This window comes from Staphylococcus delphini (genome assembly GCF_900636325.1).
Taxonomy (GTDB): domain Bacteria; phylum Bacillota; class Bacilli; order Staphylococcales; family Staphylococcaceae; genus Staphylococcus; species Staphylococcus delphini.
The window spans coordinates 1-115,343 of the sequence record NZ_LR134263.1 but is presented as its reverse complement, the minus strand read 5'-3'; the positions used below and the strand labels follow the sequence as shown (position 1 = coordinate 115,343).

At 37.3% G+C, this 115,343-nt stretch carries 100 protein-coding genes, 2 tRNA genes, 3 pseudogenes, 1 CRISPR repeat array, 1 riboswitch and 1 other annotated feature (1 of these 108 running past the window's edge); of the genes and pseudogenes, 33 read left to right on the top strand and 72 right to left on the bottom strand.

The features are described 5' to 3' along the window. Nucleotides 1-697 carry the 3' portion of a CoA transferase subunit A gene (locus tag EL101_RS00520; protein ID WP_096595991.1) on the top strand. It extends 2 nt beyond the left edge of the window, so the window shows 697 of its 699 coding nt (coding positions 3-699); only part of the start codon is in view: it crosses the left edge, with 1 base visible at nucleotide 1; the stop codon is at nucleotides 695-697. A gap of 1 nt (nucleotide 698) precedes the next feature. Next, complete coding sequence (locus EL101_RS00515) at nucleotides 699-1,346, top strand: 3-oxoacid CoA-transferase subunit B (protein ID WP_096595990.1); 648 nt, start codon at nucleotides 699-701, stop codon at nucleotides 1,344-1,346. 384 nt (nucleotides 1,347-1,730) lie between these two features. Here the strand turns inward: EL101_RS00515 and EL101_RS00510 are convergent, their stop codons facing one another. The 3 genes from EL101_RS00510 to EL101_RS00500 all read right to left on the bottom strand — a co-directional run bounded on the left by EL101_RS00510 (nucleotide 1,731) and on the right by EL101_RS00500 (nucleotide 4,485). Continuing rightward, nucleotides 1,731-2,915, bottom strand: coding sequence for an MFS transporter (locus tag EL101_RS00510; RefSeq protein WP_096595989.1), 1,185 nt, complete (start codon nucleotides 2,913-2,915; stop codon nucleotides 1,731-1,733). Nucleotides 2,916-3,133: 218 nt separating this feature from the next. Continuing rightward, on the bottom strand, nucleotides 3,134-4,027 hold the full coding sequence (locus EL101_RS00505) for a VOC family protein (protein ID WP_096595988.1): 894 nt from the start codon (nucleotides 4,025-4,027) through the stop codon (nucleotides 3,134-3,136). Nucleotides 4,028-4,041: 14 nt separating this feature from the next. Further along, nucleotides 4,042-4,485: a (4Fe-4S)-binding protein gene (locus EL101_RS00500; RefSeq protein ID WP_096595987.1), complete on the bottom strand. Its 444-nt coding sequence runs from the start codon at nucleotides 4,483-4,485 to the stop codon at nucleotides 4,042-4,044. Between the two features lie 149 nt (nucleotides 4,486-4,634). Between EL101_RS00500 and EL101_RS00495 the strand changes: the two genes are divergently transcribed. The 6 genes from EL101_RS00495 (at nucleotide 4,635) to EL101_RS00470 (ending at nucleotide 11,206) form a co-directional block, all read left to right on the top strand. After that, nucleotides 4,635-5,120, top strand: a complete 486-nt coding sequence (locus tag EL101_RS00495) for a cation:proton antiporter regulatory subunit (protein WP_096595986.1) — start codon at nucleotides 4,635-4,637, stop codon at nucleotides 5,118-5,120. A gap of 20 nt (nucleotides 5,121-5,140) precedes the next feature. Further along, a complete protein-coding gene (locus tag EL101_RS00490) occupies nucleotides 5,141-6,298 on the top strand; it encodes a cation:proton antiporter (RefSeq protein ID WP_240622706.1) in 1,158 nt (385 codons plus the stop codon). 414 nt (nucleotides 6,299-6,712) lie between these two features. Next, nucleotides 6,713-7,810, top strand: coding sequence for an ABC transporter ATP-binding protein (locus EL101_RS00485; protein ID WP_096595984.1), 1,098 nt, complete (start codon nucleotides 6,713-6,715; stop codon nucleotides 7,808-7,810). A 12-nt stretch (nucleotides 7,811-7,822) separates the two neighbouring features. Continuing rightward, the gene (locus EL101_RS00480; RefSeq protein WP_096595983.1) at nucleotides 7,823-9,082 is read left to right on the top strand and encodes an extracellular solute-binding protein; all 1,260 of its coding nucleotides are present in this window, start codon (nucleotides 7,823-7,825) and stop codon (nucleotides 9,080-9,082) included. A 14-nt stretch (nucleotides 9,083-9,096) separates the two neighbouring features. Beyond that, nucleotides 9,097-10,365 (top strand): sugar ABC transporter permease, encoded by a 1,269-nt coding sequence (locus EL101_RS00475; protein WP_096595982.1) that lies wholly within the window; start codon nucleotides 9,097-9,099, stop codon nucleotides 10,363-10,365. Nucleotide 10,366: 1 nt separating this feature from the next. Then, nucleotides 10,367-11,206, top strand: a complete 840-nt coding sequence (locus tag EL101_RS00470) for a sugar ABC transporter permease (RefSeq protein WP_019166790.1) — start codon at nucleotides 10,367-10,369, stop codon at nucleotides 11,204-11,206. Nucleotides 11,207-11,261: 55 nt separating this feature from the next. On the opposite strand, the gene EL101_RS00465 is transcribed toward EL101_RS00470, so the two are convergent. The 5 genes from EL101_RS00465 to EL101_RS00445 form a co-directional block, all read right to left on the bottom strand. Next, nucleotides 11,262-12,920, bottom strand: a complete 1,659-nt coding sequence (locus tag EL101_RS00465) for a glycoside hydrolase family 13 protein (protein WP_096595981.1) — start codon at nucleotides 12,918-12,920, stop codon at nucleotides 11,262-11,264. A 34-nt stretch (nucleotides 12,921-12,954) separates the two neighbouring features. Then, complete coding sequence (locus EL101_RS00460) at nucleotides 12,955-13,923, bottom strand: sugar phosphate isomerase/epimerase family protein (RefSeq protein ID WP_096595980.1); 969 nt, start codon at nucleotides 13,921-13,923, stop codon at nucleotides 12,955-12,957. Between the two features lie 15 nt (nucleotides 13,924-13,938). Continuing rightward, a complete protein-coding gene (locus EL101_RS00455) occupies nucleotides 13,939-14,979 on the bottom strand; it encodes a Gfo/Idh/MocA family protein (RefSeq protein ID WP_096595979.1) in 1,041 nt (346 codons plus the stop codon). 21 nt (nucleotides 14,980-15,000) lie between these two features. Next, the gene (locus tag EL101_RS00450; protein ID WP_096595978.1) at nucleotides 15,001-16,077 is read right to left on the bottom strand and encodes a Gfo/Idh/MocA family protein; all 1,077 of its coding nucleotides are present in this window, start codon (nucleotides 16,075-16,077) and stop codon (nucleotides 15,001-15,003) included. A gap of 184 nt (nucleotides 16,078-16,261) precedes the next feature. After that, a complete protein-coding gene (locus EL101_RS00445) occupies nucleotides 16,262-17,242 on the bottom strand; it encodes a LacI family DNA-binding transcriptional regulator (protein WP_096539924.1) in 981 nt (326 codons plus the stop codon). A gap of 298 nt (nucleotides 17,243-17,540) precedes the next feature. Between EL101_RS00445 and EL101_RS00440 the strand changes: the two genes are divergently transcribed. Further along, complete coding sequence (locus tag EL101_RS00440) at nucleotides 17,541-18,782, top strand: aminoacyltransferase (protein ID WP_096595977.1); 1,242 nt, start codon at nucleotides 17,541-17,543, stop codon at nucleotides 18,780-18,782. 199 nt (nucleotides 18,783-18,981) lie between these two features. Then, a pseudogene (locus EL101_RS00435) lies at nucleotides 18,982-19,789 on the top strand (alpha/beta fold hydrolase); the annotation flags it as partial. A gap of 178 nt (nucleotides 19,790-19,967) precedes the next feature. Here the strand turns inward: EL101_RS00435 and EL101_RS00430 are convergent. After that, nucleotides 19,968-20,534, bottom strand: a complete 567-nt coding sequence (locus tag EL101_RS00430; protein WP_096595976.1) for a TetR/AcrR family transcriptional regulator — start codon at nucleotides 20,532-20,534, stop codon at nucleotides 19,968-19,970. 148 nt (nucleotides 20,535-20,682) lie between these two features. Here EL101_RS00430 and EL101_RS00425 point away from each other — a divergent pair, with 148 nt between their 5' ends. Beyond that, nucleotides 20,683-22,185: an MDR family MFS transporter gene (locus tag EL101_RS00425; protein WP_096595975.1), complete on the top strand. Its 1,503-nt coding sequence runs from the start codon at nucleotides 20,683-20,685 to the stop codon at nucleotides 22,183-22,185. Beyond that, a complete protein-coding gene (locus EL101_RS00420) occupies nucleotides 22,186-22,806 on the top strand; it encodes a DUF4811 domain-containing protein (RefSeq protein WP_096595974.1) in 621 nt (206 codons plus the stop codon). It abuts the gene before it with no gap. 564 nt (nucleotides 22,807-23,370) lie between these two features. Here EL101_RS00420 and EL101_RS00410 read toward each other — a convergent pair. The 13 genes and pseudogenes from EL101_RS00410 to cas1 all read right to left on the bottom strand — a co-directional run bounded on the left by EL101_RS00410 (nucleotide 23,371) and on the right by cas1 (nucleotide 35,615). Next, nucleotides 23,371-24,324: an alpha/beta hydrolase gene (locus EL101_RS00410; RefSeq protein ID WP_096595973.1), complete on the bottom strand. Its 954-nt coding sequence runs from the start codon at nucleotides 24,322-24,324 to the stop codon at nucleotides 23,371-23,373. Nucleotides 24,325-24,345: 21 nt separating this feature from the next. Further along, the gene (locus EL101_RS00405) at nucleotides 24,346-25,152 is read right to left on the bottom strand and encodes an arylamine N-acetyltransferase family protein (RefSeq protein ID WP_096595972.1); all 807 of its coding nucleotides are present in this window, start codon (nucleotides 25,150-25,152) and stop codon (nucleotides 24,346-24,348) included. A gap of 295 nt (nucleotides 25,153-25,447) precedes the next feature. Continuing rightward, entirely contained in the window at nucleotides 25,448-26,329 is an 882-nt protein-coding gene (locus EL101_RS00400; RefSeq protein ID WP_236653849.1) for a DUF418 domain-containing protein, read from the bottom strand. A 15-nt stretch (nucleotides 26,330-26,344) separates the two neighbouring features. Continuing rightward, nucleotides 26,345-26,913 (bottom strand): annotated as a pseudogene (locus EL101_RS00395) (methyltransferase domain-containing protein); the annotation flags it as partial. A 125-nt stretch (nucleotides 26,914-27,038) separates the two neighbouring features. Next, nucleotides 27,039-27,815, bottom strand: coding sequence for a CRISPR-associated endoribonuclease Cas6 (gene cas6 / locus EL101_RS00390; protein ID WP_201748759.1), 777 nt, complete (start codon nucleotides 27,813-27,815; stop codon nucleotides 27,039-27,041). Beyond that, nucleotides 27,815-29,089: a type III-A CRISPR-associated CARF protein Csm6 gene (gene csm6, locus EL101_RS00385; RefSeq protein ID WP_096595970.1), complete on the bottom strand. Its 1,275-nt coding sequence runs from the start codon at nucleotides 29,087-29,089 to the stop codon at nucleotides 27,815-27,817. Before csm6 ends, cas6 begins: the two co-directional genes overlap by 1 nt. Before the next feature lie 18 nt (nucleotides 29,090-29,107). Beyond that, the gene (csm5, locus tag EL101_RS00380; RefSeq protein ID WP_096595969.1) at nucleotides 29,108-30,118 is read right to left on the bottom strand and encodes a type III-A CRISPR-associated RAMP protein Csm5; all 1,011 of its coding nucleotides are present in this window, start codon (nucleotides 30,116-30,118) and stop codon (nucleotides 29,108-29,110) included. A 2-nt stretch (nucleotides 30,119-30,120) separates the two neighbouring features. Further along, nucleotides 30,121-31,029, bottom strand: a complete 909-nt coding sequence (gene csm4 / locus EL101_RS00375) for a type III-A CRISPR-associated RAMP protein Csm4 (protein WP_096595968.1) — start codon at nucleotides 31,027-31,029, stop codon at nucleotides 30,121-30,123. 9 nt (nucleotides 31,030-31,038) lie between these two features. Beyond that, nucleotides 31,039-31,683 (bottom strand): type III-A CRISPR-associated RAMP protein Csm3, encoded by a 645-nt coding sequence (gene csm3, locus EL101_RS00370; RefSeq protein WP_096595967.1) that lies wholly within the window; start codon nucleotides 31,681-31,683, stop codon nucleotides 31,039-31,041. Between the two features lies 1 nt (nucleotide 31,684). Further along, the gene (gene csm2, locus EL101_RS00365) at nucleotides 31,685-32,110 is read right to left on the bottom strand and encodes a type III-A CRISPR-associated protein Csm2 (protein WP_096595966.1); all 426 of its coding nucleotides are present in this window, start codon (nucleotides 32,108-32,110) and stop codon (nucleotides 31,685-31,687) included. A 5-nt stretch (nucleotides 32,111-32,115) separates the two neighbouring features. After that, nucleotides 32,116-34,389, bottom strand: a complete 2,274-nt coding sequence (cas10, locus tag EL101_RS00360) for a type III-A CRISPR-associated protein Cas10/Csm1 (RefSeq protein WP_096595965.1) — start codon at nucleotides 34,387-34,389, stop codon at nucleotides 32,116-32,118. A 12-nt stretch (nucleotides 34,390-34,401) separates the two neighbouring features. Next, on the bottom strand, nucleotides 34,402-34,707 hold the full coding sequence (cas2, locus tag EL101_RS00355; protein WP_096595964.1) for a CRISPR-associated endonuclease Cas2: 306 nt from the start codon (nucleotides 34,705-34,707) through the stop codon (nucleotides 34,402-34,404). Next, entirely contained in the window at nucleotides 34,707-35,615 is a 909-nt protein-coding gene (gene cas1 / locus EL101_RS00350; protein WP_096595963.1) for a type II CRISPR-associated endonuclease Cas1, read from the bottom strand. Before cas1 ends, cas2 begins: the two co-directional genes overlap by 1 nt. An 887-nt stretch (nucleotides 35,616-36,502) precedes the next feature. Continuing rightward, nucleotides 36,503-37,556: a CRISPR direct-repeat array (repeat unit 36 nt; unit sequence GTTCTCGTCCCCTAATGTCGGGGTATCTATTCGATT). A 719-nt stretch (nucleotides 37,557-38,275) separates the two neighbouring features. Here cas1 and EL101_RS00345 point away from each other — a divergent pair. Both EL101_RS00345 and EL101_RS00340 read left to right on the top strand, forming a co-directional pair. Then, the gene (locus tag EL101_RS00345) at nucleotides 38,276-39,460 is read left to right on the top strand and encodes a M20 family metallopeptidase (RefSeq protein WP_096595962.1); all 1,185 of its coding nucleotides are present in this window, start codon (nucleotides 38,276-38,278) and stop codon (nucleotides 39,458-39,460) included. 21 nt (nucleotides 39,461-39,481) lie between these two features. Then, nucleotides 39,482-40,870 (top strand): YfcC family protein, encoded by a 1,389-nt coding sequence (locus EL101_RS00340; protein WP_096595961.1) that lies wholly within the window; start codon nucleotides 39,482-39,484, stop codon nucleotides 40,868-40,870. Here EL101_RS00340 and EL101_RS00335 read toward each other — a convergent pair. From EL101_RS00335 to EL101_RS00325, 3 genes are all read right to left on the bottom strand, one after another. Further along, nucleotides 40,867-41,757 (bottom strand): LysR family transcriptional regulator, encoded by an 891-nt coding sequence (locus EL101_RS00335; protein WP_096595960.1) that lies wholly within the window; start codon nucleotides 41,755-41,757, stop codon nucleotides 40,867-40,869. The genes EL101_RS00340 and EL101_RS00335 overlap by 4 nt on opposite strands. Nucleotides 41,758-41,825: 68 nt before the next feature. After that, nucleotides 41,826-42,107, bottom strand: coding sequence for a hypothetical protein (locus tag EL101_RS00330; protein WP_096595959.1), 282 nt, complete (start codon nucleotides 42,105-42,107; stop codon nucleotides 41,826-41,828). Nucleotides 42,108-42,477: 370 nt separating this feature from the next. Next, complete coding sequence (locus tag EL101_RS00325; protein ID WP_096595958.1) at nucleotides 42,478-43,035, bottom strand: NADPH-dependent FMN reductase; 558 nt, start codon at nucleotides 43,033-43,035, stop codon at nucleotides 42,478-42,480. A gap of 353 nt (nucleotides 43,036-43,388) precedes the next feature. On the opposite strand from EL101_RS00325, the gene EL101_RS00320 reads away from it, so the two are divergent. Then, entirely contained in the window at nucleotides 43,389-43,868 is a 480-nt protein-coding gene (locus EL101_RS00320; protein WP_096596068.1) for a YagU family protein, read from the top strand. A 156-nt stretch (nucleotides 43,869-44,024) separates the two neighbouring features. Here the strand turns inward: EL101_RS00320 and EL101_RS00315 are convergent, their stop codons facing one another. Continuing rightward, nucleotides 44,025-44,822: a peptidoglycan recognition protein family protein gene (locus EL101_RS00315; RefSeq protein WP_096595957.1), complete on the bottom strand. Its 798-nt coding sequence runs from the start codon at nucleotides 44,820-44,822 to the stop codon at nucleotides 44,025-44,027. 409 nt (nucleotides 44,823-45,231) lie between these two features. On the opposite strand from EL101_RS00315, the gene EL101_RS00310 reads away from it, so the two are divergent. The 5 genes from EL101_RS00310 (at nucleotide 45,232) to EL101_RS00290 (ending at nucleotide 49,076) form a co-directional block, all read left to right on the top strand. After that, on the top strand, nucleotides 45,232-45,555 hold the full coding sequence (locus tag EL101_RS00310; RefSeq protein WP_096539906.1) for a magnetosome magnetite crystal formation protein family: 324 nt from the start codon (nucleotides 45,232-45,234) through the stop codon (nucleotides 45,553-45,555). 224 nt (nucleotides 45,556-45,779) lie between these two features. Next, nucleotides 45,780-46,652 (top strand): ABC transporter ATP-binding protein, encoded by an 873-nt coding sequence (locus EL101_RS00305; protein ID WP_096595956.1) that lies wholly within the window; start codon nucleotides 45,780-45,782, stop codon nucleotides 46,650-46,652. Then, entirely contained in the window at nucleotides 46,649-47,380 is a 732-nt protein-coding gene (locus tag EL101_RS00300) for an ABC transporter permease (RefSeq protein ID WP_096595955.1), read from the top strand. The genes EL101_RS00305 and EL101_RS00300 overlap by 4 nt, the downstream gene beginning before the upstream one ends. Next, nucleotides 47,377-48,477, top strand: a complete 1,101-nt coding sequence (locus EL101_RS00295) for a sensor histidine kinase (RefSeq protein ID WP_096595954.1) — start codon at nucleotides 47,377-47,379, stop codon at nucleotides 48,475-48,477. Before EL101_RS00300 ends, EL101_RS00295 begins: the two co-directional genes overlap by 4 nt. Further along, nucleotides 48,474-49,076, top strand: coding sequence for a response regulator transcription factor (locus EL101_RS00290; RefSeq protein WP_096595953.1), 603 nt, complete (start codon nucleotides 48,474-48,476; stop codon nucleotides 49,074-49,076). Before EL101_RS00295 ends, EL101_RS00290 begins: the two co-directional genes overlap by 4 nt. 132 nt (nucleotides 49,077-49,208) lie before the next feature. Here the strand turns inward: EL101_RS00290 and EL101_RS00285 are convergent, their stop codons facing one another. After that, the gene (locus EL101_RS00285) at nucleotides 49,209-50,075 is read right to left on the bottom strand and encodes an alpha/beta hydrolase (protein WP_096595952.1); all 867 of its coding nucleotides are present in this window, start codon (nucleotides 50,073-50,075) and stop codon (nucleotides 49,209-49,211) included. A gap of 117 nt (nucleotides 50,076-50,192) precedes the next feature. Beyond that, nucleotides 50,193-50,672 carry an arginine repressor gene (locus tag EL101_RS00280; RefSeq protein WP_096595951.1) on the bottom strand — a complete coding sequence of 160 codons (480 nt, stop codon included), beginning with the start codon at nucleotides 50,670-50,672 and terminating at the stop codon, nucleotides 50,193-50,195. Between the two features lie 388 nt (nucleotides 50,673-51,060). Here EL101_RS00280 and arcA point away from each other — a divergent pair, with 388 nt between their 5' ends. The 6 genes from arcA (at nucleotide 51,061) to EL101_RS00250 (ending at nucleotide 57,844) form a co-directional block, all read left to right on the top strand. Continuing rightward, on the top strand, nucleotides 51,061-52,296 hold the full coding sequence (gene arcA, locus EL101_RS00275) for an arginine deiminase (protein WP_096595949.1): 1,236 nt from the start codon (nucleotides 51,061-51,063) through the stop codon (nucleotides 52,294-52,296). A gap of 36 nt (nucleotides 52,297-52,332) precedes the next feature. Further along, entirely contained in the window at nucleotides 52,333-53,340 is a 1,008-nt protein-coding gene (gene argF / locus EL101_RS00270) for an ornithine carbamoyltransferase (protein WP_096595948.1), read from the top strand. A 120-nt stretch (nucleotides 53,341-53,460) separates the two neighbouring features. Further along, nucleotides 53,461-54,891 carry an arginine-ornithine antiporter gene (gene arcD / locus EL101_RS00265; protein WP_096595947.1) on the top strand — a complete coding sequence of 477 codons (1,431 nt, stop codon included), beginning with the start codon at nucleotides 53,461-53,463 and terminating at the stop codon, nucleotides 54,889-54,891. 15 nt (nucleotides 54,892-54,906) lie between these two features. After that, the gene (gene arcC / locus EL101_RS00260; RefSeq protein ID WP_096595946.1) at nucleotides 54,907-55,848 is read left to right on the top strand and encodes a carbamate kinase; all 942 of its coding nucleotides are present in this window, start codon (nucleotides 54,907-54,909) and stop codon (nucleotides 55,846-55,848) included. A gap of 18 nt (nucleotides 55,849-55,866) precedes the next feature. After that, entirely contained in the window at nucleotides 55,867-56,595 is a 729-nt protein-coding gene (locus EL101_RS00255; protein ID WP_096595945.1) for a Crp/Fnr family transcriptional regulator, read from the top strand. Between the two features lie 508 nt (nucleotides 56,596-57,103). Next, nucleotides 57,104-57,844 carry an NAD-dependent protein deacylase gene (locus tag EL101_RS00250; RefSeq protein ID WP_096595944.1) on the top strand — a complete coding sequence of 247 codons (741 nt, stop codon included), beginning with the start codon at nucleotides 57,104-57,106 and terminating at the stop codon, nucleotides 57,842-57,844. 354 nt (nucleotides 57,845-58,198) lie between these two features. Here EL101_RS00250 and EL101_RS00245 read toward each other — a convergent pair whose 3' ends face one another. The 5 genes from EL101_RS00245 to EL101_RS00225 form a co-directional block, all read right to left on the bottom strand. Further along, entirely contained in the window at nucleotides 58,199-58,669 is a 471-nt protein-coding gene (locus EL101_RS00245) for a peptide-methionine (S)-S-oxide reductase (protein ID WP_096595943.1), read from the bottom strand. Nucleotides 58,670-59,280: 611 nt separating this feature from the next. Then, complete coding sequence (locus EL101_RS00240) at nucleotides 59,281-60,414, bottom strand: Fic family protein (RefSeq protein ID WP_096595942.1); 1,134 nt, start codon at nucleotides 60,412-60,414, stop codon at nucleotides 59,281-59,283. Nucleotides 60,415-60,602: 188 nt separating this feature from the next. Next, nucleotides 60,603-60,806, bottom strand: a complete 204-nt coding sequence (locus tag EL101_RS00235) for a helix-turn-helix domain-containing protein (protein WP_096595941.1) — start codon at nucleotides 60,804-60,806, stop codon at nucleotides 60,603-60,605. 9 nt (nucleotides 60,807-60,815) lie between these two features. Continuing rightward, nucleotides 60,816-61,289 carry a hypothetical protein gene (locus EL101_RS00230; protein WP_096595940.1) on the bottom strand — a complete coding sequence of 158 codons (474 nt, stop codon included), beginning with the start codon at nucleotides 61,287-61,289 and terminating at the stop codon, nucleotides 60,816-60,818. Between the two features lie 41 nt (nucleotides 61,290-61,330). Then, entirely contained in the window at nucleotides 61,331-61,804 is a 474-nt protein-coding gene (locus tag EL101_RS00225) for a hypothetical protein (protein ID WP_096595939.1), read from the bottom strand. Nucleotides 61,805-62,200: 396 nt separating this feature from the next. Here EL101_RS00225 and EL101_RS00220 point away from each other — a divergent pair, with 396 nt between their 5' ends. After that, nucleotides 62,201-62,677: a GNAT family N-acetyltransferase gene (locus tag EL101_RS00220; RefSeq protein WP_096595938.1), complete on the top strand. Its 477-nt coding sequence runs from the start codon at nucleotides 62,201-62,203 to the stop codon at nucleotides 62,675-62,677. Between the two features lie 497 nt (nucleotides 62,678-63,174). After that, nucleotides 63,175-63,363: a hypothetical protein gene (locus EL101_RS00215; RefSeq protein ID WP_096595937.1), complete on the top strand. Its 189-nt coding sequence runs from the start codon at nucleotides 63,175-63,177 to the stop codon at nucleotides 63,361-63,363. 347 nt (nucleotides 63,364-63,710) lie between these two features. Here EL101_RS00215 and EL101_RS00210 read toward each other — a convergent pair whose 3' ends face one another. The 3 genes and pseudogenes from EL101_RS00210 to EL101_RS00200 all read right to left on the bottom strand — a co-directional run bounded on the left by EL101_RS00210 (nucleotide 63,711) and on the right by EL101_RS00200 (nucleotide 66,141). Next, the gene (locus tag EL101_RS00210; RefSeq protein WP_096595936.1) at nucleotides 63,711-64,544 is read right to left on the bottom strand and encodes a CPBP family intramembrane glutamic endopeptidase; all 834 of its coding nucleotides are present in this window, start codon (nucleotides 64,542-64,544) and stop codon (nucleotides 63,711-63,713) included. Nucleotides 64,545-65,018: 474 nt separating this feature from the next. Continuing rightward, nucleotides 65,019-65,138: pseudogene (locus EL101_RS13405) on the bottom strand (Cof-type HAD-IIB family hydrolase); the annotation flags it as partial. Then, entirely contained in the window at nucleotides 65,137-66,141 is a 1,005-nt protein-coding gene (locus tag EL101_RS00200; protein WP_096595935.1) for a virulence RhuM family protein, read from the bottom strand. The pseudogene EL101_RS13405 and the gene EL101_RS00200, both read right to left, overlap by 2 nt. Nucleotides 66,142-66,598: 457 nt before the next feature. On the opposite strand from EL101_RS00200, the gene EL101_RS00195 reads away from it, so the two are divergent. Beyond that, nucleotides 66,599-68,944, top strand: a complete 2,346-nt coding sequence (locus tag EL101_RS00195; protein ID WP_096595934.1) for a CDP-glycerol glycerophosphotransferase family protein — start codon at nucleotides 66,599-66,601, stop codon at nucleotides 68,942-68,944. A gap of 411 nt (nucleotides 68,945-69,355) precedes the next feature. On the opposite strand, the gene EL101_RS13400 is transcribed toward EL101_RS00195, so the two are convergent. The 6 genes from EL101_RS13400 to EL101_RS00170 all read right to left on the bottom strand — a co-directional run bounded on the left by EL101_RS13400 (nucleotide 69,356) and on the right by EL101_RS00170 (nucleotide 75,401). After that, the gene (locus EL101_RS13400; protein ID WP_240622707.1) at nucleotides 69,356-69,721 is read right to left on the bottom strand and encodes a M48 family metalloprotease; all 366 of its coding nucleotides are present in this window, start codon (nucleotides 69,719-69,721) and stop codon (nucleotides 69,356-69,358) included. A 24-nt stretch (nucleotides 69,722-69,745) separates the two neighbouring features. Beyond that, entirely contained in the window at nucleotides 69,746-69,949 is a 204-nt protein-coding gene (locus EL101_RS13395; RefSeq protein ID WP_240622708.1) for a hypothetical protein, read from the bottom strand. A 378-nt stretch (nucleotides 69,950-70,327) separates the two neighbouring features. Further along, a complete protein-coding gene (locus EL101_RS00185; protein WP_096595933.1) occupies nucleotides 70,328-71,641 on the bottom strand; it encodes an APC family permease in 1,314 nt (437 codons plus the stop codon). A 32-nt stretch (nucleotides 71,642-71,673) separates the two neighbouring features. Then, nucleotides 71,674-72,714 carry a bifunctional threonine ammonia-lyase/L-serine ammonia-lyase TdcB gene (gene tdcB, locus EL101_RS00180; protein WP_019166649.1) on the bottom strand — a complete coding sequence of 347 codons (1,041 nt, stop codon included), beginning with the start codon at nucleotides 72,712-72,714 and terminating at the stop codon, nucleotides 71,674-71,676. Nucleotides 72,715-72,750: 36 nt separating this feature from the next. Further along, nucleotides 72,751-73,866, bottom strand: a complete 1,116-nt coding sequence (locus EL101_RS00175; protein ID WP_096595932.1) for an alanine dehydrogenase — start codon at nucleotides 73,864-73,866, stop codon at nucleotides 72,751-72,753. Between the two features lie 722 nt (nucleotides 73,867-74,588). Further along, nucleotides 74,589-75,401, bottom strand: a complete 813-nt coding sequence (locus EL101_RS00170) for a DUF418 domain-containing protein (protein ID WP_240622709.1) — start codon at nucleotides 75,399-75,401, stop codon at nucleotides 74,589-74,591. Between the two features lie 284 nt (nucleotides 75,402-75,685). Here EL101_RS00170 and EL101_RS13390 point away from each other — a divergent pair, with 284 nt between their 5' ends. Both EL101_RS13390 and EL101_RS13385 read left to right on the top strand, forming a co-directional pair. After that, on the top strand, nucleotides 75,686-76,741 hold the full coding sequence (locus tag EL101_RS13390; RefSeq protein WP_241971471.1) for a DNA adenine methylase: 1,056 nt from the start codon (nucleotides 75,686-75,688) through the stop codon (nucleotides 76,739-76,741). Between the two features lie 44 nt (nucleotides 76,742-76,785). Next, a complete protein-coding gene (locus EL101_RS13385) occupies nucleotides 76,786-77,643 on the top strand; it encodes a Dam family site-specific DNA-(adenine-N6)-methyltransferase (RefSeq protein ID WP_241971470.1) in 858 nt (285 codons plus the stop codon). Nucleotides 77,644-77,765: 122 nt separating this feature from the next. Here EL101_RS13385 and EL101_RS00160 read toward each other — a convergent pair whose 3' ends face one another. From EL101_RS00160 to EL101_RS00105, 12 genes are all read right to left on the bottom strand, one after another. Then, the gene (locus EL101_RS00160; RefSeq protein WP_096595930.1) at nucleotides 77,766-79,514 is read right to left on the bottom strand and encodes a restriction endonuclease FokI recognition domain-containing protein; all 1,749 of its coding nucleotides are present in this window, start codon (nucleotides 79,512-79,514) and stop codon (nucleotides 77,766-77,768) included. Between the two features lie 126 nt (nucleotides 79,515-79,640). Further along, nucleotides 79,641-80,486 (bottom strand): hypothetical protein, encoded by an 846-nt coding sequence (locus EL101_RS00155; protein WP_096595929.1) that lies wholly within the window; start codon nucleotides 80,484-80,486, stop codon nucleotides 79,641-79,643. Continuing rightward, the gene (locus tag EL101_RS00150) at nucleotides 80,476-81,801 is read right to left on the bottom strand and encodes a DUF262 domain-containing protein (protein ID WP_096595928.1); all 1,326 of its coding nucleotides are present in this window, start codon (nucleotides 81,799-81,801) and stop codon (nucleotides 80,476-80,478) included. The genes EL101_RS00155 and EL101_RS00150 overlap by 11 nt, the downstream gene beginning before the upstream one ends. Before the next feature lie 51 nt (nucleotides 81,802-81,852). Next, nucleotides 81,853-82,332 carry a 23S rRNA (pseudouridine(1915)-N(3))-methyltransferase RlmH gene (gene rlmH / locus EL101_RS00145; protein ID WP_096595927.1) on the bottom strand — a complete coding sequence of 160 codons (480 nt, stop codon included), beginning with the start codon at nucleotides 82,330-82,332 and terminating at the stop codon, nucleotides 81,853-81,855. Nucleotides 82,333-82,679: 347 nt separating this feature from the next. Continuing rightward, a complete protein-coding gene (locus EL101_RS00140) occupies nucleotides 82,680-83,462 on the bottom strand; it encodes an MBL fold metallo-hydrolase (protein WP_096595926.1) in 783 nt (260 codons plus the stop codon). 22 nt (nucleotides 83,463-83,484) lie between these two features. After that, nucleotides 83,485-84,264, bottom strand: a complete 780-nt coding sequence (locus EL101_RS00135; protein WP_096595925.1) for a two-component system regulatory protein YycI — start codon at nucleotides 84,262-84,264, stop codon at nucleotides 83,485-83,487. Further along, complete coding sequence (locus tag EL101_RS00130; protein WP_096595924.1) at nucleotides 84,261-85,598, bottom strand: YycH family regulatory protein; 1,338 nt, start codon at nucleotides 85,596-85,598, stop codon at nucleotides 84,261-84,263. Before EL101_RS00130 ends, EL101_RS00135 begins: the two co-directional genes overlap by 4 nt. Further along, the gene (gene walK, locus EL101_RS00125) at nucleotides 85,588-87,420 is read right to left on the bottom strand and encodes a cell wall metabolism sensor histidine kinase WalK (RefSeq protein WP_096595923.1); all 1,833 of its coding nucleotides are present in this window, start codon (nucleotides 87,418-87,420) and stop codon (nucleotides 85,588-85,590) included. Before walK ends, EL101_RS00130 begins: the two co-directional genes overlap by 11 nt. Nucleotides 87,421-87,432: 12 nt before the next feature. Then, a complete protein-coding gene (yycF, locus tag EL101_RS00120; RefSeq protein WP_014612681.1) occupies nucleotides 87,433-88,134 on the bottom strand; it encodes a response regulator YycF in 702 nt (233 codons plus the stop codon). A gap of 150 nt (nucleotides 88,135-88,284) precedes the next feature. Then, nucleotides 88,285-88,623 carry an SdpI family protein gene (locus EL101_RS00115; RefSeq protein WP_096595922.1) on the bottom strand — a complete coding sequence of 113 codons (339 nt, stop codon included), beginning with the start codon at nucleotides 88,621-88,623 and terminating at the stop codon, nucleotides 88,285-88,287. A 461-nt stretch (nucleotides 88,624-89,084) separates the two neighbouring features. Continuing rightward, nucleotides 89,085-89,158: transfer RNA gene (locus EL101_RS00110), tRNA-Asp, on the bottom strand. Nucleotides 89,159-89,164: 6 nt separating this feature from the next. Then, nucleotides 89,165-89,239 (bottom strand) — tRNA-Glu (locus EL101_RS00105). Nucleotides 89,240-89,345: 106 nt separating this feature from the next. On the opposite strand from EL101_RS00105, the gene EL101_RS00100 reads away from it, so the two are divergent. Then, nucleotides 89,346-90,239 carry a YitT family protein gene (locus EL101_RS00100; protein ID WP_096595921.1) on the top strand — a complete coding sequence of 298 codons (894 nt, stop codon included), beginning with the start codon at nucleotides 89,346-89,348 and terminating at the stop codon, nucleotides 90,237-90,239. A gap of 1,246 nt (nucleotides 90,240-91,485) precedes the next feature. Here EL101_RS00100 and EL101_RS00095 read toward each other — a convergent pair. The 11 genes from EL101_RS00095 to hutH all read right to left on the bottom strand — a co-directional run bounded on the left by EL101_RS00095 (nucleotide 91,486) and on the right by hutH (nucleotide 104,214). Beyond that, nucleotides 91,486-92,769 carry an adenylosuccinate synthase gene (locus EL101_RS00095; protein WP_096589023.1) on the bottom strand — a complete coding sequence of 428 codons (1,284 nt, stop codon included), beginning with the start codon at nucleotides 92,767-92,769 and terminating at the stop codon, nucleotides 91,486-91,488. Between the two features lie 371 nt (nucleotides 92,770-93,140). Next, nucleotides 93,141-94,541, bottom strand: a complete 1,401-nt coding sequence (dnaB, locus tag EL101_RS00090) for a replicative DNA helicase (protein ID WP_014612677.1) — start codon at nucleotides 94,539-94,541, stop codon at nucleotides 93,141-93,143. Nucleotides 94,542-94,696: 155 nt separating this feature from the next. Continuing rightward, nucleotides 94,697-94,900, bottom strand: coding sequence for a DUF6007 family protein (locus EL101_RS13380; protein WP_096595920.1), 204 nt, complete (start codon nucleotides 94,898-94,900; stop codon nucleotides 94,697-94,699). A gap of 101 nt (nucleotides 94,901-95,001) precedes the next feature. Beyond that, the gene (gene rplI / locus EL101_RS00080; protein WP_014612676.1) at nucleotides 95,002-95,448 is read right to left on the bottom strand and encodes a 50S ribosomal protein L9; all 447 of its coding nucleotides are present in this window, start codon (nucleotides 95,446-95,448) and stop codon (nucleotides 95,002-95,004) included. Next, entirely contained in the window at nucleotides 95,445-97,412 is a 1,968-nt protein-coding gene (locus tag EL101_RS00075) for a DHH family phosphoesterase (protein WP_096595919.1), read from the bottom strand. Before EL101_RS00075 ends, rplI begins: the two co-directional genes overlap by 4 nt. 4 nt (nucleotides 97,413-97,416) lie before the next feature. Next, nucleotides 97,417-98,328: a DUF2232 domain-containing protein gene (locus tag EL101_RS00070; protein ID WP_019166062.1), complete on the bottom strand. Its 912-nt coding sequence runs from the start codon at nucleotides 98,326-98,328 to the stop codon at nucleotides 97,417-97,419. 231 nt (nucleotides 98,329-98,559) lie between these two features. Continuing rightward, nucleotides 98,560-99,525 carry a homoserine O-acetyltransferase MetX gene (metX, locus tag EL101_RS00065; protein ID WP_096595918.1) on the bottom strand — a complete coding sequence of 322 codons (966 nt, stop codon included), beginning with the start codon at nucleotides 99,523-99,525 and terminating at the stop codon, nucleotides 98,560-98,562. A gap of 83 nt (nucleotides 99,526-99,608) precedes the next feature. Then, nucleotides 99,609-99,713: riboswitch (SAM riboswitch) on the bottom strand. Nucleotides 99,714-99,779: 66 nt separating this feature from the next. Further along, nucleotides 99,780-100,109, bottom strand: coding sequence for an AzlD domain-containing protein (locus tag EL101_RS00060; protein ID WP_019166060.1), 330 nt, complete (start codon nucleotides 100,107-100,109; stop codon nucleotides 99,780-99,782). Further along, on the bottom strand, nucleotides 100,106-100,798 hold the full coding sequence (locus tag EL101_RS00055) for an AzlC family ABC transporter permease (protein ID WP_096539801.1): 693 nt from the start codon (nucleotides 100,796-100,798) through the stop codon (nucleotides 100,106-100,108). Before EL101_RS00055 ends, EL101_RS00060 begins: the two co-directional genes overlap by 4 nt. Before the next feature lie 315 nt (nucleotides 100,799-101,113). Beyond that, entirely contained in the window at nucleotides 101,114-102,394 is a 1,281-nt protein-coding gene (gene serS, locus EL101_RS00050; protein ID WP_019166058.1) for a serine--tRNA ligase, read from the bottom strand. A gap of 74 nt (nucleotides 102,395-102,468) precedes the next feature. Beyond that, nucleotides 102,469-102,662 (bottom strand) — a binding site (T-box leader). Between the two features lie 49 nt (nucleotides 102,663-102,711). Further along, a complete protein-coding gene (gene hutH, locus EL101_RS00045) occupies nucleotides 102,712-104,214 on the bottom strand; it encodes a histidine ammonia-lyase (protein ID WP_096595917.1) in 1,503 nt (500 codons plus the stop codon). A 346-nt stretch (nucleotides 104,215-104,560) separates the two neighbouring features. Between hutH and EL101_RS00040 the strand changes: the two genes are divergently transcribed. Beyond that, entirely contained in the window at nucleotides 104,561-105,376 is an 816-nt protein-coding gene (locus EL101_RS00040) for an NAD(P)H-hydrate dehydratase (RefSeq protein WP_096595916.1), read from the top strand. Between the two features lie 252 nt (nucleotides 105,377-105,628). On the opposite strand, the gene gyrA is transcribed toward EL101_RS00040, so the two are convergent. From gyrA to dnaA, 7 genes are all read right to left on the bottom strand, one after another. Beyond that, the gene (gene gyrA, locus EL101_RS00035; protein WP_096595915.1) at nucleotides 105,629-108,265 is read right to left on the bottom strand and encodes a DNA gyrase subunit A; all 2,637 of its coding nucleotides are present in this window, start codon (nucleotides 108,263-108,265) and stop codon (nucleotides 105,629-105,631) included. Between the two features lie 35 nt (nucleotides 108,266-108,300). Continuing rightward, nucleotides 108,301-110,232: a DNA topoisomerase (ATP-hydrolyzing) subunit B gene (gene gyrB / locus EL101_RS00030; protein WP_370498355.1), complete on the bottom strand. Its 1,932-nt coding sequence runs from the start codon at nucleotides 110,230-110,232 to the stop codon at nucleotides 108,301-108,303. Between the two features lie 13 nt (nucleotides 110,233-110,245). After that, nucleotides 110,246-111,361 (bottom strand): DNA replication/repair protein RecF, encoded by a 1,116-nt coding sequence (gene recF, locus EL101_RS00025; RefSeq protein WP_096539791.1) that lies wholly within the window; start codon nucleotides 111,359-111,361, stop codon nucleotides 110,246-110,248. Beyond that, on the bottom strand, nucleotides 111,358-111,597 hold the full coding sequence (locus EL101_RS00020) for an RNA-binding S4 domain-containing protein (RefSeq protein WP_019169016.1): 240 nt from the start codon (nucleotides 111,595-111,597) through the stop codon (nucleotides 111,358-111,360). The genes recF and EL101_RS00020 overlap by 4 nt, the downstream gene beginning before the upstream one ends. Before the next feature lie 119 nt (nucleotides 111,598-111,716). Continuing rightward, nucleotides 111,717-112,406, bottom strand: coding sequence for a DsbA family protein (locus tag EL101_RS00015; protein ID WP_096595914.1), 690 nt, complete (start codon nucleotides 112,404-112,406; stop codon nucleotides 111,717-111,719). 287 nt (nucleotides 112,407-112,693) lie between these two features. Next, nucleotides 112,694-113,827, bottom strand: coding sequence for a DNA polymerase III subunit beta (dnaN, locus tag EL101_RS00010; RefSeq protein WP_096595913.1), 1,134 nt, complete (start codon nucleotides 113,825-113,827; stop codon nucleotides 112,694-112,696). A 172-nt stretch (nucleotides 113,828-113,999) separates the two neighbouring features. Continuing rightward, nucleotides 114,000-115,343 carry a chromosomal replication initiator protein DnaA gene (gene dnaA / locus EL101_RS00005; protein ID WP_019166049.1) on the bottom strand — a complete coding sequence of 448 codons (1,344 nt, stop codon included), beginning with the start codon at nucleotides 115,341-115,343 and terminating at the stop codon, nucleotides 114,000-114,002.

Below are 115,343 nucleotides of genomic sequence, written 5' to 3'. Positions count from 1 at the left end.
GAGCGGAAAAGTTGTGAATCATATCAATGAAGCATTGAAAGATCTTGAAGATGGGATGACCCTGCTTGTCGGAGGGTTTGGGTTATGTGGCATTCCAGAATATGCAATTGAAGCCATACGCCAAAAAGGCACAAAAAACTTAACTGTAGTAAGTAATAACTGCGGTGTTGACGACTTTGGTTTAGGACGTCTTTTAGATAATAAGCAAATTGCCAAAATGGTCAGTTCTTACGTCGGTGAAAATAAGATTTTTGAAAAACAACTCATTAATGGTGATCTTGACGTTGAGTTAACCCCTCAAGGGACGCTAGCAGAAAAGTTACGTGCTGGGGGCGCAGGTATCCCTGCATTTTATACACAAACGGGCGTCGGAACACAAGTTGCTGAAGGAAAAGAAACGCGAGAGTTCAATGGTAAAACTTATTTATTAGAAGAAGCCATTACTGGGGACTTTGGTATTTTAAAAGCACAAAAAGCAGATACATTTGGAAATCTTATTTTTAATCAAACAGCACGAAACTTCAATCCGTTATGTGCAGTAGCCGCAAAAACTACGATTGTTGAAGTGGAAGAAATCGTTCCCGTTGGTGAAATCGATCCTGACCACGTCCACCTACCTGGCGTATATATTGATTACATTTTTTTAGGCAAACAATATGAAAAACGTATCGAAAAGCGCACGATTAAGGAGGGATAAGATGGATAAAAAAACACAACGTCAAAAAATCATTCGACGCGCAGCCCAAGAAATTAAAAGTAACATGGTCATTAATTTAGGAATTGGGATGCCGACTTTAGTAGCGAATGAAATGAACGATCACGTCGAAAATGTGTACTTCCAATCAGAAAATGGTTTGCTTGGGATTGGCCCGTATCCGTCAGAATCAGAAATCGATCCTGACCTTATCAATGCAGGGAAAGAAACCGTCACAGCAGTCAAAGGCGCATCTTTTTTTGACAACGCGGATTCTTTCGCCATGATTCGAGGTGGACATATTGATTTAGCCATATTAGGCGGCATGGAAGTCTCCCAGAACGGCGACCTTGCCAACTATATGATTCCTGGTAAACTCGTCAAAGGAATGGGAGGTGCCATGGATTTAGTCGTAGGTGCTCAAAAAGTAGTTGTCATAATGGATCATGTTAATAAATACGGAGAGTCAAAAGTCAAAAAAAAATGTACGTTGCCTTTAACAGGGACGCAAGTCATTACGCGATTAATTACCGATTTGGCTGTTTTTGATTTTAAAGATGGCCAAATGTGGCTCACAGAACTTCAAGAAGGCGTCACATTAGAAGAAGTCATCGCTAAAACAGAAGCAGAATTTGAAAATCAGTTAAAATGACCTATTTCGCTCGACCGAGATAGCGATCACACGATTGGATCAAACGCCACTCATCATTAGCGTCACGACACAGTATATATTGCTAAAATCAAGCCTTGAACAACGCAACCTTTCATATATGATGTCAATAACCATCGCGCACACCAAAGTGATCGATGGTTATTTGTTGTAAGATGCTTTTATTAATAGAGACGGCTGAGACTTTAATTTTTCTTCTACCATTTCACCTTTTTGATGCGCCCCTAAACTCAAAACCATACTATTTTCTATCTTTAGTATTAACAAACCCTACTTTTTCACGTTTTATTTTGTAGTGATGATCAATTATATTCTGTTTGCTTAACTTGAAACTTTTGAGTACACGATTAAGATGTCATCATATTCCTAACCATTTAATGAATTTATCTCTCTTAAAAAACGTCTCAAATATGCATACAATGCCAATGTAAGGACGGCAACACTCAAAAAAATGAAAACTTGATGGCCATTCAACATTAAACCAAAAAACAACAATGCTACAGGAGATGCAACTTGTAATAAAGTTTGTTGGAGCCTCATGACATGTGCTTGATACTGAACTTCAGTCACTTGCTGTAAGTATAGAGCATCTGGAATATTCGCTAAAGTGCGAGACATGTGCATCAATCCATTCAATACAAAAAGCAACAGCATCGCCAACATTGTGTTGAACTCTAATATGGCGATACCCCCAATGAGTAACATCGTAACAGATTGTAATATCATCGCACGTCGATAAGTCAACTTCAGAAGGTCTTTCTCAGAATAAAAATATGAGACGACAAATCCCCCTACTGTTCCACCTAACATCACAATCCCCCATTGCAGTGGAGACAACTGCATCGATTGAACTGCTACGATGGGCATTCCTATTGAAAAAGCTTTAGCTAAAAAGTCTAATGCAATCACAACGACGCAAAAACGCCACAATGATTCTTTTTGTTTTAAATATTGATATCCTTTTCGCAAACTTTCTTTACTATATCTATTTTCAAAGTTCACCTCTTTATTTAATGGCAAATTCAACACAAAGAGAATCGCCAGACCTTCCGTTAAAAGGTTGAACAGTGCTAAAGTTTCAATATTAAAGACAGCAATCATGAGGCCTCCGATTATCGGTGCTAACACATGAATTGCTGTTTTAATTATAAGTGTTAATGATATGTAACGCTCAACGTCTTCTTTCACAATATGATCAACATTGACATCGATCAACATTCGAATTACAGTATCTGTCATATTGAGCATAATGCCTAAAATAATGATGTAGTTAAAGCACATGTCAAACACAATCGTGAATACAAACAGAAAAATCACATTGAGCAACTGTAAAATGATGACCATCATTTTATTATGATAGCGACCCGCAAAGATGCCTAACAATGGTGCCGTCAACAGTGTAGAGATGGCAATCGCTGTCAAATAAAGGGTGAAACTGGCTGTGCTGTCCGTATGCTGTAATATGTAAAATGCACATGCGAAACTAAATATGCGCGAACCGATAGATGAGACGCTATTGAATAAAAGCAAGCTCGCTGTTTTAATACTCATGGTGTTTCTCTCCTCGCTAAAACCTTATACTATTTATCCCACAACCCTCGAATTTTGTCAAAAGTGTAAATGTTAATATTTTATTTATTATAATTTATTATTTTATTTTTTATATAATAGTGAGGCGAGTCACTTCTTAGCGCACAGTAAAAAGCCAATGAAAAATCACGTTGTACGTTCATTCTCATTGGCTTTCATATGGATTTCAATTTCGTGCGTCATTCGTCTAATTCAGGAAGTTCAGCTAACAATGCTTCTCTTTCACTTTCATATTGAGGTGGTAACATCAGTTTTTGACCGAGTTGATCTTTAGGTTCGTCACGTTCAAAGCCTGGTCCAACTGTCGCCACTTCAAATATAATATGCCCGCGTTCTTTCGTATAAATCGCATTGAAATAGTTGCGGTCTTTCACTTCTGTCACTGGATAACCTTGGCTGATGAGCTCTTTTCGCCATGCAAGATGTTGTTCATCGTTATCGACAGACCACGCAATGTGATGCCCTGTCCCCACGCCCCATCGCCCATTCGGCAGCGGTGTTTTAGGAATCAGGATATGATGTTTCAATGCGCCTACTGTTTCAAAGTGGAAGTAGTCTGCATCATGTTCAAGCTCAGTTAAACCAAAATCATCCGTCAGCTCTTTTGCAGTTTCTTCAGGACGTAACGATAAAAGTACTGACCCGTGAAAACCAACAATTTTGTTCGTCTCACCTTCTTCATCACTTTCAACGAGTGCTAAGTCAAGACCATGCACATCTTCAAATTCAATCGTTGGACGGTGGAAAAGCTCGGTTTCTGTTGTTTCAATCTCATAGTCTTTCAAACGTTGAATCCAGTAGTCTTTAGAATTTTTAGGAATTCTAAAAGCAATACGACCGACTTGACCACTCCCGACACGACCGTCATAAGCGTTTGCCCATGGGAAGAAAGTCATAATTGTACCTGGGTCTACATTATCATTTGAGAAATATAAATGATACGTACCTGGGTCGTCAAAGTTCACTGTTTTTTTAACTAAACGTAAGTGAAGCACATTTTCATAAAAATCTTTATTTTCTTTTGGATGGCCTACGATTGCTGAGATGTGATGGATATTTTTAATCGGTTCCATAATCTCAATCCTTTCTAATTATCGTTTTCTTCATCTTGAATCTTTTTGTAAAACTGTGCTTTGTCCCCTTGCTTACTGAAACTTTTACTGTAAAACGGTGGGTTGTCCGTATTCGATACGTCGCTCGTTAAAATAGCACGATTTAAATGCATCATCTCACCGTTGTACACTAAATCAAAATCACCATACATAAAGATTTCACCGTCATCGCCATAAATGACTCTCGTTTGACCATGTGTCTCACGTTCGTATAATGGACTTTCATACGTTAATGCACCGCTCGGACACCGTTCAATCACCTTGATGACATCTTCTACTGATGCGTTGTCGGGCTGTACCCAAGGTCTTTGATCCACATCAAAGACTTTGCCTAGTCCACGGACACATTCAGCCGCATGCACACACCGTTTTGGCTCGAAGTAAACATTAATTTTTTCACCCGTATACTGTTTTGCCATGTTCCCCACTCCATTCTTCATACTTTGATAGACGGATTTGACCCTTCATTCATTACCGTCTATAATTTAATCATAATAGTATAAATATTATACTCAAAACCATTTAGAAGCGTAAAGTAAACAACCTTTTCCAACAAGGAGGCTTTCACATGGAAGGACAAATCATCCCAGGTGTAGGGACTCAATACAGTCTCACTACAACGAACAATGAAACGGTACACGTCATCTTACACTACAATGGGAAACGAGAAATTTATATTACTGACGATGATGAAGATGTCATTGCCAACATTGGATTAAATGAAAGTGAAGCAAGAGAAATCGCATTAAAATTAATGGACGTCAACCACGATACTATGGAAAAAAAAGCGTTCGAACGTTTTACATTATTGCGTAAACAAATGCTCGTGGATTGGATTAAAGTAGGTCAACTTTCTCCATTAAAAGACATGAATATCGAACAAGCTGAACACCGTGTGCCAAATGGCGTGAACATTGTCGGGATTAGTCGCGGTTCGGACATTATTCCAAAACCTGATTCAAGCGAACGGATACATGAAGGGGACATTTTACTCGTCATTGGATATAACGATGCAGTTTCAGAATTCGAAGCCGTTTGTCGACCACAAGGATAGCGCTTATGGACTTTTCTAACATGTCTGAAGTCCTCCTGAGCGGGCTCTTAATTTCACTCCTTTTTATTAGCGCTTACCTTGCCAATCGAATTAAAGCACCTGATATTATTATCTTTTTACTCATCGGTATCGGGCTCGCGTTCTTTGTGAGCCATTCTGAAATATTAGAGTTTGCTGCAGAAGTAGGTATTGTGTTGATGTTTTTCATGCTCGGGATGGAATTCCCTGTCAATCAGCTCAAGAAACTCGCACTCAATATTTACAAAGCTGGCTTATTAGACCTCTTCTTATCATTCGGGGTGACTGTCGCTTTACTCCTTGTTATGAAACAACCTATTGAGATTGCTTTATTACTAGGCGGCGTTGTTTATGCGACAAGTTCATCCATTACCGTTAAACTCCTGGAGAAAAACAATCGAATGACAACAAAAGATTCTAACTTCATCTTAGGCTTACTCGTTTTTGAAGATATTGTTTCTCCATTACTCGTGACGATCATTGCGAGTCTGTTCATGAGTCAAGCATTAACAGCAACCGGTTTGTCACTCGTACTCGTTAAAATAATTGTATTGCTCGCTGGGGCAATTCTCATCGGACAGTTTATTTTCAGAAAGCTTGGACCTTTTGTCGATAAATATGTCAACGAAGATTTCTTTATTTTATTTATGGTCGGCATTAGCTTAACGTATGCCGGTATTGCGATTCAGCTCGGCCTATCAGAAGTATTCGGTGCCTTTTTAGCTGGAATTATGTTGGCTGAAATACGCAAAACAGCGATGTTACAACAAACTGTGCGTAATCTACGCAACCTCTTAATGCCGATTTTCTTTATTAACTTTGGATTGTCGATTGAACTCACTGCGGGTATTTCAATGGTCAACGTTTTAATCGTTCTCGTTGTCTGGTCGGTCTTATCAAAACTCATTGTCGGCTATGTGGGTGGCAAACAGTTTGGGCTTAACAACGTCCCTGCATTACGCGCGGGATTGTCCTTCACACAGCGCGGTGAATTTTCAATGATTATCGCAGGATTTGCCTCGACACAAATTAAAACATTGAGTGGGATATTCATCCTTATCTCTGCCATTATCGGTGTAACACTTTTCCAATTCGCACCGAAAATTGCAAAACGTGTATTTAAAAAGCAGAAAAAAGCATCCCTTCCAGGCAGCGCGTAAATTTGCCATATGCTTTAAAAGTTTGATTGTCTGACATGATATTTTTTGATCAAATTGCCCTCATTGATCACAGTGCAAGTTTTCATGGTTGCCATTATGGACTGAGAATCAATGAGGGTTTTTTTGTGCTCAACAGGATTTCATGCCTCCATTTTTTAGAGCCAATCCCCTTCATATTACATTAAGTTTCCATAGTCTAATTACCACTTATCTACTAGGCGTATGCCCTGCCTTAGCTTTTTAATCATCACCTCTCTTTTTACACTAAAAAACTTCACGCAGACTTTTCTTCCATCATTCCTACATCTCAACTCAAAATGTAATCGTTTTCAAATTTAAATTGACAGGAGAAGAACTGGATTATAAACTATTTGTAAACGATTACAAAATTTAATCTTCACAGGGGGTATAGCTATGCCTGAGTTAAAATTGTCACATGTCAAAAAGGTTTACGATAACAACAACACAGTCGTGAAAGATTTCAATCTAGATATTTCTGATAAGGAGTTCATCGTCTTTGTTGGACCATCTGGTTGCGGTAAATCAACAACATTACGTATGATTGCAGGGCTTGAGTCCATTACAGGGGGAGATTTTTACATTGATGGACAACGTATGAATGATGTCGAACCTAAAAACCGTGACATTGCGATGGTGTTTCAAAACTATGCACTTTATCCGCACATGACGGTTTATGAAAATATGGCATTCGGGCTCAAACTGCGTAAATTCGACAAAGCTGAAATCGACAAACGTGTCAAAGAAGCAGCAGAGATTTTAGGGCTTACCGATTATTTGAACCGTAAACCGAAAGCACTTTCTGGCGGGCAACGTCAACGTGTCGCATTAGGGCGTGCGATTGTGCGTGATGCCAAAGTCTTTTTAATGGACGAGCCGTTATCGAATCTAGATGCCAAATTACGTGTTCAAATGCGCACAGAAATTTTAAAACTACATCATCGTCTGAACACAACAACGATTTATGTCACACATGATCAGACTGAAGCTTTAACAATGGCCACACGTATCGTCGTATTAAAAGATGGACACATTATGCAAATCGGTACGCCACGTGAAATTTATGATACACCTGACAATATTTTTGTCGCCCAATTTATTGGCTCACCTGCCATGAACATGATTGATGTGACAGTCACTGCTCAAGGCATTCAAATCGGTACAAAATTATTCAAATTAGCACACAAAAAATTCGAAAAGTTAAAAGAAAAAGGCTTTGAAAACCAAACTGTCACATTAGGAATCCGTCCTGAAGACATTCATGAAGAACCTATTTTTATTCAGGCCTCACCGGAAACAGCTTTCGAATCTAAGGTCATTGTCTCAGAATTATTAGGTTCTGAGATTATGGTGCACACACAATTTGAACAACATGAAATCGTTGCGAAACTCGACGCACGAACAAAAGTGTCAGCAGGCGAAACACATACACTCGCTTTTGATATGAACAAATGTCACTTCTTTAATCCAGCTACTGGAAATCGCATCATATAAGGGGGGATTTGCATGAACAAGATGTTAAAAGCAGCACTCTTACTCATCACCGCGCTTGTCGTCTTAACAGCTTGCGGTCCTAACCGTTCGCAAAAAGACATAGAAGCCGCATTGAATCGTGATAATACGAAAGAAAAGCCGGAAGAACTCACAATGTGGGTCGATGGTGATGCACAAATGGCCTTTTACAAAAAAATTACTGCGGCCTATACGAAAAAGACAGGCATTCCAGTTCGTCTCGTTAACGTCGCACAAAATGACCAGTTAGAAAATTTATCCTTGGATGCGCCAGCTGGTAAAGGACCTGATCTCTTTTTCCTCGCGCATGACAATACAGGTAGTGCCTATTTACAAGGGCTCGCTGCCGAACTGGATTTTACAGATGAACAATTGAAAGGCTTTAACAAACAGGCTTTACGGGCACTCAATTACGATAATAAGCAACTCGCTTTACCATCTATCGTTGAGTCAACAGCCTTACTTTATAACAAAAAGTATGTCAAAACGGCGCCTAAGACAATTCAAGAAGTCGAAGCGAATGCAGACCGTATTAATCAACCTGCTGACCATCAATACGGCTTTTTATTTGATGGTCGTGATCCGTATTTTAACTATCCATTTATGTTTAACCGCAATAATTACGTATTTAAGAAACATGGCGACCAGTATGATGTTCACCAAACTGGCATTAATGATCCACAAGTCATTAAAAATGGTAAGCGACTACAAAAATGGTACGAGAAAGGCTACTTACCGAAAGCAGCGAATCATAACATTATGATCGGTTTATTTAAAGATGGACAAGTCGGCCAGTTCGTGACAGGGCCGTGGAACCTGACAGAATTCCAACAAACACTAGGTGATGACCTCGGTGTGACAACATTGCCTTCAGATAATGGCATGAAGATGAGACCTTATCTCGGCGTACGTGGTTGGTATTTATCTGAATATAGCCAGTCTAAATATTGGGCGAAAGATTTGATGTTGTACTTAACAAGTCGAGATACACTTCAAAAATATACAGATGAACGCAATGAAATTACAGGTCGTCTCGATGTCAAATCGTCAAATCCAAACTTAAAGGCTTTTGAAGAACAGGCGAAAAATGCTGAACCGATGCCAAATATTCCTGAAATGAGACAAGTGTGGACGCCAATGGCAAATGCAAGTACGTTCATTTCAGAAGGTCAAGATCCAAAACAAGCATTAGAAAATGCAAATCGAGACATTCAACAAAACATCAAAATTTTGCAACCGAACGATAACGAATAGAAAGGAGTCGCCCTATGAATCAACGAAATGCTAAATTAGCGGCAATGCTATCCATCATTCCAGGCCTTGGACAATGCTATAATCGTCAATTTGTCAAAGGGCTCTGTTGCATCATCTTTTTCATCAGCTTTATTTCTGTGTTCTATCAGTTCTTTAACATTGGCTTTTGGGGACTCTTCACACTCGGAACTGTCCCTAAATTAGATGATTCACGTGTGTTATTAGCACAAGGGATTATTTCTGTATTACTGATTGCATTTGCACTCACACTTTACATTGTGAATATCATCGACGCGTATCGTACAGCTGAACGCTTTAATCGTGGTGAAGAAATTAAAAACCCGAAAGCACGCCGTATTGCAGCGTGGGACAAAACATTTCCATATTTATTAATTTCACCAGGGATGTTTTTACTCGTATTTATCGTTGTTTTCCCATTATTGTTTATGGGTGCGGTCGCATTTACAAACTACAACTTATACAATGCTCCCCCACGTCATACATTAGAATGGGTCGGTTTTGACAACTTTAAAACACTATTCACTATAGACGTTTGGCGCCATACATTTTTTAGCGTCATTACTTGGACGATTGTATGGACCCTCGTCGCAACGACATTACAAATTGCATTAGGACTGTTTTTAGCCATTATTGTGAACCACCCACTCGTGAAGTTCAAACGCTTCATTCGTACAGTACTCATTTTACCGTGGGCTGTTCCAGCATTCGTCACAATCTTAATTTTCGCAGCATTATTTAACGATGAATTTGGTGCGATTAACAATACTATATTACAACCATTATTAGGTGTAGCACCTGCTTGGTTGAATGATCCGTTTTGGACAAAAGTCGCATTGATTGCCATTCAAACATGGCTCGGCTTCCCATTTGTTTTCGCCCTGTTCACAGGTGTATTACAAAGTATTTCGCCAGACTGGTATGAAGCCGCAGACATCGATGGCGCGTCCAGTTGGCAAAAGTTCCGTCACATTACGTTGCCGCACGTCTTATTTGCGACAGCGCCATTACTTATTATGCAATATGCCGGAAACTTTAATAACTTCAACTTAATTTACCTCTTTAACGAAGGAGGACCGCCTGTACCAGGACAAAATGCAGGGAGTACAGACATCCTCATTTCTTGGGTTTACAGCTTAACATTCGAATTCAACAACTTTAACATGGGTGCCGTTGTATCACTCATTATCGGCTTTATCGTCGCAATTATCGCATTTTTACAATTCAGACGTACAAGCACATTCAAAGACGAGGGAGGGATTTAATATGAACCAAAAGAAAAAAGTTTGGAAAGCAATCGGGATCTATGGCTTTATCGCGTTCATGTTTGTCATCATTTTATACCCATTGCTTTGGACGTTCGGCATCTCGCTCAATCCGGGCACAACGCTTTATGGCGCTAAGATGATTCCAGACAATGCGACCTTTGCCAATTACATCTATTTACTGACAGATGAAAACAGCCAATATTTAACATGGTATAAAAACACTTTACTCGTCGCTTCGGCAAACGCATTATTTAGCGTGATTTTTGTCACACTGACATCTTATGCATTTTCTAGATATCGCTTTGTAGGACGAAAATACGGTTTAATCACGTTTCTCATCTTACAAATGTTCCCTGTACTCATGGCGATGGTGGCGATTTATATCTTGCTCAATACAATCGGTCTACTCGATTCTTTACTCGGCTTAACATTAGTGTATATCGGTGGTTCAATCCCGATGAACGCCTTCCTAGTTAAAGGTTATTTCGACACGATACCGAAAGAACTTGATGAATCGGCTAAAATTGACGGTGCGAGTCATATGCGTATTTTCTTCCAAATTATGTTACCGCTCGCAAAACCGATTTTAGCTGTCGTTGCCTTATTTAATTTCATGGGGCCTTTCATGGACTTCATCTTGCCGAAGATCCTCTTACGTAGCCCTGAAAAATATACGTTGGCAGTCGGATTGTTTAACTTTATTAATCATCAATATGCCAATAATTTTACAGTCTTTGCAGCTGGCGCCATTATGATTGCCTTACCTATCTCCATCGTGTTCCTATTCTTACAAAAGTATTTAGTTTCAGGTTTGACGGCTGGGGCAACAAAGGGCTAAAAAATACAAAACAAGCAGCGCACACAAACGCACTGCTTGTTTTTTTATGACATGATTAAAGTGCAACGACACATGCTTCATAAGGGCGTATGGCGTTAAAGTCCACCGTACCTTCATGATTATGGAGTAACACTTCTCCTTCATTTAACTTCAAATCTGTATGCAAACTTGCGACTTCTTCCGATAAATTGCCAATGACGACTACAGTGCGACCATCCAAACGGCGTGTATAAGCAAACAACTGGTCATTATCGGCATCGACCAAATCAAATTGCCCATACGTATATATGTCATCGGATTTCTTCAACCGAATGAGGTCTTTATAAAAGTTCAAAATCGACTTCGGAGCCTGTTCTTGTTGTGCCACGTTGATATCCACATAGTTCGGATTTACTGGAAACCATGGTGTGCCTGTCGTAAAGCCTGCATGGTCACTCGCATCCCATTGCATCGGTGTTCTTGAGTTATCACGACTGTCCATTCTCAGTTTCTCAAGTAATGCATCAACATCACCACCCGCTTCTTGCACAATGCGATATTCATTTTTAACGGACACATCATCAAATTGTTCAATGTCAGTAAACGGATAGTTCGTCATTCCAATTTCTTGGCCTTGAAAAATAAACGGCGTGCCTTGTTGTAAAAAGTAGACGAGCGCATGACTGGTCGCTGAAGCATACCAATATTGTTGGTCATCTCCCCATGTCGACACACGGCGCGGTTGGTCGTGATTTTCAATAAACAATGCATTCCACCCAATATTTTCCAACTGTTTTTGCCAGCGATTCAGCACTTGCTTGTACGCTTTAATATCTAATCGTGATGCCATATTATCCCATAACCCAAGATGCTCAAATTGGAAAATCATGTTAAAAACACCTTTGTCACTACCGACCCAGTTTTCAGCATCATCCGGGTTTACACCATTTGCTTCACCGACTGTCATAATGTCATATTGCGACAAGGATTTCGCCTTCATTTCACGTAACCACGTTAAAATACCTGGTTGATTCATCGCCACATCAAACGCAGGCGCATACTGTTGACCTTCTGGCACTGGAAGATTACCCGCTTCAAATGATTTCTTAATATGCGTAATGGCATCGACACGAAAACCGTCAATCCCTTTATCAAACCACCAATTCATCATGTTAAACACTTCATCGCGAACTGCTGGATTTTCCCAGTTTAAATCCGGTTGCTTCTCACTAAATAAATGGAAATAGTATTGATTCGTTGTCTCGTCATATTTCCAAGTTGACCCGTTAAAAATGCTTTCCCAGTTATTCGGTTCAGACCCATCTGTTGCGGGATCACGCCAAATGTACCAATCACGTTTTGGGTTGTGGCGACTTTGCTTAGACTCGATAAACCATGGATGCTCATCAGACGTATGATTGACTACAAGATCTAAAATCAATTTCATCCCGCGTGCATGCACTTTTTCAAGCAATTCATCAAAATCTGCCATCGTCCCGTACGTTTCACTAATCGCTTGATAATCACTAATATCATAACCATTATCTGCATTCGGTGATGGAAACATCGGACTTAACCAAATGACATCAATACCGAGTTCCTGTAAATAATCTAACTTTTCAATGAGGCCTCTTAAGTCACCTATGCCATCCCCATTCGAATCATTAAAACTGCGGGGATATACTTGGTACGCCACCGCTTCCTTCCACCATTGTCTGGCTGTTGTATCGCTCATTTTGAGACCTCCTTCACTTCCCATGTTGTTATGCTTAAGCCCACCACATATCGGGCGCTTGATCGTAAATATTGACTGATTTTAAATTTTCTACAGCTTTATGAAACCCTTCTTCTACTGACATAATCGGATCCTCATGTTCGATACTGAGCACATAGTCATAGCCATGAATTCTTAATTGGCTGATCATTTCGCCCCATTCGTAAGGACTATGACCATAACCGACTGTACGGAATGTCCAAGCACGCGTCGCAACTTGTTGATACGGTTGCATATCTGTTAAACCGTACATATTCACGTTGTCTTGATTAATGTACGTATCTTTCGCATGAAAATGATGAATCGCATTCGCTTGGCCTAAAATGCGGATCGCTGCGATAGGGTCAATGCCTTGCCACCATAAATGACTCGGGTCTAAGTTTGCGCCGATATATTCATTTGTGGCTTCTCGTAGTTTCAACAGTGTATATGGTGTATGTACGAGAAAACCGGCATGCAGTTCTATCGCAATTTTGACATCGTGTGCTTTCGCAAATGCTGCTAAATCTTGCCAATATGGAATGAGCTTTTGATTCCATTGATAATCGTAAATTTCAGAATAAGCTGTCGGCCAAGGGGTTACCGGCCAGTTCGGATATTTCGCACTGTCATCAGAACCTGCAATGCCTGAGAAAGTATTCACGACAGGGACACCGAGTAACGCCGCTAATTGAATCGTTTTGCGCAACGTTTCATCGGCTTCTTTTGCTTCTGTTTCATCCGGAGCAATAGGGTTGTTATGGCAACTGAAAGCACTAATCTCTAGCCCACGTTGATGAATTTTATCCATAAAGGTTTGTCGCTCATTTTCATCTGCTAATAATGCATCTAGGTTACAAAACTTATCACCTGGATTGCCACCTGTACCGACTTCAATCATATCAAGACCTGCTGCGGCGACATCATCTAACATCTGTTCAAAATCACGATCATAAAATAAAACTGAAAATACACCTAACTTCATATGGAACACACCTTCCTATCTTTGTATTGCGATACTTTGTCGTTCTCTATCACTTTGATAAATCGCATCAATCAATTGTGTCACACGTCTTGCCTCTTCAGGTTTGACTAATGGTTCGACCTCTCCAAAGCAACTGCGAATGAAATGATCCATCTGACGGGATGCGGCAACATCTTCATTTAAGCTGACATCCTGTTCTAAAATATGGTAACCGTCTGGTCGTGGTGCATACACTTCAAATGGGAATAATTGTAAGCCACCCGCATCACCTGAAATGCTCACGTCTAACTTGTCGTGATGAATATTCGCTGCCCAAGAGCATTCAAATTGCATACTCGCACCGTTTTCAAATGTCACATAACTGGTCGCATGGTCTTCCACATCAAAAGTCTTGAAATCAAATGCCCCCCACTCATTCAATTGCTGCGGCTGACGACTTAAAGCATTGTATGTACGGCCTAAAACTTCTGTCGGTTGCGCGTCTTCTAACAGCCACAATACGAGGTCGAGCACGTGACATCCATAGTCGATTAAACAACCGCCACCTTGCAATGCTTTATTCGTGAACACGCCCCATCCAGGCACTTTTCGCCGACGTAACGCTTGCACACGGGAGACTACCGGCACACCGACCGCACCCTGCGCGACGGCTTGTTTTGCTGCTTGTGCCACATCCGTAAAACGGTAATGGTATGCAATCGTTAATATGCGCGTATTGCGTTGTGCAGCTGCCATCATCGCATCACATTCTGCAGTCGTCATCGCCATTGGTTTTTCACATAGCACATGTACACCTGCATCGAGCGCAGCAACCGTCAAATCTGCATGAAACTTATTCGGTGTACAAATGATCACTGCTTCTACTTGTGCTAACAATGCTTCTAAAGTCGGCGCAACGTACGCGATCTCAAACTGTGTCGCAACTTCTCGCGCGAGTGCTTCATTCACATCATATACACCCGTAAGTTCTGCACGTTCATGTTGCTGAATGAGTGGAATATGGCGGTCTCTAGCAATGCCGCCAGTGCCTATTACACCTATTTTTAATGGTTTCATCGTGATGTCTCCTTTGTTGTCTTAATCAAAATAAACCGCTTTACCAGTACGAGCAGACTCATAAATCGCTTCTAATATTTGTGTAACGACAAGCGCTTCTTCAGGTTTTACACGAGGCGGTGTATCGTTTTGAACACAGTCTATCCATGCCTTTGCTTCTTCCAACGCTTCATCCACAGACTCACCTTCGTAAAAATCGACACCTTTATTGTCCAGTTCGATATGTTTCGTATACAATGCCCCTAATTCTTCGCCGTGAATACGTAAGCCATCTTTCATATCCGCGCCGCCCTTTGTTCCTGATAACGAACACTTCGCTTCATCTACGTCTAAAGAGTTAAGTGCCCACGCGGACTCTAAAATAATTGTGGCGCCATTTTTCATTTTAATAAATCCGAATGCTGAATCTTCTACAGTAAAGTCTTTCGGATTCCATGGTCCCCAAGCATTGGCGGCATTTTCTTGCTGGCTTAATTGATGGAATGTAGACCCCATGACAGCAGCTGGTTCATAATTATTCATCATCCAAAGTGTGAGATCTAACGCATGTGTCCCAATGTCAATGAGCGGTCCGCCACCTTGTGCTTCTTCATCTAAAAAGACCCCCCAGTTCGGCACAGCACGACGTCGAATGGCATGCGCTTTACCAAAATAAATATCTCCTAAATCTCCACGTGCAGTCACTTGATGCAAAAATTGACTGTCAGCACGAAATCGATTTTGGTAACCAATCGTCAGTTTTTTACCTGTCCGCTTTGCAGCATCTAACATTTGTTGCGCCTCGGCAGTGGTTTTGGCCATTGGTTTTTCACACATGACATGTTTATTTGCTTCAAGTGCATGGACCGTCATGTCACAATGAAGATAGTTCGGTGTACAAATATGTACGACATCAATCGCTTGATCTTTTAATAGTGCTTGATAATCTTGATACACTTTTGCATCAACCGTTCCGAACGTTGTGGCTGCTGTCTTTGCTTTTTCGATGTCTATATCGCAAAATGCCACTATTTCTACGTCATCGATTTGCGCTAAACTCGGTAAATGTTTACCATTCGCGATGCCCCCACAACCAATGATGCCTACTTTAATCCCCATACAACACACTCCAATCTTTGATGATATTTCCGTCTCTTTCAGTTCGATCGTGTTTCTATATTTTGTAATCGATTACATTTTAAAATATAACAAAAATGCACCCTATTGTAAACGGATTCACACAGGATGCATCAACTTATTTTACGATCATCAACGCGCATTAATCAGATACATTTGAACGGTTTTAAGTCGATTGGCGTATTAACAACTCACCTTCAAGTAACGTATCGCGTTCTTCCAAATCTTCTCCTTTTAATAGCACTAACAACTTTTCCATCGCACGTATCCCGATTTCAGTTGCAGGTTGTGCGTAAGTCGTCAAACCTGGGTCGACAATTTCTGACAAAATAATGTTATCAAATCCTACGATCGCCATATCTTCAGGAACACGTTTCCCATGCTTTTTCAACTCTTTCATAATGCCAATTGCCATTTCATCATTTGCGACAAATAACGCAGTCGGCATCTCAGCTTGTTCAACTAATTGCTTGCCAATGCGATAACCCGACTCTAAAGAAAAGTCCCCTTCTATCACCCAATCATCACGTACCGTTAAACCATGGCTGTCCATCGCTTCACGAAAGCCTTGCAAGCGGTATTGACCTAAAATCCCATCCAACGGGCCTGTAATATGTCCCACTTTCGTATGTCCAGCTTCTATTAAATGACGTGTCATCAATGCAGATGCTTCAATATGATTAATTGAGACAGAAGGCACATCGATTTCTTTAATTTGTTCACAAGCGAGCACAAGGGGGTATTGCGCACTGACTTTTTCTAAATTTTCAAGATCAAGATAGGACGTCAGCACGATCATGCCATCGACTTTCTTTTCATACAAATAAGAAAAATATGTATCGCCTTGTTGATTTTGCGTATCTCCGAGAATCACTTCATAGCCGTGTTCTCGTGCAATATTTTCAATGTTTCTGAGTATCGCTGAGAAAAATGAATTGGTAATATCCGGTACAACGACAAGAATCGTCATCGTCTCCATTTTACGCAGTTGTCTCCCGATATTATTCGGATGGTAACCGAGAGCTTTTGCGGCTTCTAACACACGTTGTTGATTTTTCGGCTTGACCTTCCCCGTATTACTGAGCACCCGTGAAACTGTTGCTGTCGATACATTTGCTAACTTTGCGACATCCTTTACACTTACCATAGTCCTTCCCCTTTTATGTCTTCGTAATAAATTAAATATAACACAAAACATACCTCATCGCCTTGTAACTGCTGATTCGCTTTCGTCTTAGTTTGAGCGTGTACGATGACTTGAGCCTTTTTCACGCCCACCTTATATTCTATTATCTCATATTTCACAAATTTTACTATTTTAGAATACTAAAGCGACAGATGGTATTGGGTATTGGGCATTGCACGGCATAAAATATTTTGAAAATGTCTGACTACTTTAGTATATTTAATAATGTATGAAACCAAACTAAGAAAGCAGGGTTACCATGTACTTTACGCAATTGAGTGTTGAAGCTTTTGACGACTTTGTAACAAACCACTTTTCGCATTATACGCAAGACGCAGGGCACTACCAGTATAGAAATAAATACAAAAACGATGTCCATTTAGTCGGTGTTAAAAACGATCAAGATGAAGTGATTGCGGCTTGTTTATTAACCGAAGCGCGCGCACTTAAATTTTTTAAATATTTTTATACACACCGCGGTCCAGTATTAGACTACAACAACCTCGAACTGGTCCAATTCTTTTTTGAGCACCTCACACAATACTTAAAACAACAACGCTGTCTTTATGTGTTAGTCGATCCATATGTGCGCAACCATATTCGTGACGCAAAAGGGAATATTACACAACATTTCGATCACGCACCACTTTTCAAAACGTTAGACCGCCTCGGATACAAACATCAAGGCTTTCCTATTGGTTATTCGAGCATGAGTCAAATTCGCTGGCTTTCCGTACTTGACCTAAAAGATAAGTCCGAACAACAACTTTTAGAAGAAATGGATTACCAAACACGACGTAATATTAAAAAGACATATGAAATGAATGTTCAAGTGAAAACTTTGCCCATTGAAGAAACAGATCGCTTTTTCAAACTTTTTCAAATGGCCGAAGAAAAACACGGCTTCACTTTTAGAGACTTGCCTTATTTTGAAGAAATGCAGAAAATGTATGCTAAAAATAGTATGCTCAAATTGGCTTATATTGATTTAAATGACCTTTTGAAGAAACAAACTGAGAAATTAAACACTTTAAAAGCGACAATTGCGGAAACTCAAGAAGCGTTAGAAAGTCATCCTAACTCTAAGAAAAACAAAACTAAGTTAAAACAAACGGAACAACAACTCCAAGCGCAGGAACGTAAAATTGAAAAAACACGTCAATTAATTGCTGAAGATGGTGAAATATTAGATTTGGCTGCGGCGATTTATATTTACAACAATCATGAAGTGTATTATTTATCGAGTGGATCGAATCCTAAGTATAATGCGTATATGGGTGCCTATCGATTGCAGTGGGAAATGATTCAGTTCGCCAAACAGCAAGGTATTGACCGTTATAATTTTTACGGTATTACCGGTGATTTTACGAAACATGCGGAAGACTATGGGGTGCAGCGTTTTAAAGAAGGTTTCGGTGCGCATGTAGAAGAATATGTCGGTGATTTTATCAAACCGGTGATGCCGATGATGTATCGCTTATCTCAATTGTTGAAACGATAGAAGGCATAGGGAAAGTTCAGTGATATCCTAGCTCTATCAAAATATTAAACCACGTATCCCCTGAATAGCGAAGATGCGTGGTTCATATTTGTGCGTTTTGAAAGCCATTTTATCGCAAAAAACAGTGGTCTCCCCTTTCACCTTTCGATACCGTATATTCTGCTGGTGGATCATCATTCGCATTAATATTATCCTTAACATGAGCGCTCAAATCCGCTACCATCAATTCGGTCAAGGTCCCGTACTTATCTTCGTCCCAGGCGCCAATGGGACAGGCGACATCTTTTTACCATTAGCTGAACAATTGAAATCACACTTTACAGTCGTAGCATTAGATCGTCGTGACTATGGCGAAAGTGAACGGAAGACACCCCTTCCTACAGAAGCACAGCAACCGGATGATATCACTCGTGTGAAACAAGATGCAGCAGATTTTGAGACACTCGTACGCCATTTAAGTGTGCACCATGTATATTTTAGATTCGAGTTCTGGCGCAATTGTCACAATGCATGTACTGAAAGACTACCCGGATGTCGTGAAACGTATCGCTTTTCATGAAACACCTATTCATACATTTTTACCCAATAGAACGTATTGGAAAAATAAAAATGATGTCATCTTACATCAAGTGCTCACTGAAGGATTACAACAAGGTCTGCACTTTTTCGCACAAACATTGAACATCGCACCGTTTGATGCCAAAAGTATGTCGCAGCCAGTTTCTGATGACGATGCAACTCAACGCAAACAATATGAACGCATGATGTTTTGGGCAGCATATGAAATTCGTCAATAGATACACTCAGACACTTCCGTTATAGACTTAGCACAACACACTGACATCATTACACTATTAAATGGGACAGATTCAAAAGGGGTATTTCCACAAGATGTCAACGCGTTTCTCCATGACTCAGCCAATCTTACTTTAGATGACATTCCAGGTGGCCACTTAGGTTATGTTCAAATAGCTGAAGGCTTCGCGAACGTTCTTCTTGAGATGTGGCAATCGAGCCTATATTCTTGCTTTTATTTCCTATCATGTAGTGGCCCACTTGTTTTCTGGAGTGATTCTCTTTATTTATTATGGCCACTTTCATTCCTAGCCCTTCTATCATATTGACCATTGTAATTATCAAGGAGGCGAGTATTATCAAACGTGGCCCTTATCACATGTTCTAACTTTAATCTAAATGAATGGCTTTTCTGATCCCTTTAAGTTGAACATCCCTAATCGTTTTAGCAATTTCATCAATGTCATTCGGGTGTTTCGACCAATATTGTAATGACTGAATTAATATCGCATACATATATTCTTTTATAAGCGCGTTTCTCACTTTTGACTCTTTCTTTAATCCTTTAAAATCTGCAAAACGTTTCGTCAATTCCCTCTTTAATTTCATTTCAAAACTTACAGGTCCGTTATAACTCAATAACGCATGAATCGTTTCAGCATCGTCCTCCAAAGCGACGAAAATCCACTTAAATACTTCTATATTCAGCATATCTATAGATGCATAATGCGCTTCGATACGACGACGTTCTACCCTCACCTTATTCAAAATATTATCTTCAATTTCTGCTAATAATTCGAACTTATCCTCATAATAACGATAAAACGTACTACGCGTAATTTCAGCATTCTCTACAATTTGATTAATCGTAATTCGTTCAAATTCCTGTTCTTTTAATAATCTGACGAGTGCTTCTTGAATATGTTTCTTTGTTAATTCAGTCTTACGTGTATACATGGTAATCCCCACACCTTCTCAAATTCATACAAAATCATACAATATGTCCTATTTCATACATATTATGCCATTTTGTACTATCCATTGAAAATATTTGGTGTTAAATTTTGTAAATGTTAACTCACACATTTTTCAAGGAGGTTCAATCATGACGACAACGCATAAAGATATACACGGCAAAACATACCATCCCATCATTATCATGGTGATTATTTTATTTGCTACATTTTCTGGAAGTTTAATGCAGACTTCTCTCGGAACTGCATTGCCGACTTTAATGAAAGACTTTGACATTGATTTAAGTACCGCACAACAAGCAACGACATGGTTTTTGCTCGCAAACGGGATTGTCGTCCCAGTCTCTGCCTATTTAGCAACACGCATTTCGACAAAATGGCTTCATATATTCGCATATAGTTTATTATTGATTGGTTTAACATTATCTGCTATTTCACCGTCTCATCACGATGGTTGGTCCATCTTTTTAATCGGGCGTATTGTGACTTCTTTAGCAGTAGGTATTATGCTCCCTGTGATGCAAATGTTAATTATGCACATGTTCCCACCCCATCAGCGTGGCTTAACGATGGGATTAACAGGGCTTGCGGTAGGATTCGCACCTGCACTTGGACCTACTTTTGCTGGTTGGATTTTAAGTGGTAACCATGTCATCTTAGGATTTACATTATCTGATTCTTGGCGCAATATTTTCATCGTCCCTATTATCTTTGTCGTACTCGCACTGATATTAAGCTGTTTTTTCATGAAAGACATTATACCGAACCGTAAATTAAAATTAGATCTATATTCACTCTTCTTATCAAGTATCGGTTTGGGTTTATTTTTATGGGGCTTTTCAAATGTCTCTACTGAGGGATGGCATAGTGTAGAAAAAGTCATTTTACCAATTGTCATCAGTTTGATTGCAATGACGTTCTTTATCATTCGACAGTTAAAATTAGAGACCCCATTTTTAGATTTACGTGTCTTTAAATCACGTGGTTTCACTACTACAACGATTGCACTGGTTGTCTTAACAATGGCAATGTTCGGCATCGAAATGATGTTGCCTACCTTTTTACAGAACGTTCAAGGTTTAACACCATTCAAATCAGGCTTAGTGTTATTGCCGGGTGCAATGATGATCGGACTCATTTCCCCCATTTCTGGTGCGCTATATAACAAAATCGGCATACGACGTTTAGCTTTTATTGGTTTTACTATTTTAATTGCTGCATCGATACCCTTCGCCTTTTTAAATGCACATACGCCGCTATTATTAGTATTAACATTGTATACCGTGCGCATGTTTGGTGTAGCGATTTTGATGATGCCACTAACAACGAATGCAATGGAAAGCTTAACAGTTGAAAATTCAACGCATGGTTCAGCAGTGAATAATACGGTCAGACAAGTCGCTGCTTCTGTTGCTGTTGCACTTTTAACATCAATTACACAAAATATCGTCAATCAACAGTTGCCTGCATCACATTTAAAAACAACGGATCCACTTGCATTTGCAGAACAAGCACAACAAGCGTCAATCGATGGCTTTAATGCTGCATTTTTAACGGGACTCATATTTGCCATCATCGGTATGTTACTTGTGCCTTTCCTCAAACAACAGCATTCGAATAAGGAGGAAAATTAAATGATTATCACGATTCTATTAACCTTACTCGTCTTTAGCAGCTGGGTCTTTATTTCACATCGAGGGACACGCCTTATTGTCGGTACCCTCACAACTGTTTTATTAGTCGCAATGATGATTGGTTTAGCTGGGCATTTAAAATATCACTGGGGAATGGAAAAAGAGACAATCACCTCAGAAAAACAACCGATTGCGACAGCTGGTGAACCAAATAGTCCTAAAAAAATACTCATCGCGAATGAAATCGGTGAAAATAGCAATCACTATGTTATGGTTTTCAGAGATCATGAAGATGACATACAGCCGAAAACACACTTCAAACCTGACAACAATAAAGATGATAACTCGGAAATCTTTCAACATACTGCCCATTATGAACAAGCTGATGTTAAACAAGCAACACAACAAACGACAACAACGGTGTGGACTTGGCAATCTGATTTCTATCGTATGTTGTTCAGCTTCGGCGAGACAAAACCGAAACTCATTCATTCCAGTACGAAAGTCATTGTCCCTAAAGATGATTGGTTAGTATTAAATGCTGAAGAAGTTCAAAGGCTAAAAGAAACACAACAATCGCAACAGTCAGAAGATACAACGCGTAAAATTAAACAACCTTAGTACGATAACAAAAGACCAGGTGACCTACACGATTTTGTAGGACATATCTGGTCTTCTTTAAATTTTATTTTGTTGTAGAAATAACAGGTACGAGTAAATGGGAATCAATACGTACAATACCAAAAATGATAAACCCCCATATCTGAAATACTGCTTTGAAATACGACTCACGATACATATTATTACGTCCTTCTCACGGGATGATTACCTTCAAGTGTTTTGGATTTAATACATCGCCCCACCATTCGACCACAGCAAGGTATGAGAGACCATTTAAACCTACATTACCATACTTTACACGATCAACGACAATATGATGAAGACCTACTTGAATCTCCTCAAGCAGTGTCCCTTTGAGTTTTGGACCATCTCATTTGGCCCTGTCATTTTTGCCAATTCTTTCCATATTTCATTGCATCCCATTCTAAACATGACTTTTTGGGCTTAACAATCTACAATATTCAAAAGACTGTTTGAAATACAGAAAAAATCACGGAAATTGTATAAAAAACACCCCGATAAGCGAATGGCATCATTCAACTTACCAAGGTATGATAGAAACTGTTATTTATCTTCAAAAGCACGGCGCATCGCATTAAGTCTGTCGTGTAAAATTTGATCTTTAACGCGCGCACCTGGGACCAATTCGCCCAAATGATAAAGTCCAGGATAAACGTGCAACTCTGTCGATACACCAGCGCGCAATAAGTGTTGTGCATAGGCCATCGCTTCATCGACAAACAAATCTAAACTGCCTATCGTAATTAAAGTTGCGGGAAGCCCTTCAAATTTTTCACGTCGCGCTTGCACGGCATATGCTTCAGGTATTCGCCCATCGACAGGGTGACCGAGATACATTTCCCATGCAAAACGATTCATATCTCGATTCCACCCGACCTGACCTACATGTGTATTTGAACGCTCGTCTAATACCGTCCGATCATCTAGCATTGGAATGTGCAAGTTTTGGAAAATCACGTTCACTTCGCCACGGTCTAAAGCCAATTGTGCGAGACTTGCAGCGAGTGTACCGCCTGCACTATTGCCTCCAATCGCTAATTTTGCCCGGTCGATATGAAGCGTGGGTGCTTTCTCATGCAACCATTTCAATACCGCATAGCACGCTTCTAATTGCCCGGGAAATATCGTTTCAGGTACCAAATGATAATCGACTGACACGACGACACACCCTAGTTCATGCGCAAGTAATGCATTATCGCTATTGTCCAACTGTGCCCCGCCAGACACCATGCCACCGCCGTGCATATACAAATACCCTGGCATATCGGTCAACACTTGATGAGGTCGAAACATAATCACATGAATCGTTTCCTTTTCATACGGCACCTCAACATCTTCAATCGATACGTCAAGCTGTGGGTCAATGGTCGTTTTCGCATGACTGAGCACATTCGCGCGATAACCCCCTAAATTCTCACGCGTTAATTTTTGATATGGCATAGATTTTGCGGCCTCTCGTAAATCCACATCGACGTGCGCCAGATATTCTCCATCCATCACCAGACTCCCCTTTAAACTTTATTGCACACGTTTTTCATTTTCTAATTTCGGAATACGGACATCTAAACCAAAATATTTTTTCAATAACTCACGATAATTGTCTGCAGTGACTGGCATTTTTTCTTTACCTTCTTCAGTCGTAATTGTGACATTATTTGTGGACATCGTATTGTGACCCTGTGGTGTTTTTTTATTAATCATCAACATTTTTTTAAAGGCGTATTTCGGATGGTTAATCGTAAAATCATAACGCGCGTCGAAATAACCGAGTTCTCGATCGACATTTTCAAAAAAGAGCAAGTCCGTCCACTCAGTACTTTCACCATCATTTTTAATTGTTTGCACATAATATGCATTATCTTGATCTTCAGCTGGGATAATGCGATAAATATCATCTTCGTCGTAAACATACGTCCCATCTAACGGAATCGGTTGACTTGGAAAATGACCGAAACCTGTATCCGCAATATATTCTTTGCCATCAATGGTCACAAGCGTCGTCAAATGCGTATCCATATCTTTCCAATCTTTATTAGGCGGCTTCACATAACCTGACAATAGTTTCGTATCAAAACCACGGGCGTTCAAATAAGCATTCGCCACAAGATTATTTTCATAGCAAAGCCCACCGCGCTGTTCATTGACAAACTTATCTATATTTTTTTCAACATCCATCGTAATTTTGTCACCATTGAACACATCTATCGCCTCGAAAGGAATGTTCAACATAAAATGATAAATGAACTTTTGTAGCGCTTCAAATGAGTGTTTTTCCATTTCTTGTTGATCTATACCGATATAGTTTTCAAGATCTGTAAAGTTCATGGTCATCTTCCTTTCTTTAATAAAATTGGCTTACTTTGATTTATAAAAACGCACTACAATTCGTCTCCCGCTTATGACAATTCCATCTATCTTAATCCATACCCCATTCCACTTAATTGGAAAGTGCAATTAAACAATCAATCATTATATGAATATGATAAACCTCTGCAATTATTTTTACAAACGGAATGCATTCCATATAATCAAACCTTTTAATATCAGGCTTTCCATCGCAAAAAGAGACCCGTACATGTCCATACGAATCTCTTCAAACCATTATTTTCATATTGTATTTTTATTGAGAAGAGGACTGATTGGATTGTCTTCTAATGCCGAAGAATTGTAAATACGTTAACAATCTCCAAATATATTCAAGTGGGCCATATCTAAAGAATCGTAGCCATAACATAGAAAACAGCATTTGGAACACAATAATCATTAATGATACGACACCTGACATTGCGATTGCTACAGACATCCATTGGCCGACCAGTAAAATTAATGCAGTATTTAATAAATAGTTCGTTAAAACCATTTGACCATAATATTTAAAAGGAACCAAAATGCGCTTCATTATAGAACTTTCTAATATCGTTACGAAGAATACAATATAGAATAGCGAAATGAACGGTGCTGTATAGACGGTAAGGTCAGAATAAAAATTATTGCTATTGGCATAAGCTTTGATGTCCATTTGATCTTTTACTAAATCAAACGTAGGTGGGATGTAGAAATAGTGTAAGAGTGCTAAAGAGATAACAAAGCCTATCAATGAAAAGACAAACGTTATTCGCAATGCTTTCTTATGCTGATAAATCGTTCGATGAATGTCATATTGTCCAATGACGTAACCTATTACAAATAATGCTGGAACGAGTGTCAGTTGGTTGCCACTGAGCGCACCGATAACGAGTAAGATGAGCCCTATCACTAAATTAATGCGTCTATTCACGAACGTAAGAGGGAGTAGGAATAGACCTATGATGGAATAAAATAAAAGTGCTTCCCCGGGTTGAAAAATTTGGTGGACGATACCGATTAACAGTAACACCACGCTACGTCTCACATATAACGTAAAAGGGTTGGCATTTTTGTTTTTCGCGTTATGGAAAAAGATATCAAATCCTATACCAAATAATAATGAAAAAATGGAAAAAACTTCTCTTGGCAACATCATTTCTTTCAGCCACTATAAATCGTTGTTGTCAGACGTCTGAATAAGGGCCTCCGCGTGCACATGGACGTCTGTCATTCCTGCTTGTAGAAACAGCTTGTACAATTTTTGACCGATATGCATGTCGCCACCTTCTTGTTGAATTGTTGACCACACACGTTGAATTGCCTGTTGATGTTCCGGTAATGATTTCGCACCAACACCCCCATTGATGGCGTCACTTTCTTGAAAACATAGGATACCTTCCGAGTTTAACCGCGATTTCAATAAGGTTAATATTTGAGGCACGTCTGGCAAATACATTAAAATTCTACGTCCCACTGTCGCATCAAACTGACCGAGTGATTTCGGAAGTTGATAAAGATCTACAATGACAAATTGAACATTGGGCGTGTGATTGTGATTTTCAGCAATATCTAGCAAATTCTGATTCATATCTACGCCGATGACCTCACCTGTCTTACCAACGATTTTCGCTACAATTTGGGTTACTTCACCCGTCGCACACCTACATCTAACACACGCATTCCTGCTTTAATGCCCAAGCTTTCAAGCAATTTCTCGATAAAATCATTACGTCCTTGCATTGTCTGACCTCCTCATTTCGACACGTTTCTTAACGCTCCATATTATAAAGAAAAAAGCAGACAATTTCGAATGATGGTTCACCTCATTCATAGAAAACATCAATAAACAGTCGCAACACTTGACGCTACGACTGTTTATTATTCTTACTATTCTGTTCAACTCTAGATTCGACAATACTATATTTACCCATTCCTAAACTAGTTTTAATGCCAGCACCACAAAATGCTCCAAAATATAGCAAGAAGTGACTCAATTGCAACACAGGAAGCGGGCCATTCACTTTTATTGTGATATCACCGATAAATGATGGAATTTTAACTTTTTCCAAATGAAATCTCATGGTTTTTAAACGATAGTCAACAATATGAATATGATTCTTCAAATATTGTAATGTATCATAATCATACATTTGATATGCATCAAAGAACGTGTCGAACTGCATCATGATACTTCTAAAAAAACTATTCATATCAGGAAAAATCGTGTATGTCCCATTTGACTTAAATGACATAGGTGTATGAATGCGAAGTTTTATAAAACGACTCAGCTCTTGCTGGTTTAAAAACTGATTCATCATCTCTGTTATATCTATTGTTTCTACTGTAAAAGATGCAAAATCAATAAATGCCTTATAACGCTTTAAGTACAACTTTTTTTCTTTACCAAATAGTTCTAACAATTCTTGTGTTAATTGTTGAGATAAACTTACAATCTCCCACAAAAGCTGTTGATTATCATCGAAATAAATACGCTGTTTCAATGGACTATAAGCAGATTCATGGTGTAATATGTTGGCCAAATCATCAGAAAACTGATCCATTAAGGCACCATGGAGAACACTCCCCATATAAGAAGCACGCATAGTAGATGGTATGTTTAAATTAACTGTTATTTTATTCATTATAATAACCCTATTAGTTTTTCATTTTTATATTCTAGAAAATCAAAATCTTCTTTTCTCATATCCGGAAACGAATGCGATATCATGGTAGGAATCGCTTCTACTGCTTTTTTTATTTTTTCCATATTCTTCTTACTTTCTAGTTTAAGTGGTTCTAATTGGTGCGCAATGGAGTTTCTTAAATCATTAATATTTATGATGGATTGAGATGCATTCAAAAATGGTGACTTCTGGTCAATTGCAGCTATGATATCAATATATGCCGGTAGACTCACTGTATATTTAGCATCAAAGTTTTTACCTTGCTGTAGCAAATACAATTTATATTTGCCAACTAACGCTGAATTCTTTGATGTATTATGAGTTATATATGGCTTACCTTTTTTATCTATAATGAAACCTGGCCATTTTTGGTCGATATAATAACGAAGAATATATTCAGCAATAGATTTCACTCGAATGAGCGTCTCTGCTACATCCTGACGCTTATATCTCATGTTTAATAGCAAATAATGTAATAAGACTTTCTGTAAATCTTTATTAGTATACTTTTCAATAATTTCAGGAAATACAGTATGTGTTTTAATTTGTTTTGTTAGCGCTAATAATTCTTCCTTTAATATCTTACTGTTTCTAAATTCCGGATTTTCATTAATAAGATGGTATGCTGCCTCGTAATCATAATGTTTAATAAGCTCTTTCAATTGCGAACGTATCATTGTCTCGCGAAAACTGATAATGTTGATCACTCTAGATCTCGTAGCTGCATTTAATTCTCTTTGATTAACTTCCGCCAATTCTTCCAATTGACGGCTAGGATTCGCAAAATGACGCATCCCATTATTCGACGGGTCAGGGGCAGCAACTTGAATACACAACTTTTGTTCTGGATATGTAATGTATTCTAAACACAAAGTCGACTCCATTTGTGGTGTACCGCTTGTAACATTAAGCAATATTTCAGGTTCGTCATGACTATATCTAATTTGCTGAATATAATCATGGAAGGTTTCCTTATAACTATCAAAATCATGCTCATGCGTAATATTTTCTATAATAAGTTTAACCTTTGTTGTAGGAGATACAGATTGAACAATCGACTCCCAATCAAAACTTTTTCTACCAGGTATACGTTCAGTGCCTTCCCAAATACTCTCAGTAAAATACAAGTAAACATACTCAGGTTTATAGTGTCTAACAATATGTAACATAGCACCATCATAGTTATGATTCCATGGGTCTGTATTACCAATGGGACTAAATAATACCTTCAAAAATAACCCTCCCACATTTTACTTTTTGTTGAAACTAATTTGACACATCCCTTGTTGATAGTACTCATTTTTATCTAAATTTACCGTTCCCTTTAAAACAACAGGAACATTTCTAGGGATTTCTTTCATTTTGCCATATACATTTTTATATCTACTTCTTAATACCTTAAAAGATTCTCGCTTTGCTATAGTATATTCATGTAGTTGATAGTGTAACGTTTTACTCGCAAATCCTACACCACCACCAATATATATGATATTATTTTGAGCCATGTCCGGAAATCCGCCACCAAATGCAAAACGTCGACCACCATATGTTTCTTTAAAACCGGCCAACCATTTTTCATAGTAATTACGATAAAAATCTTTAATGCACGATTCAAGGTCCTCTATAGAAATGACTTGATCTTCAATAGAGATTTGAAATGAAACTTCAGTGCCTACTTCTATGCATTCTCTATATAATGGCATCCCTACTTCTTTTTTATTAATATCAATTTTTTGATAGATACTCAGACAATTTTCCTCAATAGGCAATGAGTCGCTCACTTTAATCTTACTATAATAGGTTTTATCATCTTCGTTGTTATATTTTGCGACAATCATTGTTTTGAGTGCACCTTTAAGCGAGCTGCCAGGTATGTATACCTCATTTTGACCATCTCTCACCATTAAATGAATATCATTAAGGCCTTTTTTACTATTCTTTTGATTTTCTTTTTTTCCTTGATTCACACGTTGGCTAAAACTCACAAACTTATTCCATTCTGATTTTTTAACCTTTTCTTGCTCCAGAAAAAACTTTAATGTTCTCTCTCTGGGATTATTGGGTGGATTTTTCAAAAAAACTAAGTATTTATTCAATAACTTTTTATCTTTTAAATGTTGAATTAATTTAACTTTGTTTACTACGTGAACCGTCGATTGATAAAAATCATAGATATACTCATGTTTCGTCCGTATCGAACCATCACCAATATGAACTGGACCTAACACTTTTAATTTGACCTCATAAGTTTCAATTCCCATAATCACACCTCCAGCCATAGTGGTTTCGCATATCGAAATATTGGGTGATTTCCTTTATGACCTACATCAAAGATACCACCTTTAAAAGGCGTCAAAAATACAGAACCTGCTGCAAAGCTATAGAAATCTTTTTTCTTAACAAGTTGTTCTTCATATGTCGTCGATTGAATAAATCCTGATCGTTTTTTAAGGAGGTATCGCGCATCATTACAAGCTTCCATTATTTCTTCATCAGTCGCCATTGCTGTAGTTAATAAAATATGCTGTTTACCAGTTTGATTCAAAAGTTTCGACATGACACTATCTTCAATTACTTCAAAATGGAATCTTCCATAGCCTGTATTCCGCTTACCACCTAGTCCCGAAAACTGTAACGCATTTAAGGTCTTTTCTAAAAGGTCCATTGTTTTTTCAGATCCTTGCGCAATGAAGTACAACCCTGCATCTTCTTCAAAAGTAAAAGTTCCGACTGAATAAGGTTCACTTTCTGCTTCTAGGTTCATACTTTGCGCTAATAAGGATACTTTTGTTTCAAGCGCATAGTGACCCACATTAAAAATGTCGTTCAAATCTTTAACATCTTCAGCATGGAATTCACCTTTAACAAACTGAAGATAATGGTATGTAGGAATATACTTTATTTTTTTGAAATCCTTATGGTGTCCTTCTTCTTTAGATTCTATTTTGATTAATGGCTTTGGCAAATACAATAAGTCATTAACAAATGGAAATGTATCGCTCAATATCAAATCATCATGTAACCATTCTTGACTCTGTCCCAATTGTAAATTTTCAATAAAAAGCGCGCTAAATAAGGTATCAGCTGAGATTGTCATTTCTCCATCAGATAATCTTTTATTCCCAAAATGCACAGCTGTATGAAAATGTAGTTTAAATATTTTCATGACCACCGCTATCACCTACTTCAACTTTAGATGACTACTATCATAATCACCTACTACTGTTTCAATATGAACATCCTTAAATAGTACACGACCATTTCCTCTCGTTCCACCGCCACCGAGATAATCATTTTCTAACAAAAGAATACCTTGTTTAATATTATTAAAATCTGTCGTAACTTCGTCTTCATTTTCAAGATTATAAATAAATATAAAGTCAAACACAGACCCTCTAGTTACTCGTTCAATTTGTCGTGGCATCGCTACTGCTGTCAATCGATCTATTGAATTCTCAAATTTTGTTTCAGTATATGAGACATCATTTTCTGCAAACCATTGGCGTGATGCTTCAGAATAAAATGCATCAGAAATTTGAAGACGTGCTTTTTTTATATTTCCTTTTTCACTTGAACCAAACAATCTTAAAAGCTCTTCAGGATCTTCGTTTGGTGATGTTTGTTTCATTTTAAGGCCAAAGTTTTTAGCAAGTAGGCTTCTCATTTTCCCTTTAATCGAACTACCTGGAATAATTGGTAACTTTGTCTGTAAATCTCTAACTACTGGAGAATCAATGGCGCCTATCATGCTCACTTCTCCACCGCCTCCAATATGAAGACCTGTAACAACTTCTATTTTTCCTGAAATTTTAATTTTTGAATACATTTTAATCCTCCCTTTGATAAAATTTAGCGTATGCAACTAGCGCTTCAAAATACTTACAATAGTTCAGAAAGTAATGTTTGGATTTCTTTTTAATTGCTTTATCTATTATTTGTATCATGAATGTCTTCCGTAAAAAGATATCTACACTCTTTTCTCTTGCGGCTTCATAGTAAAACTTAACCTTTAGATACTCTAGTTCATCTAAGAATTCATCTGAAAGCAATTCACTGTTACTGTTAAAAACAATCGTATACAAACGATTCACTTGTTCCATCAAACTGCGAAGTTTACTTGTGGTCAAACCTTTGAAAAGAACATTATATTCTTGTTGCTTTCTATTCTTCTTAATTTCAATATTGTCTTTAATCACGTCATGTGCAAATCTTAAATCAATATGAACCCCGCTTTTTGTCTTAGCTAAAATCATTTCCGTTAAACCTCCCTCGTTTGGTAAATATAGTATTCAAGTGCTGTAACCAAATATTCTTTTTCTTCATTATTTTGAGCCCATTTAAACATTTGACTTGTAAATGTATCAGACATACGACTACGAGCTAGTAGATAGGCTAATCGCGCGATATGTATTGTGTCGTTTTCTCTTAACAACTGCAATATTTTGTATAAAAAGGCTTTTCCATGGTGATCTTCATTTTTAAAAGCTTCTTTTAATAGAGCATATTTCTCCCCTAATATATTGTCTTTTAATATGTGCCATGGATACACCTTTTCATCTACCCACAATGTGACTTGATTTTTATCTCCAACTTTAGCTGCCTCTTCTAAAATGCCTGTTTCGAAAGCCATTTTTGAAACTGGGTACTTTGCATTATAAATACCAATGCCTGCTGATAAAGTTAACTTACCTAAAGTAAACGCATGGAACTTATCATTAATACAAAGACTTGCTTCAACAATGTCATCCCAAGCCCCAATAAGAAACAAATCATCTCCACCAGAATAAATACTTGTAATTTGATATCCCTCTAAAATTTGGTTGAGTTCATATTTAAAGAATAGAGAAAGCTGTCTAGACAAAGTAGCTGTACGAGATAACGAATTATATCTATTATCTATACCTGAAATAAAAGTCATGCCTAAATTATCAATATCTGCTCTCAATACACCTAAACGTTTAATGCCTATATCTCTATCAGCATAACTACTGATACCCATACTCTTAGTTTCAGGCTGCTTACTAGAGAAATCATAGTCACACATCCATAAATTAGTAGAGACCCCTATCCCAATATGTGGATTGTTTTTACTGTATATTTGAACCGAATCATTATTTCTCATTATATTTTCAGCTTCTTTTTGATCAACTATAGAAATATACTTTCCAAAAGGCATCTTTAACACACCTTTATCGGACAGTATAAAAAATGATTTATCTCTCAAATCATTAGAAATTTGAATTATTCTATCACATACTGAACAACGACCTTCTTCATTGATATCCGTATCACTTCTCAGACATTCTTTACACTCTCTATCACCAAAAGTTTGCTTATTATTTAGATTTATAATATCTGACGCATCATATTTTTGTGCTTTCGCAGTTGACAGTTTTTGACTCAACTGTTGCCAAATGTGTTTATATTGATTATCGATATTCATTAATGCATTACCACTACAACTTTGATAAGCCACAGAAAGCGACAAATCAACACCAAACTCTTTAATAAACCATTTTTTTATTTCTTTTTGAAAGTCTGTTATTGCATTTTGTACTGACTCTGTATTAGGTAATATTAAATATGTATGACCGCCACCAGTATATAGTAGATTAGCCCTACTCAAGTGTAGCCGTTTGAGTAACTCATCAACAATAACCTCTAACATGAGTTCCAAATAAAAACTACGTGACCTTAAACTTTTAAGCGCTTTTGAACCACTGATATTATAAATAAAGCTTTGTATACCACTCATATCCATACTCAAAATAAGAAATGCTTCTTGTTCATAAAATGCTTTCGTTTGATTATAATTTGAAAACAATTTTTGCTTATAATTAGTGACATTCTGTTCATTTAAAAAGTCATAGATACACGTAGCAATGGCAGAAGTAATCCGACTATGATCGTATAATGAAACATCTATTAATTGCCCTTTATTTGTAGAGCTAGGGATATATTGCCACATACTTTCTGTCCATTTAAGCAATGATGCGAAGTGCGCCTCACCATACTTCAATCTGTTTTCTAAATCGTATGCCATATCTTTCATTAATGTGTTGTAGTGGCTACTTGAATATTGCGTATTTCGTACACTCGGGTATTCAACATGATTTTCTTTATTAAACTTATACTTACCTTGTTCTGACTCATCGTTATTGCCATTCACTACATTAAATACACTATATAACGGCGTAAATTTATCAAAGTTAAATTTGAATTCGGTTGAAGCGCTTTCATCACCTTCTTCAATCAAATCTTTTCGATCCAAGCCACTAGCAATATTATCAGCAATGTATGTAATATAAGCTAAACTATTCTCTTCAATATGTGCATTTTTCAATTCTTTATAATGATGATATTTCACATTTTCTAATAATTTTTTATCATTAAATTCTTCAAATTGTTTCAAAAATTGATATCCCAGTTTAGAATGCGTACCTTTCGCAAATGTATGTGCATTGCTTCTATAAATAACTTTACCAATATCATGTAACAAAGCCCCATACATGAGAGTCAACTTGTTATCCATCTCTTTACCACCTTATAAAAAAATCAATTCTGGTTCTTTCACACGTTTTCTTTTAACTTCTTTCCCAAGAATCGTGACTTGATTGTCATTCACTTCATCAGGCAAAACATAAAGTGTAATCACTCCTGTATCTGGAAGTTCTTTTTTTAAAATGTCTAATACCTTCTCTTTTCTTAATGTATTACTAATGTACCGCTCATATAGGCTCCATTGTTTCATATTAAAACCTAACTCGAGTAATCTTTGTCGATAATGATTGGCTTTTTTACGATCATCTTTGGTTTCTCTTGATAAATCAAAACACACGAGTAAATACATTAAATCCCCACCTCAATCATTTGTGGTAGTAATAAATACTTGGCGCTGTTGTTTATATAACACTGATTTAAGGAGTAAGTTGTCATTTTAACGCCATCTAATAGTTTCATTGTCTTTTTGTCAACAATACAAGGTTCATACAAAACTCTAATTAATGCTTTCTTTTCTTCAAGGCTAAAAACTTGAATATTATCTTTAAATATTAGTTCATAAACTTTACTATCTACAAACGGACGATATACTTCAATAATGTCATCTACAAGATTAAAAGGGTTTTCGAGAGATTGATGCTTAATTCCTAAACTCATTTCATAACCATGGAGTGCTAATTCTTTTTTAATAAAAGACCTTACAACAGCATATCCATAGTTAAGACCTGCATTAATCGCGTCATCAAATCTACCTCTTTTAAAATCCGGTCCATACAAGTGTTTAAAATATACTCTAGCAGCAACAGCTTCTCTATTCGTTACATCTCTACCTCTTACTTCTTTAGTAAGCGCTTTCATATATTGCGTGATTTGACTAGCTTGTGTGTTATTTTCGAGGCACATGACCTGATTTAATATTTTACATACTACAATTTTCTTCCAAACTCTGTCTTTTGATTTAGCAGAAAACTGTAACTGAGACTGCATCCTTTGTAACCTTTTTGTCATGCCATAATTGGAAAGGATTTGTGTAGCAGGAGAATGTTTATAATCACAGAAGAGAATAGCAATATCATTTTCAATACACTTTAAAATCAAATTATGTGAAAAATAACTTTTATGACTATCAAATATCAGTGCTTCGACATCATCTAATAAAAAATATCGCTCTGTTTTATCTATAATATTTTTAAACTTGATACTTTCCCCTTTTACACTGACAAAATGATGATTCTCAACATAAATGATATCCTTCATCTTTACACCCCCTAGATAAAAGCAAGAATACGATTCAGTGAGTCATTATATCAATATAGTAGTATATCCAATCTCAACACCTTTAATCTGCTTATTATTTCTTCAAAATTCCAATCAAAACCACTAATGCATATACTTTAAATGGCTATGACTAAAAAATATGCAATAAATACAAAAATTCATCAAGATGTATAAGACTCCATTTTATCGCTTAAAATGTTAATTAAATTTTACAACATTTCTTTGTTTCCAACAATAGAATTGTGAATTATTTGTAATTTTTAAAACGTTGCATTCATCTTTCTATGTTGTTATGTCATTTTTCAACGCTCCATATATCGTAACCTCTCCTTAAAAGCACTTTATAAATACTATAAATGGTATAAGCCCCCTTAATATCCGGGTTTCAATACGATTGATTCGAGTGAAAAAGAATATTCTCATGATGCTGAAAGTTTTCGTCCCCTTATGTCGGGGTATCTATTCGATTAAAAACAAGGAGGAACGATGATGAAGATTAAGAAAAAGTTTTCGTCCCCTTATGTCGGGGCATCTATTCGATTTGAAAATGGTATGCATCTAATTCATCAAGCCACTCGTTCTCGTCCCCTATTGTCGGAGTATCTATTCGATTAGAAAAATATGCAATAGAAATTGACGGTAATAAATGTTCTCGTCCCCTATTGTCGGGGTATCTATTCGATTTTTGGAAGAAATGACAGATGTTATAAAAGGTTTTCAGTTCTCGTCCCCTATTGTCGGGGCATTCTATTCGATTCCGATTATATCGAGGATAAATTAAAACGGGATTATCGTTCTCGTCCCCTAATGTCGGGGCATTCTATTCGATTAACGTCAGCATTCATTTTAGGTTGAAAAAGTACCGAGGTTCTCGTCCCCTAATGTCGGGGTATCTATTCGATTCCCACGTTATGTAGTACATTTCATGGATTTAAATATTGTTCTCGTCCCCTAATGTCGGGGTATCTATTCGATTAAAATCACAGGCGGAAGAAGTGATGGACGAATTGCGTGTTCTCGTCCCCTAATGTCGGGGTATCTATTCGATTTAAACTATAATAAAGAAAAGGAATTGATGAAAATGATGTTCTCGTCCCCTAATGTCGGGGTATCTATTCGATTGGAAGTTATCACCGAGCTAGCTAATTACTTTGATGAGTTCTCGTCCCCTAATGTCGGGGTATCTATTCGATTAGTCGTGACCTCAAAATTATTGCGAACGAAACAGGGTTCTCGTCCCCTAATGTCGGGGTATCTATTCGATTAAGATAACAAATAAAACAAATGAAAAGGAATTGATAGTTCTCGTCCCCTAATGTCGGGGTATCTATTCGATTCTTACCTAATACCAACTTATAACCACTAGATAAAAATGTTCTCGTCCCCTAATGTCGGGGTATCTATTCGATTACAATTCGATTGCGAACGGTAATCAAAACATTATGGTGTTCTCGTCCCCTAATGTCGGGGTATCTATTCGATTATTGGAAATGCAAAATCAAATAAATTAGAAGATGTGGTTCTCGTCCCCTAATGTCGGGGTATCTATTCGATTAAATGAAAGTATTAATCTTATTTGACCACATTAGAGGTTCTCGTCCCCTAATGTCGGGGTATCTATTCGATTAAACATGAACTGGCAACGTATTAATTCGAGAATGAAGCGTTCTCGTCCCCTAATGTCGGGGTATCTATTCGATTTGAGCTATTATTTGAAACACTTTTTGCAGGAACAAAATAGTTCTCGTCCCCTAATGTCGGGGTATCTATTCGATTGGAGTACAAGAAATAACTGATTTAAACAATGCACAGTTCTCGTCCCCTAATGTCGGGGTATCTATTCGATTGATAATGTCAGAATTACATCTTTAGAAAGTGAAGAAGGTTCTCGTCCCCTAATGTCGGGGTATCTATTCGATTAGTCAGCTATAGAAATCCCTTAATAGCGTGAATATCTATCATTTAACCGCGTCTGAAATTAAGACAACTTTAACATTAAAAATATCCTAATTGTCCAATTTTTAGACATTTCAGTTTCAACCAACTAAAAAATTTTCAAAACACATCATCGATATTATACAATAAATTTTTCCCAATTCATACCGTATCCACAAGATTATCCTCTTCTACACTTTTTGAACGTTTTCATTTAAGCCAATTCTTGTTCATGGTAATTATCGTATATTTCCCACTTTTCCTTTGTATACTGCCACCTTCTCTTTAATCTTTAACTTCTGGTCGAATATGCTGTAGCTGTGCACACTTCAATTTTTTTATTCTTAACTTCTTCGTACTCAAAAAGCTCATCGGAATGTGCAATGTATTTTTACAGTTAACATATTTCCGCAGCCTATTCAATTGCCAAAGCTACCATACTCCCATCTTTTTACTGTACGCGACACATCCGACTTCATTCATATGACCTTATCTCTAAAAAATCCTATTACTTCATCCCAAGTTTTCACGTGAAACATTAATTTTCTTTTTACCCAGTTGGGCTCCCTATCTGTATATCGATTCAACCCCAACACTTTACTATAAAAATTTTTTATCGTGACTTAAAAAAATTGAATTTCACTCCATATCCTTTAAGTGATAACTTTATCCTAAGAAAGCGCTTTCAAAAGGAGGGAGTCACTATGACTTATCAACTAAAAATCGACCAAGTCATTCATAATATTGAAAATGAACTCTATCACCTTAACGACTTTATACACGATCATCCTGAGCTCGGCAATGAAGAATTCAAAGCTGTTGAACAAATTACCGCAATTCTTGAAAAGTATGGGTTTGACATAGAACGACACGTCGCTAATTTACCTACTTCGTTTATTGCTACATTTGATCACCATATGGACTCGCTAAAAGAACCTTATACGATTGGTTTAATTTGTGAATATGACGCTTTGGCTCAGTTAGGTCATGGTTGTGGGCACCAACTTCAGGCTCCAACTATTATCGGTGCTGCAATTGCAACTATTAAAGCTTGTTCAGATTTAAGTTTTATTATTAAAGTGATTGGCACGCCGGCAGAAGAAACAACGAGTGGCAAATTACCAATGCAAAAGGCTGGTGTGTTCAAAGACTTAGATTTAGCACTCATGATGCATGGAAGTGACCGTACTACAGTTGATACAAAGTCGTTGGCAATTAATAAGATGACGTTTGAATTTACAGGCATCCCTTCTCATGCAGCCGTTTCACCCGAACTCGGTCGTAGCGCTTTAGATGGTGTCATGATGCTATTTAACGGGATTGAATATTTACGAGAGCATGTCACAAGTGATGTACGTATGCATGGCATTATTACGAATGGCGGGCAAGCTGTCAATATCGTGCCTGAGTTCGCATCAGCCCAGTTTTCTTTTAGAGCTGAAAAACGTTCAAATCTGAATCAATTGTTAAAACGAGTGAAACGTGTTGCAGAGGGAGCTGCTCTTGCTACAGAAACTGAAGTGAGAATCAAAACAGTAAAACAATTAGAAAGTAAAGTCAATGTTCAAACGTTAAATGATGTTTTATTAAAAAATGCTGAACTAGCGGGTGCTGTTCGAATCTCACCACCAAGAGAAAAGACTGGCTCAACAGATTTCAGTTTAGTCACACATCATGTACCTGGTGCTTGTTTAAGGACAGCTTTTGTCCCGCTTCATACACCAAACCATACAAAAGCTTGGGTGGAAGCTGGAAAAACGACTGAAGCCCATAATGCCATTCGAGTGGCGAGCAAAGCGTTAAGTTATACCGTAGCAGACTTTTTAACTTCTCCAGATTTAAGACATCAAATTAGCTATGAGTTTAAACAAGCTCATCAAGCGTTGTAACAAAAAGTTGAGGTGTTTGAAATGAAACAAAAGGATGGCAAAAAATTCCCTGATGCAATCGTCATTATTTTTACGATGTCCATTATTGCCGCACTGCTCACATACATTCTGCCTTCAGGGGAATATAAAAGAAAAGCTGTAGGAAGTATTAAAGAAATCATTCCAAACTCTTTTCACGCGACACCAAAGCACCCCACCGGCATTATGGACTTTTTCACTGCCATTCCACATGGTTTAGTAGAAAGTGCAGACATTATTTTCTTAGTCCTTATTATCGGCGGAGCAATTGCGATTATTGATTCAACCGGCGCAACCTATAGTGGTATCCAAACTTTAGTCGAAAAGACAAAAGGGAACCAATATGTCTTAATCATTGTCATATCATTATTATTTGGTGTGATGCATCAAGTTGGTGTGTCAGGCAATACCGTTATCGCGTTTATTCCGATTGGTATTATGTTAGCAAAGGCGTTAAATTTAGATGCTATCGTAGGGGTGTCCATGGTTTACCTCGGTAACTTTGCTGGCGGTGCGGTCGGTACATTTGACCCTGCGATTATGGGTGTGGCGCAAAGAATCGCAGGTGTTCCACTTTTCTCTGGTGCATGGTACAGAATTATCATTTTCATTGCACTCATTATTGTGACTATCATTTATATTATCTGGTATACACGTAAAATTAGTTTAGATCCCTCTAAAAGTATTTTGCGAGACAATCCTTTCCCAGTTGTTAATGACGCACAAATTCCAACGTATGAAAAATTCAATAAAAAGCATTTTCTCATCATTCTTATTTTTATTGGTGCGATTGGTGTCTTTTTATATGGTGTCTTCCATTACAAATGGGCGGTCAAAGAATTATCAGCTATTTTTATTATTGCTGCCATTCTCGTTGCTTTTGTTGAACGGATTTCTCCTAATGCCTTTATCAAAACATTTATGGAAGGGGTTAGAAAATTAGCTTACGGTGCGATGATTATTGGTGTTGCACGCTCAATCATTGTTATCTTTAAAGATGCTCACGTCTTAGATACGATTACACATGCAGCGACTGCACATATGCAAGATTTGCCTACTACAATAGGCGCATTAGCTATGTTTGCGTTCAACTGGTTTTTCAACATTCTTGTCAGTTCTGGTAGTGGGCAAGCATCTATCGTTATGCCTATCATGAGTCCTATTGGTGATATGATTGGACTCACACGACAAACGACTGTACTTGCCTTTAAACTTGGTGACGGCATTACTAACATCATTACACCTTTCTCTGGGGTGCTTATGTCTGTCCTTGCCATAGGTGGTATTCCTTGGACAAAATGGCTGAGATTTGCTTTCCCTCTTGTACTTTGGTGGACACTCGTCGGCACTATCTTTTTAATTATCGCTGTATTTATTAATTACGGACCTTAATCAAAATAACTCTTACAAAACTCTATAAAATGATATATGTGGCTATTTTTCTGAATAGATGTTCTATAAAATAGCCATGTTTTTCTATAAATGTACTTATCTTCTTCATCTTTTAAATGATATTGATAAAACTTTTCCCCTTTTTCAATACATGAGTGCGGCACAATCGAATAACCCACCCCTGCTTGAACTAACTGTTTACAAAATGCCACTTGATCAGATTCAATGATAATGTGCGCTTGTTCATCATACTGTGTCTGCCACCAATCATTAATTAATTTCGTGATTGAATTCTCAAGTTCAACATAAGCTTTATAATTTTTTCGTGGCTTATAGTTAATCCTTGGTGCTTTATACAAATTTTCAAAATCGATAGGATGACTACTAATCAATGTAATAGGATCTCGTTTTAAAAATATTTTCTCCCCATGCCACTGATAATCACCTGTCACAATCGCAATGTCTAATTCATTATTTTCAAGTTTTTGTAATATATCGGAACTCCAGCCACTCTCAACATTCATATTGAGCACATGTCCCGCTTGTGCATAATCTTTTATCATATTAGGTAAGTGATAAAGAATAAAATTGTTATTCACACCTAATTTAAAGCTCTGCGGACGTGAAGCTTTAATTTCGCTAATGCTGTTTTTTAAGTTCTGAATGTCATGTAAAATTCTATTAGAAAACTGAATTAAATATTCGCCCTCTGTTGTAAATTCAATGTTTTTACCAAATTTATTCGTTAAATGAATCCCAAACTCTTCTTCAATTTTCTTAATACGGTAAGTCAAAGCAGGTTGCGACATAAACAGTTTTTCTGCTACTCTCGTTAAATTTTTCTCCCGATAAAGCAAAGATAGAATTTTATAATCTTGTTCTTTCATAAAGATAACACCCCTTAAAAATCAAAAAACGACCTTGTTCCACACAAAGCCGTCTCACATATTGCTTATTATTCAATCACTTCTAGTTTTAATAATATGTACATGACAATTAAATCCAACGCCGTCAACCCTATGTACAGTAACAACATGGTCGAGATCCGTACGGGTAAAATGATGACAATGATAAAGTAAATCAAGCTTAAAACTAGAAAAGATCTTCCTGTTAATACATTCGTACGCGCCTTTTCTGGAAAAAAGAAAATAATAGGTTGATGGCGGTTAAAAATAATAAACCATAGACCTGTTAATAAAATTAAAATCGTAAAACTAATACCTACAGCATAACTCATTTCATACACTCCAATCTCTCTTTTTCTCTATTTGGCTGAATGAAATAATCTCTATCAAAACTATTATAAATAAAATAAATGTAATAAGTAAACTATATTTCATAAAACTACTAACTTATGCATATATTATCGTTTGTTCTACCAAAACGGATACAAACAATTACAAAAATCCACGCCATCAAAGAAGGTCGTCCCGCCATTCACAGTCGCTGTATCCGTTGATAACCGACAAAGGGCATACCGACCTTAACTTTTTGAAATGAAACGCATGGCTTTCTTTTTTATTTGTTCATAAAAGTGATCCACTTCAATTTTTAAACACACGCCAAAAAAGCTCATGATAGCCACCCCTACCATGAGCTTTTAATGATTAATTTAAACGATCGATATAGGCATCGAATGCATTTACAAAACGTTTCATATAAGAAATTGTGCGCTCGTCTTCAATTGTCCCTGCATCTGTAATCAATTCATGTATGCGTCCGATAATTAATTTGGGTCCTGGCATAATATGCGCATTCATCGCTGTTAGTGTTTGTCTTAATTGTGCTTGAGACAATGCCGAACCTGTTGCGCCTGGTGAACAACCCGCAATCGCAAATGGACGGTCGATTAATGGTGAACGGTCCCCTTTATTTTTAATACGAGATGCCCAGTCAATCGCATTTTTCAACGGACCTGGTGTACCTGTATTGTACTCCGGTGTGACGATGACAATACCGTCTGCTTCGCCTAACGCATCACGAAATTCGGTTACAGCTGCTGGCTCTTGATCGCCTTCAAGGTCAAAGTTGTATACGGGAACATCTTTGAATGATACTTCTTTAATATTCCAATTTTCAGGAACTTGTTGCATCATTTTCTCCATATAAATTCGGTTGTACGAACCTTTCCTCAAGCTCCCACAAATAAATACAATGTTTTTCATCTTGATTCTCCTTTAGATCATTTTCTCAACCCGCTGATGACTGTCTTTAAATTTGCTACTATCATAACATAGGATTGGGGATTTGACTGATACCTTGTTTTAGCGTTTATTTTTCGAGCAATTCTCGAAACCATCACGAAACACCAACAGTGCACATAATGAAATGATGCGCTATTTGTTATATAACCTATCGCTTTAACTAATAGGCGACCATTTATTTGACTCAATCTATTCGTCATCAAATATTCAAAAGTATATGATAATAATATATTGATAAATTTTTCACATAATTTTATACTTTGAATATCTAATACAACAAGGAGGTCCTGATATTGAGACAACGACAATGGGGCATGTTGCTCTTTACAGGTTTAATTGGCGGTATATTATCTGGAATCGTTAAACTCGGTTGGGAAGTGATGTTTCCACCGCGTACGCCAGAAAGAAATGCGACAAATCCACCACAAGAGTTATTGCAACAACTCGGATTGAGTCATGACTTTACACATCAAACGTATACATTTTCAGAAATGACGCTGCCATGGGTAAGTTTTATCGTACATTTCAGTTTTTCTATTGTCATTGCTGTGATTTATTGCATGTTAGTGAAAAAGTACGCAGCTGTCGCTGTGGGTTATGGGGCTGTTTTCGGGGTGGTCATTTGGGTGTTCTTCCATTTGATTTTAATGCCGCTCATGCACACAGTACCGGCACCATGGCATCAACCTTTCCATGAGCATGTATCTGAGTTATTCGGACATATCGTTTGGATGATGACGATTGAAGGCGCCCGTCAACTTTACTTTTATAAGCACCAATCTGAACTTCAATAAAACAGACAGATACTGAGACACAAATTTTTTAATGGTCTTACCTTAATGTATTTTCATATTTTGCTTTTCGTTCATCGTTGAAGAGGGGCTAGGAAACGAATGTCCCAGCCCCGCTTATGATTTTAATGATACTTCTGCTATCAAAACCGCGTTATTTTACATTTGATCATAATGATATTTCACTAACTCAAAAAATTTATCCATGTTGTAATTCCATCTATTATAATATGCGATAGGGTCAGTATGTGTGGTACCGCCCCAGTATCTTGTGATGGCGTTATGACTAATAATCGAGCCCACCCCTTCTTGCGCATCGGCTAATGTCGGTTCAATATTTTGTTGTTTCAACATATATGCTGCGAGCCATGCTTGGTTATTCACCGATCTTGCAAAATCATCAAAACTATACATCCGGACGACTTCAATATGATAAAAGTACGGATTAGCTTTTTTTCCCGCACCCCAAGCAATATAGTTTGACGGCGCTGTGATATGGATTTCATGTGCATCTACAAATGCATGAACAAAAGCCCTCTCATATGTCCGATACATCCGGTCGACCCATTGCTCTAATGTACGGTCATCTTCACCGACTTCATGAATAACGACACCGATATAAGCGCCGTACTGATATGGAATTTTAGGCAAGCTCTCCATACGTGCATCTTTAACAACTGGGGCATGTTCAATATGGTTTTTCATAATATATTGGTTCACATCAGGATAAGGAATTGGAAGGATGTCTTGTGATGAGAGGTGCTCTTGTTGACTGTTGGGGATTGCATTTCCATGACCCTGTACATGCTGAGGTTGTTGCATAGCAGTAGGTACATCAGATGAAGCAGCTAAAGTCGTCGTCCCTAATAAATTGCGTGCGTAACTGGTAGTCGTAAAGCATAATGAAGTGAGTGTCATTACCGCAGATAGTGCCATCGTCGTCCACCCTTTTAGCATTTTAATCACACCTTTTTGATTATTTAAATAATACAAAAACATATAATACTTTTATATAATAAATGCTACGCTTTTTCGTTTTAAAGTCAAGACCCTATTTTTTAACACAAGAAAAATACGCATGAGCTCAGGTGCATTTTTTCTATACAAAAACCAATGCTATGTGATTTTCACGCTCATTTATATATCATCCATTCATTTATCATTGTTCATTTGCACGCACAATTTGCCTCATCACGAAGGCGTTAACCATTGAATCGAACCCGCATCTTATCCTGAATAGGCAGTCACATGTTTGAACATCATATTCATGTGGAAAACAAAAATAATTGTATTCTATGAAATGTTAAAATAACCATTTTAATTCAAAGAAACTTATGGTTATAATGACAACGAGGAGGAAGATACAATGTCAACTTCAACAGAAAAATTATTAGCCTGTCTTTCATATTTCAGTGTATTTTTTGCACCAATATTATTTCCACTCATCGTATGGCTTGTCGCACCACAACCTGTTTCAACACATGGTAAAAAAGCATTGATTTATCACGTGCTACCATCTGTGCTTTCGTTTATTGCTTTCGGTTGTATGCTCACGATATTCAATACAAGTGGCGCTGTGCTCACCACTTTTCTCGTGATTGTTATTGTGATTACAATTGTAGGTGCGCTCTATTACTTAGTTTATAACTTGTACTCTGGCATCAAAGTATTAGTTGTCGATCAACTTTAAACGATTTCTACATACATGTGCCATTCATGACAATTCAATGTTACGCTATATTTCTTCAAAGCTTGGACATTCATTTGTCCGAGCTTTTCGCTGTTGTTTAGTCTTCTCAATCTCGCTCTCCCAAATTAATGACAAATGTCATATCAACCTCATGACAAACTGCACTACAACATAATCAAGCGCACATATACAATCAACCTAACCCATAAAAGGATGTGAATTGTATGATTCGAATAGACCACCTTACTCAAACCTATCATCAAAATCCCGTTGTAAATGATATTTCTTTTCAAATTCATGCCGGCCAATGTACCGCACTGATTGGACCGAATGGCTCTGGAAAAACTACGCTTATTGATATGATTATCGGTGACCGTCATCCTGTACAAGGCACGATTGAAGATCCTGACCATCTGTTAACTTCTGAACAATTAGGTGTACTGTTTCAACAAAGTCGCTTTCCAGAACGCATGAAAGTCATTGAACTGTATCACTTATTTGCACATTGCTATCACGCACCTTTACCCCTTGAAGCATGGATTGAAATCACACGTTTTACAGAAACACAACTCCAACAATTTGCGACACAACTTTCAGGTGGGCAACAACGTATTTTAGACTTTGCGTTAACACTTGTTGGACAACCGCAATGCTTCATTTTAGACGAGCCAACCAGTGCGATGGATGTCGAAATGCGTCAACATTTCTGGTCAGTCATTCGTCAGTTGAAAGCAAATGGACGTACGATTTTGTATACTTCTCACTACATAGAAGAAGTTGAACAAATGGCAGATCGTGTCATTGTACTCAATCAAGGCCGTTTAGTGATGGATGATACGCCACAACATATAAAGCAAGAACAAGGACGCTCCATCATCACATTGCCTACACCACCACCTGAAGCACTGCTATCACAGTTATCTGGCGTCAAACTCACACCAACAGATGACGGGCAACTTCAAATTGAAACAGCGGATGTACAGCAAACGTTAATCGAGTTACTCGCACGCAACATTCCTTTGCAGCATATTGAAATTCATCACCATTCACTACTCGATATTATATTCAAACAAGACCAAGGCGGTGTATCACAATGATCAAACATTACTTTTTGACAGAACTCCGACTACTCACGCGACACAAAACACGCTTTGTACTTGCCGTTCTATTGCCAGTCGCATTCTATTTATTATTTACATCCATTCTTGACCTACCTCAACCTATCATGGCAAAGTTTAATCAAGAATATATGTACAGTATGACGACATTTAGTTTAATGAGTTTTTGCTTGTTTTCTTTCCCTTTTGACATCATTGACGAACGCACACGCGGCTGGTACAAGCGACTCATGCGCACACCACTGACACCCGCACACTACATCGGTGTAAAAATTGGTAAAACGATGTGTCAATTTGCGTTGTCGATTGTCATTATTTTTACAGTAGCTGCAGAATTTAAAGGCGTACAAATGCAGTGGACAGAATGGGTGAGTTCCGGGGTTTTAATTTGGTTCGGGGCGAGTCTGATGTTGAGTATAGGAGCATTACTTGCACAGATGAATGATGTCCAAAAAGCGAGTGGGGTCGGCAACATTTTGTATTTAGCTCTAGCCGTTCTCGGTGGCCTGTGGTTTCCAGTGTCACAATTTCCGACCTTCATGCAACATCTTGCACTGGTAACACCGACCTATCACCTCAAACAGTTGTCCTACGCAGTGAGTTTGCATGAATCTTTTCCACTGACATCTTTAATCGTATTGTTGGTATATTGTATAATTTTCTTAACACTTGCACACAATATTCGTAAAAGAAGTGAAACGACATGATTAAAAAGTTAGATTTACATTATCTGAATTTATCCAGTTTACTTTATTTACTTTTTCCGATACTTAACTTATGGAGTCCATACTATCATGGGCGTCACGATATTTTAGTCGTCGTGACTTGTCTCTTTGTTATTGTTTATACCGTACTTGTGGTAGGATATCCGCTACTCTCTCACGGTATGATGTATACCTTACTGCTTTGTCAATATGGCGGGATTATTTATTTTGTCTATGCAATGAGCCCAATGACTGCACTATTTTTATTTTATAGTGCGTTTGCGATACCTTACGTCTTTAAAGTGACGTTATGGTCTAAAGAATATTTCACTTTCTTTGCTACAATTGTGCTTTGTATCATTGTCACAGCCATTTATTATCCAGCCATCTACAATATCATTACTTTAATCGTATTTTTTACTGTTATTCATTTAATCATGTTTGCCAATTTCAAAAAGCTTGAACAACAACAGTATGAAAGTGAACTTGAAACGAAAAATAAACAACTTAACTTTTTAATTGCTGAACAAGAGCGTAACCGCATCGGGCAAGATTTACATGATACGCTCGGACACGTTTTTGCGGCATTAAGCTTAAAATCCGAGCTGGCACTGAAGTTAATTGATACGGAGCCAGTCCGTGCAAAAGCTGAAATAAAAAGCCTAAACGACATTTCAAAGGAAACACTCAATCAAATCCGTGTCATTATTAACGATTTGAAAATTCCGTCTTTTACGGAAGAAGTGGCATCTGTCGAGAGGTTGTTAAAGGATGCCAATTTGGAATTCCATTTTGAAGGGGTTCAACTGGCACATGCATTGAACCCAGCAAAACAAGGATTACTCGCGATGGTGCTCCGTGAAGCGATGAACAACATTATTAAACATGCTGACGCGACAACAGTCTATGCAGTTTTATCCGAAACGACTGACGGATTGCAGCTCGACATCCAAGATAATGGTTGCGGCATTCAAGACACGTCCCCTATTCATCTCCAAAGCATCCAAGCCCGCGTTGATGTTTTAAAAGGGCAATTACATGTACAAAACCATCATGGTCTACATATACAAATTTTGATACCGAGGAGCGTGCCACTATGATTCGTGTCGTGTTAGCTGAAGATCAAACGATGTTACGTCAAGCGATGGTCCAACTGATGCAACTGCATGACGCAATAGATGTTGTTGCTGATGTTGGTGATGGACAAGCGGCGTTGAAAGCTGTGACATCCCAACCTGTTGATGTCGTCATATTAGATGTGGAAATGCCAAAATTAACAGGACTAGAAGTATTACAACACATTCGTGAACAAGCCATTGAGGTCAAAGTGATTATTGTCACCACTTTCAAACGCCCCGGTTATTTTGAAACGGCTGTCGCATACGATGTCGATGCATATGTGCTCAAAGAACGTTCTGTAGACGAATTGGTCCAAACCATTCATCATGTTATGGCAGGTCAAAAAGAATACAGTGATGCTTTAATGACCTCACTTGTCACAGAGCGTAATCCCCTTACTGATAAAGAACAACGCGTATTAAAAGAAATCGGCAAAGGACTGACGAGTAAAGAAATTGCACAAACCTTATATTTATCAGATGGCACCATACGCAATTACACGTCAACGATTATCGACAAACTCCAAGCAGACAACCGCTTCGATGCATGGAAAAAAGCGCATGATAAAGGGTGGGTGTAGCACAAGGACTGTACTTTAACGCATACCTACCATACATCCACAGATTTAAAAACGACCCCGCACATCTCGGTACCCATGCGGTGGTCGTTTCATAGTCATTCAGTTGTCATCCTTTCCAAATGCAGCTTGCGGTTATTTCCCCCACAAAAATTGAATCAGTTCACGTGCAACCTTTTCATTATCATGCAATTCACTATGCTGTGCGTCAGGACCGACATATTCGGATTCACGATACGTTTTCGCGCTACCTCCAAGTAGATACTTTAATGAACGAGAAGAGACGTTCGATACACTGCCATCAGAGTCCGTACCGTCTTTTAAGTCCCCGTAAATATTAAGGACATCAATATTTTTTCCTTTATACACATCTTTCAGTACACGTAAATCTTGATAAGGCGGATTCATGCGACTTGGCTTGCCGTCCGCATCAAGCGTAATTTCATTCACTTCTTCATTCATATGCAACACACCGTTAAACGTCCCAGCGATATTCACTTGACGTTGTAACTGTGGCAATGCAGTATCTTTACCATATGTCGCCATATACTGCGCAAAAGTCATATTCGCCATTGAATGTCCGACAAAGTTAAATTTTTTAATATGGTACTCTGTTTGTAACGCAACGATTACGTTTTTAAACCATTCCGCATTCACATCTGGATCTTCTTCTTTATTCTCTTTCAAGACAACTTGTACGATAGGATTAATCGTGTCACTATCCAAATGTCCTTTTAATTTTACTTCACCCGCTTCATCCACATGTGCAGTAATGACATCTTGTGTGACACCTTGATTTTCCGCTTCCTTCACTAAAAACTTTTCAGAGTTCACCGTCCCACCGTAACCATGCAAAAATAACGTCGGTGTTGCGCTATCAATATACTTGGCATGTTTCGGATTATTGGCGATTGATGTATTGCGGTAAATGCCTATATACGTCACCCACACGACAATCAATAGCACCACTATACCAATACTCCATTTCCAAAACTTTTTCATGGATGTCACCTCTTTATACGCCCTCGATGCAGTCTCATCGATGTTCACTAAATTTACCTGATTCTATTGCAAAATCTATGAAAAGTCAATTTTGTGCACCTTTCCTATATATTGTGACTAGTGTTTCACATGTGGCGTTTCATACGTTTGGTTGAACAGTTTATAATGTACAAATTTGGAAAGTTCATTCGAATGCGTAATCACTAAAATGGTATCGTTACCGCCCACTGTGCCAATTACTTCTTTTAAATTCATTTGATCGATATAAAAATTCACCGTTTGCGCAAAACCAGGTGACGTTTTAATAATTAAGTACGTATCTTTAATACTCAGCGCAATAATCTCCTCTTGATACAAATCAATGAGCCGTGCTTTCGCTTCTTTTTGTGCATTTTCGTTATATTGTCTGTAGCATCGTTGTTGGTTTTCTGATGGCATTTTATAGATCTTCAACTCATTTAAATCTCGACTAATCGTAGCAAGACTGTATCGGATGCCAAAATGCTGTTCAATATAATCTACAATTTCTGCTTTCGTATGAATATCGTGTTCCTTTACAACCATCGATACTAAGTCTAATCTCTTACTCTTCTTCATACTTTTAAACTCCTTAATCTGATGATAGGTCAGTCAGACAACCATACACATCATTATCATAACAAAACAATTGATTCTCAGATGTGAACTTTTTGGCACCTCTCAAAACGCCCTTTTTCATATTCATCAGACGCACCTGCCTATCAAATGGATATCCATACATCATATTGAATGAAGCACCATCTTTCATTGCGCGTTCCATGTCATATTCAATGATTATTCATCCACATGCACCATTCAAGTACTCGGCATGCATAATCTATCAATTTTATGCATTGAATACATCATTTGTATGAAGTATTAGACATTGTTATTGAGAAAAAATTCACAATACATATAAAGAAAGCGCTTTATACTTTGGGTGTATTAAAACAAAGGAGGCGCAACAATGGAAAAGAATCCTATTCAAGTCAATAGTGAAATCGGCACATTAAAAACGGTTTTACTGAAACGACCTGGCAAAGAATTAGAAAATCTTGTGCCCGATCATCTCAGCGGTTTATTGTTTGATGACATCCCTTATTTGAAAGTGGCTCAAGAAGAACACGACAAATTTGCACAAGTGTTAAGAGATGAAGGTGTCGAAGTCGTCTATCTCGAACAATTAGCAGCTGAGGCGATTGCTGACAAGGCTGTACGCGAACAGTTTATTGACGACATTTTAGCAGAATCTCAAAAAACAGTACTCGGTCACGAAAAAGAGATTAAAGCACTTTTTGAAAATTTAAGTGACCAAGAACTCGTCGATAAAATTATGGCGGGTGTGCGCAAAGAGGAAATTCAACTCGACATGAATCACTTAGTGGAATATATGGACGATAGATATCCATTTTATTTAGACCCTATGCCGAACCTCTATTTCACAAGAGACCCTCAAGCTTCTATCGGCCGAGGCATGACGATTAATCGCATGTATTGGCGTGCACGTCGCAGAGAATCGATTTTCATGACGTACATTCTCGCACATCATCCTCGCTTTAAAGACGCGGATGTGCCGGTTTGGTTAGACCGAAATTGTCCATTCAATATTGAAGGCGGCGATGAATTAATTCTTTCAAAAGAAGTGTTGGCCATTGGTATTTCAGAACGGACGTCAGCACAAGCGATTGAACGGTTAGCCCGTCAAATTTTATTCGATGACCAATCAACATTTACGAAATTGTTGGCAATTGAAATACCGAACAGTCGTAGTTTCATGCATTTGGACACAGTATTTACGATGATTGATTACGACAAATTTACGATGCATGCGGCAATCTTTAAAGAAGAAAATCAAATGAATATTTTTACGATTGAAAAAGATGAAACAACGAACGATATTAAAATTTCTCACTCTAGTCAACTGAAGCAAACACTTGAAGATGCGTTACATGTCGACAATATCCAATTCATCCCGACAGGTAACGGCGATGCGATTGACGGTGCGCGCGAGCAATGGAACGATGGCTCAAATACATTAACAATTCGCCCAGGTGTCGTCGTGACGTATGACCGCAATTACGTTTCTAACCAACTTTTAAGAGAACATGGTGTCAAAGTGATCGAAATTACCGGTAGTGAATTGGTCCGAGGTCGTGGTGGCCCAAGATGTATGAGTCAACCTTTATACAGAGAAGACATTTAAATATTTCATCATCTTATTATAGAAAGGATTTTCAAAATGACAGACATTCAAAAACCATTAAATTTAAAAGGCAGACATTTATTAAAAGAAGACGATTTTACGAAAAAAGAATTCTCAGACTTAATAGATTTTGCGATGACATTAAAATCCTACAAACAACAAGGAATCCCTCACCGCTATTTAGAAAGTAAAAATATCGCGCTATTATTCGAAAAAACATCGACACGGACACGCGCAGCTTTTACCGTTGCTTCTATTGATTTAGGTGCACATCCTGAATTTTTAGGTAAAAATGACATTCAATTAGGTAAAAAAGAATCTGTAGAAGACACGGCTAAAGTATTAGGTCGTATGTTTGACGGTATTGAGTTCCGCGGTTTCTCACAAGATATGGTAGAAGATTTAGCCAAATACTCAGGTGTCCCTGTATGGAATGGACTCACTGACGCATGGCATCCAACACAAATGTTAGCCGACTATATGACCATTAAAGAAAAGTTCGGTCATTTAGATGGTATTAAACTCACGTATATTGGCGATGGCCGCAACAATGTCGCCAATTCACTTCTTGTGGCAGGTCCGATGTTAGGCGTCGACGTGACGATTTGTACACCGAAATCTTTATTCCCTGCGCAAGACTACATTGAGATCGCTGAACGTCGCGCGAAACAAGATGGCGGTTCAATTAAAATTACTGACAATATTGATGAAGGTGTTAAAGGCGCAGATGTCATTTATACAGACGTTTGGGTGTCTATGGGTGAAGAAAGTGAATTTGAATCACGTATTAAATTATTGAAAGACTATCAAGTGAATCGCGCATTATTCGATAAAACAGGTAAAGACGATACGATTTTCTTACATTGTTTACCTGCATTCCACGATACGGAAACTGTCTATGGCCAAAAAATTAAAGAAGAATACGGGCTAACTGAAATGGAAGTGACTGACGAAATCTTTAGAAGTCCTCATTCCAAAGTCTTTGATCAAGCAGAAAACCGCATGCATACCATCAAGGCTGTCATGGCGGCGACACTCGGATAGTTCAATAGATTTGATATAATTCAAAAGTCCAGACATACTTATTATAATGAAATAATATCAAAACCCTTTAATATAATATTTAAACTGGACTTTTGATTTTATCTAAAGGAGATATGACATATGGGTGGAACAGATGAAAACAAATTAAATAAAACCTCCTTAATTGGTTTAGTCATTGGCTCGATGATTGGTGGCGGTGCATTCAACATCATTTCAGATATGGGGAGTCACGCTGGCGGATTAGCGATAATTTTAGGTTGGCTCATTACTGCAGTTGGTATGATTTCACTTGCGTTTGTCTTTCAAAATTTAACGAATGAGCGCCAAGATTTAGACGGTGGGATTTACAGCTATGCCCAAGTAGGTTTTGGTGACTTTATCGGCTTTTCGAGTGCTTGGGGCTACTGGTTTGCGGCATTTTTAGGTAACGTGGCCTATGCGACTTTACTCATGTCTGCAGTCGGTAACTTTTTCCCAATCTTTGAAGGCGGCAACACCCTTCCTTCTATTATTATCGCGTCCTTATTATTATGGGGTGTGCATTACCTCATTTTAAAAGGCGTCGAAACTGCTGCACTCATCAACAGTATTGTAACGGTTGCTAAGTTAATCCCTATTTTACTTGTCATTATATGTATGATTGTTGCCTTTAATTTTGACACGTTTAAAGCAGGACTATTAGGAATGACAAGTCACGCATCACAAGGGTTTAGCTGGGGAGATACACTCTCTCAAGTTAAAAGTACGATGCTCGTAACGGTTTGGGTCTTTACTGGTATTGAAGGTGCCGTTGTCTTTTCTGGACGCGCTAAAAATAAAAAGGATGTCGGTTCAGCAACGGTCATCGGATTGGTTTCTGTATTAGTCATCTATTTCTTAATGACCGTCCTAGCACAAGGCGTCATCCAACAAAATCACATTTCAGAACTTTCCAACCCTTCTATGGCCGCTGTGTTAGCACATATCGTCGGACATTGGGGCGCTGTACTCGTGAACATCGGGTTGATTATTTCGGTTTTAGGTGCATGGTTAGGCTGGACGCTTCTAGCCGGTGAATTACCGTTCATCGTCGCAAAAGATGGCCTATTTCCGAAATGGTTTGCAAAAGAAAATCAAAATAAAGCACCGAGTCATTCATTACTCATTACGAATATCTTAGTTCAACTCTTTTTAATCAGCATGCTGTTCACACAAAGTGCATATCAATTTGCGTTTTCACTTGCATCCAGCGCCATTTTAATTCCGTATACATTGAGTGCATTTTACCAAGTGAAGTATACCGTCCAAACAAAACAACGTGCGACAACTAAGCAATGGATCATTGGTATCATTGCTTCACTTTATACAATATGGCTCATCTATGCAGCTGGATTAGACTACTTACTGTTAACCATGTTGCTCTATGTACCTGGACTTGTCGTTTATACGATTGTACAAAAAAACAATCAAAAACCTTTAAAACAAATCGATTATATCTTTTTCATGCTTATTTTATTATTAGCGATCATCGGCATCGTCAGACTACTCACTGGTGCCATCGATGTATTTTAATGAGGAGTGATTTTTATGCATAAAAAAATTGTGATTGCTTTAGGTGGCAATGCCATTCAAACGACAGATGGATCTTCAGAAGCTCAAAAAAAGGCGATACGTGCGACGATGCAAACACTGAAGCCATTATTTAAGACCGACTATGATATTGTTATCTCTCATGGTAATGGGCCGCAAATTGGTAACCTTCTTATTCAACAACAAAAAGCGGATAGTCCCGAAACCCCTGCGATGCCACTCGATACATGTGGTGCGATGACACAAGGGATGATCGGCTTTTGGATTGAAACCGAGGTCAATCGTGTATTAGCCGAAGTGAACAGTGACCGTAGAGCTGCAACGGTCATCACGCGTGTAGAAGTGGATGAAAATGATTCGAGAATGGCGCATCCAACGAAACCGATTGGCCCTTTTTATACAGCAGCAGAAATGGAAAAAGTGAAAAACGAAAACCCTCATTCAATATATAAAGAAGATGCTGGAAGAGGGTATCGTAAAGTGGTCCCTTCTCCATTGCCTGTATCCATTTTAGAGCATCAACTCATCAGTACTTTAGTTGAAAATAACAACATCATTATCGCTTGTGGAGGTGGCGGTATCCCTGTCATCAAAAAAGATGATACGTATGAAGGTGTGGAAGCCGTCATCGATAAAGACTTCGCAAGTGAACGGTTAGCACAATTGATTGATGCGGATGTTTTGATGATTTTAACGAATGTTGAAAACGTCTATCTTAACTTCAATCAACCGGATCAATGGAAATTGACACAAATCGATGTCGCGAGTTTGAAACAATATGCACGTGACGGTAAATTTGCAGAAGGTTCAATGCTCCCTAAAATTGAAGCGGCTATCAATTTTGTGGAAAATGGAGAAGGGCGTCGTGCGGTGATTACAAACTTAGACAAAGCGTACGAAGCCTTTAAAGGAGAAGCCGGCACACAAATTTATCAGTAGTCATAAGGTGGTGCTTATATGGGGGAAAAGTCATACAATTACGCAATAATCGATACTTCCCTAATTCAAAATGACATTCACACATGTTTAGAACGATTCGCTGCATTTATCAATATTCCTTCGATTGTCTTACAACCTTACAAAAATGAATTTATCGTAAGACAGTATAACAAAGGCCAAGTGATTTATTATTCATCAGATGAACTGACACATATGTATTTTTTAATCGATGGTTATATCGTACGCGAACATTACAATATCCATGGTGATCTCTATCGTGTGATTAACAAAGATCAACAATTATATCCGCTTCACAATCTATTTCAAGATAAAGTCACACATGAGATTTGTTCTGCGCTCACCGACTGTATTGTGATGACCATTCCTATCGATTTGATAGAATATTTATGCAAAAACCATCACAAAGTGTTCATTCAACTGTTTAAATATTTATGTGAGAGTGAACAACAACTGACTGAATACAATATGGCGCTCACTGCTAAAAATGCCAAATCTCGTGTGATTAAAGTGCTCATTTATTTATGTCATACAATTGGCGACGATCATGACGAGTTTTATGAAATTAAGCCTTTTTTAACGATTCAAATGGTGAGTGACCTTGCAAGTGTTTCACGCGAAACAACCGGACATATTATTAATGAGTTGAAAGCTGAAAACTTGCTCGTCAAAAATAAGAAAAGTTGGTTGTTTAGTAAAGTATTGGTTGATCAACATGAAGATGATTGAAACTAAAATTGAGGCTGGTACTATAAATTTAGCTGGCTTAAAAATATTATTTATACTTGTCCTCATGATATGAACACTATATTTTTATAATTGCCATCATGGCTTCGCTTTCCGAGGGACTTGCCTCAACTAAATTCGGCTTTATTAAAGTGTTCACTAGATGGAGGCCGAATTGGATTTTCGGCTGCGTCTGATCCCTCAGGAGTCTCAGCCAATTGGTCAATCTTTCACCAAATAGGTAGGATACGAGCAAGTTTCTGAATGGAGAAGTAAATTTTTTACCATATCATCTATATTTACTTTCAATCATTTTTTTAACCTAAAATGAAAGTGAGGCTGGGATAGCAGAACTTCCCGGTCTCTTTCTGTGTTGCCATACATATATGACCGTCTCACTGCTCACCTCGCATTGTCGGTACAACCATCGTCCACACCACGCGCGCCTATTTTGTTGTGATATGACTTTTGATAAAATAAAAGTGACATGGATAAATGGGGTGATTCAACTATGGCACATCATATAGATCAATTAAAACATATCATCGACCACTCAGAGCGCATCGCATTTTTCACGGGTGCAGGTGTATCAGTCGCAAGTGGTGTCCCGGATTTCCGTTCCATGGGTGGTTTGTTTGATGAAATTTCAAAAGAAGGCTACTCACCGGAATATTTGTTGAGCATCGATTATTTAGAAGATGACCCAGTTGGTTTTATGCGATTTTGTCACAAACGTTTACTCTTAGCGGATAAATTGCCGAATCCTGTTCATAAATGGATTGCCGAATTAGAACAACATCAGCAAGCATTAGGCGTCATCACGCAAAATATTGACGGCCTTCATAGTGATGCAGGGAGCCAACATGTCGATGAATTACATGGGACGCTCAATCGCTTTTACTGTCCGAATTGTCAGCAACATTATACGAAAAATGAAATCATTGAACAGCAACGCATCCAATGTGAACGTTGTGGCCATGTGATCAGACCGGATATTGTGCTTTATGGAGAAATGTTAGACCAAGCCACGATGACGCGTGCGTTACAAAAAATCACACAAGCAGACACGTTGATTGTGCTCGGTTCTTCACTCGTCGTTCAACCCGCAGCCGGACTGATTTCAAACTTTCAAGGTCAACATCTCGTCATTATTAACAAAGACGAAACCCCTTACGACCACTTTGCAGAACTGGTGATTCATGACGATATGGTCACTGTCGTGGAACAACTTACGGATGAAAGTGGCGCGTAGGTCAAAGCTTGTTACGTTTCTGCCCGATTTCTGCTCGTGCTCATTTGTAGCTTTCAAGGCATTGACTCATCGCTAACTGTGTCACACTTGTTGATGCATTGAAATGGTGCAAAGTCTGAAATGGTCCTCTTGTTGAACTATTAAAGCTCGATTGCCAAAAGGACACGCTTAAAGGATTAGAAGCGGCTGAAATCGAAAATCCCGTATAGCTCCCATCAAGCGTGCCTTTCAATCAATTCCTATTCAGTTGAGATGACAGCCTGACGTGAGCTATTCAAGCATCATCAGCGCAATCATTATAAACATAGCGAACACGTCCAACAAATTGCATTTCAATATTATCCAAAAGTTACCTTAACTATATTTCTTCATCAAAGCTACTGGTATATGACAGTAATCATTCGGATATTTATCGAGGTTATCTTGATGAATAGTGGCACTCGGAATATAGTTCGTGAGTGGTTTCACTTCAACAGCAATACGGTCGGCATCAGGGCACTGGTGAATAAATTGTCGCGCTTCATCTAAATGTTTCGGTTGGTCGCTGTACACACCCGTTCGATACTTAGGGCCGATATCTTCTCCTTGTTGATTGATGCTGTATGGGTCTATGATTTCAAACAAGTAGCCCATTAATGCAGTGACATCGACTTGTGACGGATCAAATGTTGTTTTGACGCACTCCACGTAGCCATCATATGGACCATCTAAAGTCTGTGTCTCACCATTCGCACGTCCTGCTTCTGTTGTGACAACTCCGGGCAATGTTTTGACAAATGCTTGCACACCCCATAAGCATCCACCTGCAAGATAGAGTGTTTCCATAGCGTTTCCTCCTTATGTTAATTCTATTTTAATTGATGTTCGCTATTAAACCCAATGATACATCGAACACTATTTTCAGTTACACAACAATTAAAAACACTTCTGCGCATCATCCGCACAAAAGTGTTTGAAATGTGAATCGTTTATCTTCCCAATAACGTTTCGGCATTTTGGTACATAAACTTTTCTTTTTGTTGATCCGTGATAAGGTCAGTTGTTAAAATTTCGTATCACCGTCATCACACGAAGCAAACATTCTTTTTCATATCAAACTATTTTTAATACCATATCAAATTAGTTTTTTCTACAGTTTAAATAGATAATGACATACGATACACTTCATATTCTATGTCTATCATTTCACGACCTCAAACCATTCTTCTTAGTCCATCGCCAGCAATATCATCGTTCACATCGCAACTTCATCCAGCCATACCCCCGACGCATAAAAAACATCCCACAAACCCCTTAACGCAAAAAACACGAAATTTTGCGTTAAGAGATTGCAGGATTTTTTAATAGTTATTATACAAAACACTGTCATAGCAACGTTTTTGAGCGTTCAGCTCCTTTTTTAAACACTCACCTTACACACGAGCCCTTGTGTTAACTTATCTAAGAATTTGGAGTAAATCATAATTCACATACACTTTATTACGTTTTCGCGCATGATCCACATCAATCATGCCTAATTCAACAAGTGTGTTCAAATGCATTCTGGCAGTGTTTTCACTCATATTCAAACTTTTAGCTGCATATTTAACAGTCACATTAGGTGTTGTAAACGTGTAAAACCATACATCCATGATTTTTGAGCCCGCAGCATTATTAATTTTCTTAAGCCCTTCTTTAGCTAATGTTTCGATATTTTCGAGCTTTGTCTGTAGATTGAGAATCATCCGTTGACAAGCGCGTAAATAAAACTGAATCCATTTGTACCAATCGGCATGAGAACCTCTGACACTATTCAACAAATTGTAGTATCGTAGTCTTTCTCGCTCTAATTCTTCACTCACAAAAAATATTGGCGCATTCACAGCACTTTCGGCCATCATATTCAGCACAATTAATATTCTACCGAGACGCCCATTACCATCTAGATAAGGATGAATAGATTCGAACTGTGCGTGCATAATTGCAGTTTTAATCAGTGGATCAGATTGTTCATCTAAAAAAGTGTACCCTTCTTTGAGTACATGATTAAAACTAGGATGTTTCACACGATTGATGTAATGTTCCCAGTTTGTCATATAGTCATCAATTTCATGAGCAGGAACGGGAATATAGACAGCATCTTTAATATCGCTACTCGGTCCAATAAAATTTTGAATCTTTCTAAACTCGCCGGAAGAGACAGTAGTGCCTCTTGTGTTACGTCCCATCAATATCTTATGTAATTCATGAATCAAACGCGTCGTAATCGGATTTCCATTTTTGATTTGCATGACACCATAATCTAAAGCATCTTTATAATTGAGCACTTCCGTCACTTCCGTACTTTTCTGTTCATTCGGTGTTTCTTCAATAATATCTAAAAATGTGACCTGTGTCCCTTCAATTCTTGTAGACTGAACTGATTCTGATAACGTCAATAATTGAATCATTTGTGTACTTACCAATGAATGATTAATTTGTGTATTTAACGCACCTATTAAACTATTAATTTCAGCAACTGATTTGTATAAATCTAAAGCATTTTCCAGAGTAACTTGGGGTGGTAAGAAATCTATGCCTTGTAAAGTCATTAAAAAACACCTCTCTTAACGCAAATTATACAACATTTTGCGCTAAGAGAGGATAACAATTTGTTCTTCTTTATATCTCATTATCAGTTAAACCTTGTCATTCAAAGCTTTGGACGGGTTTAGGGTTTTTTTAAACACACGCATTACACACGAACCCTTGTGTTAACTTATCTTAGAATTAAGTCGCATTACGATGCTTCATAAACGATAATGTCGCCGGGTTGGCAATCTAAATATTTACAGATGGCCTCTAAAGTACTGAAGCGCACGGCCTTTGCTTTCCCAGTCTTTAAAATAGATAAGTTCGCAATGGTCACATCGACGGCTTTGGACAACTCAGTCAGCGATACACCTTTTTCTTTTAACACTTCATCTAACTTTATTTTAATCATAAAGACTCCTTATATCGTCAAATCATTTTCTTCTTTGATTTCTTGAGATTTTCTATAAATGGTAGTAAATGAGAGCAATAATAAATTAATAACAACAAGTAATGTTGCAGTCAGGTTGCCAATGTCTAATACGCTAACGATGGCTTGATCCACATGTAAGAAATCTATCAAAAATTGAAGAGAAACAAAAATCAAAATACACATCGAAGCATACAACGTTTTATCGTGTATTTTATCTGAAAATTTAAATTTAGTATTGACGTTGACTTTACTAAATATTTGATATACGAATATAAAAACGACTAGAGCTAAGATAACTTGTATCACATATACAAGGGCATAAAGCTGATACGATATTGATGCATGCCAAATTCCGTCATCAAACAATTGGCTATACTTAAGAAAATTTTTTATTGAAAGTGATACAAATAAAATAATTAATACTGCTAAAGTATATTTTAGATATTTAATATTCCTTGTCATATTTACCCCTACCTTCATCTCAATTTGATCTATTTGAATTATTATATTGTCAAATCATTTTCTTCTTTGAGTTTCCGTGACTTGTCATAAATAGTACCAAAAATAATAGCCTCGATACCTAGAAGCAATAAAAGTGTGTCGCTCAACTCACGAATATCTAATACTTTCACATATTCCCAATCTACATGTAGAAAAGCAATTAAAAATTTTGTCCCTGAAAATAGAATTACCCCTAGACCAATATATAAAATTCTCATCCTGGGTCCACCTGAAAAATCAAATTTCTTATATATATCATTAAATAATATGAACGTTAAGACAAAAACAATCACGAGTATTAGCAGTCGTACGATATATACTCCTGCATAAAGTTGATATTGTAAAGGTGCGTGCCAAATTGATACTTCAAACAACTCGTTATATTGTAATATTTTTGTAATGCCTACTATAAAATATAAGATAGCCATCATTGCAGTTAATATTTGTAGCACTCTCGTCAGTTTAGGTATCGTCATGGAAATCTCCCCTTTTTATTGATTATCGATAAAATCATACCACCATTTTTATCGATAATCAATAAAAAATTAAAATATAGGCTTTCACTTGCTCGCTACTATTCAGTATAATGGGACTTAATTCAACAAAGGTAGGGAGTGTTTGATGTGAAACAATATGTAGTGTTAGAATTTTCAAGGTAAAACTTTACAGCTGATTAAACATACATATTTGACAAAATCTTTTTAGAAAGAATAAAAAACGAATTGTTCAGCAAACTCATACAATTCATTCATACATTTGTTACAATAAATGCAAAATACCGATACATCATTGTTTAAAACTTGGGCATGAGGCTTTGAAGAATATATCATTGGCAAGTGAATATAAAATTTTTAGGTAAAGGGGCGCTGTAATTGATTACATTTCAATCGTTACAACAGTTAAATGCACACTTAGTTTCAGAATTAAAAACACAGCATCAATTCGATTCAACAATGGTCGTTTCATCAGGTCACTATGATTTAACACAATACCCTTGCATCTTAGCATTTGAAGCCGGAAGTCTAATAGGTGTCTTAATTTATAAAATTGGTATGGACATATTGGAAATCATTTCACTAGAGAGCTATAAAGAAAATCAAGGTATTGGCAGTCAGCTCATTCAGCACGTCGAAAATATCGCATATTCTTTAAATATCCATACCCTCCAATTGATAACGACTAATGAAAACATTAAAGCGTTGTACTTTTATCAAAGAAATGGATATCGCATGTCGGCCATTCGACCAAACGCTGTTGATATGGCAAGACGTGTCAAACCTTCCATTCCTCTTAAAGGTAACAATGGTATTGTGATTAAAGATGAAATCGTAATGACAAAGCAGCTTTAACTATCATAAAGGCGCGCTATATTGAAACTAATGACAAACAACATGAACGTGAAGTACAACCCACGTCCGAACCTAATATCAATATAAAAAGTAGCCTCCCCTTTGATGACAGTTATTCCAAAAGTATGTGTTTTGGTTACATTATTTAGAAAGTAAGAAATTAAAAAAATACATAAAATGGTTTGATGACGATTTTAACGCGGCATTTCTTACTTTTCTCATCAATGGCGTTTTCACAAATGATGAAATACTGCAATCGACAATGATAGCTTAAAGTTAGGCATAGACGTTGATTTATACGTTCTGTGGCGCCATATAGGAGGAAAAACAATCAATAGCCGATGAGCAGTCACTGAGGTCACTATTGATCATTAATAGCATGACAAGATTTAAAAATATAATGTAACAAATGCACAAAATGGGTATAAAGTAGCATAATTATTTTAAAATTAAACATATAATGACGACGATGTAGTGATATGAGAGGAGGAACAGCATTGGTTAAAACAACATTAGCCTTAATTGTTGATATCGTAATGATTGTGACTGGATTCATACTCGCCGTTATCTTTTTCGTGAGAGGATTCGACATATACTTGATGTTATGTCCGTTATCTGTCATCTTCTCTAGCGTTATTAGTCTATATGTCGATTTAAAAAAGAAGAAGTCTGACACTCAAAAATAGTTTTGGCGTGTGGGGTTTTCGGGAAACTCGGTTATATATAAGTAAAAAGAGAAGGATCAGCCCTCTTTATTTCTTTTTTTATCAAATAAGATAGACAATACTAGAAGCACACCAAATATAATAAACACAGTAGTGCTTTGAAGTTTGAGAACATATAAGCACAGTAAAGGGATTCCTGCTAACATGATGATAGAAATTAAATTAATTAAATCGAACTTATTCTTTTTCAAACTGATTTTCACCTCTTTACCTTTTAGCTTTATATTATTTTGAGACTATGGGATATGTATTGCTATGTTTTATTTCTCATATAAAAAGTCACATTCATTCTAAAATTTAAACACGTTTTATTTTGAAAAATGTCTATCCTTTTTTAAAAAGAGAATCACTATAGCTGTAATCATATAACCTATGATTGCAACGATAGAAACGGAAAAGCCGTATGCCCCACCTGTAAGCCATACGTTATGACTATTAATTACGTATTGAATCCATCCATCGTCAGTTTGAGTTGGGGAAATTGTAATGAGTGATCCTATATTCCAACACATATGAAGCACAATACTCGCCCAAATCGAATTATAACGATAAGCAGCAATCGCATACAGTATACCCACCATTGTGCCACCGATGATTAACAAATAAAAATCTATCCCCGTTAATCGCCCATTAAACAAATGTACCATTGCAAAAATGACAGACGTCATCACCATCGCAACGACAATATTGGTTTTTTCTTCAATATATTTCAGTAAAACACCTCTAAAAATCGCCTCTTCAACAATCGGCGCTGCAATTCCTCCAAGGACAATCAATTCAAAAATCATTTCCAAAAACGCCTTTGTTGATTCAACATGAGTCACACTAAAATGCCCTGGCACAAAGACAAAATAGAAAACAATTGTAAGTGTGGCTAATAACACACCTAAAACCATACTACTCGGAAAAATACGAATTGGTGTAATACGAAAATACGAGAGCGGCCTTTTTAACATTTTGTTAGCTATTAATTTAATTAGAAATAGCGCAACGACAACATACGTTAAGCCATGTAAAACATACTCGAAGCCTAATAATGACAATAAATGCCAAGAAATCGCAATGTTCTGTGCAAAAACAGAAAGTACAAACATTAACAAGATTAATCCTAAAATTTTAAATAACGTCCTCCAAGAATTCATAAACATTCTCCTTTGCTCATTCTCATGATGTCTTTTGTTCAATCCATATCTCAATACACGCTATTTTACAAACGACATGATACTATTCCTACTTTAATAACATAGCAAATTTCAAAGGTCTATAATATGTATTTTTTAAATCAATATTGTGTATTAAGTAACCTTTAGTTGTATTAGTTTGAATCCGCATTTTTCAATAAACTATTTCCAATTACCCTTTCAAAACTATTGCTATGACAAACAGCTTCCTAAATGTGTACCTACATTACATGATATGTCATATTATTAACTACTTTAGGTTATTTATAGTTAAAGAATGTATATACTTAGTAAAAATTCTTACATGCTTCTACTGTGTTGACACTATTTGCTTACAAAGTGGAAAAATAAGTCTCCATGAAAAATAAAAACGCCTATGCTCACGGGAACATAGACGTTTTTTATGACATATTGAAGTGTCTTTACCAATATTACTTAAGCTTCCAAATCTAACAATACATTTAAAGTATGGATTACACCGTTATGATTATGATCTTTCGCAATGAGATCGGCTTTACGCTTCAGCTCGGGGTATGCATTGTCCATCACAACTTTAGTCACTGTCGGAAAAATACTTTACATCATTTTCTTTAATAAAATCTAGAAAATCACTGTGGCTATTCATTCTGTTTCTGGCATGATTGTAGTTTAAATACTCACTATGCGCTAATGAATCTGCCACTTGTTTACTCACTTTACCTGGATTATGCAGTAGCTCTCTATCGTTGAATTGTAAAAACGCATCCAATTTTTCGATCCAGTCTGACATATACATCGGTTGCTGTCTTTCTGCTTGATCTTCTGCATAATCGAGATACATTGTCACAATTCGATTAAGTGACTTCAATTCTTTTTCAGTTAAATAATTTTTGGCAATAGTGACATCGTTTTTCCGAACTTTTTCGCCTTTGAATGATTGTAAACCCATATTGTTTTGGGCTGCATCGGCCCTAGATTGAATTAATTCTGCTGCTGTCATGCCGTGAATTGCATAGTGTAATTTGTTTTGAACAGTAGCAAAAAATGTTCGTGTGATTTCTGCTTGAGGATCATAATCTACTGATGTGGCATAGATATCCGTTATTTTTATGTAAAATCGCTTTTCAGATGCTCTAATATCTCTAATTCGTTCTAGCAATTCATCAAAATAATCAGAACCTATATTTCTCATTTCTTTAAGGCGCGCATCGTCCATCACAAAGCCTTTGACTAGGTATTCATTAATTTTATCTGTAGCCCATTGTCTAAATTGCGTCCCGCGATGTGACCTTACGCGATACCCAACAGCAATAATGACTTCTAGATTATAAAAATTGCTTTCTCGAGTAACTTCCCGATCTCCTTCAGTTTGAACAATCTGGCTTTTCCGGATAGTTGCTTCTTTAGTCAATTCTCCTTCATCATAAATATGTTTAATATGTTCACTTATTGTTTTAATACTCTTTTGATACAAGTCAGCGAGTGATTTTTGAGTCATCCAAACAGTTTCATCTTCTAAACGAAGCTCAATTTTCGTTTGACCGTCTTCAGTTTGGTACATTAAAAAGTTATTACTCAATTTTCACGCCTCCTGTCACATTTTTAAAAACATTATAGCACAAACAGAACATACGTTCTACAATCGAAATGCATATGTCAAAAAATTTCTCTGTACGCGTCAATTTAACCTTTGCGTTTTGTGATTTATTCCAAAACATTTTTAACACACTCTATACTTACAAACTATTTCCCAGGCAATACGCTCAAACCCTCGCCATAACTGACTTTTGAACTTTCCGGTTTTTCCGGATAGTTCAAATCCCATATATTTTTGACAATGATTCTCCGAGGTTTATCGTTGGGTTCGAATATATTTGTATTAAAACATAATATCAATTGGCTTTGAGACAGTTCTAATAAGTAATGCTTTATTTTATGATATAAGATTATTAGAGTGGTAATATTTTGAAAATTGCATTGTTTTTATTTTTATAATATAATATTGTCGAATTATTTTATTGGGAGCGTGCGGTCAAATGAAGATTGGTATTTTCGGGTTTAATATATTTGCAAAAGGTGGCACTTCTAGAAGTAATATTAATTTGATTCATTCAATGCTTGAAGAAGATCATCAGGTCGTTTATTTTAACTACCAACCTTTTGATGAAACAGCATATACAGAACTCATCATTCATGAAAATATTCAAAGTGATCATTTCACGATTCGTCCATTTAAAGATGAACATGAAATGGCATATGTCGATTATTTAATCATTACGCGAGAGTCCTTTTTTAAATATGCTCAAAATGTGAAACACTTTAATCCTCACGTCACAATCGTTGGGGAAATCCACGGGCCATTAAGCTATCTACCACAAGATTTTAGTGCAGATCTTCAACACATAGATGCGGTTCGCGTGAGTACTTTAAGTATTCAACAAAAGTTTCAAGCCATGTTTGATTATCCTTATGTGTTTCCCTTATACGTTAATACGAGACATATCGATATTGACAAGGTGCCTTCAAATACACGAAGAAATCTGTTAATTAAGTCGCGTTTTGAAGATAATGTTAAAGATATTTCATATGTCATCCGCTTAATTAACTATATTGTTAAAAATCAATCACATGTGGATATTCATTTGTATTTAATCGGTTACGGCCCTTCAATGATACTATACAAAAATTTAGTGCGTTATTATCAATTAGAGGATTATATACATATTAACGGTAAACAACCACGCAACTATATTTATATGTCAACTTCACCTTATGAAACGTTAGGCTTTTCAATATTAGAGTCTCTTGGAGAAGGGAATAAAGCACTCATCTATCAAGGCAATGATAAAGTACTCAAAGAAATTTACGAACCTTTCCACGGCATTGAATTCCTAACCAAAAATTTATTAGAAGATGCTGATATATTACTACAATTTCTCAATCGAAAATACACACGTGACATGAGGGACGACGATGTTAAAATATTACAGCAAAGTTTCCTTATCCCGCATTATGCTTCACTGTTTTTATCAAAAGTTGAAACATGTGTCGCAGCACGTCCGTGTCAAAAACGTTTGAGACGTGTGAAAAAGCGCCGTTTTACCGATAACAAACAAAAGCATACTGAACTCTATCTGAAGTTTAATGATAAATTGCTTTTCCGAAAAATTTTAAACAATCCACGGTTTAAGGCACATCTTAAAAATATTTATTACAAGCGTACAGAAAAGTTACAAAACAACATAGAGCCGCTTGATACACATGTGTTTGTAGAATCATTTCACGGCGGCAACTTTAGTGGAGACCCTAAATATATCGCTTTGTCTCTAAAGGGACATTATCCAGAAATGCAGATATTCGTAAGTTCAAAAAATGCCCTGGTTGACATGGAGATTAGAAGTTTTGGTTTAACTCCGGTACGTTTTGGTAGTCAAGCGTACATTGAAGCTTTCAAAAGTTCAAAATATGTATTTGTGAACGGCAACACTTGGGATAAAGTTGGAAAGCATCCACAGCAGATTTTTGTTCAAACTTGGCATGGTTTTCCTTTGAAGAAAATGGTCGGCAACTTAAACAACCCTCAAGAACGCGCAAAGCAACTCAATGCTTTTCTGCCAAGAATGATGAAATGGGATTATTTGTTAACTTCTTCTCATATTAATACAATGCTATTCAAATCAGCGTTTAAATTAGATCAAAATCATCATTTACAAGTTCTGACAGACGGCGCACCTAGAAATAGTTACCTCCTGCACCATCACAATGCGACAGAACGTCAAAAAATACAATTTAAGTATTTTCAACATCAAGATAAAGACAAACAATATGTCCTATTTTGTCCTACATGGCGTCAAGAAAAACGTGATTGTGTGTCAAATATTAACTTAAAAAAATTGCTGGAATATTTGCCCGAACACATTCATATCATTGTAAAGCTTCATCCTAATGAGGGGCATTTAAGAAATCATTACAACACGTTAGATCAACGCATTCATTGCTTTTATAATGAATTGGTAGATATTCAAGAATTGTACATCATATCTGATTGGATGATTACAGATTATTCTTCTACTATTTTTGATTATGCACATTTAAATAAACCTATATTTTTACTTCATGAAGATCAAATGGACTATAACCAAAATATCGGTTTTAATTTTAACATTCATCAATTGGGGCATTTTCCAATCGCCAGTCACAATGAAGAAAAATTAGCACAACAAATTAAAAATACGACGCACATTGATTACACACATATGATCCAGCGATTAATGGCTTATGATCATGAGAAAAGCGATATAAAAGTGCTAGAAAATATTATACGCAGCACAAAAGAAGACACTTTACGTCAAAAGAAAAACTTATTATTAAGCCTCACGTAATATTTGAAATTGATTCGTATGAGCGCTTTTCTTATACACAAAAATGGCACAACCTCTTACTTTTGAACTATCCGGTTTTTCCGGATAGTTGTCCTTTTCATTGATTTTTACGTCTTTTTTCCTTCCAAGTTATTTCTCCTTTATATGCTTGGTTCTCTTTTTATTTCTTGCCTATACTCCGAAATAAAATCTGCATCACAATTTTCCCGTACACCTCTACCATTAAAATTTCAGAACTATCTGTCACGTTAAATTTAAAATGATAACTTAAAATTGAGTACGCGCTATTGCATATTTCTAACAGTTCCTTTGATCATCCTCATCTAACGTTGAACGATTAAATGTTGACTCGTGTCATACGCACAAAAAACCACCTACGCAACTCAAAGTAGATGGCACAATTAACCTTACCTATAAAATTTTCCCATGGATATCCCATCCATTTTCTTTTGCTTCTTTTAATGCTTGCATCCTTCTATTACCAACGGGGTGGTCTGATAGGTCTAAAGTGCCTTCTTCGGCATAATAGACTGCAGTCCGATCTGCCGTATATTCTTGTGCCCTTGTGAGACTTTTATCTAAGAATAGTGGTTTTAGTGCGGGTGCAAGGATTAAACGGCATAGATTTGTATGTCCACATTTATGGTGCGCTAACTCGTGTGCTAGAACAAAGCGGACCAATTCGTTTTGTTTATGGCTATAATAAACATCAAGTAAATCACTATAAATGACGATATAACGCTTACGCAATGTACATTTAGCTGCAAATGCACTCATCTTACCATTTCCGTTATTGATATATCATCTCGGCGTCTTTAATGGGCCATTTTTTGAAAATCCCATTTCATCAGCAAGTTCCATAAAAATTTGATAGATTTCAGGAAATTGTGTTGCTGTAATCTCTACACTGTTTGAAGCACTTGCCCAATAATTCTTTCTAATCGCAAAAAAGCCGATAATTGGAAAGAGTAAACCAAACAGTATTACACTCATCCATTTAGACAATTCACCGCCGTTTAAAAGAAAATAACAGCCCAAACAAACTGCAATCACAATGATGAACAATCAAAATTTGATTAGCGGTATTTCAGCTTTATGTCTTAGTTTTTTGATGCTTATATCAGCTTTTTTATTTTGATACATATGATTTTGACACATTGTTCCACATCCTAAATGAGACTTTATTATAATTATGCTTTTTATTAAACAATAAAATTATAAGAAAGGCAAAAACAAAAGTAAAACCTCTTTAATATTTTGATGACTTAAGCATGTATCAAAAATGAACTCCAAAAAAATCCGAGACATTTCGCAACGCATGACGAAAGTCTCGGACTATTGTAGTCGTGTCAAAATTTTATAAGTAGGGTGTTATTTGTATGATTAATGTTTTTTCTGATAATAATAAATCGGAATACCTAACATTGTGACCCCGATACCCACGATTGCTAGAAGGGGCTGAGTGAATAATGTATTCAGCAAGACAAATGTGCCTGCTAGTAATGCAATCATTGGGATGACGGGATACAATGGTACTTTATATGGACGGTGCAGTTCTGGCTCTCGCTTTCTAAGAATCAATACCGCTAAGAAAGCCATACAGTAAAATGTCCATATGACAAATATCAACATATTCGTAATCGTGTCAAAAGCGCCTAATAACATCATGATCACAGCGATGACAATTTGAATCATGCCACCGAGCCATGGTGTCCGTGAAGGTAATAAGTCTAAAAATAAACGCTTGAACGGCAGTTGGTTACGTTCTGCCATAGCATAAGGAATACGCATGCCGGTCATTGTATAGCCGTTCATCGTGCCATATACAGAAATTAAAATACCAATCGTGACTAATTTTCCGCCCCCTGCACCGAATAAAATTGAAGATGCTTCGCTTGCGGCATTTAAGTTACCTTCAATTTGGTGAATTGGGAGTGTCATTAAAAATGTGGCATTAATAAGTAAATAAACGACCATGACAAGACCGATACCGAGCGTAATGGCACCTGGTAAGTCTTTTTTAGGGTTTTTCATTTCCCCGGCAATATTACCAACGTGAATCCAACCGTCATACGCAAACATTGTCGCAAGAAGACCTGCACCAATCGCTTCAAACCAACTCGAATCCGTACCATTCACAACAGGAAAGAGAGAAAATGATACGTCACTCGAATGAAAGAAGCCGATAATGACAATAAGTGCAATAGGGATCAACTTAATCACAAGTGTAATAGATTGTAAAATTCCGCCTGCTTTAGAGCCTAAAAAGTTAATCATTAATATCGAAACGGCACTCAAAATTGCAATAGGGAGTAACAATGATGTCGATAAATGAAATAAATTAATGATTTGTGTCCCAAAAATAATGGCTAGTGCAGCGATATTAGCTGGAAAGTAAATAAACGCTTGTGCCCAGCCTGATAAAAATCCCCAAAAGTCTCCATACGTGTATTCAATATACTTAGTGAGTCCGCCAGTTTCAGGAATGGCTGCAGCAAGTTCAGCACCTGTCAAACCGGCACAAATGGTCATAATACCGCCAAGCAACCAAACAAAGAGTGCCATACTCGTTGAACCGGTCACTTCTGTCACACTTGAAGCTTTGAAGAATACACCTGCCCCAATGACTGATCCCATGACAAGTGAAAGCGATGCAAAAAAGCCGATGTTTTTCTTTAAAGATGTATTTGTACTCATTGCTGTTGCCTCCGTTTCATTCCATAGATGAACTAACCGACCACACCTTCACTCGTATCAGCGGGTTTCAATAAATCATCAATAATATGTGAAACGCGTGTGAGGTCAACATTACCGCCAGAGACTAAAGCAACAATATTTTTGCCCTTAATCCAACGCGGATCAATTTTACCACTTAATAGCGCAGCAGTTGGCAATGCACCCGCACCTTCAGTAATGATTTTAGTACGTTGCATTAAATGACGCATGGCATTTGCAATTTCATCTTCTGAAACTAATACAAATTCATCGACCAGTTTTTCAACAACGGCATATGTTTTATTACCAGGAATGGTGACTTCCGTGCCATCTGCAATGGTATGTGCTGTAAATTGTGACGTAATTTGGCCTTCTTTGATAGATTCTGCCATACCGTGAACATTTTCAGATTGCACACCGATAATATGAATAGATGGATTAAATGATTTTAAAGCCGTTGCCAAGCCAGCAATTAAACCACCACCGCCGACAGGGACGACAACCGTATCAATGTCCCAGATTTGATCTAAAATTTCTAAACCAATTGTACCTTGACCCGCCATAACTTCGACATCATCATACGGATGCACAATCGTTTTACCTGTTTCCGCTGCCAGTTGTTCCATATATAGGCGAGAGTCATTGAATGTTTCGCCTTTAAGGATGACCTCCGCACCATAGCCACGTGTCGCTTCTTGTTTAGAGATCGGTGCTTCTTCAGGCATGACCACCGTTGCATCAATACCGAGCAGCTGTCCAGTCAACGCGAGACCTTGCGCATGATTCCCCGCTGAAGCAGTGATAATCCCTTTCGCTTTTTGTTCATCCGATAAGTGCAAAATTTTATTAAGTGCACCTCTAAATTTGAAAGATCCGGTGTATTGCATGTTCTCAAGTTTTAAATAAACATTGCCACCTGTAATATTGTTGCTCAAAAACATTGATTTAATGAGCGGTGTTTCACGTACATAATCTTGAATTTTCATTTTAGCTTCTTTAATGTCATGTATATTACAATATTTTTCAGTTTGTATCATTACAGCATTTGTTGCCATCACGATCATCCTCTTTTCAAATTGATGTTGTATGAACTAGATTAAGTCTGCTAACTTTTCATAAGGCATATCATGTGATTGTGCTAAACCTTGATTTGTAATGTGTCCTTGATAAATATTCACACCAGAGGCTAAGACTGGATTTTCTTGAATTGCGCGTTCGATACCTTTATTGCTAATTTCTGATAGGAAGTCAATGTTCCCCGCTGCGAGCACCATTGTAGACGTGCGCGGTACAGCACCAGGTTGATTCGGCACCGCATAATGGATGACGCCATCTTCAACGTAAATCGGATCACTAATCGTTGTTGGATGAATGCCTTCAACAGTTCCACCTTGATCAATCGCAATATCTACAAGCACTGAACCTTTTTTCATGCTACGTACCATATCTTTAGTAACCAATTTAGGTGGTTTAGAACCCGGAATGAGAATCGTTGAAATAAACACATCCGCCGTTTTGATTTCTCGCGCTAAATTAGCTTCGTTTGATTTCACAACAGTTACATTGTCGTTTTTAAAATGCGATTCAAGCCACGCGATACGTTCATCTTTTAATTCGATGATGACGACTTCTGCTTGTAAACCTAACGCAATTGTTGCCGCATTGACACCTGCAGAACCGCCACCGAAAATGACGACTTTACCAGAAGGAATCCCCGAAATCGCATCAATACCAGAAATTAAAATCCCTTCGCCTTGATGTTGCGCCTCTAAGTAATACGCACCCATGAGCATCGAACGGCGTCCTGCAATCGCGCTCATCGGTTCTAATAAAATGGCTTTCCCATCTTGTTCAATCGTTTCGCCACCAATCGCTGTCACGCCCGCTTGCTGCATCATCTCAACCGTCTTTTTAGATGACGCCAAATGTTGGAAGCCCCAAATCACTTGGCCTTTTTTGAAATATTGAAATTCGCTTTCGTGGGGCTCTTTCACTTTAATAATTAAATCCGCTTCCCAACACTTTTCATGTGAAACGAGTATTGCACCCGCATTTTCATAGGCTTCATTCGTAAATCCAGAGCCTATACCAGCATTTTGTTCCACGTAGACTTCATGTCCTTGATCTTTAAGAATTTTAGCATTTTCAGGTGTGCAACCGACACGTCCTTCACCCGGCTTTAATTCTTTAACAATACCAATTTTCATAACAAACACTCCTCATTAGGTGATTGAAACTGTATTTTAAATTCGATGCATAATATATCTTGTTGAAAATAACATTCTAAATCGTCTATAGCCATAGAGTTTGTGAATTAATTCACTAATATCTTAGCCTCAAACTGAATCAAAGTCAATTGAAAATGCAATAAACAAAAAATGAAAATATAATTAAAATAATCTGAACATTACAACTTTTATTTAGAATTTTGTGTTCATTGAGAGGATTGCAGGGAAGACATCAATTATGTGAGAAACACTGTGGCGTATACTGTTATATAGGCAAGGAAGTCTTAGGGGAGTCTTATTTTTTAGGCAGCATCATAGTTATAGGCGTTGATAGTCACTCAAAAATTCATGGGTAGGCATCAATTCAAAGAACAAGATTGGGATACATCGTGCTAACGCAAAATAAAAAGCGACCTCTCAAAAGATCGCTTTACTGAACTTAATTTTTCTTTCTTATTTCTTTCAAATTAACGATACCTACAATAATCGGTGCAAAACTAATGATAAAACTTTCATTATGGGCCATTTGAGGCTTTTCAAACATACTTCACACACCTCCTAGAAACAACTTGTTGCAGCACCAGACATGCTACAGGATAGCGTATGATAGAGAGCACTATTTTTGATATGTTACTTTGAAGAATGCTCATAATTATTTGAGATTAAGATAACAACTTTTTGTTTATTTCAGCCTTTTTATTCTATCTCCAACGTTGCTTCTTAAATGTCCAATATGTAAACACTCTTAAAACGTATTCTAGAGGTCCATAACGTAAATACTTCTGATACCAAAATGCGATGACCATTTGAATTAAAAATAAAATGATAAAAATTATGACATTGTAAAAGAGTGTATCTTTTCCAAATTGCCCAAGACCAAAACCATAAAATATCAATACACCGATAATACTTTGCGTAATATAAAACGTGAGGGACATCTTCCCTAAATTTTCTAAACCACGGAAAATAATATGCTGTGTGTACTTTTGATAGAGATATTTAAAAAGTGCTATATAACATAATGCTAGGAAAAGGCCAAAAACAAAATTAAACGTATCTGCAATATTTTCATTATCAAACCATAAATAACTTGATTTAAGCAGTAAAACTACCGGCGTTAAGTAGACAAACAATTTGTTCGACCAAAAATCATTCGCATCCTTTTCAAACCAACCACTTTTCGATAAATAGATACCAATACCAAAAACCAAACTTTCAAAGACAATGACGCTTAAAATGAGAATACCAGGAGAAACTCCAAATATCGCTTTTAATTGTTCAAAATATGGATCACTGTTCTCAGGTGACTCACTAATGATTTCGCTATAACTTCCTTGTTGATACAAATCTTTCGTTTCTTGAACAAAAGTTTCTTCCTTATGCATATCATGCGGTATATCTGTGTCATCAAAAAATGAAAATGCAAGAATGATGATGAGCGTAATAGCAACAAAAACTGTTCCCCATTTAAAGATGCTTTTATTAAGTGAAATAAAAGGAATGAGAAACATCATAGAAAGTGCGTAACCACTTAAAATGTCATCCCTCGATAAAGTTACTAAAAGGAAAGTTTTGATTTTGAATGTACTCGAAAAAAATTTAAATACAAATTCTATTAGTGAACCGATAACCCTATTTATGTAATTAACTTTGATTACATTGAAAGAGATTAGAGTTGAATAACAGTTACTGACCATTACATTAAAAAACTAATAACTGCCTTAAGTTATATTTATTATTTCATTTTATCTTTACTCATGTTATTATGAAACCAACTAGGATGAAAGAGGATGTAATAATGAGATATATAGGTTCAAAAACAATTTTGTTAAATGAAATTGAAAAAGTAATCGAAAAAAATGTTAGCGGTTCAGAAAGGTCTTTCTTAGATTTATTCGCTGGTACTAATACTGTGGCAGATCACTTCAAACATAAATATGAAGTTGCTACTAATGATATACTCTATTTTAGCTTTGTGAATTCTAAAGCTAAGATAGAAAATAATACCCCATTAAAATTTAGTAAATTAGGTATCGATCCTTTTAAGTATTTAAATGATGATAATAATGCTTTAAATTATAATGGTTGCTTTTATTACACTAATAATTATACTCCACGTGGAAACGCAATGTACTTTAGTGAAGAAAATGGTAAAAAAATTGATTTCATTAGAAATACTATTGATGAATGGTATAATAATAATCTTTTAGAAGAGTATGAATATTATTATTTAATATCTTCTTTGATAGAAGCAATTCCTTATATAAGTAATATCACCGGTACATACGGTGCATTTTTAAAACATTGGGATAAAAGAGCTTTGAATAAGTTAGAAATTAAACCTTTAGCCATTATAAACAACGGATATAATAATAAATCCTATAATCAAGATGCAAATATTCTAGTTAAAAATATAAAATCAGACATCACTTACATTGATACTCCCTATAATAATAGGCAATATGCCTCAAACTATCATTTATTGGAAAATATAGCCAGAAATACTAAACCTGAACTAAACGGTAAAACCAAAATATTTGACTGGAGTTTTTTAAAAAGTAAATATTCTATGAAATCAAAAGCTTTTGACTCTCTTGAAGACTTAATCAATAACTTAGACACTACATATCTAATATTAAGTTATAACGACGAAGGTATAATTAATATAACTGATTTAATAGAGTTACTAAAAAAGTACTCTATTGACGGTAAAGTAGATGTTACTGAAATTCCATATAAAAAGTATAGATCTAAAATTACATCTAAAAAAAGCACTCTTAATGAATATATTTTCTTTATACAAAAAAAGAAATACAACCTTTTGACTACCAGAAAAGCCAAGAACACAAAATAATAACAAAATGGTCGCCAAAATCCAATATGTACGTGAAAAGCCCATTGAATTATATTGGGGGTAAATATAAGTTACTCCCTCAAATTATCCCTTTATTTCCGAAAAATATATCTACATTTGTTGATTTATTTTCTGGAGGGGCAAATGTAGGAATAAACGTAAAAGCTAAACGACATATTTTCATCGATATGAATACAAAAATTAATGAAATGTTTAGGTTTTTTGCTAGTGAAAATCCAGATGATTTAGTTAACAAAATACAAAATCGAATACAGGAATTCAATTTAAGTAAAACCAATTCTCAAGCATATATTTCATTTAGAAATCAATATAATACAAATCCAAATCCACTAGATTTATATATACTTATATCATATTCTTATAATTATCAAATAAGATTTAATAATAATTTAAAATTCAATAACCCCTTTGGTAAAAATAGAAGTCATTTTAGTGAAAATATGAAGAAAAATCTTGTGAATTTTATAAATACACTAAACACCTTAAACCACGAATTTATTGATGGATATTTCCAAAATATAGACTTATCTTTTTTAGATAAACAATCTCTGGTCTATTTAGATCCACCCTATTTAATTACAACCGGAAGTTACAATGATGGTAATAGAGGTTTTCAAAATTGGGGTGTTCAACAAGAAATAGAGATGTATAATTTAATGCAATGGTTAACTGAAAATGGAATTCGTTATGCATTAAGTAATGTGTTAAGTCATAAAAATGTTGAACATTCACTTCTTCAACAATTTATTAAAGACAACAAAGTACAAGTCCATCACTTGAACTATAGCTACCATAATTCATCATATAATACATCTAGAGAACAGAGCGATGAAGTAATAATCACAAATTATGATACTTCTAACTTTAAATTATTAATTTAAAGTTATAGATTTCAAATTGCCCATGTAACAATTAACTTCGTCTGAATCATATATCAAAAAGCATAAAAATCCGAGATTTTTATAATTAATCACAAAAAGTCTCGGATTCTTCTATAACTTAACTATGAAAATTTAATTTCACTATTATTCATATACGCTGGCAAATTACTAATATTGAATCTTCCTGTTTGTACTAAATGCCCTCCCATTAATAGTTGATAAACATTTAATGAAGCACCATTTGTATTAGTCCTACTAGCTGTTTCTTTTAATTGCTCTTCAAACTTTCCAATAAATTCGCTAGATACCCAAAGATAGAAATAATTACTAGACGGTATGTTTTTACCAAAATTTATCCACCATTCATTTGGATTATCATCTTTACTACGCTTAGCATTCTCATCAATATACCTTACCATTTTATCTTCTTCAGATATATTTTTCTTATATCCTTTACTATAAGCCTTTGTATCAGCTATTATTCCAAATTCATCATTCCAAATTAATATATCTGGTTTACGAGTCCCACCTAAGTGTTTTGTGTTTAATTTATATACTTCTCTAATAAACTCTGAAGTAATTATTTCAAAATCTCGATTTGCATTACCATCATATGCTAAATCAAGTAATGTAATAAATTTATTAGGTATAGACGTTTCAGATATGAAAAACTCTTTTACTTTTAATTTATCTTTTTCTTCATTGGATAAGTTAACATTAATTTTAGGTATATGAAAATTATTTATTTTGTCTAACAATCTCACGGAATTATCATTCAAATCAATTCTAATTCCTATATTATTGAGTCCTTCTATGTCACTTTTAATCACATTAATCGAATCATTAAAACCTTTATGCTTTAAATGATTAATCAAGTTTTTAAATGAAGTTGAACTCTCTAAAAACTTTAAAATAGTTGCTCGTCTTGTTCGAATGTAATTCTTACCTTTACCTTTAACAGCTAAAAACTCCCAAAGTAAAAATTTAGTATTTTTACTGTTACTAGAATTGCCTTTTATTTGCTTCAATGCATGTTTTCCTTTTCCTGTAATTGAATACTGAGTAAATCCTGTTATTTCCCTCTCTTCATTTATAGCAGATTTATACCTACTTGATTTTTGATTTACATAACCAACTTTTTTTAACCATCCGCAAATCATACGAGCATATTTGTCAGCCGTCCCCTCAACATCGGTTCTTATTTTATTTTCTTCATTTTTATCAGCTGAATCTTTAATCCACTCTATCATTAACTCCTCTGGATATGAAGTAAACCCTGGTTCATCTTTAAAACCTATCCTATTTCCAATAAAAAATTTTGTCACATTTGGATGCTTATCAAGAATTTCGAGAACTCTAGTCGCAGGAGGATAGCTTAATAATGCTTCCTTAAGGACCTGATGCATTTCTTCTTCTGTTTCAGTTTTAATAAATTCCATACCTTTATCGGTGATTTTAAAAGTATCTTCCTCTCTATTATGTTGTACAAAGTTCAAACTAACTGCCCACCGTAAAAAACCATCAGAAGACCACTCATCTGTAAATTTTTTTCCTCTTGTATTTGAACTTTGTGATTCTAAAGAAATCTGTATTAGAGCATTAGGTACCGAATCTTTTCTACTTTTTGGTGTTTTTCCATATTTATTAAGGTTTCTGCCAACTAATTCAGAATACGTAAACTCTTCACAACCATTGTCTAACTTTGTTTGTAGTGATTTCTGTATATCTTTAAAATGGTAAATATTTTCTTCTACTAATTTCTCTTTCAATAAATTATATTGTTTAGAATCACTATCAAATATTGCCACTGTTTTTTTTAGTTTATTAAAATCTGATGGATTTTGTATCCAACCAAATGATCTTATATTCATAAAAATTCAACCCTTTTTTAGAATTCTCCATTTCATTTTACTCAAGTTTATTTATCGAACTAATAGCATTTTACTAGCAATAATAAATAAAAGTTTACTAACACAAAACAAATGTTATTATGAATATCAAACAACCTTATCACTTGTAAACTCTGAAATTTTTATTATTTGTTTATTAACAATTTCTATAGATTCTTTCTTTCGTAAATCTAATGATTGAAAATCATTCGCAATATCAATAATAGGTCTGATTAGTTCAGGTATTAATGAAGTATCATGATTATTAGATAAAAATTTTTTAGAAATGTTCCTAATCTCTTTCAAAACATCCGCCTTACTTTTTAGATGGTTTCGATTTTCAAACCTTTTTAAAGACGTTATTTTAGTTAGAAGTAGGTCTATATATTTTTTCATTTCATTTTCATTGTAAACTGAATATAGTTCAAAATATATATATTCCATAACTTTTATTGCTTCTTTAAAATCTTCAAATTCTAGATCATAGCTATTATTATGTGCATAGGCGTGTCTGTTTCTAATTAAATTATCATATGATTTTATCTCTTGTTTATTACTATCAATCATAAAAGTGAAGTCATTAAAATATCTCTTGATTTCTTTTTTTATTTCTATATATGTGACGTTTGGAGAAAATTTTTCTCTATCAATTTTTATTTTTAAGAATTGATTAAGATGCTCATTTTCATGCTTTTGATAATCTAATAAACAGTAGATAAATTCTTTAAATAAAACTTCAGAAGTTGTATAGCAACTTATCAATAATTCCCTTTTTAATGCTTCTATTATTTTATTATAGTCACTAGGAGACTTTCTCAATAATCTCATTAGTTGCCTTACCTTATGATTCTTATCCGACACAAAATTTAAAATTTTTTCAAGCTCATCATACTTATTCTTCAACTCATTGATAAAATCAATATTGTAATTTGAAAAAGATACATCAATACTCAATACTCTTCACAACCAATTCATTAAGAATTCTAAACCTATCCCTTATTGAGTCCAATTTACCTGTTGAAGTTGAGAATGGATTTTCACCTAATAATGATTTCTTAGAAAAATATTTGCTTAATTCTTGTTCGTAAAAGTATTTTAATTTATCAAAATTAATATCATTTTCAATATTATTAATAATTGCAGCTAATAATGATTCCATTATAGTTACACTTAAATTACCAACATACTCATACATACCGTTATCTTTATTTTTATTTACTCTTCTAAACGGTTTATCAATAAAAATGTCAAAATTGTTAAAAAGTAGTTCTAATGCTTTTTTAAATTTATCATCAAATTCCGATTCTACTTTTGTTTTCCTATGATTTTCACAATAATCATTTAAAATATTTTTAATTCCATGATTTCTAGTTTGAAATTCGTCATTTACAAGTTTATTAAAAACATAAGTTCTCAAATAGGCTTCAACATGTAAATCCTTCTTTAAAGCCGTTTTTGTGAATATAGAATTTAGTAAATCATTTTCTTCACATTTTTTATATAAATCAATCATAAAATCTCCTGAAGCTAAAGACTTTCTTATTTGCATAGAGTTAAGTTTCTGGGAGCCTGTATTAATTCTTTCAAAAATTAGATATTTCGAATTATAGTTATCAGGTGTTAGCTGTTTAAATTCTATCAAAGGGATTGTACTTCTTTTAATTTTTCTTTGGAAATTTTCATTTAATTGATCAAATGATTTTCCTGCAATACTTTTATCAACTAATTTCGAAAGCTTAGCTTTACCCTTACTTGTTGACTCTCTATCTTTTGAATAATTCCAAGGTCTTTTTTTCACAAAATTACTTATAGCTGTAATTCTTTGTAATCCATCAATCACTTCATATTTGTTACTATCTACTTCTATTAGGAATAAAGGGGGAATAGGTAATCCTAATATTATTGATTCGATTAATCTTGAACATTGAACTGAATCCCAAACAAAGTTTCTTTGCATTATAGGTATTGTTATTTCATCTTCTTCATACATTTCAATCAGTTCTCCAAAAGATCTATTACTAACCCAATGTTTAATTTCAAACTCTTCTAATTTCCCATTAATTTCTTCAAATTTACTATCAAGTAATTCCATTACATGATTTTCAGTTGTTTCGTCTATTACAAGGTCTAACTCATCACACCTTTTTTGAAATTCTGAAAAATCATCAATCTCCATATAATATTTTAAATCTTCATCATTTAAATCACTAACCCTCACAATATCACTTTCGCTATTAGTATTATCTTTTGTTATATAAAACAATTTCATTATAATGTCTCCCTATCCTTTAAGTTTATGTAAAATCAAAAATATAACCCATCACTTATGATACGCTTCTCCCCGCATAATTTTAAATGCTCTGTACACCTGCTCCAACAGGATGACGCGCATCATTTGGTGTGGAAAGGTCATTTTACTGAACGACAACGCAAAGTCACTGCGTCGTAACACGGCATCGTGTAGCCCATGTGAGCCGCCTATGACAAATGTGAAGTCACTTGCGCCCTGTGTCATGCGCTGATCGAGTGTTTGTGCCAAGTCTTCAGAGCTTAACATTTTACCAGCGATTTCTAATGTGATGACCGTGCTTTGTGGTTTGATTTTACTTAAGATGCGCTGCCCTTCTTTTTCTTTCACTTGTTCAATTTCTTTTGCACTCATTGTTTCGGGTGCTTTTTCATCTGGAACTTCGACCACTTCTATTTTGGTGTATGCGCCGAGCCGTTTGGTGTATTCTGCAATGGCGAGTTTCCAATATTTTTCTTTTAATTTCCCTACTGCCAAGATGGTTATTTTCATTTTGCCCTCCTATGTGTATAAACTAAAAGTTATCCACAGGTTATTCAGTTACCCACATATTTATCTCTATTATACCGTTTTTACATCAAGTTTTCACACAGAAATTTAAAAATTGACCAATATATTTGTGAATAAGTCTGTTGATATGTGGATAACTTTGTTGGTAAGTGGGTTATTAACATGTGGATTGTTTATAACTCGCTTAATTTGTGCACATTCATGGGGATAACTTCACTGATACCTGCCTTTTTATACACATTTTTTATTGATATCCATAAAAAAAGAGGTCAGACATTCAACTGTCCAAACCTCTCAAGTTTATTTATATTTGATGTGTAAACCCCAACCTACAATGTATAAATCTGTGTGGGGATGGCTTTATCTGTATCACACAGTTTCACTTCATTCACTGTATCGATATCATGCGCCTGCAAGATCTGACCGACACTCATACGGGCCAAGTCTTTCATATTGTTGTCTTGTGATAAGTGAGACAAATAAATGCGCTTCGTTTGACCTGTAATCACGTCTGTCATCGCATGGGCTGCATCTTCATTCGACACGTGCCCCATATCACTCAAAATACGTTGCTTCGTCTTCCATGGATAGCGACACATGCGCAACATATCGACATCATGATTACTTTCAAACACAAATGCATCACTGCCACGAATCATACCTTTCATACGATCAGACACATAGCCTGTATCGGTAATCATCGTCAGCTTTTTGTAGTCATTATGAAAAATGTAAAACTGTGGGTCGATAGCGTCATGAGACACGTTAAATGATTCAATATCGAACCCGGCAATGGATTTAGTTTCATATGGATTGAATACAAACTTTTGATCTAACGGAATTTTGGAGTCTTTTTTATCGATACACGTCCATGTTTTTTCGTTCGCATACACAGGTAAACCATATTTTCTCGCAAGGACACCTAAGCCTTTAATATGGTCACTATGTTCGTGTGTCACAAGGATACCATTAAGATCTGAAATTTTCCGGTCGATTTGATCGAAAAGTGCCTCCATTTTTTTACCTGTGAGTCCTACATCGACTAACAAACTGCCCTTATCACTTTCTACATATGTCGCATTGCCGGTACTACCGCTTGCGAGTACACTCATTCGTATCAAGAGACCACCCTTTCTATTGTTCAATAATTTGTGGATTGGACGAAATTGCCTCTACATAATACGTATGTGTGCCATTTGCGTCTTTCACTTTAATTTCCCAGTTGGCTTGCAAGACTTGAATATTCGTCTCTTTGACCACCGTATAATAACCGAGTCGGATGTTTTCGACTTCTTGGTTATGTTTTAAGTACTGATTATAATAAAGTGCTTCAATCGCTTTATGGGCGCTAATGACTTGTCTCGGTTCATTATTCGCCCCTTTAGACGGAAGGATGTCTTCCATTGCAGACTGCTCGTACGATTTGACTGTATCGTCTTTCACATCAAATGTCAGTTCTGCACGATTGTTATTCATAATCGGGAAGCCTTTATACGTCTGTTCGTATTTGATTTTGCCATCGTTCGTATCGTGATATTGATACTCGTTGCCTTTATAGATATTTTGATCGATGTACGGTTTCAAATGCGAAATAGGGTCCAGTTTCACATTGACACTTTCACTCATTTCCTTATCCAATGTGTGCCCGTTATTTCGTGCTTCTGCTTTATCACTTTTTTCCGCTTCATCTTTAAAGTCTTTCGAACGTGCCGTAATGAGCTGCATTTTCACATGACTCACATCAGGCATGTTTTTCGGCAATTTGATATTTTCTTGTTCAAAGTTAACCGAATTTTGCTCTTCTGCATCGTTAATTTTCGCTTTATTAACTTTATCATTATACACAAAGATTAAACAAATATTAACGAGGAGAAACACGACGATGAACAATGATTTTGCACGTTTCCAGTTCATGTCTCGACCAACTCCCCGTCTTTATATTCGTACCACTCGTGATCATATTGAATGTACCACGTCGGTATAAACTGACTGCCTTCTTGAATTTCGATACTATTTTCCGGTCCTTTAATTGGACTCATACGATAACCGATAACCATTTGTTGGACTTTTGTAAAATCAATATTCCCTTTACTCGCCAGTACAGAACGCACATCTTCCAAATCCGGTAACGACTCAGGCTTTTCACCGTTATCAATCGTCACGTTCGTTTTTAATAAACCGCGACTGTATTCGTATAAGCCCCGTTCGCCCCACAAGACGCGAATTTCGTTTAATTGGTTCGGATAAAAAATCGGACGTCCATTCAGAAACATTTGATAAATAATATAGCCACGGTCATTGTCCGCACTAAATAAGCGAAAATCATCTGTAAAGCCGCCATGTTTATTAATAAAATCAAACGCACGTGGTAAGTTCACATTCATATTCCGCGTACTATGCTCATCTTCTGACAAATTGGTATAGTCATACGTTTCACGATTCGCATTGTAGTTCACGACGCCTGTTTTGTTGTTGTACGTCGTGTTCCCACTATTCGTTGTCCGCACAATTGGCGTATTATCAAACAGAATTGCGTTCAAATCTTCTACGTTAATACGATTAAAAATAGTCCGGTATGCTTTTAAGTTTTTCGGTGCTTTCACGGCATACATATACGTCGCCTTATTAATCGTACTGCGGTTCGTCACAACATCATCGTACGGTTCCAAGTCCGCTTTCATCTTCTGAATGCGTTGTTGCACATATTTCGTATTCAAATTCGTTTCTAACTTAATCGCCCGTTGATGATTCGGCTGCATGGCATAAATGATTACATGTTGAGCATCATCGACATCTAAAATAAGCCGGTTAAATTTAAAGTTTGTCGGCACTTTCGCAGGGATTTCAATAACTTCATTCAAATACATCGACAGCGGGATGTCTGACGGGTAGTCTAACACGACGAAATGATTGCTCAAATCACGCAATAACACGACATCATCATTTTGAATATCTTCTACTTCAATAATGCGATGCTTTTGAAATACCGTCATTAATGCATTCACATCTTTGTTCGCTGGCATCCCTTTCACATCATCATTTTCGACATGCACGAGTTGTAAAGGCGTCACCACTTGGCTAAATGCTTTATCATAACGCGTCCCGATTGCCTCTGTCGCATCTTTCGTATGCACATTATCTGCATCCGTTAAATCCGGCGAAAAGTTCCAAATCATGACTGTTAATACAATACTCGATAGGACCAGGAGTGCTAACACAATTGACTTAATCAATTCTCTAGTTCGCATCCCAATCACCTTCCTCAATTTTCTCACAAGGTAATGTGATGAAAATGGATGTGCCCTGTCCTTCCACACTATTAGCCCAAATTCGGCCGTTATGCGCTTCTACAATTTCTTTAGAGATGGCAAGTCCCAGTCCTGTACCACCCATCTTTCTCGTACGTGCCTTATCCACACGGAAAAAGCGGTCAAAAATTTTATCTACTTTATTAATCGGAATCCCAATCCCTTTATCTTTAATTCGAATCGTTAAACGACTGTGGACAGGATTATGTTTCACGTGGAACTCGACACGTTTCTCACCGCGCGAATATTTCATCGCATTCGTAATGACGTTGTCGAACACTTGCGTCATCTTATCCGGATCCACTTCGGTAAATATCGTCTCTCTCGGAATATCACGCACGAACGTCGTATCTTTCGCAGCCATCTCATGTCGATTAATAATTTTATTGATAAACATATTAAAGTCGACAATCTCTTTCGTAATCGTTTCAGACTCATTGTCCATTTTAGACAGATGTAACAAGTCATTCACGAGACGAATCATCCGTTCAGTTTCCTCACGTGTGACCGATAAAAACTGTGGTGCAATCGATTCATCACGCCATGCGCCTTCTTCCAACGCTTCGATATAACTGTTCATAGACGTTAAAGGTGTGCGTAATTCGTGCGATACATTTGCCACAAACTCGCGACGTTCTCGTTCAATTTGTTGTTGCTCTGTGACGTCATGTAGCACTGCAATGTAACCTGTCACAAAGCCAGTATCTTGCACAATCGTACTAAAGTTGACACGTGCAATAATCCCTTCTTCTTCATTCATATCAATGAGGACACTATCATTATTTTCATTTAATTCTTCAAGTGAAAACTCATCTTGTAAATCTAATACGTCAAAAATAAAGTACCCGGAGACTTCCTCTTTAGACTTCCCTAGCATTTTCAGCGCCATATCGTTAATAATACGCACACGGCCACGTCTATCTGTCGCAATAACCCCGTCACTCATATGGGTAATGACAGAATCTAGACGCCGCTTCTCACTTTCCGTATTCGCTTGTGCTTCTTGAACACGTTTCGACAAGTTATTAAACGCTAGCGCCAGTTCGCCAATTTCGTCATTACCATAAATTTTCACACGTTGCGTATAGTTCCCTTTAGACATCTCGACTGTCTGATTTCGCATATCAGTAATCGGCTTCGTAATCGTACGCGCAATAAAGAAACCGAGAATCACTGTAATAATGAGCGAAATCCCTGTACCTACGATGAAAATTTGGTTAATGTTGCTTAACTGATCGTACACTTGGTTAATATTCGACTCAATATAAATATCACCAATCATGCCATCGCCAGTCACCACCGGCATATTTTTAACCCATACACGCTGCTTACCTTCACCGTAATCTTTCAGCACCGTATCTGAATTTTCTTGCCCCAGCGACAATGCCTTTTGAATCGAACTATCATTTGCTTTTTGGTTAATAATCGTACGGTTCGATTGCTTTGATGTCGCAATAATGATTTGATCTTTATCAATAAAGCGAATTTCTATCATTTCATTACGATTGGCATATTCGTTGAGTAAATTTTGAATATCTTTTTGTGTATTACCAGAATCACTACCATCTGCATATATTTTTTCAATACCGAGCTCGATTTGTTTCGCATTTTGAGAAATGTTTGTCTTAAACGTCTCGGTCATTTCTTTTTCGAGACTATTCGTAAAGTACAGCCCAATAATTTGCATACCAATAATAATCAACAGGACATAGACAATAACAAGTTTCGTGTGAAGGGATTGAAATTGTTTTAACCACTTCATATTTGCCATCCTCTAATCATGTTGTTGTAAGAAATATCCAACACCACGACGCGTCACAATATAGTCTGGATGAGAAGGATCATCTTCAATTTTTTCACGTAAACGGCGAATCGTAACGTCCACAGTACGGACATCGCCGAAATAATCATAACCCCATACTGTTTGGAGTAAATGTTCACGCGTCATCACTTGTCCCATATGTTTCGATAAATAATGGAACAACTCAAATTCACGGTGCGTCAAATCAATATCTTCACCGCGTTTTTTAATAGAATAAGCGTCTGGATAAATCACAATATCCTTGATTGTAATTTCATTCGTCTGCATATGATTTTCTTGACTCGGTTGTGTATAGTGACGACGTAAATTGGCCTTCACACGTGCAATTAATTCACGCGTACTAAATGGTTTTGTCACATAGTCATCCGCACCAAGCTCAAGACCGAGGACTTTATCGATCTCTGAATCTTTAGCTGTTAACATAATAATTGGCATTTCGAATTTTTTACGCACTTCACGGCACACTTCCATACCGTCTTGGCCAGGCAACATAATATCGAGTAACACGATATCAGGTTCTTTTTCATAGATTAAGTCGACCGCATCGTTGCCATCATATGCGACAAATACTTCATAACCTTCTTTTTTCAAATTAAATTCTAATATATCCGCAATTGGTTTTTCATCATCGACTACGACTACTTTTCTTGCCATAAAAATGACCCCATTTCTTAATAAGTACATAATATCGGTTGCTAACTGGCATAATCCTATACCTTATAATGTATCATTAAAATCAAGTGAATTCTATCTATTTAATCCATTTTCATTTGTATGATAAGGCACAAAATCTACGCGTGCAGTTTATGCATCTAGCTTTTTATTGACTTTGAGATAAACAGCCAACAATATACCTATGAGCACGATCGCTTGTATTATCATCGAGATGACAAGTATCACATCATTGTCTAAAACAATGAGCACGATATCCACGATGCATAATAGGATTGAACATAAAGCCGTATATCCAGAAATCACCTTTAGTAGACGGGCAAAGGCGACTTGAGCAATTTCCCAATTGTTTTGATTTTTCATCGATTTCCTAGTTCGAAACCCAAGAAAGTAATTGATTTCTTGAGGTGGGTGATGTTGGAAAACACGAGCTAGTATGAATAAAAACAAACTACTTGAAAACAGTATCATTTGGGTTATTCCCTCCTTAATTCAGTTGTACCATAATCATAAACAAACGCCTATATTCATTTTAAAATAGGGATGCCTCATCAAGAAGAAGTCGCCGCATTATATTGGGGAGCAGGGTGAGGATATTGGCGTAGAGAGTCTCTAATTATAGATGAGCACGCCAAAAACCCCTTACATGTCACATATGCAACATGTAAGGGGTTCATTCTAATTAATGTTTACCACCAGATACGAAAATTGAGAGTAATAATTTAATGAATTCAATAATAGCCTTAACCATTAAAAACACCTCCTCTATACACTTTCAGTATATGCCTGTTAATTGTAAAAAAGAGGTATTTTGCCTGAATTACGACTCATACTGCTTAGTTGTCATAACAACGCCTAGCAGTCATCAGTTAGGCAAGCCTAACTGTCTTAAAAACAAAAAAAGTGCTCACCCTATTGGATGAGCACGTTAGCGGTCCCGACGGGAATCGAACCCGCGATCTCCTGCGTGACAGGCAGGCGTGTTAAACCGCTCCACTACGGGACCATTTCATGGTGACTCCTACGGGACTCGAACCCGTGTTACCGCCGTGAAAGGGCGGTGTCTTAACCGCTTGACCAAGGAGCCGTTCTTAAACACAAGATTGATTATAGCATCACCCAATCGGGTTGACAAGATTTTTTTCGGATTTTTTTGTATAATTTTTCATATAAAGTTGTTCAGGGGGGCATTTATGGAAACTCAAACAGAATCGAACGTCACTTACATCAAAGAAAAGCCTAAAAAGCCACGTCAATTTTTCAAGAGATTTTTCTTTATTACGTTAGGCGCAGTGTTGATGGGAGCAGCACTGGAGCTTTTCTTAGTACCGAATCAATTGCTCGATGGCGGCATTGTAGGTATTTCAATTATTCTGTCGCATTTACTAGGATTCAAATTAGGGGTATTCATCTTTATACTTAATTTGCCTTTCTTCTTTTTAGGCTATAAACAAATTGGTAAAACTTTTGCAATCTCTACTTTGTATGCCATCTTTATCTTATCCGTTACGACAATTGTGTTACATCCTATCGATCCTGTCATTAACGATAAATTTTTAGTTACGATTTTTGGCGGTGCAGTCCTAGGTGTCGGTGTCGGCATTGTGTTGCGTTATGGTGGCTCATTAGACGGTACAGAAATTTTATCAATTCTCGTTCACTCAAAATTACCTTTTTCAGTGGGTGAAATTGTGATGTTTATTAATTTCTTCATATTTGGCATTGCGGGCTTTGTGTTCACATGGGAGAGTGCATTATTTAGTGTTGTCGCTTATTTCATCGCCTCAAAAATGATTGATACCGTCCTTTTAGGATTTGATGAATCCAAAGCAGTATGGGTCATTAGTGATGCCTATAAAGAGATTGGTGAAGCGATCAATTCGCGTCTCGGTCGTGGTGTGACGTATTTGAAAGGTGAAGGTGCGTATACTGGAGAAGATAAACGTGTCATTTTCTGTGTGATTACACGTCTTGAAGAAGCAAAATTGAAAGATATCGTTATGGAAATCGATGAAAAAGCCTTTCTGTCAATCGGTAACGTTTCAGAAGTACGCGGTGGAAATCATCGTAAAAGAGATATTCATTAATTGTGGTGCAGCATTTGAGTGGGTGTCGTGTAATTCAACCATCGTCATCAGCGGTTGAGTCACATCTTAAACGTGCACCCAACTCAGCAGCATCATCAAATCATGTACAGCGGTTGAGCGTGCAAAATGTCGCTCAATACAATAGGACAATTGTAAGCCCTCCTAATAAAATTCAAGATATAAAAAAAGATGGGATATAAAAGTTTCAATTATCTTACCTTGATCTATTTTCATCAAATTGCCTCATTGATCACTCTTTTAAATTTTCACAATTGCTGTCATGGACTCACGTTTCTAGAAGTTCAGTCTGTCCTCTTCCCCTTTTTGAACATGTCACTTGCAAACGATTGCCGTCTTGGACTCGCGTTCCCAGGGGACTCGCCTCAACTAAATTTGGCTTGATTAAGGTGTACACTTGATGGAAGCCAAATTGGATTTTGGGAGCAGTACAGAAATCTCATGTGCAACAAAGATTTCGTCGTACTGCCCCCGCAAGGCTGACTAGACTTCTCAAAAGTGTATACGTTGAGAAGTCAGACAGCTACTGCGATAAACAGCAACCACTATTAAAGTAAAGAAGCGACTGTCAGCAGTATGCACGCATTCCCTCGGGAGTCTCGTCCATCCGGCAATCATGCATGAACAAGTGCAAGGAAAGAGGGCACACTTCCATTTCATCGACTCAGTTAGCTTCATCTAGACAGTTACTGCGTCAAATATTGGCCATCATTAAGTTTAAGAGGTAGAGACATAGGAAATTTTTGGCCTTAAACCCTTCATAGATTTATGATGCATTAATCATTTTGAAACAGTCGGAAAGTGGGGGAATGGGATACAAAAAATTGATGCTATTGTATAAACTTGCCCTCCATTTCGCTGTCTTTGATAAAAAATTGCCCAGAAGGCTGAGACTCCTGAGGGATCAGCTGGACCGGAAAATCCACCAATGCTTCAACAAATGTAATTGTAAAATCAAAGCGTTGGTTAGTTGGAGGTTCAGCCCCTAGTAAGAACGCGAAGCCTTCTGGGCAATCAAAAAACACAATAAATCATAAGGAGGGCAAGTTTAACAAAAAATGCATCAATGGCATCAAAATTTTTCCCATTCACCTTAATTGATTTGATTTTTCCACATTTTGCTTTTCATTCATCATAAGAAAGGAGCTAGGAAACGCAATGTTCTAGCTCCTTTATATCAGGTTAGTCTTACCGAAGTGTTGCCGGAAGACTCCCCTCATTTATTGTATTACCATAATTTTTCTACAACATTTGTTTGATTACGATCTGGACCTACTGAGAAGATAGAAATGTGTACATTACACAATTCAGAAATACGCTCTAAGTAACGACGCGCATTGTCAGGTAATTCTTCCATTGTACGTACGCCTGTAATATCTTCTGTCCAACCAGGTAATGTTTCAAAAATAGGTTCGCAACGTTTTAAGTCGTTTAAGTTCGCTGGATATTCTGTGATTTCTTTACCATCTAACTCATAAGCTGTACAGATTTTCACTTCATCTAAGCCTGTTAATACGTCGATAGAGTTAATAGATAAGTCAGTAATCCCACTCACACGACGAGAGTGACGTAATACCACTGAGTCAAACCAGCCGACACGACGCGGACGACCTGTTGTTGTACCGTATTCACGACCTACTTCGCGGATATGATGACCTTTTTCGTCAAATAATTCTGTTGGGAACGGGCCATCGCCTACACGTGATGTATAAGCTTTACATACACCGACAACTTTTGAAACGTTTGTTGGACCGACACCCGCGCCTACAGTGACATTACCTGCGACAGGATTGCTTGATGTAACGAATGGATATGTACCGTGGTCGATATCTAACATCACACCTTGGGCACCTTCAAATAATACACGTTCATCTGCTACGAAAGCATCGTCTAATACTTTTGCAGTATCTGTGACGTATGGTGCAAGACGTTGGCCTGCTGCATAGTATGTTTCAAAAATGTCTTCAAATGATGGTGCAGCTTGTTTAAACATACCTTGGAAGTAATCATTTTTATATTCTAAATTTTCTTTTAAGCGTTGTTCGAAAACTTCTTTGTCTAATAAATCTGCTACACGAATACCAATTCTTTGTGCTTTATCTACGTATGCTGGGCCAATACCTTTCTTCGTCGTACCAATTTTGTTGTCGCCACGACGCGCTTCTTCAAGTTCATCTTGTTGAATGTGATAAGGTAGGATGACGTGTGCGCGGTTTGAGATGCGTAAGTTATCTGTTGCAATACCTCTTTCATTTAAGCCGTCTAATTCTTTAAGTAATGCAACTGGATCAATCACGACACCATTGCCGATAACAGCAAGTTTGTCTTTATAAAAAATACCAGATGGCACTAAATGCAATTTGTAAGTTTCACCATCAAATTTGATTGTATGACCTGCATTATTACCACCAGAAAAACGTGCAATCACATCTGCTTGTTCCGCTAAAAAGTCTGTAATTTTACCTTTACCTTCGTCTCCCCATTGTGTCCCAACTACTACGATTGATGACATAAGAGCACCTCCAAGTTTTCTCAATTAACCAAACTGTATTCTACCAGTATCACATCATGAATGCAAATCAAAAAACGAACATTAAAAAATGAATTGCGCGTCAAGCTATTGGAGTCTTTCTAAAACAGCCTGACCCTTACAACCACGTGTTATACAAGTATTATTAGGCGCTTTTGCTCATGTCTAAAATCCTAACTTACATCAAAATCAATAAGTTGATATAAAGCGAAAACCGTACATTGAATGGTTGATGTTATATAACATACGGGTTTCATCCTTAAAATTATTTTTTCCTTTTCTGTTATTCCATGCCATATCAACAGAAAACGGCTGATGCGTCAGAACACCAACCGTTAAAAACACACGTTCAATTATCCCATATCCGCATGGGCATAATCGATATCTGTAAACTTATTGTATTGTTTCATAAAGTGCAGCTTCACTGTACCGGTCGGGCCGTTACGTTGCTTTGCGATAATGATTTCAATTTCACCATTTTCATCATTCGTTTGTGGTTCGAATCCACCATCATCGTCATCATCATCTCCATCGCCACGGTTATAGTAGTCGTCACGATATAAGAAAGCAACGATATCGGCGTCTTGCTCAATCGAACCTGACTCACGAATATCACTCATCATCGGACGTTTATCTTGTCGTTGTTCAACCCCACGTGATAGCTGACTTAACGCAATCACCGGACACTCTAACTCACGGGCAATCGCTTTAAGCATACGTGAAATCTCTGACACTTCTTGTTGACGGTTATCCGATGCACGTGAACCGCTTCCTTGAATCAATTGTAAGTAGTCAATCACAATCATATCCAGTCCATGTTCTTGCTTTAAACGACGACATTTTGAACGAATATCTGTAATTCGCACACCTGGTGTATCATCAATAAAAATTTTCGTACGAGACAATTTACCGACTGCCACTGTAAATCGATTCCAGTCTTCTTCAGTCATCGTTCCCGTACGTAAACGGTTCGAATCGACATTACCCGAACTACAAATCATACGTGTCGCCAATTGGTCTGCACCCATCTCTAATGAGAAAATGCCGACCGTATATTGATCTTCATGTGTTGCTACTTTTTGCGCAATATTAAGAGCGAAGGCAGTCTTACCTACAGAAGGTCGCGCCGCTAAAATAATGAGATCATTACGGTTAAAGCCTGCTGTCATCTGGTCTAAATCGCGGTAACCTGTAGGAATCCCCGGTGTTTGACCACTATTTTGATCCAATTGTTCCGCATTATCATAAACTTGTCCTAATACATCACGAATATCTTTAAAACCGTCACTCTCGCGTGTAGAAGACAGTTCCAAGATACGACGTTCTGCATCGTTCAGCACGGTATCTAAATCTAATTCATCGTTATAACCATCGTTCGCAATACTATCCGCAGTGTGAATGAGCTTACGTTTGACCGCATTTTTGAACACCACGTCTGTGTAGTATTGAATATTTCGCGTTGTCGGTACATTCGATGTAATTTCAGCAAGATATTGGGGACCTCCTGCTTCATTCACGACCCCTTCTTGTGTGAGTCTATCCAAAACAGTCACAATATCAATATCTTTGCCATCTTCATTCAGGTCCATCATCGCACGGAAAATATGCTGATGCGCACCACGATAAAATGATTCGGGCAACAAAATTTCTTGCGTGGACGACATCAATTCTGGGTCGAGAAAAATCGCCCCCAGTACAGATTGTTCCGCCTCATGACTGTGTGGCATTCGATTATGTTCATACATTTCATCCATGCCAATGACCTCCTCACTTTCATGACATATACTTAACATATTCTATAATAACCTAAACCGAATCACAATACACGATTCAGCATGCTCAAAAATGTAAATGGCTGATATGCTCACGTGCCTTAAGATTCATGAATTTAACATAAGTATCGTACGCTTTATGACTTCCTTTTCTTTCTCAAATATAAGATGTAAATCACCACAGTGGACAATCCAATAGAAGATAGCACCACAATAATCAAAGACATGATCACTTCAAACAGGCTATCTTTAGGTAAAAACTTGATAACGAAAGACATTGGAATGATAGATATGATATAAACCCACACATACCTTTTTAATTCTTTTTCTATATTTTCCATTTGATCAAATCCTTTTTAACTCGCACTTTCTCTATAGTATTCCAAATGATGTATGAAAAAAGCCGGTGACCTCTGCACCAGCTTTCCTCACAATCCTATCATTATTGCTCTACAGTATGCACACGAATCGTACCTTCAACCTCTTTATGCAGTTTCACAGGCACGTTGGTATAACCTAACGCGTGAATACCGTGTGGCAATTCCATTTTACGTTTATCAATCTTAATATCATGTTGTGCTTTCAATGCTTCAGCGATTTGTTTCGTACTAATAGAACCGAACAATTTACCGCCTTCACCCGATTTCGCTTTTACTTCAACTTCAAGCGCTGCTAAACGTTCTTTTAACGCTTTTGCATCTTCAAGCTCTTGTTGTTTGTCTTTTTCAATACGTTTATTTTTTTGTTCTAACTGTTTCAAGTTCCCCGGAGTTGCTTCAACAGCATAACCATTTTTGATTAAGAAGTTGTTCGCATAACCCACCGGTACGTCTTTAACTTCACCTTGTTTACCTTTACCTTTAACATCTTGTGTAAAAATCACTTTCATGATTCGTCACTCCTATCCAATTGTTCATTAATCGCTTGTTGTAATTTTTCGATAGCCGCTTCAACAGTCACGCCCTCTAGTTGTGTTGCAGCGTTTGTGAGATGACCGCCACCGCCCAATGCTTCCATAGTGAGTTGGACGTTGAATTCGCCAAGTGAGCGGGCAGACATACCGACGAGATTTTCTTCACGACGGGCAACGACATACGCCGCTTCCACACCATCAAGACTCAACAATTCATCTGCTGCTTGGGCCACAGTCACAGGATGATAGATTTTATCGTCTGGACCATGTGCGATGGCGATACCGTTCTCTTGTAATTTCACCGTACGAATCAACTCTGAACGGTTAATATACGTCTCAATATCATCTTTTAAGAAATGTTGCGTTAAAATCGTATCGGCCCCATGCGCACGGAGATAACTTGCTGCATCAAATGTACGTGAGCCCGTACGCAATGTAAAGTTACGTGTATCGACGATGATACCTGCATACATGACCGTCGATTCTAAGCGTGTTAAGCGTTGTTCAGTCGGTTGATACTCAAGTAGCTCCGTCACGAGTTCTGCGGTAGAGCTTGCATATGGCTCCATGTAGACGAGTAACGGACTTGAGATAAAGCTTTCGCCACGACGGTGATGATCAATGACCACTTTACGATTGGCTTTATTTAAAATGTTCTCGTCAATGACCATTTCCGGTTTATGCGTATCAACGACGACAAGTGTTGTACGAGATGTCATCATATTCCATGCATCATCGGACGTCACAAAGCGCTCTTTCAATTCAGGCTTTTCATCGATTTCATCCATCACACGACGTAATGTAGGGTCGATGTCAGACTCATTTAACACGATGTAGGCTTCCAGATTGTTCATCATCGCAAATCGTGTGACACCAATCGCCGCACCAATCGCATCTAGGTCTGGGCGCTTATGTCCCATGACGATGACTTTGTCGCCTTCTAATAAGATGTCTTTCAGCGCATGGGAAATGACACGCGCTCTCACACGGGTACGTTTTTCCATCGGGTCAGTCTTACCGCCGTAAAAACGGACGTTGCCATTCATATTTTTAATCGCAACTTGGTCACCACCACGCCCTAACGCAAGATCAAGACCAGATTGTGACAATTCACCCAAGTCAATTAAGTTTTCTGAGCCTTCACCGACACCGATACTTAAAGTGAGTTGTGCACGATAACCGACACTTTTTTCACGAAGCTGGCTTAAAATATCAAACTTTGTCTCTTCTAATTCACGTAAAATACGACGATTCAAATAAGCAATAAATTGATCGGAACTGTAACGCTTGAAATACACATTATGTTCTTGTGCCCAACGACTAATGACACGTGTCACCATCGAGTTGATTTCAGAACGTTGCGTATCATTCATATTTTGCGTAATTTCATCATAGTTATCTAAAAATAATGTCGCAATAATCGGCTGTTGATCATCGTACGCTTGTTGGATGGTTGCTTCTTCCGTCATATCTATAAAATACAAAATGTGTTCTTTTTCTGAATAACGGACACGATAGGCATATGCACCATCGGCTATTTCAATTTCTTTTGCTTTTTCGAGTTGCTTTAAAATATTCGGGTACACTTCATTGATCGAATCTGAAATGACATTCCTTTCAATCCGCTCTGACATGAAAGGGTTGACCCACTCAATTTGATCATTTTCATTTAACACAATCAAACCTAGTGGCATCGTTTTGACTGCACGATCACTACCTACTGATATTTTGCCACTCAAATCATCTAAATAACGATCTAAATAACGATAGAAACGTCTAAAAATGAAGACACTGATAATGAGCATGACAAATAACAGAATAGCAGCGATAAACGCAAGCCACTGATTAAAGAAAAAGGATAGACCTACAATGATGATTGCTGTAACGGTAATCACTAAAAAAGGTACGATCAACGCTTTCTTCATTGAATGACGATTCATCTTGTCACCTCTTATCGTTTTTTATCATACGTTTTAAATTCAATCCCAAATCGAGTAAACCAATGAGGCGTGTCATTGGATAAAATAGTACACCGACAATCACTAAAATCACTTTTAACGCGCCGGGCATTCTTTTAATAGATGCAAAGAAATGAATAAAACTTAAACCTTGAATCACTAATAAGAAACCTAAAACGATTTGGAAATTAATGCCAATGCTGTTCGGCGTAGTGGCAGGTTGTGTTGTAATCGTTGTTAATAATGCCAATGCATACATAATGAAAACTGAACGCTTCATTTGCCAGAAAAATAGTGGGCGAAATACAGGTGTTGCCACTTTGAACTTACGTAAAATCGGGAAAATGATAAGTAATGTAATGAACGCATAAATGGCAATCGCTACTACAATCATCCCTGGCAGCTGTATTGCAAGTTGTTGAATCGAATTGTTTAAAATCTCTTGCGCTTGTTGATCTAAATTTTCTAACTCTGCAGCTTGATGCATGATTGCACGATACGGTTGCAATAAGTCGTCAGCATACGGGATTTTTTTCAAAGTTTGTAAAATCATGATTGCACTTAATGTTAAAACACTTGCCACGAATGTCGTTAAATATAAGATGCGCTCTTTAGATGCACGTTGGATTAATAACTGACTGATGACCATACTTAAAACTAAAATAATGATTAAAAATGTCATCACAAAAACGTTGCCTGTGAGCGTTGAGAGAATAATCGCAATAAGTGCGACTAAGCCAAACGAATGCTTAGATTGGTACCATAAAACGATACCTGGGATTAAACTAAAGCATGCCAAAATGATTGCTAATCCAGGCATAACATGTATAACTAAAGTCACCGCTAACAACGCCACAATGCTGATTAGGGTTGCTTTAGGATTAATTTTCGAAAACAAAGACGCCACTTCCAAACTATTATAGTCTATAAATTCTATTTTACAGGCTTTGTAATATCAATACAATTTGCGCCACATGATTTCACGCGTCTTACAATTGAATTACAAAACGTCACTTTCTTGAACACATTAGAAAAGCTATATTTTAGCTATTATCCCTAAAATATAGCTTCTTGTCTAGTATTCTTAGTTGACGCAATTATAACAAAAATGTAACGTTTTCGTCTAAAGTTAGCGTCTAAATCGTGAAACTTTTAGGAAATGATAAAGGTACGGCGCCCAATCATTAAAATTCAATAAAAAGCCATCATGCCCTACATTATCAGGCACAAAGAAATGGCGATGATATTTGAAATAACAGCCTAACGCAGCGACTTGGTCATCTGGATACAACAAGTCATCTGTAAAGCCGAGCGTGAGTACTTTCGTGTCTAATGATTGGAATACGTTTGCGACATCATCTCTACCATGGTGAATGTCATGACTGTCTAACACATCGAGAAGTGTTAAATAACATTGTAAATCAAACTGTTCTTTAAATTTATCACCTTGATGCTTTTGATATAACACGACTTCATCAGGTGTGAAGCGGGCGTCATAACTTTTAGAGGACCGGTACGTTAAAAAGCCGAGTTGTCGCGCGATACTTAACCCTTCTTCTCCTGCTAAATGAATGGCTTGTCTCGCTATTTCATTAAACGCCCTACTATAAGAAGACGTCTTTTCAGTAGCTGCTAAAATGACCGCCTTTTTCACTTCAAATTTTTGATTGTAGAGGAGCTCCATCACTTGCATGCCACCTAAAGAACCGCCGATGAGAATGTCGATTGTTTGATGACCGAGTGCTTCAATGCCTTTTTCGAGCGCACGCACAATATCTCGCATAGTGAGCTTTTGTGGAAAGTTTGGATCTGTTAAACGAGAACTCGACCCAAATGGACTGCCAATCACGTTAAATGTCAGAAACTGGTAATCGTGAACTGGCATATACCCCCCGTCAATAATTTCTCGCCACCACCCTGGATTGTCTTCTGTACCATAAGTGAGATGGTTGCCTGTCAACGCATGACATACGACGACGAGTGGCTGACCAGGATAACCTACATATTCATACCGAAGTTTCAAATTTTCAATCGTTTCACCTGATTCTGTCGTAAATGCACCTAATACTAATGTGTCCACACGATAATTCACCATTTTAGTCTGCCCTCCCTCTAAAAATTAAAAACGTTGTACAACCTTTGACGGCTATACAACGTTTGTAAGTCAGTTTTTAAATGAACTTATCATCCACATGACGTGGTTGGTTGTAGCACCGTACTTATAACGATAAGTGGTTGCTGAAGTGTCACTGGGCCAAATCCCTCAACTTCTCTTAATAAGCTTATTTTTAATAAAGTTATGTTGTGTCTTTAATCATACCGTAAACCTATCACGTATGCAAATGATTGTTAGAATAATCCGATAATTCTCAACAATGCCACACTGACCATACCGACAATAACTGTTATCGTTAAACTCCTCGTCCAAAAAGCAATGATAAGTGTCGGAATGAGCGCGATGATAAAGTTCCAATTCAATGTATAACCCATCACGCCTTCTTGTTGCTGAATGAATCCATCGACCACTAACGCAGTAAATAATGTAATTGGAATAAACGTCAGCCATTTGAGCACCTTGTCAGACAGTTCCATACGTGAAATCATGACAAAAGGTGTGATTCTGATGAGTAAAGTGCCCAGTCCTGCTAAAAAGATCGTCCAAAATACGTACATGCTCATCGGTCAATCACCATCCCTATCGTCGCACTTAAAGTCGATGCAAGTAAGATTGCTAAATACGAAGGTAAAAATAGACTGAGTAGCAACATCATAACAATGACGATTGCAACTAAGTAGAGATAGACCCGTAATTTCGATTTCGTAATACCTTCAAATTGTGAAATTGCTAAAAAGATAAACATCGCTGTAATCGCGTAGTCCAAGCCAAATACTTCTGGATGTTGGAAGAAGTCACCTAACAATCCACCGAGCACAGTAACCAATGCCCAAAATAAGTAGGCCAGTAAATTTAAGCCATACATCCACTGATATGTTATCGTGTGTCCTTTCGAATAAGGCGTGATCGCAACAGCAAATGTTTCATCCGTCAACAAAGACCCTACCCCTACCCTATGTATAAAATGATCATGTTTGAAATTTGGCGCCAATGTCATGCTTAATAAAAACATACGGCTATTGACAATCATCGCAGTGAGTACAATGACCCAGATCGGCGTTTGTACGGCAATGAGTGCGATAATAATAAATTGCGCTGCCCCTGCATAAACGAGTAAAGAGAGCAGTAATATTTCTAAAATGTTGAATCCTGATGCGACACTCACAATTCCAAATGAAAAGCCTACCCCAGCATAGCCTAGTACAGTAGGGAGACAATCGCGGATGCCTTGTTTAAATGTAGTGTAAGACATTGAGACTCACCCCCTTGAAAATTATTCTTATTATAGTACAACATATGTTATTACGCTATCAGGTCAGTCTTACCTTATACAACCCTAAGTCTACCCTACCGTGTAAAAACACCGATAAAAAGGCGTTTATATAGATTTGAGAATATTAAGATAACGGGTAATGAGGTGCGTCTTCTTTTGTTATTTTAATTACTTTTTACCCTCCCCTACCCGCTTCACATGCTAAAAAATCAGGAGCTCGAATAATGAAAATCCGAGCTCCTGATTTGATTTCAGCTATTCTTTATTTGGTTGTTCGTAACGTCCATTTTCATTTTACAGTGGTTTAATGACTGTTTGACCACCCATGAATGGGACTAACGCTTCAGGCACTGTAATCGTACCATCTTCATTTTGATAGTTCTCTACAATCGCCGCAAACGTACGACCTACTGCTAAACCTGAACCATTTAACGTATGTGCATATTCAGGTTTGGCATCTTTATCACGTTTGAAACGGATGTTGGCACGACGCGCTTGGAAATCTACACAGTTTGAACATGAACTAATCTCTTTATAGTCATTGTAGCTTGGTAACCATACTTCTAAGTCATAAGTTTTACTTGCACCGAAACCAATATCCCCTGTACATAAAATCACGCGACGGTATGGTAAATTCAATGCTTCAAGAATTGCTTCTGCATTTGATGTCATTTCTTCTAAAGCATCCCAAGAATCTTCAGGTTTTTCGATACGTACCATTTCAACTTTATTGAATTGGTGAAGACGGATTAAGCCACGTGTATCACGGCCAGCTGATCCTGCTTCACTTCTGAAACATGCTGATTGACCTGTAAACTTAGCTGGTAAGACACCCGGCTGTACAATTTCGTCTCTATAGTAGTTTGTCAAAGGCACTTCAGCAGTTGGAATTGTGTATAAGCCTTCTTTTTCTACTTTAAACAGATCTTCTTCAAATTTAGGCAATTGACCTGTACCGTACATCGCTTTAGCATTCACTAATTGTGGTACCATCATTTCGCGATAACCGTGTTGTGTCGTATGCATCGTAATCATAAAGTTCATTAACGCACGTTCTAACTTAGCACCGTCATTTGTTAAATAAACGAAACGTGCACCAGAGACACGTGCGGCACGGTCAAAGTCTGCCATTTCTAGTGATTCTACTAAGTCCCAGTGTGCTTTCGCTTCAAAGTCGAACTCACGTGGTGTTCCCCATCTTTTAAGTTCTACGTTATCAGAATCATCTTCACCTTCTGGCACATCATCGTGAATAAGGTTTGGAATACGTGATAAGATGTCATTTAATTTCGTATCCGCTTCTTTTAGCTGTGCATCGATATTTTTAATTTTTTCGCCTACTTCACGTTGCGCTTTAATCGCGTCATCCGCATTTTCTTTATTACGTTTCTTTTCAGCAATTTGTTGAGAAGCTTTGTTACGTTCTGCTTTTAATTCTTCAGTTTGTTGGATGTAATCACGGCGTTGTTGGTCTAACGCTAATACTTCATCAACAACTGCAGGATCCATTTGACGTAACGCGATTTTCTCCTTAACTCTCTCTGGTTCATTTCTGAATAATTTAATGTCTAACATAAGTCGACTTCCTTTCATAAAGTAATTTAAAAATTTAAGGAGGATCACTCAAAATAAAAAACCACATCCCTCACACAAGGGACGTGGTTTGACGTGTTGCCACCCTATTTAACAGACAGAATATGCCTGCACTCTCACAAAAGTTAACGGTTTCACCCGAATTGTTTTCAAAACGTGGGTAGATTTCGTATAGGTCTGTACATTTGTTTTCACCGACCACAAACTCTCTAATTCCATTGCTATACTACTTAATCCACAAACAATGATTTATTTCGATTTCACATTTAATATAACAAAGAAAATTTCGAATAGCAAGCTTATTTCTGATATGCCAGATTCTTTAAATATTTCGCCACATTTTCAATATCTTGATGAAATGGTCGGTCTTCTTGAATGGATGGTACCACTTTACGCAATGCTTCATATTGTTCGCGTGTTTTGGGTGACAATTGCTCAACCCCTCTTAACTCGACGGCTTGTGAGGCTATAATCGCTTCAATCGCAATGACGCGTCGTGTGTTTTCTAAAATTTGATAGCCGTGACGTGACGCAATCGTACCCATGGAAACGTGGTCCTCTTGATTGGCGGATGAAGGAATCGAATCAACACTCGCCGGATGCGCCAATGTTTTATTTTCTGATACAAGACTCGCTGCCGCATACTGCATAATCATCGCGCCACTTTGCAAGCCTGGTTCTGGACTTAAAAAGGCAGGGAGACCCCCATTGAGTTGCGGATTGACTAAACGTTCAAGACGACGTTCCGCCACGTTTGCTAATTCACTTGTCCCGAGCTTTAAGAAATCCAAAGCAAATGCGACAGGTTGACCGTGAAAGTTACCGCCAGAAATGACCAATGTCTCATCGCCTTCATTAAAAATAAGCGGGTTATCGTTTGCTGCGTTCATTTCAAATTCTAACTTTTCACGAACGTATTGAAACACTTGGAAGCTCGCACCATGAATTTGTGGAATACAACGCAATGTATAAGGATCTTGAACACGCATTTCCCCTTGGCGTGTCGTGAGTTTGGACCCTTCAAGCCAGTCTGACATCCGTCTCGCTACAGCTGTCTGTTCTTCAAAATTACGCACTTGATGGACCGCTTCATGATAAGCATCTGTAATACCATGTAACGCTTGATGTGTTAATGCGGCAATCCATTCTGCTTGATATGCCAAATTTTCAGTTTCTATCCATGAAATAACCCCTTGTGCTGTCATTGCTTGTGTACCATTAATCAGTGCCAATCCTTCTTTCGCTTGTAACGTTAAAGGCTTACGGTTGAACTGTTTTAAGACGTCCGAGCTGTCTAAAACTTCACCTTTGTATTCGACCTTACCTTCACCAATTAACGCTAAAGCAAGGTGTGACAGTGGCGCTAAATCACCCGAAGCACCGAGAGAACCTTGTTGTGGAATAACAGGAATGATACGTTGATTGATGAAAAACACCAATTGCTCTACTAAATCCATCGTCACTCCTGAATGACCTTTCAATAAAGTGTTTAAACGTAAAACCATCATCACAAGCGAAACATTCGATGCAAAAGGGGCACCGATACCACACGCATGTGAACGTATTAAATTAACTTGTAATTGATTGTACCTCTGTTGATCAATGAGTACATCACTAAACAAACCAAATCCTGTTGTAATCCCATACACGGTTTCTTTATTGGCAATAATCCGTTCTACTATAGCACGACTTCTTTCCACACGCGCCTGTGCTTCCTCAGTCACTTCAACTTTATCCTCATATACTAAAAACTGTCGTATAGCCTCAATCGTCAGCTGCTCACCTGTTAAACGTAATGTCATTGTCATCCTCCCATCCTTCGTCACGTGACACACAAAATGTCTATTTCTTTCAAGTATAATTTCAGGAAATCGTTTTCACAATACTTTCAGCCAAACTCGTAATATGGTATCAAATTAACCTTTTAACGTACTAAATGAATTCACTTAAGTAAATATCGAAATTTAAGTTACTTTTTCAAAAAATAAAAGTGCTACAAAATGGGGGAGCATGCATAGTCGCCCACTTTTGCATAGCGCAATGACAAATGGTCGCATTGAAACCTTGGAATACCTATTGACGAACAAGCCAACCAGGTATAATATATCTTGTTGTAATAATGGAAATTCCGGATAGGAGGTCTCAAACGTGAAAACATTGTCAGCTGTTCACATTCCTAAACGTAAGGATGACACACATAAAGGCGACTATGGACGTATTCTGTTAATTGGGGGCAATGCCAATTTAGGTGGCGCCATCATGTTAGCAGCACGCGCTTGTGTATATAGCGGAAGTGGCTTAATTACAGTCGCAACGCATCCAACAAATCATGTCGCATTACATTCTCGTTGTCCCGAAGCAATGGTCATCGACATCAATGATACGAAAAAACTAACGAAAATGATTGAAGCTTCTGATTGTATTTTAATCGGACCAGGTTTAGGGTTAGATTTTAAAGGTAACAATGCAATGACATTTTTACTGCAAAATATTCAACCCCACCACACTTTAATTGTGGATGGTGATGCGATTTCAATCGTCAGCAAACTTAAACCTGAAATTCCAGCTTGCAATGTCATTTACACACCACATCAAAAAGAGTGGGAGCGTTTGAGTGGCATTCCGATTGAGGAACAAACGTATGAAACAAACCGTGCCGCAGTTGATCGTTTAGGTGCTACGGTCGTGCTCAAAAAACACGGTACAGAAATATACTTTGAAAATGACGCATACAAGCTTGAAGTCGGTAGCCCAGCGATGGCAACAGGTGGCATGGGGGATACACTTGCCGGCATGATTACGAGCTTTGTGGGACAATTTGACGACGTGATTGATGCCATTACAAGTGCAACTTATACGCACAGTTATATTGGAGATAAGTTGGCAAAGGATATGTATGTCGTACCCCCATCAAAAATTATTGATGAAATTCCTTATGCGATGAAGCAATTAGAGGAAAAATAATATTTTACAAATCGTAGGAAGAAAGACTCGGAAACTTCAATGTGATCCGAGTCTTTTTGTTTTAATTGAAAAATGGATTGGTGGTTATCAACACTTCTACGACACATGTATGATTCAAACAAAACGTTGTCCAGTTGAGACGAGGCTTAATCTGGAAACGGCCGCATGGTTCAGCAATCTTATCCTAACAACTCAAAACAAAAGGCGATGATCTCGTGTCATTTAGAGATCATCGCCTTTTCAATTTATCTGTTATTTATCTTCATTTTCAATATCTTCATTCACGCGATCCATAAAGTCTTCTCTCAATGTTTCACGTTCTGGTGATGCTTCTTCAAATTCTGGAGCTTCCGTGTGAATCGTATCACCAGGTGTCGTATCATCGACAACAACTTCTACGTCATCAATTGTCTCTGATGTTGTTTGCTCATCTGCTTCGATGTCTTCTGGCTCTTTCTTCACTTTCGCCACTGTCGACACATACTGTTCATCATCTAATCGAATGAGACGCACACCTTGTGCCATACGACCGTTGATAGAAATATTAGAGACTTCCATACGAATGATGACACCTTGATTTGTCACAACCATTAAATCTTCGTCGCCTTCTACAGTTGTAATACATACGAGTCGACCATTTCGTTCTGTCAGTTTCGCTGTTTTCACACCCATACCGCCACGGTTAGACAGACGGTAGTCTTCTATCGATGTGCGTTTACCGTAACCTTTTTCTGTTACGACTAAAATTTCATCTTGATTGTCATCATCTGCAACGTCTAAACCAATGACTTCATCACCATCTCTTAAACGGATCCCTTTCACCCCTGCAGCAATACGGCTCATCGCACGTACGTCTGTTTCTTTAAAACGAATGAGTGATGCTTGGGCTGTACCGATAAGAATGTGTTTCTCGCCATCTGTTAAACGCACCGCAATCAGTTCATCATCATCACGGAATTTAATCGCGATTTTACCGTTACGATTAATACGGTTGAAGTTGCTCAATGCTGAACGTTTGATTAAACCTTTTTTCGTTACGAATACGAGGAAGTCTTCTTCAGAGTCTAAGTCTTTCACCGCAATCATCGTACTGATCACTTCATCTTGATCGAGCTCAATCGCATTGACAATTGGAATCCCTTTAGACTGACGGGAGAGTTCCGGCACTTCATAACCCTTCAGTTTGTAGACACGTCCTTTGTTTGTAAAGAACAACACATGGTCATGCGTGCTTGTCGTCACTAACTGACTTACGAAATCGTCATCAAGTGTATTCATGCCTTGTACGCCTCGACCGCCACGATTTTGCGCACGGTAGGTTGAAGCAGGCAAACGTTTAATGTAGTTGTTATGACTCAATGTGATAACGATTTGCTCTTCTGGGATTAAATCTTCATCTTCTAATTGATCAATACCACCGAGTTGAATTTCAGTACGACGGTCATCGCCAAACTTCTCTTTAATCTCAGTCAATTCTTCACGAACAAGTTCTAATAGCTTTTCTTCATCCGCTAAAATCGCTTCTAATTCAGCAATATACGCAATTAAATCATTATATTCTTGTTCAATTTTGTCGCGTTCTAAGCCTGTCAGACGTCTTAAACGCATGTCTAAAATCGCTTGTGCTTGACGTTCTGAAAGGGCAAAGCGTGACTGTAAACTTTCCATCGCTACTTTATCTGTCTCTGATTCACGAATGATTGTAATGATTTCATCAATGTGATCGAGAGCAATTCTTAGACCTTCAAGAATGTGCGCGCGGTCTTTCGCTTTACGTAAATTGTATTCCGTACGACGGCGTACAACTTCTTTTTGATGCTCTAAGTAATGATAAAGTGCTTGCTTCAAGTTAATCAATTGAGGGCGTCCATTGACTAAAGCAATCATGTTCACCCCAAATGATGTTTGAAGTGGCGTTTGTTTATATAAATTATTTAAAATGACGCTCGCATTCGCATCTTTACGTACATCAATCACGACACGCACACCTGTACGTAAGCTCGTTTCATCACGTAAATCTGTAATGCCATCGATTTTTTTATCACGGACTAATTCCGCAATTTTTTCAATCATACGTGCTTTATTCACTTGGAATGGAATTTCTGTCACGACTATACGATCACGACCGCCACCACGAGATTCAATTTCAGCTTTAGCTCTCATAATGACAGAACCGCGACCTGTTTCGTATGCGCGTCGAATACCACTTTTACCAAGAATCAACCCGGCAGTTGGGAAGTCTGGGCCTTGAATGTCTTCCATCAATTCACTAATCGTAATGTCTGGATTATGGCTTAGACTCAGTACGCCATCGATCACTTCACGCATGTTGTGTGGCGGGATGTTGGTCGCCATCCCAACCGCGATACCTGACGCACCATTGACGAGCAAGTTAGGGAAACGCGATGGCAAGACGCTCGGTTCACGCTCATTACCGTCATAGTTGTCGATAAAATCAATCGTGTCTTTATTGATGTCGCGTAATAATTCAAGTGCAAGCTTCGTCATACGTGCTTCTGTATAACGCATTGCCGCGGCACCATCACCATCCATCGAACCGAAGTTACCTTGACCATCTACAAGTGGATAACGATAGCTGAAATCTTGTGCCATACGTACCATTGCTTCATAAATTGACGAGTCACCATGTGGATGGTATTTCCCCATGACATCCCCTACGATACGGGCAGATTTTTTATACGGCTTGTCAGGGGTCATACCTTGTTCATTGAGGCCATACAAAATACGACGATGTACAGGTTTTAGACCATCTCTTACGTCTGGCAAAGCACGAGATACGATAACACTCATCGCGTAGTCTAAAAACGATTCGCGCATCTCTTTGCTGATATTACGTTCATTAATTCTTGATTCAGGTGTTTCAGCCATCAAGATATCCTCCTTCTCATTTTCCAATTCTCATTCTAGAAATCCAGGTTCGCATATACGGCGTTATCTTCAATGAACTGACGACGATTTTCAACGACATCGCCCATTAACATTTCAAAAGTTTGGTCTGCTTCAATCGCATCATCCAACGTCACTTGCAACATCGCTCGGTTTTCTGGATTCATTGTTGTCTCCCATAACTGATCCGCATTCATCTCACCTAAACCTTTATAGCGTGCAATAGACCATTTTGGCGTAGGATTCAGTTTTTCTTTTAATTTATCAAGCTCACGATCATTAAACACATAATACTTTTGTTTACCTTGCGTCAGCTTGTACAACGGTGGCTGTGCAATATACACGTAACCCGCTTCAATCAACGGACGCATAAAGCGATAGAAGAATGTGAGTAATAACGTACGAATATGCGCACCATCGACATCCGCATCGGTCATAATGACAATCTTATGGTAGCGTGCTTTCGAAATATCGAATTCGCCGCCAATACCTGTACCAAATGCAGTTACCATTTGACGAATTTCATTGTTGTTTAAAATTTTATCTAAGCGTGCTTTTTCAACGTTTAAAATTTTACCACGCAACGGTAAAATCGCTTGTGTACGTGAGTCACGACCTGATTTTGTAGACCCCCCGGCAGAGTCACCCTCTACTAAGAAAATCTCACTTTCAGACGGATCTTTACTTGAACAGTCCGCTAATTTACCTGGCAAACTTGAAATGTCCAAAGCAGATTTACGGCGCGTTACTTCACGTGCTTTTTTAGCAGCAATACGTGCGCGTGATGCCATAATCCCTTTTTCTACGATGATGCGTGCCACTTGAGGATGTTCATATAAAAAGCGCTCAAAAAGCTCTGAGAAGACACGGTCAACAATTTGACGGACTTCAGAGTTACCTAATTTTGTTTTCGTTTGACCTTCGAATTGTGGATCACCATGTTTAATCGACACGACTGCTGTTAAGCCTTCGCGTGTATCTTCACCTGATAAACGATCCTTATCTTCTTTAATTAACTTGCTTTGTGTACCATAATTGTTCAACACTCTTGTCAATGCACGTTTAAAGCCGTCTTCGTGCGTCCCACCTTCATACGTATGAATGTTGTTCGCATATGTTAGTAGATTTGTCGCAAAACCACTGTTGTATTGTAGTGCAATTTCCACTTCAATGTCGTCACGTGTTTGGTGCACATAAATCGGCTCATCATGTAAAGGCTCTTTATTTTCGTTTATAAGCTCCACATACGACTTAATTCCACCTTCATAGTGATAACTATCCTCACGCACGTTTTCTTCGTCACGTTCGTCTGTGAGCGTAATACGGATGCCTTTATTTAAAAATGCCAATTCACGAATACGTTTTTGCAACGTTTCATAGTTATAAACGGTTGTCTCTTGGAAAATCGTACCGTCCGCTTTGAAACGGATGACTGTTCCCGTTTGATCTGTATCGCCCACTTGTTTTAAATCAAAAGCAGGGACACCTTTATGGTACGCTTGATGATGAATACGACCGTCTCTGTGCACATAAACTTCTAATGTGTCACTTAAGGCGTTTACTACTGATGAGCCCACACCGTGTAAACCACCTGAAACTTTGTATCCACCGCCGCCGAACTTACCACCAGCGTGTAATACTGTTAAAATCACTTCAACTGCAGGACGTCCCATTTTTTCTTGAATATCAACTGGAATCCCACGTCCATTATCCGTAACTTTAATCCAATTATCCTTCTCAATGACTACTTCTATGTTATCAGCATATCCTGCAAGTGCTTCGTCAATACTGTTATCGACAATTTCCCAAACGAGATGATGCAGACCGCGTTCTGAAGTTGAACCAATATACATACCTGGTCGCTTACGTACCGCTTCAAGACCTTCCAATACTTGAATCTGACTTGCGCCATAGTTTTCTGAGTTGTTCACATCAGCCAAAACTTCCACCTTCACTTTCTGCCTATTGCTTTATATTTCCTTGTGTAATCCGATATACCTTTGCATCCTTCATAATTTCATGATCAATACCATCTACTGACGTGGTCGTGACAAAAGTTTGTACTTTATGTTGAATGGTGCTCAAAAGATGTGTTTGACGTGCATCATCCAACTCACTTAAAACGTCATCAAGTAATAAAATGGGGTATTCCCCCACTTCCTGATTCATTAATTCTATTTCTGCTAATTTTATCGAAAGTGCCGTCGTGCGTTGTTGGCCTTGAGAGCCGTAAGTTTGTGCATCCATGCCATTCACTTGAAATGCTAAATCGTCACGGTGCGGTCCATACAAACTCACACCGCGCTCAATTTCACGTTCCATATGGTGTTGCACATTTTCTAGCACTTGTTGAATTAAGACGTCCTCAGACTGCGAGACGTCTTCTATTTTGATGCTTGGTAAATATTGCAGTGTCAAAGTTTCGCGTTCATTCGTAATCCCAGAATGAATCGGCGCGGCAAGCAATTCTAACTCTTTAATGAATTGCTGCCTACGCTGAGTCACTTTAACCGCATATTCTACAAATTGATGATTCAATACTTCAAGCATCGTCGTATCTTGTGTCTTTTTGAGCTGTAGTTGCTTCAAATAATGGTTACGTTGTTTTAAAATGCGTTGATATTGAGATAAATCATTCAAATACAAGCGCGAAATTTGACCGAGCTCCATATCAATAAAACGCCGTCTCACTTGTGGTGCTCCTTTGACGATACTTAAATCTTCCGGGGCAAAGAGGACGACATTCAAATGGCCAATATACTGGGTCAAACGACTCTGTTCTAAATGATTCACCTTAACTTTTTTACCTTTTTTCGTAATAAACATCGTGAGCGGCATCATGCCATGACGAAAATTAAGCTCACCTTCTATTTTAGCATACTCAGCATTAAAGCGAATCAATTCCCTGTCATTCGTCGTACGGTGGCTTTTTGCGAGTGCCAAAGTATAAATCGATTCTAATAAATTGGTTTTCCCTTGTGCGTTTTCTCCGATTAAGATATTGACCTCTGGGTGACAATCCAGGCTTATCTGTTCATAATTGCGATAATTTTCTAGTTGGAGTGTTTTGAGTTTCATTGCTCACCGAATTTGATGATGTATGAACCTACTTCAGGAATGTCTAATTGATCGCCATCTTGCAGTTTTTTGCCACGACGCGTTTCCAATTCGCCATTTAAGAAGACCTCATATTCACTTAAGAACCATTTCGCTTGGCCCCCAGATTCAATAATGCCTTCATAGTTTAAAAATTGTCCTAAAGTTAGTGCGCCATCAACGATTATTTCCTCAGCCAAATTCATCACTCCATTCATATTTGCTCACTTATATATTATACATTTTTATTGCGAAAATTTCATGCTCTAGAAAGGAATTTTCACGTAAAAGTTTCATGTGGAACATCTGAATCTGTTTCAATGGCTGTACGGCTATTTTATTCTTCAAGCGCTTTGTCGATTTCGTCTTTAATCGCGTCGAAATCTGTCTCGTCTTCAACCTGTTTACCGTTCACATAGAGTGCGGGTACGTATGGGACTTCCTCTTTTTTCGCTAATGTATGATCTTCTTGCGCGCGCTTAGCCATCTCTCCTTTTTTGTCACGATAAGCTACCGTAATTTGTTTACGTACTTGCTCGCTCAAATCTAATTTTTGTAATTGCTGTTGAATTAAATCGTCTGTTAACCAATGTTGACGACCAACATCATCTTTATTGTGAGGTTGCTGTTCAAAAAGTGCATGATGAAATTGCCAATATTTGTCAGGAGCATATTGATTCACCGCGAGTGCTGCTTTAGCGCCGAGTTCAGATTCGTCTCCATGGATTAATACGTTGACATAACGAAATTCAACTTTGTTATTGTCAATATATTCTTTTTCTAATTTAGGCTTGATATTACGTTCAAAATCTCCGCAATATGGGCACTTAAAGTCTCCAAATTCTACGAGTAATACTTTAGAATCTATTTTACCTTGTGTCGGTTGCTTTTGAGTCTCTGCTGCGAGTGTTTCGCCTGATCCGCTGTTGCCTTTGTTCGATGTTTTGAAAGTGGCTAAGCTAAACAAGATACCTGCAACGATTACGACAACAATGAATACAATCAACCATTTATTTTTCTTTAACATAGGTCCATTCCTCCATTCATTCGTTATATTAATTATACTAAAGTTAAATCACTTTGAATAATTACACGTGCAAGTTCAGCAAATGACTTTAAAAATTTTGTCATTTTTTTTGCAACACATTGGAATGGTGACATTGTTAAAAAATTGGTGGATATCGCTTGTGACTTTGTCTTGTAAAATTTTCACATATTTTGTGCAAACTATTAGGAAAATTTTAATGGTTTAGCTAAGCATAAAAAAAGCAGTTGGTTTGGTAGCCAACTGCTTTTTTATAACGTCGTACCGGTTTAGTACGTACGGATTGGTAAAATAAGTTGTGTCACAGTGTCGTCATCTTTCGGTTTTAAAATAAATGGTTTCATCGTACCGAAAAATTCTACTTCAACTTCTTCGTTATCAATGGCTTTGAGTGCATCCATCATGTACTTCGAGTTGAAAGAAATTTTTAAGTTGCCGCCCTCAACATCATTGGCAGTCACTTCTTCTTTAACGGTACCAATCTCTGGTGATGTAGAAGACAATTCAATTTGCGTATCTCCTGTGCTTAATTTGATGACATTGTTGCCACCTTCACGCGCAAGTAATGACGCACGATCAATCGCATGATAAAAATCAGAGTTATTGAGCCCTAACTTAATTTCGTAGTTTTCAGGGAATAAACGAGATGTATCTGGATAATGTCCCTCTAATAAACGTGAAATAAAGTTGACATTGCCTACTCTAAATAAAACTTGGTTCGATGCGAAGAAAATATCGATATGATCTTCACTGTCAGTCATAATTTTGTTTAACTCCGCTAATGCTTTACCAGGAATGATGACATTTTTATCTTCAATCTCTTCGTCAAGCTTCAACTTTCTTACAGCCAAGCGGTGTGAATCAGTCGCAGTGCATATTAATTCATTTTGTTGTATAAGCCAGTTCACACCTGTCAGTACTGGACGTGTTTCTGAGGTGGACACTGCAAAATTCGTTTGTGCAATAATGTTTTTCAGCACTTTTACTGGTAATTGTAGTGCGTCATCACTAGAAACTTGTGGTAAAAGTGGGTACTGATCTGGATCAAGTCCACTTAGGTTGAATTCAGAATGTGCTGAAGTAATTAATGTTTGAAATTGTTCGTTTGTTGAAAGTCTAACTTCTTTACCTGGTAGTTTTTTAATAATGTCTACAAAGAAGCGGCCTGGTAACACGACTGAACCAGGTTCAACCACGTTAATAATTTCTTGACCATCGACTTGGTTAGGAATTGTAATTTCGATTGAGATTTCAGAATCAGATCCTGTTAAAACAATCCCTTCATTCGTCGCGTCTATTTTAATCCCCGTTAAAATGGGTAAAGTTGCTCTTGGTGAAATAGCTTTTAATGTGTCATTTAATTGAGTGATAAAATAATCTCTTTGAATAGAAAACTCCATCATCTATAAACTCCTTTCAGTCGTTTATATAGTTAATAGTTATTAATAAATTAGTAATCATAGTCATAGGTGCTGTGGATTAGTGGATAACTTTAAAAAAGTCGCGAAAATAAAGGTTATTCACATGTGGATAAGCTGTGCATCATGTGTACAACTTTTCCACGTTATCCACAAATCAACTTCGGATATCTTTTTCCAAACTTTCGATTTCTTGACGCAAAGTTGGGTCATTATCGATATCTTTTTTAATTTTATCATGTGCATGGATGACTGTTGTATGGTCACGGCCACCAAATTCTTCGCCAATTTTAGGTAATGAAAAATCTGTTAGCTCACGTGATAAATACATTGCGATTTGTCGCGGATATGCGATAGATTTCGTTCTTTTCTTAGCTACAAAGTCTTCAATTCGCACACCATAATATTCGCCGACAACCTTTTGGATATCTTGAATCGTGATTTTTTTAGTTTTAGTCACTTGAATAATATCTTTTAATGCATCGGCAGTAAGTTCTGTTGTGATGGGTTTTCCTTGAAGTTTTGAATAGGCTAAGACACGTGTCAAAGCACCTTCAAGTTCACGAATATTCGTCTGAATCTGATTGGCAATGTAAGTTAAAGACTCAATTGGAATATCGAGATTTTCTTCTTCAGTTTTTTTCTGTAAGATCGCCATACGTGTTTCGAAATCAGGTGGTGTAATGTCCACGATAAGTCCCCATTGGAAGCGTGATTTAAGACGTTCTTCTAAAGTTGAAATTTCTTTTGGCGGGCGATCGCTAGAGATGACGATTTGCTTCTTGTTTTGATGTAAATCGTTGAAAGTGTGGAAAAATTCTTCTTGCGTTTGTTCTTTCTTTTGGATGAACTGAATATCATCAATCAATAGAATATCGATGTTACGATACTTTTCGCGGAATGACTCGGTATCATTGTTTCGAATCGATTGAATGAATTCGTTCGTAAACTTTTCACTCGATGTGTAAAGTACTTTCGCATCTGGATTATTTTCTAACACGTAATGTCCAATCGCGTGCATAAGATGCGTTTTTCCTAAACCTACGCCACCATAGATAAAGAGTGGATTGTAGGCATTAGCTGGTGATTCCGCAACAGCAAGACTTGCAGCATGCGGGAAGCGGTTACCAGGTCCAATTACAAACGTTTCAAAAGTGTTGTTTGTATTGAACTGCTCACCAGACACAACAGGTTCAACAGGTGTCGAATGACCTGATGGATGAGATGACGAAGCGACATTAAGTTCTTGTAGATCTTCTTCAGTAATGAACTTAATGGTATTAATGCTTTGTTGCGTCACAGCTTCTAAATATTGCTTAATCAGCTTTGTGTAGTTAGTCGTAAGCCAATTCGCAATAAAAGGCTGTGCCGCAATGACGATAGCTTCATCATGAGATAGAGCATAGAGTGTTGTGTCTTTGAGCCATGTGTCATATGAAACAGTAGTGACATTTTCTTTACATAAGCTGAGAACGTTATCCCAAATTTCTTGTTCTGACAT

Coding starts and splice junctions, on each gene's coding strand:
- EL101_RS00075 (WP_096595919.1), bottom strand. CDS start 97,412: ATGAATCGTCATTCAATGAAGAAAGCGTTGATCGTACCTTTTTTAGTG.
- dnaA (WP_019166049.1), bottom strand. CDS start 115,343: ATGTCAGAACAAGAAATTTGGGATAACGTTCTCAGCTTATGTAAAGAA.
- EL101_RS00320 (WP_096596068.1), top strand. CDS start 43,389: ATGTTGCTCTTTACAGGTTTAATTGGCGGTATATTATCTGGAATCGTT.
- EL101_RS00250 (WP_096595944.1), top strand. CDS start 57,104: ATGGCACATCATATAGATCAATTAAAACATATCATCGACCACTCAGAG.
- EL101_RS00455 (WP_096595979.1), bottom strand. CDS start 14,979: ATGAAACCATTAAAAATAGGTGTAATAGGCACTGGCGGCATTGCTAGA.
- EL101_RS13390 (WP_241971471.1), top strand. CDS start 75,686: ATGAGATATATAGGTTCAAAAACAATTTTGTTAAATGAAATTGAAAAA.
- EL101_RS00225 (WP_096595939.1), bottom strand. CDS start 61,804: ATGACGATACCTAAACTGACGAGAGTGCTACAAATATTAACTGCAATG.
- walK (WP_096595923.1), bottom strand. CDS start 87,420: ATGAAGTGGTTAAAACAATTTCAATCCCTTCACACGAAACTTGTTATT.
- gyrA (WP_096595915.1), bottom strand. CDS start 108,265: ATGGCTGAAACACCTGAATCAAGAATTAATGAACGTAATATCAGCAAA.
- EL101_RS00470 (WP_019166790.1), top strand. CDS start 10,367: ATGAACCAAAAGAAAAAAGTTTGGAAAGCAATCGGGATCTATGGCTTT.
- EL101_RS00310 (WP_096539906.1), top strand. CDS start 45,232: ATGTCAACTTCAACAGAAAAATTATTAGCCTGTCTTTCATATTTCAGT.
- EL101_RS00150 (WP_096595928.1), bottom strand. CDS start 81,801: ATGAAATTGTTTTATATAACAAAAGATAATACTAATAGCGAAAGTGAT.
- EL101_RS00255 (WP_096595945.1), top strand. CDS start 55,867: ATGGGGGAAAAGTCATACAATTACGCAATAATCGATACTTCCCTAATT.
- EL101_RS00450 (WP_096595978.1), bottom strand. CDS start 16,077: ATGGGGATTAAAGTAGGCATCATTGGTTGTGGGGGCATCGCGAATGGT.
- csm5 (WP_096595969.1), bottom strand. CDS start 30,118: ATGGGAATTGAAACTTATGAGGTCAAATTAAAAGTGTTAGGTCCAGTT.
- EL101_RS00305 (WP_096595956.1), top strand. CDS start 45,780: ATGATTCGAATAGACCACCTTACTCAAACCTATCATCAAAATCCCGTT.
- recF (WP_096539791.1), bottom strand. CDS start 111,361: ATGAAACTCAAAACACTCCAACTAGAAAATTATCGCAATTATGAACAG.
- EL101_RS00235 (WP_096595941.1), bottom strand. CDS start 60,806: ATGATTAAAATAAAGTTAGATGAAGTGTTAAAAGAAAAAGGTGTATCG.
- EL101_RS00505 (WP_096595988.1), bottom strand. CDS start 4,027: ATGGAACCGATTAAAAATATCCATCACATCTCAGCAATCGTAGGCCAT.
- EL101_RS00490 (WP_240622706.1), top strand. CDS start 5,141: ATGTCTGAAGTCCTCCTGAGCGGGCTCTTAATTTCACTCCTTTTTATT.
- EL101_RS00420 (WP_096595974.1), top strand. CDS start 22,186: ATGATTATCACGATTCTATTAACCTTACTCGTCTTTAGCAGCTGGGTC.
- EL101_RS00210 (WP_096595936.1), bottom strand. CDS start 64,544: ATGAATTCTTGGAGGACGTTATTTAAAATTTTAGGATTAATCTTGTTA.
- EL101_RS00510 (WP_096595989.1), bottom strand. CDS start 2,915: ATGAGTATTAAAACAGCGAGCTTGCTTTTATTCAATAGCGTCTCATCT.
- EL101_RS00485 (WP_096595984.1), top strand. CDS start 6,713: ATGCCTGAGTTAAAATTGTCACATGTCAAAAAGGTTTACGATAACAAC.
- EL101_RS00135 (WP_096595925.1), bottom strand. CDS start 84,264: ATGAACTGGAAACGTGCAAAATCATTGTTCATCGTCGTGTTTCTCCTC.
- EL101_RS00335 (WP_096595960.1), bottom strand. CDS start 41,757: ATGAAAGAACAAGATTATAAAATTCTATCTTTGCTTTATCGGGAGAAA.
- EL101_RS00495 (WP_096595986.1), top strand. CDS start 4,635: ATGGAAGGACAAATCATCCCAGGTGTAGGGACTCAATACAGTCTCACT.
- EL101_RS00100 (WP_096595921.1), top strand. CDS start 89,346: ATGGAAACTCAAACAGAATCGAACGTCACTTACATCAAAGAAAAGCCT.
- EL101_RS00280 (WP_096595951.1), bottom strand. CDS start 50,672: ATGAAGAAGAGTAAGAGATTAGACTTAGTATCGATGGTTGTAAAGGAA.
- EL101_RS00285 (WP_096595952.1), bottom strand. CDS start 50,075: ATGAAAAAGTTTTGGAAATGGAGTATTGGTATAGTGGTGCTATTGATT.
- arcC (WP_096595946.1), top strand. CDS start 54,907: ATGCATAAAAAAATTGTGATTGCTTTAGGTGGCAATGCCATTCAAACG.
- EL101_RS00140 (WP_096595926.1), bottom strand. CDS start 83,462: ATGAGTGTACTCGCAAGCGGTAGTACCGGCAATGCGACATATGTAGAA.
- serS (WP_019166058.1), bottom strand. CDS start 102,394: ATGTTAGACATTAAATTATTCAGAAATGAACCAGAGAGAGTTAAGGAG.
- EL101_RS00515 (WP_096595990.1), top strand. CDS start 699: ATGGATAAAAAAACACAACGTCAAAAAATCATTCGACGCGCAGCCCAA.
- EL101_RS00115 (WP_096595922.1), bottom strand. CDS start 88,623: ATGATACTGTTTTCAAGTAGTTTGTTTTTATTCATACTAGCTCGTGTT.
- EL101_RS00500 (WP_096595987.1), bottom strand. CDS start 4,485: ATGGCAAAACAGTATACGGGTGAAAAAATTAATGTTTACTTCGAGCCA.
- EL101_RS13380 (WP_096595920.1), bottom strand. CDS start 94,900: ATGGAAAATATAGAAAAAGAATTAAAAAGGTATGTGTGGGTTTATATC.
- EL101_RS00055 (WP_096539801.1), bottom strand. CDS start 100,798: ATGTCTTACACTACATTTAAACAAGGCATCCGCGATTGTCTCCCTACT.
- hutH (WP_096595917.1), bottom strand. CDS start 104,214: ATGACATTACGTTTAACAGGTGAGCAGCTGACGATTGAGGCTATACGA.
- EL101_RS00480 (WP_096595983.1), top strand. CDS start 7,823: ATGAACAAGATGTTAAAAGCAGCACTCTTACTCATCACCGCGCTTGTC.
- EL101_RS00245 (WP_096595943.1), bottom strand. CDS start 58,669: ATGGAAACACTCTATCTTGCAGGTGGATGCTTATGGGGTGTGCAAGCA.
- rlmH (WP_096595927.1), bottom strand. CDS start 82,332: ATGAAAATAACCATCTTGGCAGTAGGGAAATTAAAAGAAAAATATTGG.
- EL101_RS00475 (WP_096595982.1), top strand. CDS start 9,097: ATGAATCAACGAAATGCTAAATTAGCGGCAATGCTATCCATCATTCCA.
- arcD (WP_096595947.1), top strand. CDS start 53,461: ATGGGTGGAACAGATGAAAACAAATTAAATAAAACCTCCTTAATTGGT.
- yycF (WP_014612681.1), bottom strand. CDS start 88,134: ATGGCAAGAAAAGTAGTCGTAGTCGATGATGAAAAACCAATTGCGGAT.
- rplI (WP_014612676.1), bottom strand. CDS start 95,448: ATGAAAGTGATTTTTACACAAGATGTTAAAGGTAAAGGTAAACAAGGT.
- EL101_RS00340 (WP_096595961.1), top strand. CDS start 39,482: ATGAAACAAAAGGATGGCAAAAAATTCCCTGATGCAATCGTCATTATT.
- EL101_RS00410 (WP_096595973.1), bottom strand. CDS start 24,324: ATGGATGGAGAATATCTGGCGCACGTCGATGTGGATTTACGAGAGGCC.
- EL101_RS00290 (WP_096595953.1), top strand. CDS start 48,474: ATGATTCGTGTCGTGTTAGCTGAAGATCAAACGATGTTACGTCAAGCG.
- csm3 (WP_096595967.1), bottom strand. CDS start 31,683: ATGTATTCAAAAATTAAAATTTCAGGAAAAATAGAAGTTGTTACAGGT.
- EL101_RS00445 (WP_096539924.1), bottom strand. CDS start 17,242: ATGGTAAGTGTAAAGGATGTCGCAAAGTTAGCAAATGTATCGACAGCA.
- argF (WP_096595948.1), top strand. CDS start 52,333: ATGACAGACATTCAAAAACCATTAAATTTAAAAGGCAGACATTTATTA.
- EL101_RS00295 (WP_096595954.1), top strand. CDS start 47,377: ATGATTAAAAAGTTAGATTTACATTATCTGAATTTATCCAGTTTACTT.
- dnaB (WP_014612677.1), bottom strand. CDS start 94,541: ATGGATGAAATGTATGAACATAATCGAATGCCACACAGTCATGAGGCG.
- cas1 (WP_096595963.1), bottom strand. CDS start 35,615: ATGAAGGATATCATTTATGTTGAGAATCATCATTTTGTCAGTGTAAAA.
- EL101_RS00460 (WP_096595980.1), bottom strand. CDS start 13,923: ATGAAGTTAGGTGTATTTTCAGTTTTATTTTATGATCGTGATTTTGAA.
- EL101_RS00130 (WP_096595924.1), bottom strand. CDS start 85,598: ATGCGAACTAGAGAATTGATTAAGTCAATTGTGTTAGCACTCCTGGTC.
- EL101_RS00400 (WP_236653849.1), bottom strand. CDS start 26,329: ATGATGTTGCCAAGAGAAGTTTTTTCCATTTTTTCATTATTATTTGGT.
- EL101_RS00440 (WP_096595977.1), top strand. CDS start 17,541: ATGTACTTTACGCAATTGAGTGTTGAAGCTTTTGACGACTTTGTAACA.
- EL101_RS00195 (WP_096595934.1), top strand. CDS start 66,599: ATGAAGATTGGTATTTTCGGGTTTAATATATTTGCAAAAGGTGGCACT.
- EL101_RS00315 (WP_096595957.1), bottom strand. CDS start 44,822: ATGCTAAAAGGGTGGACGACGATGGCACTATCTGCGGTAATGACACTC.
- EL101_RS00425 (WP_096595975.1), top strand. CDS start 20,683: ATGACGACAACGCATAAAGATATACACGGCAAAACATACCATCCCATC.
- EL101_RS00170 (WP_240622709.1), bottom strand. CDS start 75,401: ATGATGTTTCTCATTCCTTTTATTTCACTTAATAAAAGCATCTTTAAA.
- EL101_RS00325 (WP_096595958.1), bottom strand. CDS start 43,035: ATGAAAAACATTGTATTTATTTGTGGGAGCTTGAGGAAAGGTTCGTAC.
- EL101_RS00095 (WP_096589023.1), bottom strand. CDS start 92,769: ATGTCATCAATCGTAGTAGTTGGGACACAATGGGGAGACGAAGGTAAA.
- EL101_RS00015 (WP_096595914.1), bottom strand. CDS start 112,406: ATGTTAAAGAAAAATAAATGGTTGATTGTATTCATTGTTGTCGTAATC.
- EL101_RS00240 (WP_096595942.1), bottom strand. CDS start 60,414: ATGACTTTACAAGGCATAGATTTCTTACCACCCCAAGTTACTCTGGAA.
- EL101_RS00430 (WP_096595976.1), bottom strand. CDS start 20,534: ATGTATACACGTAAGACTGAATTAACAAAGAAACATATTCAAGAAGCA.
- EL101_RS00345 (WP_096595962.1), top strand. CDS start 38,276: ATGACTTATCAACTAAAAATCGACCAAGTCATTCATAATATTGAAAAT.
- EL101_RS00060 (WP_019166060.1), bottom strand. CDS start 100,109: ATGAGCATGTACGTATTTTGGACGATCTTTTTAGCAGGACTGGGCACT.
- metX (WP_096595918.1), bottom strand. CDS start 99,525: ATGGTGAATTATCGTGTGGACACATTAGTATTAGGTGCATTTACGACA.
- EL101_RS00175 (WP_096595932.1), bottom strand. CDS start 73,866: ATGAAAATTGGTATTGTTAAAGAATTAAAGCCGGGTGAAGGACGTGTC.
- EL101_RS00020 (WP_019169016.1), bottom strand. CDS start 111,597: ATGAATGGAGTGATGAATTTGGCTGAGGAAATAATCGTTGATGGCGCA.
- EL101_RS00405 (WP_096595972.1), bottom strand. CDS start 25,152: ATGAACTTTACAGATCTTGAAAACTATATCGGTATAGATCAACAAGAA.
- EL101_RS00230 (WP_096595940.1), bottom strand. CDS start 61,289: ATGACAAGGAATATTAAATATCTAAAATATACTTTAGCAGTATTAATT.
- EL101_RS00185 (WP_096595933.1), bottom strand. CDS start 71,641: ATGAGTACAAATACATCTTTAAAGAAAAACATCGGCTTTTTTGCATCG.
- dnaN (WP_096595913.1), bottom strand. CDS start 113,827: ATGATGGAGTTTTCTATTCAAAGAGATTATTTTATCACTCAATTAAAT.
- EL101_RS13400 (WP_240622707.1), bottom strand. CDS start 69,721: ATGAGTGCATTTGCAGCTAAATGTACATTGCGTAAGCGTTATATCGTC.
- EL101_RS00465 (WP_096595981.1), bottom strand. CDS start 12,920: ATGAGCGATACAACAGCCAGACAATGGTGGAAGGAAGCGGTGGCGTAC.
- cas2 (WP_096595964.1), bottom strand. CDS start 34,707: ATGTATTTACTCGTGTGTTTTGATTTATCAAGAGAAACCAAAGATGAT.
- tdcB (WP_019166649.1), bottom strand. CDS start 72,714: ATGGCAACAAATGCTGTAATGATACAAACTGAAAAATATTGTAATATA.
- cas6 (WP_201748759.1), bottom strand. CDS start 27,815: ATGAATAAAATAACAGTTAATTTAAACATACCATCTACTATGCGTGCT.
- EL101_RS00300 (WP_096595955.1), top strand. CDS start 46,649: ATGATCAAACATTACTTTTTGACAGAACTCCGACTACTCACGCGACAC.
- EL101_RS00330 (WP_096595959.1), bottom strand. CDS start 42,107: ATGAGTTATGCTGTAGGTATTAGTTTTACGATTTTAATTTTATTAACA.
- csm2 (WP_096595966.1), bottom strand. CDS start 32,110: ATGATTTTAGCTAAGACAAAAAGCGGGGTTCATATTGATTTAAGATTT.
- EL101_RS00160 (WP_096595930.1), bottom strand. CDS start 79,514: ATGAATATAAGATCATTTGGTTGGATACAAAATCCATCAGATTTTAAT.
- cas10 (WP_096595965.1), bottom strand. CDS start 34,389: ATGGATAACAAGTTGACTCTCATGTATGGGGCTTTGTTACATGATATT.
- arcA (WP_096595949.1), top strand. CDS start 51,061: ATGGAAAAGAATCCTATTCAAGTCAATAGTGAAATCGGCACATTAAAA.